The 110543-nt window shown below is 68.1% G+C and carries 115 protein-coding genes, 1 tRNA gene and 2 pseudogenes (1 of these 118 running past the window's edge); 51 read left to right on the forward strand and 67 right to left on the reverse strand.

All coding sequences use genetic code 11. The features are described from left to right. The 3 genes from BLQ77_RS02240 to BLQ77_RS02250 form a co-directional block, all read right to left on the reverse strand. Positions 1–1040: terminase large subunit (locus BLQ77_RS02240; protein WP_242661603.1), on the reverse strand; the 1040-nt coding region annotated here is incomplete at its 3' end. After that, complete coding sequence (locus BLQ77_RS02245; RefSeq protein WP_089954864.1) at positions 1027–1464, reverse strand: P27 family phage terminase small subunit; 438 nt, start codon at positions 1462–1464, stop codon at positions 1027–1029. The genes BLQ77_RS02240 and BLQ77_RS02245, both read right to left, overlap by 14 nt. Positions 1465–1569: 105 nt before the next feature. Continuing rightward, a complete protein-coding gene (locus tag BLQ77_RS02250; RefSeq protein WP_089954867.1) occupies positions 1570–1953 on the reverse strand; it encodes an HNH endonuclease in 384 nt (127 codons plus the stop codon). A gap of 548 nt (positions 1954–2501) precedes the next feature. Here BLQ77_RS02250 and BLQ77_RS02255 point away from each other — a divergent pair. Both BLQ77_RS02255 and BLQ77_RS28380 read left to right on the forward strand, forming a co-directional pair. Next, entirely contained in the window at positions 2502–2804 is a 303-nt protein-coding gene (locus BLQ77_RS02255) for a hypothetical protein (RefSeq protein WP_131821975.1), read from the forward strand. Positions 2805–2807: 3 nt separating this feature from the next. Further along, the gene (locus tag BLQ77_RS28380) at positions 2808–3278 is read left to right on the forward strand and encodes a PIN domain-containing protein (RefSeq protein WP_131821976.1); all 471 of its coding nucleotides are present in this window, start codon (positions 2808–2810) and stop codon (positions 3276–3278) included. Positions 3279–3437: 159 nt separating this feature from the next. Here BLQ77_RS28380 and BLQ77_RS02260 read toward each other — a convergent pair whose 3' ends face one another. The 8 genes from BLQ77_RS02260 to BLQ77_RS02295 form a co-directional block, all read right to left on the reverse strand. Continuing rightward, complete coding sequence (locus BLQ77_RS02260; RefSeq protein WP_089954874.1) at positions 3438–4106, reverse strand: transcription termination/antitermination NusG family protein; 669 nt, start codon at positions 4104–4106, stop codon at positions 3438–3440. Beyond that, positions 4103–4684, reverse strand: coding sequence for a hypothetical protein (locus BLQ77_RS02265; protein ID WP_089954877.1), 582 nt, complete (start codon positions 4682–4684; stop codon positions 4103–4105). Before BLQ77_RS02265 ends, BLQ77_RS02260 begins: the two co-directional genes overlap by 4 nt. Before the next feature lie 14 nt (positions 4685–4698). After that, a complete protein-coding gene (locus BLQ77_RS02270) occupies positions 4699–5331 on the reverse strand; it encodes a helix-turn-helix domain-containing protein (RefSeq protein ID WP_131821977.1) in 633 nt (210 codons plus the stop codon). Positions 5332–5507: 176 nt separating this feature from the next. Then, on the reverse strand, positions 5508–5855 hold the full coding sequence (locus BLQ77_RS02275; RefSeq protein ID WP_089954884.1) for a hypothetical protein: 348 nt from the start codon (positions 5853–5855) through the stop codon (positions 5508–5510). Continuing rightward, positions 5852–6118, reverse strand: coding sequence for a hypothetical protein (locus BLQ77_RS02280; RefSeq protein ID WP_131821978.1), 267 nt, complete (start codon positions 6116–6118; stop codon positions 5852–5854). The genes BLQ77_RS02275 and BLQ77_RS02280 overlap by 4 nt, the downstream gene beginning before the upstream one ends. Beyond that, positions 6115–6537, reverse strand: a complete 423-nt coding sequence (locus BLQ77_RS02285; RefSeq protein WP_131821979.1) for a helix-turn-helix domain-containing protein — start codon at positions 6535–6537, stop codon at positions 6115–6117. The genes BLQ77_RS02280 and BLQ77_RS02285 overlap by 4 nt, the downstream gene beginning before the upstream one ends. A 250-nt stretch (positions 6538–6787) precedes the next feature. Next, on the reverse strand, positions 6788–7117 hold the full coding sequence (locus BLQ77_RS02290; RefSeq protein WP_131821980.1) for a hypothetical protein: 330 nt from the start codon (positions 7115–7117) through the stop codon (positions 6788–6790). Then, a complete protein-coding gene (locus tag BLQ77_RS02295; RefSeq protein ID WP_089954898.1) occupies positions 7114–7314 on the reverse strand; it encodes a hypothetical protein in 201 nt (66 codons plus the stop codon). The genes BLQ77_RS02290 and BLQ77_RS02295 overlap by 4 nt, the downstream gene beginning before the upstream one ends. Before the next feature lie 70 nt (positions 7315–7384). Here BLQ77_RS02295 and BLQ77_RS02300 point away from each other — a divergent pair, with 70 nt between their 5' ends. From BLQ77_RS02300 to BLQ77_RS02355, 14 genes are all read left to right on the forward strand, one after another. After that, positions 7385–8038, forward strand: coding sequence for a S24 family peptidase (locus BLQ77_RS02300; protein WP_242661604.1), 654 nt, complete (start codon positions 7385–7387; stop codon positions 8036–8038). Between the two features lie 78 nt (positions 8039–8116). Further along, positions 8117–9184, forward strand: a complete 1068-nt coding sequence (locus BLQ77_RS02305; RefSeq protein ID WP_089954902.1) for a type I restriction endonuclease — start codon at positions 8117–8119, stop codon at positions 9182–9184. Positions 9185–9344: 160 nt separating this feature from the next. Next, a complete protein-coding gene (locus BLQ77_RS02310; RefSeq protein ID WP_089954906.1) occupies positions 9345–9680 on the forward strand; it encodes a hypothetical protein in 336 nt (111 codons plus the stop codon). After that, positions 9677–9922, forward strand: coding sequence for a hypothetical protein (locus BLQ77_RS28385; RefSeq protein WP_131821981.1), 246 nt, complete (start codon positions 9677–9679; stop codon positions 9920–9922). Before BLQ77_RS02310 ends, BLQ77_RS28385 begins: the two co-directional genes overlap by 4 nt. 93 nt (positions 9923–10015) lie before the next feature. Then, on the forward strand, positions 10016–10438 hold the full coding sequence (locus BLQ77_RS02315; protein WP_089954910.1) for a YfdP family phage-associated protein: 423 nt from the start codon (positions 10016–10018) through the stop codon (positions 10436–10438). Between the two features lie 24 nt (positions 10439–10462). After that, the gene (locus tag BLQ77_RS02320) at positions 10463–11452 is read left to right on the forward strand and encodes a DUF2303 family protein (protein ID WP_089954914.1); all 990 of its coding nucleotides are present in this window, start codon (positions 10463–10465) and stop codon (positions 11450–11452) included. Positions 11453–11513: 61 nt separating this feature from the next. Then, complete coding sequence (locus BLQ77_RS02325; protein WP_008883287.1) at positions 11514–11732, forward strand: hypothetical protein; 219 nt, start codon at positions 11514–11516, stop codon at positions 11730–11732. Further along, positions 11729–12175, forward strand: a complete 447-nt coding sequence (locus BLQ77_RS02330) for a hypothetical protein (protein WP_242661605.1) — start codon at positions 11729–11731, stop codon at positions 12173–12175. The genes BLQ77_RS02325 and BLQ77_RS02330 overlap by 4 nt, the downstream gene beginning before the upstream one ends. Next, complete coding sequence (locus tag BLQ77_RS02335) at positions 12172–12357, forward strand: hypothetical protein (protein ID WP_089954922.1); 186 nt, start codon at positions 12172–12174, stop codon at positions 12355–12357. Before BLQ77_RS02330 ends, BLQ77_RS02335 begins: the two co-directional genes overlap by 4 nt. Before the next feature lie 25 nt (positions 12358–12382). Next, the gene (locus tag BLQ77_RS02340; protein ID WP_089954926.1) at positions 12383–12901 is read left to right on the forward strand and encodes a hypothetical protein; all 519 of its coding nucleotides are present in this window, start codon (positions 12383–12385) and stop codon (positions 12899–12901) included. Further along, positions 12898–13167, forward strand: a complete 270-nt coding sequence (locus tag BLQ77_RS02345; RefSeq protein ID WP_089954929.1) for a hypothetical protein — start codon at positions 12898–12900, stop codon at positions 13165–13167. The genes BLQ77_RS02340 and BLQ77_RS02345 overlap by 4 nt, the downstream gene beginning before the upstream one ends. Beyond that, the gene (locus tag BLQ77_RS02350; protein WP_089954933.1) at positions 13164–13466 is read left to right on the forward strand and encodes a DUF4326 domain-containing protein; all 303 of its coding nucleotides are present in this window, start codon (positions 13164–13166) and stop codon (positions 13464–13466) included. The genes BLQ77_RS02345 and BLQ77_RS02350 overlap by 4 nt, the downstream gene beginning before the upstream one ends. Beyond that, positions 13466–13642, forward strand: coding sequence for a hypothetical protein (locus BLQ77_RS28650; RefSeq protein WP_165617012.1), 177 nt, complete (start codon positions 13466–13468; stop codon positions 13640–13642). The genes BLQ77_RS02350 and BLQ77_RS28650 overlap by 1 nt, the downstream gene beginning before the upstream one ends. Beyond that, entirely contained in the window at positions 13639–14646 is a 1008-nt protein-coding gene (locus BLQ77_RS02355) for a tyrosine-type recombinase/integrase (protein WP_089954937.1), read from the forward strand. Before BLQ77_RS28650 ends, BLQ77_RS02355 begins: the two co-directional genes overlap by 4 nt. 54 nt (positions 14647–14700) lie before the next feature. Here BLQ77_RS02355 and BLQ77_RS02360 read toward each other — a convergent pair. Both BLQ77_RS02360 and sciP read right to left on the reverse strand, forming a co-directional pair. Next, positions 14701–15237 (reverse strand): annotated as a pseudogene (locus BLQ77_RS02360) (response regulator transcription factor); the annotation flags it as partial. A gap of 115 nt (positions 15238–15352) precedes the next feature. Further along, positions 15353–15652, reverse strand: a complete 300-nt coding sequence (sciP, locus tag BLQ77_RS02365; protein WP_089954941.1) for a CtrA inhibitor SciP — start codon at positions 15650–15652, stop codon at positions 15353–15355. Positions 15653–15778: 126 nt separating this feature from the next. On the opposite strand from sciP, the gene mnmA reads away from it, so the two are divergent. Next, entirely contained in the window at positions 15779–16921 is a 1143-nt protein-coding gene (mnmA, locus tag BLQ77_RS02370; protein ID WP_089954944.1) for a tRNA 2-thiouridine(34) synthase MnmA, read from the forward strand. Between the two features lie 194 nt (positions 16922–17115). On the opposite strand, the gene BLQ77_RS02375 is transcribed toward mnmA, so the two are convergent. From BLQ77_RS02375 to BLQ77_RS02390, 4 genes are all read right to left on the reverse strand, one after another. Then, on the reverse strand, positions 17116–18003 hold the full coding sequence (locus BLQ77_RS02375) for an ABC transporter permease (protein WP_089954946.1): 888 nt from the start codon (positions 18001–18003) through the stop codon (positions 17116–17118). Continuing rightward, positions 18000–19382 carry an ABC transporter permease gene (locus tag BLQ77_RS02380; RefSeq protein WP_089954950.1) on the reverse strand — a complete coding sequence of 461 codons (1383 nt, stop codon included), beginning with the start codon at positions 19380–19382 and terminating at the stop codon, positions 18000–18002. Before BLQ77_RS02380 ends, BLQ77_RS02375 begins: the two co-directional genes overlap by 4 nt. Further along, a complete protein-coding gene (locus BLQ77_RS02385; RefSeq protein WP_008884984.1) occupies positions 19379–20482 on the reverse strand; it encodes an ABC transporter ATP-binding protein in 1104 nt (367 codons plus the stop codon). The genes BLQ77_RS02380 and BLQ77_RS02385 overlap by 4 nt, the downstream gene beginning before the upstream one ends. 154 nt (positions 20483–20636) lie before the next feature. Next, the gene (locus BLQ77_RS02390; protein WP_008884565.1) at positions 20637–21755 is read right to left on the reverse strand and encodes an extracellular solute-binding protein; all 1119 of its coding nucleotides are present in this window, start codon (positions 21753–21755) and stop codon (positions 20637–20639) included. 312 nt (positions 21756–22067) lie between these two features. Between BLQ77_RS02390 and BLQ77_RS02395 the strand changes: the two genes are divergently transcribed. After that, positions 22068–22397: an SMR family transporter gene (locus tag BLQ77_RS02395; RefSeq protein WP_089954952.1), complete on the forward strand. Its 330-nt coding sequence runs from the start codon at positions 22068–22070 to the stop codon at positions 22395–22397. A 64-nt stretch (positions 22398–22461) separates the two neighbouring features. Next, positions 22462–24279, forward strand: coding sequence for a translational GTPase TypA (gene typA / locus BLQ77_RS02400; RefSeq protein WP_089954955.1), 1818 nt, complete (start codon positions 22462–22464; stop codon positions 24277–24279). Between the two features lie 464 nt (positions 24280–24743). On the opposite strand, the gene BLQ77_RS02405 is transcribed toward typA, so the two are convergent. Both BLQ77_RS02405 and BLQ77_RS02410 read right to left on the reverse strand, forming a co-directional pair. Next, positions 24744–25409, reverse strand: a complete 666-nt coding sequence (locus BLQ77_RS02405; protein WP_089954958.1) for an alpha/beta hydrolase — start codon at positions 25407–25409, stop codon at positions 24744–24746. Further along, positions 25406–26035 carry a DNA-3-methyladenine glycosylase family protein gene (locus BLQ77_RS02410; RefSeq protein WP_089954960.1) on the reverse strand — a complete coding sequence of 210 codons (630 nt, stop codon included), beginning with the start codon at positions 26033–26035 and terminating at the stop codon, positions 25406–25408. Before BLQ77_RS02410 ends, BLQ77_RS02405 begins: the two co-directional genes overlap by 4 nt. Before the next feature lie 114 nt (positions 26036–26149). Here BLQ77_RS02410 and BLQ77_RS02415 point away from each other — a divergent pair, with 114 nt between their 5' ends. Further along, the gene (locus tag BLQ77_RS02415) at positions 26150–27364 is read left to right on the forward strand and encodes an MFS transporter (protein WP_089954964.1); all 1215 of its coding nucleotides are present in this window, start codon (positions 26150–26152) and stop codon (positions 27362–27364) included. A 41-nt stretch (positions 27365–27405) separates the two neighbouring features. On the opposite strand, the gene BLQ77_RS02420 is transcribed toward BLQ77_RS02415, so the two are convergent. From BLQ77_RS02420 to BLQ77_RS02495, 17 genes are all read right to left on the reverse strand, one after another. Next, positions 27406–28182, reverse strand: a complete 777-nt coding sequence (locus BLQ77_RS02420) for a squalene/phytoene synthase family protein (protein ID WP_089954967.1) — start codon at positions 28180–28182, stop codon at positions 27406–27408. A gap of 39 nt (positions 28183–28221) precedes the next feature. Beyond that, entirely contained in the window at positions 28222–28614 is a 393-nt protein-coding gene (locus BLQ77_RS29210) for a hypothetical protein (RefSeq protein WP_242661606.1), read from the reverse strand. Positions 28615–28638: 24 nt separating this feature from the next. Beyond that, positions 28639–28938 carry a class I SAM-dependent methyltransferase gene (locus BLQ77_RS29215; RefSeq protein WP_242661607.1) on the reverse strand — a complete coding sequence of 100 codons (300 nt, stop codon included), beginning with the start codon at positions 28936–28938 and terminating at the stop codon, positions 28639–28641. Further along, positions 28935–30560: a citramalate synthase gene (cimA, locus tag BLQ77_RS02430; RefSeq protein WP_089955817.1), complete on the reverse strand. Its 1626-nt coding sequence runs from the start codon at positions 30558–30560 to the stop codon at positions 28935–28937. Before cimA ends, BLQ77_RS29215 begins: the two co-directional genes overlap by 4 nt. 112 nt (positions 30561–30672) lie before the next feature. Beyond that, on the reverse strand, positions 30673–32100 hold the full coding sequence (cysS, locus tag BLQ77_RS02435; RefSeq protein WP_089954970.1) for a cysteine--tRNA ligase: 1428 nt from the start codon (positions 32098–32100) through the stop codon (positions 30673–30675). A gap of 285 nt (positions 32101–32385) precedes the next feature. Then, positions 32386–32760 (reverse strand): DUF1697 domain-containing protein, encoded by a 375-nt coding sequence (locus BLQ77_RS02440; protein WP_089954974.1) that lies wholly within the window; start codon positions 32758–32760, stop codon positions 32386–32388. Positions 32761–32805: 45 nt separating this feature from the next. Next, on the reverse strand, positions 32806–33186 hold the full coding sequence (locus BLQ77_RS02445; RefSeq protein ID WP_089954977.1) for a VOC family protein: 381 nt from the start codon (positions 33184–33186) through the stop codon (positions 32806–32808). 97 nt (positions 33187–33283) lie between these two features. Further along, on the reverse strand, positions 33284–33481 hold the full coding sequence (locus BLQ77_RS02450) for a DMT family transporter (RefSeq protein WP_175583557.1): 198 nt from the start codon (positions 33479–33481) through the stop codon (positions 33284–33286). Positions 33482–33706: 225 nt separating this feature from the next. Next, a complete protein-coding gene (gene mltG, locus BLQ77_RS02455) occupies positions 33707–34867 on the reverse strand; it encodes an endolytic transglycosylase MltG (protein WP_089954980.1) in 1161 nt (386 codons plus the stop codon). Next, on the reverse strand, positions 34868–36124 hold the full coding sequence (gene fabF, locus BLQ77_RS02460) for a beta-ketoacyl-ACP synthase II (RefSeq protein ID WP_008884877.1): 1257 nt from the start codon (positions 36122–36124) through the stop codon (positions 34868–34870). An 83-nt stretch (positions 36125–36207) separates the two neighbouring features. Continuing rightward, positions 36208–37008, reverse strand: coding sequence for a hypothetical protein (locus tag BLQ77_RS02465; RefSeq protein WP_008885664.1), 801 nt, complete (start codon positions 37006–37008; stop codon positions 36208–36210). A 167-nt stretch (positions 37009–37175) separates the two neighbouring features. Further along, on the reverse strand, positions 37176–38339 hold the full coding sequence (locus BLQ77_RS02470; RefSeq protein WP_089955818.1) for a M20 aminoacylase family protein: 1164 nt from the start codon (positions 38337–38339) through the stop codon (positions 37176–37178). A gap of 198 nt (positions 38340–38537) precedes the next feature. Further along, a complete protein-coding gene (locus tag BLQ77_RS02475; protein ID WP_165617023.1) occupies positions 38538–39881 on the reverse strand; it encodes an NAD(P)/FAD-dependent oxidoreductase in 1344 nt (447 codons plus the stop codon). A 2-nt stretch (positions 39882–39883) separates the two neighbouring features. Then, complete coding sequence (argE, locus tag BLQ77_RS02480) at positions 39884–41050, reverse strand: acetylornithine deacetylase (protein WP_089954987.1); 1167 nt, start codon at positions 41048–41050, stop codon at positions 39884–39886. A gap of 130 nt (positions 41051–41180) precedes the next feature. After that, positions 41181–42095: an endonuclease/exonuclease/phosphatase family protein gene (locus BLQ77_RS02485; RefSeq protein ID WP_089954991.1), complete on the reverse strand. Its 915-nt coding sequence runs from the start codon at positions 42093–42095 to the stop codon at positions 41181–41183. Between the two features lie 96 nt (positions 42096–42191). Next, positions 42192–42989 carry an aldolase gene (locus BLQ77_RS02490; RefSeq protein ID WP_089954995.1) on the reverse strand — a complete coding sequence of 266 codons (798 nt, stop codon included), beginning with the start codon at positions 42987–42989 and terminating at the stop codon, positions 42192–42194. Positions 42990–43074: 85 nt separating this feature from the next. Beyond that, positions 43075–44895 (reverse strand): ABC transporter ATP-binding protein, encoded by a 1821-nt coding sequence (locus tag BLQ77_RS02495; protein ID WP_089954998.1) that lies wholly within the window; start codon positions 44893–44895, stop codon positions 43075–43077. A gap of 248 nt (positions 44896–45143) precedes the next feature. On the opposite strand from BLQ77_RS02495, the gene BLQ77_RS02500 reads away from it, so the two are divergent. From BLQ77_RS02500 to BLQ77_RS02510, 3 genes are all read left to right on the forward strand, one after another. Beyond that, positions 45144–46850 carry a peptide ABC transporter substrate-binding protein gene (locus BLQ77_RS02500; protein ID WP_089955000.1) on the forward strand — a complete coding sequence of 569 codons (1707 nt, stop codon included), beginning with the start codon at positions 45144–45146 and terminating at the stop codon, positions 46848–46850. A gap of 393 nt (positions 46851–47243) precedes the next feature. Next, complete coding sequence (locus BLQ77_RS02505; protein WP_089955003.1) at positions 47244–48281, forward strand: ABC transporter permease; 1038 nt, start codon at positions 47244–47246, stop codon at positions 48279–48281. Next, on the forward strand, positions 48274–49278 hold the full coding sequence (locus BLQ77_RS02510; RefSeq protein ID WP_008885471.1) for an ABC transporter permease: 1005 nt from the start codon (positions 48274–48276) through the stop codon (positions 49276–49278). The genes BLQ77_RS02505 and BLQ77_RS02510 overlap by 8 nt, the downstream gene beginning before the upstream one ends. 113 nt (positions 49279–49391) lie before the next feature. Here the strand turns inward: BLQ77_RS02510 and BLQ77_RS02515 are convergent, their stop codons facing one another. From BLQ77_RS02515 to BLQ77_RS02525, 3 genes are all read right to left on the reverse strand, one after another. Beyond that, positions 49392–49733 carry a hypothetical protein gene (locus BLQ77_RS02515; RefSeq protein ID WP_089955011.1) on the reverse strand — a complete coding sequence of 114 codons (342 nt, stop codon included), beginning with the start codon at positions 49731–49733 and terminating at the stop codon, positions 49392–49394. An 80-nt stretch (positions 49734–49813) separates the two neighbouring features. Further along, on the reverse strand, positions 49814–50509 hold the full coding sequence (locus tag BLQ77_RS02520; RefSeq protein WP_089955013.1) for an anti-sigma factor: 696 nt from the start codon (positions 50507–50509) through the stop codon (positions 49814–49816). Then, on the reverse strand, positions 50506–51063 hold the full coding sequence (locus BLQ77_RS02525) for a sigma-70 family RNA polymerase sigma factor (protein WP_008885381.1): 558 nt from the start codon (positions 51061–51063) through the stop codon (positions 50506–50508). The genes BLQ77_RS02520 and BLQ77_RS02525 overlap by 4 nt, the downstream gene beginning before the upstream one ends. 156 nt (positions 51064–51219) lie before the next feature. Between BLQ77_RS02525 and cobS the strand changes: the two genes are divergently transcribed. The 8 genes from cobS to BLQ77_RS02565 all read left to right on the forward strand — a co-directional run bounded on the left by cobS (position 51220) and on the right by BLQ77_RS02565 (position 58701). Beyond that, positions 51220–52203: a cobaltochelatase subunit CobS gene (gene cobS, locus BLQ77_RS02530; RefSeq protein ID WP_008886000.1), complete on the forward strand. Its 984-nt coding sequence runs from the start codon at positions 51220–51222 to the stop codon at positions 52201–52203. Positions 52204–52212: 9 nt separating this feature from the next. Further along, positions 52213–52905: an aspartate/glutamate racemase family protein gene (locus tag BLQ77_RS02535; RefSeq protein WP_089955018.1), complete on the forward strand. Its 693-nt coding sequence runs from the start codon at positions 52213–52215 to the stop codon at positions 52903–52905. Beyond that, positions 52902–53225 carry a hypothetical protein gene (locus tag BLQ77_RS02540; RefSeq protein WP_089955021.1) on the forward strand — a complete coding sequence of 108 codons (324 nt, stop codon included), beginning with the start codon at positions 52902–52904 and terminating at the stop codon, positions 53223–53225. Before BLQ77_RS02535 ends, BLQ77_RS02540 begins: the two co-directional genes overlap by 4 nt. Before the next feature lie 105 nt (positions 53226–53330). Continuing rightward, positions 53331–53738: a hypothetical protein gene (locus BLQ77_RS02545; RefSeq protein ID WP_089955023.1), complete on the forward strand. Its 408-nt coding sequence runs from the start codon at positions 53331–53333 to the stop codon at positions 53736–53738. 75 nt (positions 53739–53813) lie between these two features. Continuing rightward, positions 53814–55691, forward strand: coding sequence for a cobaltochelatase subunit CobT (cobT, locus tag BLQ77_RS02550; protein WP_089955026.1), 1878 nt, complete (start codon positions 53814–53816; stop codon positions 55689–55691). Between the two features lie 321 nt (positions 55692–56012). Continuing rightward, positions 56013–56312 (forward strand): SH3 domain-containing protein, encoded by a 300-nt coding sequence (locus tag BLQ77_RS02555; protein ID WP_242661608.1) that lies wholly within the window; start codon positions 56013–56015, stop codon positions 56310–56312. Positions 56313–56523: 211 nt separating this feature from the next. Beyond that, entirely contained in the window at positions 56524–58299 is a 1776-nt protein-coding gene (locus BLQ77_RS02560) for an aminopeptidase P family protein (RefSeq protein ID WP_089955030.1), read from the forward strand. 57 nt (positions 58300–58356) lie between these two features. Then, a complete protein-coding gene (locus BLQ77_RS02565; protein WP_008884658.1) occupies positions 58357–58701 on the forward strand; it encodes a DUF427 domain-containing protein in 345 nt (114 codons plus the stop codon). Positions 58702–58835: 134 nt separating this feature from the next. On the opposite strand, the gene BLQ77_RS02570 is transcribed toward BLQ77_RS02565, so the two are convergent. Next, positions 58836–59390, reverse strand: a complete 555-nt coding sequence (locus BLQ77_RS02570) for a CHAP domain-containing protein (RefSeq protein ID WP_089955033.1) — start codon at positions 59388–59390, stop codon at positions 58836–58838. A 156-nt stretch (positions 59391–59546) separates the two neighbouring features. Further along, positions 59547–61223 (reverse strand): chloride channel protein, encoded by a 1677-nt coding sequence (locus tag BLQ77_RS02575; RefSeq protein WP_089955036.1) that lies wholly within the window; start codon positions 61221–61223, stop codon positions 59547–59549. Positions 61224–61297: 74 nt separating this feature from the next. On the opposite strand from BLQ77_RS02575, the gene BLQ77_RS02580 reads away from it, so the two are divergent. Beyond that, entirely contained in the window at positions 61298–62671 is a 1374-nt protein-coding gene (locus BLQ77_RS02580; protein ID WP_089955039.1) for an FAD-binding oxidoreductase, read from the forward strand. A 164-nt stretch (positions 62672–62835) separates the two neighbouring features. On the opposite strand, the gene BLQ77_RS02585 is transcribed toward BLQ77_RS02580, so the two are convergent. From BLQ77_RS02585 to BLQ77_RS02595, 3 genes are read right to left on the reverse strand one after another with little or no spacing between them, the layout of a single operon-like run. Continuing rightward, complete coding sequence (locus BLQ77_RS02585) at positions 62836–63954, reverse strand: ABC transporter permease (protein WP_089955041.1); 1119 nt, start codon at positions 63952–63954, stop codon at positions 62836–62838. Between the two features lie 3 nt (positions 63955–63957). Beyond that, positions 63958–66663: a ribosome-associated ATPase/putative transporter RbbA gene (gene rbbA / locus BLQ77_RS02590; protein ID WP_089955044.1), complete on the reverse strand. Its 2706-nt coding sequence runs from the start codon at positions 66661–66663 to the stop codon at positions 63958–63960. Between the two features lie 12 nt (positions 66664–66675). Continuing rightward, positions 66676–67680, reverse strand: coding sequence for an HlyD family secretion protein (locus BLQ77_RS02595; protein WP_089955047.1), 1005 nt, complete (start codon positions 67678–67680; stop codon positions 66676–66678). 268 nt (positions 67681–67948) lie between these two features. Here BLQ77_RS02595 and BLQ77_RS02600 point away from each other — a divergent pair, with 268 nt between their 5' ends. Then, on the forward strand, positions 67949–69229 hold the full coding sequence (locus BLQ77_RS02600) for an NAD(P)/FAD-dependent oxidoreductase (protein WP_089955049.1): 1281 nt from the start codon (positions 67949–67951) through the stop codon (positions 69227–69229). A 117-nt stretch (positions 69230–69346) separates the two neighbouring features. Here BLQ77_RS02600 and amaB read toward each other — a convergent pair whose 3' ends face one another. Continuing rightward, a complete protein-coding gene (gene amaB / locus BLQ77_RS02605) occupies positions 69347–70867 on the reverse strand; it encodes an L-piperidine-6-carboxylate dehydrogenase (RefSeq protein WP_089955052.1) in 1521 nt (506 codons plus the stop codon). A gap of 200 nt (positions 70868–71067) precedes the next feature. On the opposite strand from amaB, the gene BLQ77_RS29220 reads away from it, so the two are divergent. Both BLQ77_RS29220 and BLQ77_RS02610 read left to right on the forward strand, forming a co-directional pair. Further along, a complete protein-coding gene (locus BLQ77_RS29220; protein ID WP_242661609.1) occupies positions 71068–71217 on the forward strand; it encodes a LysR family transcriptional regulator in 150 nt (49 codons plus the stop codon). Between the two features lie 36 nt (positions 71218–71253). Next, positions 71254–71970, forward strand: coding sequence for a LysR substrate-binding domain-containing protein (locus BLQ77_RS02610; RefSeq protein ID WP_242661610.1), 717 nt, complete (start codon positions 71254–71256; stop codon positions 71968–71970). Here BLQ77_RS02610 and BLQ77_RS02615 read toward each other — a convergent pair. From BLQ77_RS02615 to BLQ77_RS02655, 9 genes are all read right to left on the reverse strand, one after another. Further along, positions 71967–73247 (reverse strand): TRAP transporter large permease, encoded by a 1281-nt coding sequence (locus BLQ77_RS02615; RefSeq protein WP_008885472.1) that lies wholly within the window; start codon positions 73245–73247, stop codon positions 71967–71969. The genes BLQ77_RS02610 and BLQ77_RS02615 overlap by 4 nt on opposite strands. A 4-nt stretch (positions 73248–73251) precedes the next feature. Continuing rightward, the gene (locus BLQ77_RS02620; protein ID WP_089955055.1) at positions 73252–73761 is read right to left on the reverse strand and encodes a TRAP transporter small permease; all 510 of its coding nucleotides are present in this window, start codon (positions 73759–73761) and stop codon (positions 73252–73254) included. After that, complete coding sequence (locus BLQ77_RS02625) at positions 73761–74771, reverse strand: TRAP transporter substrate-binding protein (protein ID WP_089955057.1); 1011 nt, start codon at positions 74769–74771, stop codon at positions 73761–73763. Before BLQ77_RS02625 ends, BLQ77_RS02620 begins: the two co-directional genes overlap by 1 nt. Positions 74772–74934: 163 nt before the next feature. After that, positions 74935–76356, reverse strand: coding sequence for a TrkH family potassium uptake protein (locus tag BLQ77_RS02630; protein ID WP_008884428.1), 1422 nt, complete (start codon positions 76354–76356; stop codon positions 74935–74937). A gap of 177 nt (positions 76357–76533) precedes the next feature. Further along, positions 76534–77760: a tryptophan synthase subunit beta gene (gene trpB, locus BLQ77_RS02635; protein WP_008884111.1), complete on the reverse strand. Its 1227-nt coding sequence runs from the start codon at positions 77758–77760 to the stop codon at positions 76534–76536. A gap of 512 nt (positions 77761–78272) precedes the next feature. Further along, a complete protein-coding gene (locus tag BLQ77_RS02640) occupies positions 78273–78824 on the reverse strand; it encodes an NADPH-dependent FMN reductase (protein WP_089955060.1) in 552 nt (183 codons plus the stop codon). Between the two features lie 42 nt (positions 78825–78866). Further along, a complete protein-coding gene (locus tag BLQ77_RS02645; protein ID WP_089955064.1) occupies positions 78867–80216 on the reverse strand; it encodes an MATE family efflux transporter in 1350 nt (449 codons plus the stop codon). A gap of 102 nt (positions 80217–80318) precedes the next feature. After that, positions 80319–80828: a PaaI family thioesterase gene (locus BLQ77_RS02650; protein ID WP_008886041.1), complete on the reverse strand. Its 510-nt coding sequence runs from the start codon at positions 80826–80828 to the stop codon at positions 80319–80321. Continuing rightward, positions 80825–81250, reverse strand: a complete 426-nt coding sequence (locus BLQ77_RS02655) for a PaaI family thioesterase (protein WP_008886295.1) — start codon at positions 81248–81250, stop codon at positions 80825–80827. The genes BLQ77_RS02650 and BLQ77_RS02655 overlap by 4 nt, the downstream gene beginning before the upstream one ends. 129 nt (positions 81251–81379) lie before the next feature. On the opposite strand from BLQ77_RS02655, the gene BLQ77_RS02660 reads away from it, so the two are divergent. The 8 genes from BLQ77_RS02660 to trhA all read left to right on the forward strand — a co-directional run bounded on the left by BLQ77_RS02660 (position 81380) and on the right by trhA (position 91047). After that, on the forward strand, positions 81380–81751 hold the full coding sequence (locus tag BLQ77_RS02660; RefSeq protein WP_008885354.1) for a MerR family transcriptional regulator: 372 nt from the start codon (positions 81380–81382) through the stop codon (positions 81749–81751). A gap of 313 nt (positions 81752–82064) precedes the next feature. Continuing rightward, positions 82065–82463 carry a MerR family transcriptional regulator gene (locus tag BLQ77_RS02665; RefSeq protein ID WP_089955067.1) on the forward strand — a complete coding sequence of 133 codons (399 nt, stop codon included), beginning with the start codon at positions 82065–82067 and terminating at the stop codon, positions 82461–82463. A 32-nt stretch (positions 82464–82495) separates the two neighbouring features. Continuing rightward, positions 82496–84274, forward strand: a complete 1779-nt coding sequence (locus BLQ77_RS02670; RefSeq protein ID WP_089955071.1) for an acyl-CoA dehydrogenase C-terminal domain-containing protein — start codon at positions 82496–82498, stop codon at positions 84272–84274. Between the two features lie 184 nt (positions 84275–84458). Beyond that, positions 84459–85213 (forward strand): IS5 family transposase gene (locus tag BLQ77_RS02675; RefSeq protein WP_375360194.1). Its coding sequence is split into 2 segments (ribosomal slippage): positions 84459–84795 and positions 84795–85213, totalling 756 coding nucleotides; the frame shifts between segments, so codons are not numbered across the junction. Positions 85214–85926: 713 nt separating this feature from the next. Further along, a complete protein-coding gene (locus BLQ77_RS02685) occupies positions 85927–86565 on the forward strand; it encodes a glutathione S-transferase family protein (protein ID WP_089955079.1) in 639 nt (212 codons plus the stop codon). 25 nt (positions 86566–86590) lie between these two features. Beyond that, positions 86591–87802, forward strand: a complete 1212-nt coding sequence (locus tag BLQ77_RS02690; protein WP_089955082.1) for an acetyl-CoA C-acetyltransferase — start codon at positions 86591–86593, stop codon at positions 87800–87802. A gap of 15 nt (positions 87803–87817) precedes the next feature. Next, positions 87818–90016 (forward strand): 3-hydroxyacyl-CoA dehydrogenase NAD-binding domain-containing protein, encoded by a 2199-nt coding sequence (locus BLQ77_RS02695; protein ID WP_089955084.1) that lies wholly within the window; start codon positions 87818–87820, stop codon positions 90014–90016. 389 nt (positions 90017–90405) lie between these two features. Then, positions 90406–91047, forward strand: coding sequence for a PAQR family membrane homeostasis protein TrhA (gene trhA / locus BLQ77_RS02700; protein WP_089955087.1), 642 nt, complete (start codon positions 90406–90408; stop codon positions 91045–91047). Between the two features lie 159 nt (positions 91048–91206). Here the strand turns inward: trhA and BLQ77_RS02705 are convergent, their stop codons facing one another. Further along, the gene (locus BLQ77_RS02705; RefSeq protein ID WP_008885142.1) at positions 91207–92427 is read right to left on the reverse strand and encodes an acyl-CoA dehydrogenase; all 1221 of its coding nucleotides are present in this window, start codon (positions 92425–92427) and stop codon (positions 91207–91209) included. Positions 92428–92565: 138 nt separating this feature from the next. On the opposite strand from BLQ77_RS02705, the gene BLQ77_RS02710 reads away from it, so the two are divergent. From BLQ77_RS02710 to BLQ77_RS02720, 3 genes are all read left to right on the forward strand, one after another. Further along, on the forward strand, positions 92566–93456 hold the full coding sequence (locus BLQ77_RS02710) for a LysR substrate-binding domain-containing protein (RefSeq protein ID WP_008886016.1): 891 nt from the start codon (positions 92566–92568) through the stop codon (positions 93454–93456). 151 nt (positions 93457–93607) lie between these two features. After that, positions 93608–96448 carry a phospholipase D-like domain-containing protein gene (locus BLQ77_RS02715; RefSeq protein WP_165617013.1) on the forward strand — a complete coding sequence of 947 codons (2841 nt, stop codon included), beginning with the start codon at positions 93608–93610 and terminating at the stop codon, positions 96446–96448. Next, on the forward strand, positions 96448–97461 hold the full coding sequence (locus BLQ77_RS02720) for a trypsin-like serine peptidase (protein WP_089955091.1): 1014 nt from the start codon (positions 96448–96450) through the stop codon (positions 97459–97461). Before BLQ77_RS02715 ends, BLQ77_RS02720 begins: the two co-directional genes overlap by 1 nt. A gap of 370 nt (positions 97462–97831) precedes the next feature. On the opposite strand, the pseudogene BLQ77_RS28100 reads toward BLQ77_RS02720, so the two are convergent. From BLQ77_RS28100 to BLQ77_RS02750, 6 genes and pseudogenes are all read right to left on the reverse strand, one after another. Next, positions 97832–97954 (reverse strand): annotated as a pseudogene (locus tag BLQ77_RS28100) (IS5/IS1182 family transposase); the annotation flags it as partial. A 291-nt stretch (positions 97955–98245) separates the two neighbouring features. Further along, positions 98246–98320, reverse strand: a tRNA-Gln gene (locus BLQ77_RS02730). 81 nt (positions 98321–98401) lie between these two features. Then, positions 98402–99391 carry a GGDEF domain-containing protein gene (locus BLQ77_RS02735; RefSeq protein WP_089955095.1) on the reverse strand — a complete coding sequence of 330 codons (990 nt, stop codon included), beginning with the start codon at positions 99389–99391 and terminating at the stop codon, positions 98402–98404. Next, positions 99388–100005 (reverse strand): heme NO-binding domain-containing protein, encoded by a 618-nt coding sequence (locus tag BLQ77_RS02740; RefSeq protein ID WP_089955098.1) that lies wholly within the window; start codon positions 100003–100005, stop codon positions 99388–99390. The genes BLQ77_RS02735 and BLQ77_RS02740 overlap by 4 nt, the downstream gene beginning before the upstream one ends. Positions 100006–100093: 88 nt before the next feature. Beyond that, positions 100094–100792, reverse strand: a complete 699-nt coding sequence (locus BLQ77_RS02745) for an HAD family hydrolase (RefSeq protein WP_089955101.1) — start codon at positions 100790–100792, stop codon at positions 100094–100096. Continuing rightward, the gene (locus tag BLQ77_RS02750) at positions 100789–101073 is read right to left on the reverse strand and encodes a DUF3572 domain-containing protein (RefSeq protein ID WP_008883653.1); all 285 of its coding nucleotides are present in this window, start codon (positions 101071–101073) and stop codon (positions 100789–100791) included. Before BLQ77_RS02750 ends, BLQ77_RS02745 begins: the two co-directional genes overlap by 4 nt. A gap of 102 nt (positions 101074–101175) precedes the next feature. Between BLQ77_RS02750 and BLQ77_RS02755 the strand changes: the two genes are divergently transcribed. Next, positions 101176–102612 carry a diguanylate cyclase gene (locus BLQ77_RS02755; RefSeq protein ID WP_089955103.1) on the forward strand — a complete coding sequence of 479 codons (1437 nt, stop codon included), beginning with the start codon at positions 101176–101178 and terminating at the stop codon, positions 102610–102612. A 363-nt stretch (positions 102613–102975) separates the two neighbouring features. Here the strand turns inward: BLQ77_RS02755 and BLQ77_RS02760 are convergent, their stop codons facing one another. From BLQ77_RS02760 to BLQ77_RS02775, 4 genes are all read right to left on the reverse strand, one after another. Then, positions 102976–103488, reverse strand: a complete 513-nt coding sequence (locus BLQ77_RS02760) for a periplasmic heavy metal sensor (RefSeq protein WP_089955106.1) — start codon at positions 103486–103488, stop codon at positions 102976–102978. Positions 103489–103491: 3 nt separating this feature from the next. Next, on the reverse strand, positions 103492–103887 hold the full coding sequence (locus BLQ77_RS02765; RefSeq protein ID WP_242661611.1) for a hypothetical protein: 396 nt from the start codon (positions 103885–103887) through the stop codon (positions 103492–103494). Further along, entirely contained in the window at positions 103880–104464 is a 585-nt protein-coding gene (locus tag BLQ77_RS02770) for an RNA polymerase sigma factor (protein WP_207545806.1), read from the reverse strand. Before BLQ77_RS02770 ends, BLQ77_RS02765 begins: the two co-directional genes overlap by 8 nt. Positions 104465–104552: 88 nt before the next feature. Then, complete coding sequence (locus BLQ77_RS02775) at positions 104553–105344, reverse strand: EF-hand domain-containing protein (protein ID WP_242661612.1); 792 nt, start codon at positions 105342–105344, stop codon at positions 104553–104555. A 321-nt stretch (positions 105345–105665) separates the two neighbouring features. On the opposite strand from BLQ77_RS02775, the gene BLQ77_RS02780 reads away from it, so the two are divergent. Together BLQ77_RS02780 and BLQ77_RS02785 are read left to right on the forward strand one after the other, a co-directional pair. Further along, on the forward strand, positions 105666–106127 hold the full coding sequence (locus tag BLQ77_RS02780; protein WP_040383929.1) for a DUF983 domain-containing protein: 462 nt from the start codon (positions 105666–105668) through the stop codon (positions 106125–106127). A gap of 35 nt (positions 106128–106162) precedes the next feature. Continuing rightward, positions 106163–106852, forward strand: a complete 690-nt coding sequence (locus tag BLQ77_RS02785; RefSeq protein ID WP_008885341.1) for an NUDIX hydrolase — start codon at positions 106163–106165, stop codon at positions 106850–106852. A 14-nt stretch (positions 106853–106866) separates the two neighbouring features. Here the strand turns inward: BLQ77_RS02785 and BLQ77_RS02790 are convergent, their stop codons facing one another. Continuing rightward, a complete protein-coding gene (locus BLQ77_RS02790) occupies positions 106867–107241 on the reverse strand; it encodes a hypothetical protein (RefSeq protein WP_242661613.1) in 375 nt (124 codons plus the stop codon). Between the two features lie 140 nt (positions 107242–107381). Between BLQ77_RS02790 and BLQ77_RS02795 the strand changes: the two genes are divergently transcribed. Then, positions 107382–108143 (forward strand): alpha/beta fold hydrolase, encoded by a 762-nt coding sequence (locus BLQ77_RS02795; protein ID WP_089955821.1) that lies wholly within the window; start codon positions 107382–107384, stop codon positions 108141–108143. 125 nt (positions 108144–108268) lie between these two features. Here BLQ77_RS02795 and BLQ77_RS02800 read toward each other — a convergent pair whose 3' ends face one another. Next, positions 108269–109237, reverse strand: a complete 969-nt coding sequence (locus tag BLQ77_RS02800) for a LysR family transcriptional regulator (protein WP_089955125.1) — start codon at positions 109235–109237, stop codon at positions 108269–108271. Positions 109238–109322: 85 nt separating this feature from the next. Here BLQ77_RS02800 and hisD point away from each other — a divergent pair, with 85 nt between their 5' ends. Then, on the forward strand, positions 109323–110543 hold the 5' portion of the coding sequence (gene hisD / locus BLQ77_RS02805) for a histidinol dehydrogenase (protein ID WP_089955130.1). 72 nt of this gene lie beyond the right edge of the window; only the first 1221 of its 1293 coding nucleotides appear in the window; it begins with the start codon at positions 109323–109325; its stop codon lies beyond the right edge, outside the window.

Below are 110543 nucleotides of genomic sequence, written 5' to 3' on the forward strand. Positions count from 1 at the left end.
GGATCGAAGGGCGCGGTCGCCAGCCCCCGGTCCCAGACATCGCGGCCGATCCAGCTCTGCGCGCCCTCGGTCCAGAGGTTGAGGTGCAGCCGGCGGAAGTTCGGCATCTTGCCCCGGATCGCCTGTGCCTCGTCGTGGATGCGCCGGAAGTCGGTCTCGGTGAAGGCCACACCGAGATTGGGGTTCGCCATCGCCCAGGTCAGCGGGTCCGAGGGGTCGGCATCCTCGGGGGGCTCGGCCACGAAGCCGAAGAAGGCGTCGTCGCGCACGTCGCCGCGCAGCACCCGCTCGGCATAGGTGCGGATCTCGCCGCAGAGGCTGGCGCGGTCGGCGCCGGCGGTGGTGATCGCCCAGTCGATCGGCTGGGCGCGGGCGATCATCGAGTTGGTGACCACGTCGGCGAGCTCCCTGTCGGTCCAGCGGTGCACCTCGTCGCGGGCGGCGAAGTGCGGGTTGATGCCGTCGGCGCTGTTGCCGTCGCGGCTGAGCGCGGCGATGTAGCCGTTGGTGCGCGGCGACTGGATCTGCGTCTTGAACACGTCGAGCAGCGACGAGAGCGCCGGCGAGCCGCGGATCATCCGCTTGATCTCGTTGAAGAGCAGCCCCGCCTGGTCTCGCGTCGTCGCCGCGCAATAGCCCTGCGGCGCGCCCTCGCCGTCGAAGAGCTGGGTGAAGAGCATCGGCACCGCCGTGTCCGTGGTCTTGCCGTTCTTCTTCGCCACCTGGTGATAGGTCGCGCGGAACCGCCGCAGCCCGGTCTCGGCATGCTTCCAGCCAAACACGGACCCGTGCCGGAACACCTGCCAGGGCTGCAGCGCCAGCTCGGCGCCGGCCATCGGCCCCGTGGTGTGGCGCAGCACCTTGGCAAAGCGGATCACCATGTCGGCGGCTTCGGTGTCGAAGACCAGGCCGCGATCCGCGCCGGTCTCGAGATCCATCAGGTGCCGCTCGCAGGCCATGCGCACCAGAGGCCCCACCACCACCTCGCCTTCGATCACGTCGAGCGCGTAGCGGCTGACGGGATGATCAATTGCCTCCACGGATCCCGCGCAGGAGCTCCTCGAAGAGATCCCCCTGTCCTCCGGTCGCCAGCCGCGCGTCATCGACCGGCGAGAGGCCGAAGAGCGCGCCCAGCTGGCGCATGTTGGCCAGCGCATCCTGTCGCGCCTGCCAGTTCGCCGTCTTCTTCTGCTGCACCCCGTTGCGGGTCGCCACCGAATAGGTGCGGCCCTCGAGCACGATGTTGCTGGTGAGCTCGATCACGTCCGAGGCCGACTCGCAGTAAGCCACGAACATGTGCTCGTAATGCGGCTTCAGCCGGTCCATCCGCACCAGCTCCGGCGCCAGCTCCTGCCAGACCTTCTTGGCGCCGTCGGACATCAGGTCGTGCGGCTCGGGCACCGGCTTCGGGGCATCGCCGCGCATGGGCACGACATTGTCGAGGGTCGGCTTGCGTCCCTTCATGACCAATCTCCTGTCCTGCTCAAGGTGGGCTTTTTTGCTCAATTCCGCCGGTGCGGAAAGAAAGGTTGGGGCGTCGGTTTGCGCCGTCCGGCCGGGATTTTTGACCTACCCCCGGTCCCCGTGCCAGACCTCGCGCGCCGTCTTCCGGCTGTGGCACCGGTGGCAGAGCGCCTGCCAGTTCGACCGGTCCCAGAACAGGACTCGGTCGCCCTTGTGCGGCACCACGTGGTCGACGTCCGTCGCGGGCTCGACCACGCCCAGCTCGCCGCAATCGACGCAGAGCGGATGCCGGTCGAGGAACCGCCGCGCCGCCACCTTCCAGCGCGGATCGGCATAGAGCGCCCGCGCAGCCGCCGCGTGCGGCGTGGCCTGCGCCGCCGCCTTCTGCGCCGCGCGCCTGCCATCCTGCTCCGCCTGGTGAACCGCGCAGCGCGGCCTGCCTGGCAGTGCGATCTCTTCGCAGCCAGGGGCGGCGCAGAGCTTACGCATGGCGGGGCACCGCTTCCGGCATGATGAACAGATCCATGCCCACAGCTTGAAAACGAAAAAGCCCCGCACGATGGCGAGGCTCGGGACACAGTGAAGGCGTGTCGGACGTGGCGTTCAACCCATCCTCGCCGCCCACCCTCTCCGGTATCTGTCCCTCCGCGGGAGAGCACTCGGAGAATGAGGCCTGTTCCGGCGAACATAGGAATCGCACCGCCGTGCTGTCAACTCCCGATCGCCGGATGGCATGGATCGCGAGCCGCTGGCCAGCGTCCGAAGCTGCCGCACAGGCAGCGCTGAGCAGACCTCCGTGCTTGCCGCGGTTTGACGCCAGGCGCCGACACGAAGGGCGGAGAGCTGCCGTTGGCTGCGCCGCGCACGGATAGCTGAGATGCGCAGGAACCGGACGCTGTGGCATTATTACGACGTGCAACCGAAGAGTGCCCTTGAACAATCCTCACGGGGGAGAGATGTTTCGGGAACGGGCGCTGCGGCACTGTCATTTCAGATGACCTAACTGCGTCCATATTTTCGGGTTAAGGGCTATGTTCATGGCGGAAGAACGGCAGGAAATGGATGTGGATGCGATCGTTGAGAAAGCGTTCGATTATTTTGATAGGTTTGTGAACCGCGGCAATCGATTGGACGGTGTACTGTTAGAAGGTCTGGAGCCAGAAGAAGATGGATGGATTGTCTCGATTGGCTTCGATGGGAAACGTCAGGAGACATCTGAGCCAGCCACTGCCGGAGCCATGGCAGCCCTGTCTGGATTTGGTAGCAAAACCGTAAAAACGGTTCGAGAGGTGCGGCATATCCACTTAGGGAACGAGGGCAGCTTCAAGAAGATGGATTGAACCTTGGGGTCTGTATTGCTGGATAGCGGGCCACTGGTCCTGTTCCTGTGTGGTTCTGTGCAGCCTGATCTTGTTGGGACGGGTAAGACTAAAAATCATAATCTAAAAATGTTCCAGAGGCTCGTCGCAGAGATTGAAGATTTGAGTAATCATATTTCATTGCCGAATGTTCTGACCGAAGCTTCTAATCATTTGGGATCAGGGCAACAACAAGCGGTTAAAAATGCCGCGAGTGCCTTGAGTGCCTACATCCTTAGCCTTGAAGAGATATATCTGCCTAGTATCGAGGTTGTTAAAATCGTTGAATATATGGAAGTTGGGCTTGCCGATGCAGCAATTATCTCATGTGTTCCTCGACTGAGGAAAGAGAAGGTTAGAGTCTTTACGCAAGACTGGGAATTGTACAATCGACTTTCAAGCCTTGAGGTCGACTGCGTAAATATCATGCATTGGCGCACTCCTTCAAATAGGTAAACCAACAGAATACCACGATGTGTGTCTGTATCGTCGTTGACGCACGGCACCAACTCAGCGTGGATCGCTGCGCTGGACCCTCCGCTTCCGGTCTGACACCAGTCATCCGCGGCACCTGGCACGAAGGGCGGCTATGGGCCGCGTGCGGCGGGGAGCGCGCTATGTGCTGCTCCCCACCGCAAGCCCCACGAGCGTCTCGCCCGTGGTGGTGACGGAATTCTCACGACCGAACAGGTCGAAGCGCACCTTGACCCCGCCAACGGTGTCGATCTCGACCACCTCGCATGGCATACCCTCGAACGGTCCCGCCCGGAACATGGCCCGATCCCCGGCCCGCACGCGCCCTGCCGCTGCAGCCCGCCGCTTCTGCTCCTGCCGCTCGTCCTCTTGCCGCAGATCCCGCGCACGCATCTCGTGGAGTGCGGCCAGGCGCTTGGGCCCGAGCACACCCCATTGACCATCCGACCGGCAGAGCGCGCCGGTGAGAAACGGCGAGCTTAGCACGCGGTGCGGGATGGGGATGCCGTCGAAGCGCGCGAAGACGTATCCAGGCAAGTACCGGCGCTCGTATTCCCGGAGCTTCCCCCGCATCCGGGTCCGACGCGAGGTGACGGGATGGAAGGCATAGACGCCGCGCGCCGCCAGCCAGCTTTCCGCATGGCGTTCCTGCTGCGGCCGGCAGAGCAGCGCGTACCAGGCGCTTTCGCCTCGGTCGAAGATGGCAACCGAACTGCCCTCAGTCGGGACCGCATCGCCAACGCGGAGACCGAGGTAGGGACGGACCGCCTCGCCCGATGTCCGCTTCCCGTTCGAACCGAGCGCGCTCATTCCACGCCCTCCGGCAGCAGTGCCAAGGCGCGCGCCTCGTCCCGCCGATGCCAGGCAAGCCACTGCAGATCATCGTCGCTCGCTACACCGCGGCGTTCCCGGTCCGCGCGAACGCGGTAGTCGCTGTCGAGCTCGCGCGCCTTCTCGCGGACCATGCGCTTTTCGCCATCCTTGAGCGGCGGACGCTTGAACTTCTCCCAGAACCGGAACTCGGCCAGCAGGCGGTTCTCACGATGGGCCTCGGCGCCGGCAGCGCTCCGGAACCAGCGGGTCAGCGCCGGAACCTCCTCGAGCGGGCGCGGCTGCGCCGCCTCGGCCAGCGGCATGATCGTCGCCATGCGCGGCCAGCCCCGCCGGTCCTTGCCCTCGCCGCGATACCTGAGCGCAGCGCGGAGATCCTCGAGCTTCTCATCGTGCATGTGGCTCAGCTCGTCGGCGAGATCCCTCAGGAACTTCGCGTGGCGCTCGGCCGACACGCCGCCGGGCTTGCGAAAGCCGTGCTCGGTCAGCGGGTCGATCAGCAGGCGGCGCACCCGGTCCCGCTTGGTCTCGGTCTTCGAGGTCTGCTCGTCGGTCATCGTCCGTCCCTTTCTCAGCAAAGGCCCGACCGCTCACGCTCTTGCGGCGTGAGAAGGTTCGCGGCGAGGATGTGGTCCAGGATCCACGGCCTGAGGTCCGAGAGGGCATCGGCATGCCCGTCCCGGAAGCGCTCGACGGCGCGCTCGGCATCGCGGATCACCATGGGGTTTTCGGAAGGCTTCGGCGCGGTCGCGCGCGCCCCATGGTTTTTACATGGTTCTGCCTTTATATAGGCGGGTCCGGATTTGACCCCTTTTTGGGTCTGATCTGACCCCTTTTGAGAGCCGTATAAGGGTTCAGATCGCGACCCTTTTAGTGGGCCTGATTTGAACCCTTTTAGGGCAACGACACGTCCCCGCGTCAGGAAGCCGTACCCGCTCGCCCGGCCCCGCCCGCGACCGGTGATCCGGGTCATCCATCCGGCCTCGACAAGCTCCGAGATCGCCCGCTTGATCGTCGAGCGGGAGCGCCCGGTCAGCGCCTCCAGGGCCGGGATCGACGGGTCGCACTGGACGGTATGCTTGTTCGCGAAGTCGAGCACGAAGACGTGCGCAAGCATCTGCGCCTGCGCACTCAGGTCCGGGTCGCGCCGAACGCTTTCGAGCCAGCCGAAGCGCTGGTGTTGCCACTCGTCGGGCCCGATCAACCTGGTGCCCTCCGGAGCGGCAAACTCGTATTCTCTCGCAGCATGAGCCACGACACACCTCTCGACAGGTTCGGCGCACGACCTCTTCGGGCCGCAACGCGGGTGATGCGATCCGAACGGACCGCCTGCTTGTCGTTCTGTTCGCGGGGGCAGGGATCTGCGCCCCGGTCCCCCGCTCAGCCCCCCTCACGTGGCACGTGAGAAGGAATTCGTTGTCCGCCCATGGTCGGGTCCCGCGCTCGGGCCGCCCAGTAGCGCGCCAGCGCCCGTCCAAGCCGATCCCGCCGATGGTCGAAGACGGGCACGTTGCCGTCCCGAACCGCGTCGACCAGGTCGCACGCCGCTTCCGCCGCCTCACTCACGTCCGACGGCGGCGCCCGGTCGGCAAAGGCGCAGAGCGCGATCTTCAGATGCCCCGCGAGCTCCACGCACTCCACCAGCCCGCCGCGACACATCGCGACCGCTGTGGCGGCGATGATCACGCGCGGCACCGGCTCGGAATCGGCCTCATCAAGCCACGTCATGGCAGCCCCTCACGATCCTGCACGGCAACCTCCGTCGCATCTCGGAACTGCCGAAGGCTCGCGACAGCGGTCTCGAGATCGGCAACGAATGCATCGAAGGACGGCCCGTCGAGAGAGCCGTTCACCACCGGCGGCCCGCCTTCGAAGCCCTCCGGTCGCAGCGACCAGCCGCGCGACCCGCAGTCGAGCCGCACAAGGCGCAGGATCAGATGGCCGAAGGGGACGGTCACGCTCTGGGTGATGTGGGCCCGCCTCGCGCTCATGCCGCACCCGCCAGGCTGATCGCCACCTGCACGCGCAGCTTCGCCTTCGCGGCCCGCGCGCGCGCCTCGGTGATGCCGTGCTGAATCGTGCTGGGGTCCCGGCTGAAGTAGTCGCCGATCTCGAGCGATGAGAGCCCTGCCCTGCTCATGACCAGGAAGGCCTCCTGCCGAGCGACGACAAGCGCCTTGATCCGCGAGGGGCCGCGCATGACGGCCAGCTTCACGCCATGCTTGGCGGCAACCCGCGCCGCGATGATGTCTGTCGCCTCTATGGGGAGATCCGCCAGCACCTGCAGCCCTTCCGAGGTCATGGTCCCGATCAGCTCGGCGAGCTTTTCACGCCGCTCGGCAGCGTGGCGGAGCTCCATCTCCTCCCAGCTCTCGACCCGACGACGGGCATTCTCCTTCGACCCCGTCACCGCGGCGCCCTCGGCATGAAAGACCCCGGTGCCGTGGGCGACACCGGGGCAAGGCCTGACAGGAAGCTGCGCCGGGTCCCGGCGGCGCTCCAGATCTGAGAGGACGCGCGAGGCGGAGTGGCCTCGGAGGAAGAGAGGTGGCCACCGTGGGACACCGCCCCGCGCGTGAGGTGGCAGAGGGCCTGTTCCCCCGCCTGGCAGGTCCGGACAGGCCGGACGTACGAAAGTCTTGAACCGGAACGGGCAGGCATCAGGCCGCCCTTTTCGCGTCCGCCGCGACAACAGCCGCGAGGTGATCCAGGAAGCCGGGGCATTCCAGCGTTGCGATCATCACCTTGTCGGCGGTCGGGCGGGTCGTGCCGTTCCACCAGTTCCAGGCCGTGCTGTTTCGCACCTCGAAGAACCCGGCGACATCCTCAGGGCGCCGAAAGGCGCCGCGCAGCCAGTCCGACCAGATCTCGGCCGCGATGACCTGCATCCGGTATCGGTCCAAAGCTTTGGACCGCGACACGCGCGGGAACACTGAGTCAGCGTCGCCGCATGGTTCATTCGATACGACGAGTTTCAGATTGTTTGTCATGCGGCGTCCTCGGTCGGGGGATTCTCGGCCATGAACTCACGCAGCTTGTCGACGCGGGTCATCGTCGGGCTCGACTTTCGCGACTTCCACGATCCCCATTCTCGCCAGCCCGCGCCTATGGCATCGCGCAGCACCGCCTGCGGGGTACGTCCTACCGAGGCAGCGTAGGCCTCAACTTCTGCGATCAACTGCTCCATGGTCAGGTTTATGGGGTATTGCTACCCCATCTGGCAAGGGTAATTTGCACCCCTAGCGAAGCCGGACGCCATGATTGACAAAATCGCTATGGCCCGCACGTTCATCGAAGCGCTACAACACGCCCTTGCTGTGACCGGGCGCTCCGTCCGCAGCTTAGCTTCGGAGACCGGTATCCCGTATGAGCGCTTAAAACAGGTGGCTCGCGGACGAACTGCAACAACGAATGCTGATGACGCCTATCTCATCGCAAGGGCATTCGGCGGGACTTACGAGCAGTTCATGGACGGCAGCCTGATACACCCCCAGACAATTGCGATAGCAGGCAAGGTTGGGGCTGGCGCCAAGGTTCCCGTCTTTGACGCCTACTTGAAGGGCGACGGCCCTCAGGTTGAGTGCCCTCCGGGCCTATCGGCATCTGGCGTGGTCGCAGTAGAGATCGAAGGCGACAGCATGGAGCCGATCTATAGCGACGGCGACCTTCTCTTCTATACCCGGGTCAGCCACGACGGCGTACCGGATGACGTAGTCGGGCACCGTTGCGTTGTGGAGGACGAGGACGGGATGGGCTGGGTTAAGCAAGTAAAGGCTGGCGATGAACCAGGCCTCTTCCACCTTATCTCGCTAAATCCTGGCGCGCACAACATGTGGAACAAGCGCCTTAAATGGGCCGCTGCAGTCCGCCTTCATTGGCCAGCAGACCTCGCTCGGAAATCGCACGGCTAGCGCAAAAAAACCTAGACTCCCAGAGAACGCGCATCTCACGCTTATTCGGCACCCGAATCGCATCGTTAGGAGTAAAGAATGAGCAGTTTCGCTGAGCAGATGGAAACCCTTGCTGCGAGATCGAAGTCAGCGGAGCGCCAAGCCCTGACCGAAGAAGCGACAAAAACCGCTGTCGTTCTCCCGTTCATCCAATCCCTTGGCTTCGACGTCTTCAATCTAGACGAAGTAATGCCAGAGTTCGTCGCCGACGTCGGGACAAAGAAGGGTGAGAAAGTCGATTTCGCGATCAAGATCGATGGCAAGATTGCCATGCTCGTTGAAGCGAAGCCGATCAACAGCAAGCTCGGCGAAACTCAGTTCAGCCAGCTTTTCAGATACTTCCACGTCACTGAAGCTCGCCTTGCCATACTCACCAATGGCAAGGAGGCCTGGTTCTTCTCAGACATAGATGAACCGAACAAGATGGACAGCAAGCCTTTCTTTAAGTTCGACTTCCAAAACCATGACCGAGCACAGGTTCAGGAGATTGCCCGCTTCCAGAAGGAGTGCTTTGCCATTGACTCGATTGTCGAAGCGGCGTCCAACCTGAAATACACGCGCGCAGCCGCCAACTATCTTTCACAGCAAATGAACGAACCGGATGACGACTTCGTACGGCTTGTCGGACGACAGATCCACGAGGGCCCGATAACGAAGTCCGTGTCCGAGCAGCTTAAGCCCGCCATTCAGGCCGCATTGAATGAGATCATACGCAATCAGATCCAAGATAAATTAAGCATCACACTGGGCAGCTCAAATACCGCCCCCACACCGAAGCCCACGCCGACACATGAAGCTCCACAAGCCGAAATCGAAACCACTGAGGAAGAGATCGAGGGCTTCATGATCGTACGCGCTATCGCCGCAAAGCTTACCCCGGTCAGCCGAATCACCATTCGTGACGCCAAAAGTTACTGCGCCATCCTAATGGATGATAACAACCGTCGCCCGATTTGCAGGCTATACTTCAACTCTGCGACAACGAAGAATATTGGGCTCTTTGACGAGAGCAAAACGGAAACAAGGGTTCGCGTAGATGGCCCCGGCGACATCTACAGCCATGCCGATGCGATCGAAGCGGTGGTGCAGAGCTATCTGAAGACCTAGCCAACCCACATCTCGGCACGCCAAAAGGCTGCACATAACGCTCCGCCGCCGCCCCCGGCGCGATGTGATGCCGTTCATTATGGGGTATTGATACCCTTTTTCTATTGACAGGGGTATCAATACCCCACTAGCGTGCCTTCATCAACCGATGGAGGCACTCATGCCGAACAAGTACGTTCTCCCCGAAGAGGCGGCCTTCCTGACCAACCCGGAGGCCGCCGCCGCTGACCGCATCACCCGCCAAGATTTCTGGTTGCTCGCAAAGCAGCGGCAGGGACACCCAATTACCCACGAGGCAGGGAACCGCCTCCACGACCTCGAAGCCCGCATTTCCGGACGCCCGACGCTCGTGCACGTTATCACCGACGGCGACCCCGAGCCCGAACCGCCCACGCCGGCGATGACCGAGGTCGAGGCCGGGCGCCAGCGTGCCCTGCCGGCAATCCACGCCGCCGTCGCCCGCAAGCTCCATCTTGGTGGCGGCGAGGCCGCATGAACACCCACACGACAGCGCAAGCCATCACTCACGGACCCGCGCCTGTCCCGCTGCCGGGCGACCAGTTGTGGTATGCCCGGCAGCTTCGATCCCTACCCGGATGGCAGCTCGACGACGTCCCGGATGACGTGATGCTCGAGGCATGCACCGCGGTGATCGCACTCTCCGACGATGACACAGAGATCGCCTCGGCGCGCCGCCTGGCCCACCTGCTCTGCGGCGAGATCGCCGCCCCGAGATAACCCATGCCGGGCGAGGTGCCCGCATCCCCCTGCCGCAAATGCGATGCCGATGCGCGCGGCAGGGGGCATCAGTTCAGAAGGAGAAGCCCCGTGATGGCGAACAAGAAGCCCCCGGCGCAGGTCAACCGCCCTGAGCCCCACGACCCCTACAAGATGCGCAGCCTTGAGCAGATCCTGACCCTGTTCGATGGCGGCAGCTTCCTCGCCGACGTGATGGAACGCCACCAGAGCCTGATGCAGGATCTCATGGACCATCTCGAGGAGCACGGGCCGAAGGGCTGCGCAGGTTCCATGAGCATCACGATCGACTACGCCGTCGGCAATTCCGGCGATGTCGGCATGGGCGCCAAGGTCGAGTTCAAGCCGCCGAAGAAGCCCAAGAGCAGCGCCGCCGCCTTCATCAACGATGCGGGCGAGCTCACCCTCTACAGCCCGATGATGGCGCGCATGCACCAACCGGTCCGGGACGTCACCGACTTCGATCCGGAGACCGGCGAAGTGCGCGACGTCGACTGATCACCCCAACCACGGAGACACCAGATGTCCGAAGACCTCATCCCCATGCAGAACCCCGCCGAGACGATGCGGGACATCATGGCCGACATCGGCCACCACGACCCGGTCGAGACGCCGGATGGGCTCGACCTTACCAAGCCCCACCTGGTCACGCTGCCCAACCACCGCAAGGTCGAGAACCTCACGACGCACCACCGCGCCGCTCTGGAGTTCCTGAAACCCGCGCGGCGGAGCGGCACCGCGAAGCTCAAGGACCTCGACAGCCTCATCCTCTGGGCCAATCGTTTCAAGGGCGACACCTCGGCGCTCTTCGCGAACCCTGAGATGAGCGCTCCCACGCTCACCTGCATCGCCGACTACCACGGCGCCGGCGCCATCGACCCCCTGAACCCGGAAGGCGACCCGACCGCGCGGCACTGCCACCACCGCGCGGTCTACGGCTTCCCCCTCTCCAAGGAGTGGCAGGCGTGGATGGGGATCTCGGGGCGCGCCCTCGACAAGGACGAGATGGGCGAGTTCATCGAGGCGAACGCGAAGGACATCATGGACCCGACGCCGCCGGTGCTGGCGCTCACCGAGAACGACAAGAACCAGCCCTGGGAGAACCGTCTGATCCAGACAGCGCGGCAGATCGAGGGCCGCTACGGCCAGCTGGGCCAGCTGCTCGCGATGTCGCGCCGCTTCCAGGTCTACGAGACCAGCGACCTGACGGTGAAGACCAACCGCGACACCGGCGAGAGCGAGATCCAGTTCCTCAACGAGCACAAGGACGCCGACGGCAAGCCGCTCAGCGTGCCGAACCTGATCATCATCACGATCCCCGTGTTCCTGAACGGCGCCCCTTACCGGATGCCGGTGCGCTTCCGCTACCGGAAGTCGGGATCCGCCGTGAAGTTCATCCTGTCGATCTACAACCCGGAAAGGGCGTTCGAAGCCGCCTTCGACGAGGCGCTCAAGATCGCGGCCGACGCCACCGAGCTCCCCATCTTCCAGGGCCACCCCGAATCCAGCTGATGCCCATGTCAGCGCCCCGGCAGCGGGGCGTTGCGATGGTCACCAGCGCAGGAGGACATCCATGCACAGCGAAGACTATTTCCAGCGGACCTGCGCCGAGAAGCCCAAGGGTGCATTCTGGCGCTTCATCGAGAAGCTCGCCGAGTACCCGGATGAGCCCAGCAGGATGTCCGCATGGAGCATCGTCCTGATCGGCGGCGGACTCACCGGCCTCGGAGCGATCTGGGGCCTCGGCTGGCTCATCGCGACCGCGATCAAGGCGGCGGGGTGGGACGGATGAAGAACAAGCTCACCGATCTCAACAACCACCTCTTCGCCCAGCTCGAGCGCCTGTCCGACGAGAACCTCGAAACCGACGCCATCGATCGCGAGGTGAAGCGCACCGAGGCGATGAAGTCGCGACTGAAATCAAAAGTCCCGGACGTGGCTACAACCACGGCCGGGACCGATGATACTCGAAAATCGATGTCCGTCGCCCGGAGCTCCAGCCGCAATAGACTGATGCAACATATCGCTGGGCACTCGTACCAAACCAACCACTCACGGACACCTATATACCTGTCAGAGTTGAACGATTCTGCCAATTCACGCCCGGAAGGGCATAAGCGTGGGAGACCTATCCGTTCGGATCAACCACAGTGCTTTTGCCCGCCGGTGGCCGAGGCGCTGGCCAGGGCAAACTGCGGGCACCTGGTTGCGGCAAGCGTGGAGGTGGAGGCATGACCACCCCGACACGCGGACAGCAACGGCAGATCGCCGACTACCTGGACCACATCGCGGACCAGAAGCTGAACTGCTCCCAGCTCGGATCAGCTGACCCGATGACCGCCAACCGAATTGCTCTCGGGGCAGCATACCGTCTGGTCGCCGCAGACATGCGCGCGCTCGCGGACAGCGAAGGCTGAAATCAAACAATCGTCGGAGGCAAACATGATCGTCACCCAGGAATGGACCCACGCCCTCACCTGCATGCAGCAGACCGTGCTGCTGACCGCGATCCGCGGGCCGGACGGCGTCGCGAAGTATCACCCGTCGAAGTACATGATCCGTTGGTTCCGCCGCTGCGTGCTGCTGGGCGCCTTGGATCACAACGTGTTCGAGAACCCCTACGACCCGCGGGGCGGCAGCTTCACCGGGCCGAGCTACAGCTGGTCGCCGGCGATCCCGCACGAGGAAAGCTGGACCGTGCATATGCAGCCGGTCTTCGACAGATACCTGCAGTCGCTAGACGAGCTGCCCCACCATTTCCAGCTGCACTTCATGCACGCGGCAGAGATCATCGGCTACAAGCACCCAGACCCGCTGATCCGCGACTGGTGGAACTACGTCTACCGCGAGCTTGCCAACGACATGCACCTCAACGTCGAGACCGAGGAAGAGCTCGACTTTCGCCTCGGCGACAGCGAGGCCCAGTGGCGCGCCAAGAGCAGCAAGGCGACGCAGGCATGACCAACACCACCACCAACCGCATGAAGCGGCTCATCGCGGACATCTCCGAGCACGGTGCGACACCGAGCCGGGTGAAGAAGATCACCAACGCGCTGCGGGCCGTGACGGCCGAGCGCGATGCGGCTGCCGATCGGGTAAAAAAGCTCGAGCGCCTCGTGGAGCTCGCGGACGCGCGGTGTGAGATCTGCGCGGATCCGGCCACGACGCTCGATAGCGCCGGAGACGCGGCGTGTGCGGCATGTGCCGCCAAGGAGGAGCGCGAATGATGCCGAAGCGCATTCAGATGACACGACGCAAAGGCGGCTGGCGCAAAGATCACCCCGACGCTGTCGTGGTCGCGAGACCGTCGAAATGGGGCAATCCCTACCAGGGCGATGGTCGTGGCGTTGACCGAGCGATGTTGGCGAGCCTGTTCGGCGAGCTGATGAAGCGACCGGAAAAGTCAGCTTTCGTCGAAGAGGTTAGACGCGAGCTACGCGGCAAGGATCTCGCGTGTTGGTGTCCCTTGGACGGCCCGTGCCACGCCGACGTGTTGCTTGAAATCGCGAACAGGGAGCGCGAGTGATGCCAACGCCTCACCAGCCGGAACCGCCGAAATGGCTCACAGAGGCTGCGCAGGTATGCCAGAATACCGGCGTCACCATCACCATCGAACACCAGTCCCGCGTCTACAAGATAGCGCCCACCGCGGCCGAGCGGAACGGCGACGAGCCTGACTTCGTGAACTGGAACCGCAAGTGAAGAGAAGCCTCCCCGCCTACGTCTACGCCCGAGGAAAGAAGGGCTACCTCTACTTCGTCCGTGGCGGGATCTGCCAGCGTATCCACAGCGAGCCTGGCACTGCCGAGTTCGCCTCAGACTACGCCCGCCTGATGCGGGGTCGTGTCGCGACGCCGAAACAGACCATATCCAAGCTGATTGAACTTTGGATGCGCTCGCCGAAGTGGGCGAAGTACGCGCACAACACGCGGCGCGGGCACGAGCGGCACCTACTCTATCTCAGCGAGACCGCCGGAAATGTTGACCCGGCCAAGCTCAGAACGGTTCATGTCTACGAGATGCGGGATGCACTAGCCGACAAGCCGACTGATGCAAACAGGAAGCTCGACACACTCGTTGCGCTGCTGAACTACGGTATCCAGATCGGATGGCTTGATCGTAACCCGGCGCATGGGGTCGAACGGCTGGACCCAGCTGGAAGGAAGCGCAAGCCTTGGCCCGTCGACCTCATAGAAGCATTCCGCGCGGAAGCTGAAGGCCGAACACTGCTGCTCTTCGAGATGCTGCTAGGGACCGGACAACGCATCAATGACGTGCTGTCCCTGCGCTGGTCTGATCTCGACGGGGACGGCTTCCCCCTCACTCAGGGGAAAACGAAGAAAGAGCTCTACATCCCTCTCACAGACCGCCTTCGGACCGTTCTTGATGCTGAGAAGCGCAAGGGGCTGTTCATCATCTGCCACGACGACGGCCGACGCATCAGCTACCAGCTTGCGCACAAGGACATCATGGCAGTGCGCAAGAAGATCGGCGCGGAAGACTACGACATTCACGCGCTTCGCTACGCCGCCGCGACCGAGATCGCGTCCATCCCCGGCATGACGAACGAGCACATCCAGGCAATCACCGGCCACGCGGATGCGACCATGATCCGGCTCTATGCTGGCGCGGCCGTGCAGCGGGCGCGAGCCGAAGAGGCGCAGAAAGCGCGCCGGGACAGAACGAATACGAAAAGCGAACACTGAAACGGATTTGAAACGCAAAAATATTTTACAATAATATCAGCACCATAAGTGACAATATAGATGATTGAGGAACATCTCCTTGGTCAGGGTGGTGCCCTTGCGCAGCGAGAGCAGCTCGAGCATCTGGTATTCCTTGCCGGTCAGATGCACCGCCTTGCCGCCGACCTCGACCGTCTTGGCGTCGAGGTTGACCGAGATCTTGCCAGTGCGGATGACCGACTGCGAATGGCCCTTGGAGCGGCGGATGATGGCGTGGATGCGCGCCACCAGCTCATCGCGGTGGAAGGGCTTGGTGAGGTAATCGTCGGCGCCGAAGCCGAATCCCTTGATCTTGTTCTCGGTGTCGTCGGCCCCGGAGAGAATCAGGATGGGCGTGTTGATTCGGGACATCCGGAGCTGGCGCAGCACTTCGTGCCCGTTGATGTCGGGCAGGTTGAGGTCCAGCAGGATCAGGTCGTAATCGTAGAGCCGGGCCAGGTCGATGCCTTCCTCGCCGAGATCGGTGGCATAAACGTTGAGATTGGCATGCGTCAGCATCAATTCGATGCTCTTCGACGTGGTCGGATCGTCTTCCACCAGAAGGATGCGCATTGAGCTGTTCTCCGCTTGTTCTGTCCCATTGACCCGACCCTGTCGGAAATAGGTTAATGCTTCTTTACTGTAGCCGGTAATGGAGCAATTTCAACTTGCGGTTGCCACTTATAGCCTACTGATCAGAATTTTCGTGACCGGTCGCGCGAAAGCGCTGCACCAGCGTCGCCTTGAGCGCCTCTTCGCCGTGGCAGGCCACTGCGCGCATCCATTCCGACAGCTCTTCGGAACTGAGGCCGTAGCGATCAAGCGCCTGTTTTTCCGAGAGAAGACCGAAGCGCACCGCCTTCACTACGGCGGCCTTGCGCGAGGCCACCCAGCGCCGGGTTTCGACCGGCGGCAGGTCGGCACGGGTCATGATGGAGCCGTCCGGCATGTTCACCGCACGGGGGCCATCGATCTTCTTGAGGTACATCGTCGTCGTCCCAGTCATTCCGGCTGGGACCTATTTGACCCTGCTCAATTTAACGGCATCTAAAACCGCCCCTTGAGAGTGCAGCGCATTTTCCTATATTCCGGGCCAATTCCCCAGGAGTCCGTCATGCCCCTCGATGCCCCGAAACTCAATTCGCTCGGCCTGCCGAAGCCCCCGTCCGAGACGCGGGTCGTGGTCGCCATGTCCGGCGGAGTCGATTCCTCGGTGGTGGCGGCGATGCTGGCCGAGGAAGGCTACGACGTCGTTGGCGTCACCCTGCAGCTCTACGACCACGGCGCGGCGCTGGCCAAGAAGGGCGCCTGCTGCGCCGGCATCGACATCCACGATGCCCGCCGCGTGGCAGAGCAGATGAGCTTCCCACACTACGTGCTCGATTACGAGAACATCTTCCGCGACGCCGTCATCGACGAATTCGCCGAGAGCTATCTCGGCGGCGCCACCCCCGTGCCTTGCATCCGCTGCAACGAGCGGGTGAAGTTCAAGGACCTGCTGGAGACCGCCAAGGATCTGGACGCCGACTGTATGGCGACAGGCCACTACATCCAGCGCATGGTCGGCGATCGCGGCCCCGAGCTGCACTCGGCGGCGGATGCCAACCGCGACCAGAGCTACTTCCTGTTCTCGACCACGCCCGAGCAGCTGTCGTTCCTGCGCTTCCCGCTCGGCCACCTCAAGAGCAAGGCGGAAACCCGTGCGCTGGCTGCGAAATACGGGCTGAGCGTGGCGGACAAGCCGGACAGCCAGGACATCTGCTTCGTGCCCGACGGCAACTATGCCAGCGTGATCGAGAAGCTGCGGCCGGGTGCGGCCGAGCCGGGCGAGATCGTGCATGTCGACGGCCGTGTGCTCGGCGAGCACCGCGGCGTCATCCACTACACCATCGGCCAGCGCCGGGGGCTGGGGATCGGCGGGCTGTCGGATCCGCTCTACGTGGTGAAGCTCGACGTCGACAAGAAACAGGTGATCGTGGGGCCGAAGGAGCTGCTCGCCACCCGCACGGTGCCGGTGCGCGAGATCAACTGGCTGGGCGACGAGCCCTTCACCTCGCGCAAGGAATGGCACGTGTCGGTCAAGGTGCGCTCCACCCGTCCCCCGCGCGAGGCGGTGATCCGTCCGATCTCGGAGACCGAGGCCGAGGTCGAGCTGATGGTCGCAGAGGAAGGTGTCTCGCCGGGTCAGGCCTGCGTTTTCTACGACACCGAGAGCAGCCGCATCTTCGGCGGCGGCTGGATCTGGCGCGGGCACTGAGCGCCGGGCCGGGCGCGAGCCGCGCATCGCCGGTCCGCGGGATGGCGATGCGCGCCTGGAACCTCGCGATTTATCCCGGCCACGTCCGAAAGACCTCGACACGTCGCACCAAGCTCAGCCAGATCGCCGGCCCGGGGGGCGGACCGGCGATGCGCGGCGGTCTTCGGCCTTGATTCCGCGCCGGAGCTCTGGCCCTACCGCCCCTGATCTTTCCGCTTCAGCAGCGTGTGCGCCACCGCGCCCGCCACCGTCAGCAGGATGATCACCGTGCCCACCGCGTTGATCACCGGCGGGTGGCCGTTGGCGTTGCGGGCCATGGCGCCGATCTCGGTGGCGAAGGTGCAGGCCGCGCCCTTGGCGAACATGGTGGTGTTGTAGTTCTCCATGCTCGCCATGAAGGCGATCACCGCCGCCGAGGCCAGCGCCGGCGCGAGATAGGGCAGCGTCAGCCGCCGGAACACCCGGAACGGCGTCGCGCCGAGATCCAGCGCCGCCTCCTCGAGTTCCACCGGCTGGCGCTGCAGCCGCGCCATCAGGATCAGCATCGGGTAGCCCGAGATGAAGGTCACCTGCGCCATGATGATGGTGAAGAGCCCCGCATCTACCCCGAGCCGGTTCCAGAACACCAGCGCCGAGAGGCCGAGCACGATCCCCGGCGCCAGCATCGGCGACAGCAGCACCCACCAGAGCGCCCCGTTCGCGCGCGAGCGCCAGCGGGTCAGCAGCACCGCCCCCGCGAGCCCCAGCATCAGCGACATCGGCACCACGATGGCCGCCACGTAGAGCGAGTTTCCGAGGCAGCCGATGAAGCGCTCACGGTCGATGGCGCGCAGGACCGGGTCGGCCCGCAGCGCCTCCTCGGGCATCCAGAAGAAGGCGTACCACTTGCCGGTGAAGCCGCGCCAGTCGGTCACCGTGGGCGGCGAGGCGTCGTTGAACGACGACAGGATCATCAGCAGCAGCGGCACGAACATGAAGGCGAGGAACGCCCACGTGTAGGCGGTGAGCAGCCCGTCGGCGGTCAGGAAGCGCGGCCCGCGGGCGCGGTGCTGACGGGCGCCGGTGTCGGAAAGATCGGTCATTGCACCCTCGCGAAATCCTTGAGACGCGTCCGCATGATCCACATGAAGAGCGCGACCAGCACGAAGCAGACGATGGTGTAGGCAAAGCTGTAGGCCGCGCCGCTGTTGGCGTTGGGGCTCTCGAAGAACTTGTTGTAGATCGTCTGGCTGAACCACTCGGCCTGCAGCCCGCGCGAGATGATCCGCGGCACCGAGAACGCCCCCGCCGCCAGCATGAAGGTGGCAATGGTGCCCACCGCGATGCCGGGCTTGGAATGCGGGATGATGATCCGCCAGTGTACCCGCCACGGCGAGGCCCCGAGGTCCCGCGCCGCCTCGATCTGGTTTTTGTCGAGGGTGTTCATGACGTTGTAGATCGGGAAGACCATGAAGAGCACATAGGTGTAGACGATCACGAGGAAGACCGTGCCGGGGAAGCGCTTGAACTGGATCGGCCTGTCGATCAGCCCCAGCCACTCGAGCAGGCCGTTCAGCAGCCCGGCGTTGTCGATGATCGTGGTCCAGGCGTAGATCCGCATGAGCTCGACGATGGCATAGGGGATCACCAGCCCGAGGAAGAGCCAGACCGCCCGCTTCGGCGGGGTCGCGAGCGCCACCTTGTAGGCGATGGGATAGCACAGCAGCAGCGCCAGCGCGGTGGCGATCACCGCCTGCACCAGCGTCCGCGCCAGCGTGATGAGCGCGATGCGCTGGTAGACCTGCCCGTCACGTTCGAAGCGCAGCCCGGTCAGAGACAGCAGCCGGTTCGAGAACTTCGCATCCTCGAGCGCGCGCTGGGTGTCCGACATGGGGATGTGCCGGGCCTCTGCCAGCGCCGCGAAGTTCTCGAGCGTGTAGGGCGTGGCATTGGCCTCCTGCGCGCGCAGCTCGCCGTAGAGCTGGCTCGCGAGCTCCGCGATCTCCTGCGCGGCGGCCTGCTGGTCCGCCAGCGGCACGGTCTCGGAGACCTCGAGCAGCGGCAGATCGTAGGCCTCGTCGAGCCAGACCGTCTCGGCCTCGCTCCGCGCCAGCGCCCGGTGCGTGGTGGCGCGGGCGCATTGCAGGATGTAGGGCCGCGCGGGGGCCGCCTCGACCCCGTCCGCGCTGCCCGACATCGAGGGCACCGCCATGCCGCCGGACATGGACGGCACCGCGAGCCCGCCGGAGCCCTGTCCGCTCTCGGCCGGGGTGTCGTAGGTGCGCAGGATCGACACGCAGGTTCGGGCGTCGCGCTCGACCATCTGCACCACGGCGCTGTCGGCGGCCCGCGGCGGCGCGGTCAGCGCGCGCTCCAGCATGGTGAGCTGCGGCAGCACGATGAGCATCAGCCCCCAGATCGCCGCCGCAAGGAAGAAGACGAGCGTCAGCCCCTTGCCGTATCCCCGGAACAGCCCGCTCATTGCGCCGCGAGCTCCTGCCCGGTGCGCGCCAGCGGACCCGTCGGCAGGATCACCGCCTGCTTCGCCGCAAAGCCCAGCATGACCGGCGCGTCGCCCGAGACCTCGGGCGCAGCGCCGTCATTGGTGACGTGCACCGCGAACTCGACGCCCTTCGCCTCGAAGAAGAGGTTGAGGAAGGCACCCTCGAGATCGCGCCGGACCAGCCGCGCCGCGATGCGGTTCTCGCCATGCTCGGGGATCACCGCCTCGGGGCGGACAAAGAGCATGGCCTGCGCGCCGGGCGCCAGCTGCTCGGGGTTGCGGGCGCGGAAGCGGCCGAGATCGGTGGCGATGGTCGCGGTGCCGTTGTCGACGCTCTCGATGCGGCCGTCGATGCGGTTGATCTCGCCCACGAAGCTTGCGGCAAAGGCGGTGCGGGGGCGCGAGTAGACATCGTCGCCGGTGCCCACCTGCTCGATCACGCCGTTGTTCATCACCGCGATGCGGTCCGACATGGTCAGCGCCTCGCCCTGGTCGTGGGTGATGTAGATGAAGGTGACGCCGGTCTTCTTCTGGATCGCCCGCAGCTCGGCGCGCATGTGCTGGCGCAGCTTCAGGTCGAGCGCCGAGAGCGGCTCGTCGAGCAGCAGCACCGCGGGCTCGACCGCCAGAGCGCGGGCAATGGCGACCCGCTGGCGCTGGCCGCCCGACAGCTCGGACGGCAGCTTGTCGCCCTGGTCGCCAAGCGCCACGAGTTCCAGCAGCTCCTGCGCCCGCGCCCGGCGCTCGCGCTTGCCGATGCCGCGCGCCTCGAGCCCGAAGGCCACGTTCTCCCACACCGGCATCAGCGGGAAGAGCGCGAGGTTCTGGAAGATCAGCGCCGTCGGCCGCGCGTTGGGGCCCCTGCCCGCCATGTCCTCGCCCCCGATGAGGATGCGCCCCTCGGAGGGTTCGTTGAAGCCCGAGACCGCCCGCAGGATCGTGGTCTTGCCGCAGCCCGAGGGGCCGAGGATCGAGAAGAACTCGCCCGCCTCGATCCTGAGCGACGTGGGTTTCACGGCGGTGAAACCGTTGGGATAGGTGATGGAGACGCCTTCCAGCGTCACGTCCTTGCCGCGCATGGGCTCTCTCCGTGGCGATCGCGCGCGCGGCAAAGCGCGCGCGGGTGCGTGCCGGTCGGCCTTGAACGGGCAAGGCGCCGGGCGCGGAACGCCCGGCGCGCAATACGCGCGGCCGCCGGGACGCGCGGACGATGCCGCGCGCCCCGTCCGGCAATCAGGCGTTGGTGATGATTTCCGAGAACTCGTTCTGGGTCGGCGCGAGGAACGGCGTCTCGGCCTGCCACCACCACATGTTGCCCAGCACCTCCTGGGTGTAGACCTCGTTGAACTGGCGCTTGAACTCTTCGCTGGCGAACTCGGCAGCGCCGGCCACCGCCGAGTTGTAGCCGGTGTTGTTCGAGAACATGCCGCCCACTTCCGGGGTCAGCATGAAGTTCATGAACGCCACGGCCTGGTCCACGTTCTCGGCCTCGCGCATGATGCCGAAGCTGTCGAGCCAGGTGATGATGCCTTCCTTGGGCGCGCGGTAGATGAACTCGGGGTTCTCGCGGTTCAGCAGCAGGCCGGTGGTGTCCCACGTCTGGCCGATGACGCAGCCCGCGTCCTTGAAGGCGGCGGTGGCTTCGGTGGCGTTGTTCCAGAACGCGCCGAAGTGATCCTTGCGCTCGATGATCCACTGGGTGACAGCGCCAAAGACCCGGCGGGCCTCTTCTTCCGACTTGTAGACGTCGAGCATCCGGTTCGAGGGCACCTCGCCGGTGGCGTCGAGGTAGAGACCGATGCCGATCAGCGCCGATTTCTGGCGGAACGCCGACTTGCCCTCGGTGCCGTCCGCGAAGAGATCGCCGTAGGACAGCGTGGCGGGGTCGATGCCTGCGGTGGTGTTGAGCGTCATGCCCTCGGTGCCCCAGTCGAAGGGCAGCACGACCTGCTCGCCGTTGTGCATGCCGCCGAGCGTTGCGCTGTCACGCAGGAAGGACGGGATCACCGCGTCGGTGTTCACGCCCGCGGGCAGCGGCATGAAGTAGCTGTTGCCGTCGCTGTCGAGGTAGTTCGGCGCGTTGGTGATCGACGGGAACACCACGTCGAAGCCCTTGCCGCCGGCGGACGAGATGGTCGACTCGGCCTCGTTGTTCGAGCCGAAGGTGGTGAGCTCGAGCGTGATTCCGGTGTCGGCCTCGAACTTCTCGGCGATGTTGGGCTGGATGTAATCCTGCCATGCGAGGACCCTGACGGTGCCCGACGCGGCCAGCGCGTCATGGGCGCGCAGCACCACCGGCGCGGCAACGGCGGTGGCGGTCATCTTCAGGGCGGTGCGGCGGGAAATCGTCATCTGGTATCCTCTCTGCTGGAATGCGGGCCACGCGGGGCCCGTCGGATCGCCGGTTAGACCCGGTTCAAGTCACTCTGGTGACACTCTTGTAAACGACGCATGACAGCGCAAGCACGGAATCTCCGGACGCCCGGTTTCGTGACCGGAGGCCGCCCCCCCAGCCGTCATCCGCCGGACCCGTCCCCGCCCACGCAACCGCCCCGTCCCGCCCGGACCGCCCGCCGCGGCGTCGCCGGCGCGCCGCGGACGAAAGCCTCTGGCATCACGCGACATTTCGGGTCAGGTATGGGCGACCCTCGCCCGGAGCCCCCCATGCCCTACCTTGTCCTCGCCCTCGCCGTGCTGGCCGAGACCATCGGCACCGCCGCCCTGCAGGCGAGCCAGCAGTTCACCCGCCTCGTGCCCTCGGTGATCGTCGTGGTCGCCTACGCGCTGGCGTTCTGGCTGCTGTCGATCGCTCTCAAGAGCTTCCCCGTCGGCATCGCCTACGCGCTCTGGTCCGGGCTCGGCATCTTCTTCATCGCAATCATCGGGCTGGTAGTCTTCGGACAGCGGCTGGATCTGCCCGCGGTCCTCGGGATCGGGCTGATCCTTGCCGGCATCCTCGTGATCAACCTGTTTTCCTCCACGTCCGGACATTAAAGGGCTGGCCTTTTGGCCCCCATGACGCTAGGCGATCCCGCGAAACTCCCTAAAAGGCACTCCCATGGACCTTCGCAACATCGCGATCATCGCCCACGTGGACCACGGCAAGACCACCCTCGTCGACGAACTCCTCAAACAGTCCGGCGCGTTCCGCGAGAACCAGGCCGTGGCCGAGCGCGCGATGGACAGCAACGACCTCGAGCGCGAGCGCGGCATCACCATCTTCGCCAAGCCGACCTCGGTCGAGTGGAAGGGCACGCGCATCAACATCGTGGACACCCCCGGCCACGCCGACTTCGGCGGCGAGGTCGAGCGCATCCTGAGCATGGTGGACGGCGTGGTGCTGCTGGTGGACGCGGCCGAGGGCCCGATGCCGCAGACCAAGTTCGTGACCTCCAAGGCGCTGCGCCTCGGCCTGCGCCCGATTGTGGTTCTGAACAAGGTCGACAAGCCCGACGCCGAGCCCGACCGCGCGCTCGACGAATGCTTCGACCTCTTCGCCTCGCTCGACGCGAACGAAGACCAGCTCGACTTCCCGCACATGTACGCCTCGGGCCGCAACGGCTGGGCCGATGCCGAGCTCGACGGGCCGCGCAAGGATCTCTCGGCGCTGTTCAACCTCATCGTGAACCACGTGCCGGCGCCGAAGCAGATCAAGCACCAGGACGACGACTTCCGGATGCTGGCCACCACGCTGGGCTCGGATCCCTTCGTCGGCCGCCTGCTGACCGGCCGCATCGAGACCGGCCGCGTCAAGGTCGGCCAGACGGTGCAGGCGATCAGCCGCATCGGCCAGAAGATCGAGCAGTTCCGCGTCACCCGCGTGCAGGCCTTCCGCGGCCTCGCCCAGGCCGACATCGACGAGGGCCTCGCGGGCGACATCGTCAGCCTCGCCGGCATGTCGAAGGCCACCGTGGCCGACACCATCTGCGCACTGGCCGTGGAGACGCCGCTCGACGCCCAGCCCATCGACCCGCCGACCATCACCGTGACCTTCGGCATCAACGACAGCCCGCTGGCCGGCCGTGACGGCAAGAAGGTACAGTCGCGCGTGATCCGCGAGCGCCTGATGAAGGAGGCCGAGGGCAACGTCGCGATCAAGATCAAGGACACCCCCGGCGGCGAGGCTTTCGAGGTCTCCGGCCGCGGCGAACTCCAGATGGGCGTGCTCATCGAGAACATGCGCCGCGAGGGCTTCGAGCTCAGCATCTCGCGCCCGCAGGTGATCATGAAGGAAGAGAACGGCCAGCTCATGGAGCCGGTCGAGGAAGCCACCATCGACGTGGACGACGAATACTCGGGCGCGGTGATCGAGAAGCTGACCGGCGTGCGCAAGGGCGACCTCGTCGAGATGCGCCAGGCGGGCGCGGGCAAGACCCGGATCATCGCCCACGTGCCGTCGCGCGGCCTGATCGGCTACCACGGCGAGTTCCTCACCGACACCCGCGGCACCGGCGTGCTGAACCGCGTGTTCCATGGCTGGGTCCCGCACAAGGGCCCGATCGAGGGCCGTCGCGCCGGCGTGCTGATCTCGATGGAGAACGGCGAGGCCGTGGCCTACGCGCTGTGGAACCTCGAGGACCGCGGCAAGATGTTCCTCGGCGCCCAGGCCCCGGTCTACCAGGGCATGATCATCGGCGAGCACAGCCGTGACAACGACCTCGAGGTGAACCCGCTCAAGGGCAAGAAGCTCACCAACGTGCGCGCCTCCGGCACCGACGAAGCGGTGCGCCTGACCACGCCGATCACCCTGTCGCTGGAAGAGGCCATCGCCTACATCAACGACGACGAGCTGGTCGAGGTCACCCCGAACGCCATCCGCCTCCGCAAGCGCTACCTCGACCCGCACGAGCGCAAGCGCATGTCGAAGCAGCCGTAAGCGGCCGACACAGTCACAGGGAAACGCCCGACGCCCCCGCGCCGGGCGTTTTCCTTTTCCCGCCCCCTCTTCTGGTCTCCGACGCCGCACGCGACCAATTCCGGGACACCACCGACACGGAAATCCGACGACAGACAAAGCGCCACACGCCGCGAAAAACAGCACGCCCCGCCCAGTCCGGGTCCATCTTCATCTTGCCAAATAAACTCCGGGGGAGTCGCGCGAAGCGCGACGGGGGCAGCGCCCCTCCTCCGTCACTGCCCGCAGATCCAGTACGTACGCCTGCGCGCGGCCAGATCCCGATAGCACGGGACAGCAAGGCGCGATTGCACCGGGGACAGCACAGCACGCCCCGTCGGAACCGTCACATCGCCCCGGTCATGGGCGTGTCGGGGACCGGACCTTCCCACACACCCGGCAGAGGCACCCGGCGGCGGACACCCGGCCCACCGCCGTCCGTCAGCTCAGAACCCGCACTTGTCGCGCAGGAAGGCCAGCGCCACGCCGAGCCCGTCGGGCGCGATGCCGTGGGCGGTGCCCTTCTGGATGTGGGCGTAGACCTCCTTCCAGCCGGCGCCCTGCAGGGCCTCGGCGGCGGCGGGCAGCGACTCGGGCGGCACCACGTCGTCCTGATCGCCGTGCACCAGCAGGATCTGCGGCCGCGAGACCAGTTCGTCGGCCAGAAGCTCCGGCTGCAGCAGGCGCCCGGAGAAGGCCACCACGCCGGCGAATTCGTCCTCGCGGCGCGGCGCCACGTGCAGGGCCATCATCGTGCCCTGGCTGAACCCGAAGAGCGCCACCTGTTCCGGCAGCAGGTCCTCGTCGACCATCAGCGCATCGAGAAAGGCGTTCAGATCCTCGACCGCGCGGCCCATGCCCTGCATGCTCTCCTCTTCCGAGGAGCCGTCGATCCACGGGATCGGGAACCACTGGAAGCCGAAGGGGGCGCCGGCGCAGGCCTCGGGCGCGTCGGGCGCGACGAAGAGCGTATCCGGCAGGTGCTCTCCCATCGGGTCCGCGAGCCCCAGCAGGTCGGCGCCATTGGCGCCATAGCCGTGAAGGAAGACGACGCAGGAGCGGGTCTCGCCCGAGACGGGCTCCCTGCGGCCGGTGTTCAGAACGCGGGTCATGCGATCCCCTCTCGCTGTTTCGCCACATGGTAGTAGGCCCAGAGGGCACGGGCCGCAACCGATCTCCACGGGCTCCAGGCCTCGGCCATCTCGCGCAGGGCGCGCTCCTTCGGGCGCTCCGGCAGGTCGAAGAGAAGCCGCGCGGATTCCTGCAGCGCGAGGTCGCCCGGCGCGAAGACATCCGCCCGCCCGAGCGAGAACATGGCGTAGATCTCGGCGGTCCAGATGCCGATGCCCTTCACCGCCACCAGCGTCTTCACCACCTCGTCGGTGGGCGCCAGCCGCAGCGCGTCGAAGTCGATCCCCGCCCCCGCCAGCGCCACCGCGTAGGAGGCCTTCTGCCGCGACAGACCGAGCGCGCGCAGCCCCTCCTCATCGGTCGCGCGGATCGCCCCGGGGCTGGTCATTCCCGCCGCTTCGAGCCGCGCCCAGATCGCCCGCGCCGAGGCCACGCTGACCTGCTGGCTGACGATGGCCGAGAGCAGCTGCCCGAAGCCGTCGGGCCGCCGCCGCAACGGCAATGGCCCGGTGAGCTCCAGCGCCCGGGCAAAGCGCGGCTCCGCCCCGCAGAGCCAGGTGACGCCCTCCGCGACGCAGGCGTCGCTCTCGATGATCCGTCCTACCACGTCCGGCCTTTCTTCTTTCCAGGTGCATGTCGTCCGGCAGGCTGCCGGTCAGCGCCAATCTGGCACAGCTGCGGCCTCTTGCTCTACCCGGTTTCTGCGCCTACCCATGCAACCATGACAGACGTTCAGGACAGCCGGGCCCGCCGCAACGTTGTGGTGCTGGTGATGGCGCAGGCCCTTCTCGGCGCGCAGATGCCGATGATCTTCACCATCGCCGGGCTGGCAGGCCAGTCGCTGGCCTCGAACCCGTGTTTCGCGACGCTGCCGATCTCGATGATCGTGCTGGGCTCGATGTGCGCCGCCACGCCGGTCTCGGCCTTCATGCAGCGCTTCGGGCGCCGGGCGGGCTTTGCGCTCGGCACCACCGGGGGCGCGCTGGGGGGCGCGATCGGGGCGCTCGGGCTCTACACCGCATCGTTCCCGCTGTTCCTCCTGGGCAGCCTGCTCACCGGCATCTACATGTCGGCGCAGGGCTTCTACCGCTTCGCCGCCGCCGACACCGCCTCCGACGCCTACCGGCCCAAGGCGATCTCGTATGTCATGGCGGGCGGGCTCGCCTCGGCGATCATCGGCCCGCAGCTGGTGAAGCTCACCGCCGACGCCTTCGTGGTACCCTTCCTCGGCACCTATGCCGCTGTGATCGCGATCAACCTCGTGGGCGCGCTCCTCTTCCTCTTCCTCGACATCCCGCGCCCGCCGGTGCCCTCCGAGGACGCGCCGCGCGGCCGCAGCCGCCGCGAGCTCATCACCACTCCGGGCATCGCAGTGGCGGTGATCTGCGCCATGGTCAGCTACGCGCTGATGAACCTCGTGATGACCTCGACGCCGCTGGCGGTGGTGGGCTGCGGGTTCGAGACCGGCGACGCCGCCAACGTCGTGACCGCCCACGTGCTGGCGATGTACGTGCCGTCCTTCTTCACCGGCCACCTGATCGCCCGCTTCGGGGTCGAGAAGATCGTGGCACTGGGTCTCTTCATCCTCGCCTGCGCCGGCGGCGTGGCGCTGACCGGCGTCGAGCTGGAACAGTTCTTCCTGGCGCTGGTGCTGCTCGGGATCGGCTGGAACTTCGGCTTCATCGGCGCGACCACGATGCTCGCCGCGTCGCACGCGCCCTACGAGCGGGGCCGCATGCAGGGCCTGAACGACCTGATTGTGTTTGGCGGCGTGACCATGGCCTCGCTGGCTTCGGGCGGGCTGATGAACTGCTCGGGCGGCAGCGCGCAAGAGGGCTGGACCGCGGTCAACATGGCGATGGCGCCGTTCCTGGTGCTTGCCGGCGGCGCGCTGATCTGGCTGATCCTGCGCCCCGAGGAGCAACCCGCGGAGTAACCCGCCCCCGGGGTGGTCAAAGCCCCCCGGAGGAGGGGCATTCAGATCCGGCCCGTCGCCGCGGCCAGCATAAGCCCGGCGCGGCGGCGGAACTCCGAAAGCTCCAGCGCCCCCGCCGCCACCCGTCGGGGCTCGGCGGCCGCCTGCCGCAGCAGCGGACCCGCCTGCCATCCCGCAAGCAGCGCCGCCCGTGCCGGACGCGGCACGGCCCCCAGCCCCTTGCGGGCCGTGACGAGCCTTGCCAGCCCCTCGCGCGCCAGTGCCGCCACCGCCTCGGGGCGGCCGTCGACCAGCGGCACCCGGCCGTGGGATTCGAGCTCGGGCACCGCGCGCAGGAACTGCGCCAGCCCCGCGGCAAAGCCCGCATCGCGCGCCACCTCGGCCGGCATTCCCCCAAGCGCCCTGCCCGCAGCCAGCATCAGCCCGCCGGACGTTTCCTCGAGGTAGCGCGCCAGATGCGCCTCGTCCTCGAAGCCGTCGCGGTAGATGTCCCAGCGCCGCGCACCCACCAGCCGGTCGAGCGCCTCGGCACCCTCGGCGTCGAGCACGCGCGCAAGCGGCGACACCACCTCGTGGCGCCGCACCTGCCCGCCGCTGCGGATCTCGTCCAGCGCGTCGCGCCACCATTGCAGCCGCATCTCTGCGATCATCGTCTCCTTCGTCACCCAGGGTGCGCGCGCGACCTCGAGGTTGAAGGCGTAGATCGGGAAAAGCACGACGCGCGCCGTCACCGGCGCCGCCATCGCCGCCGCGAAGCGGTCGGGGTCGCCGCGCTCGACGAGGCGGGCGCAGGCGGTCAGATCGTCATCGAAGTCCATGTCCCTGCACCTATGCCGATGCCGCGCGGTTGGAAAGGGTCAGCGCGGGCGCGCCAGCACCAGCTCGTAGGCGATGCGTTCGGGCGCCTGCCGCCAGAGCGCTCTCGCGCGCTCGGCACCGTCGAGCACCGCGGCCATCTCCGGGGTCGCCCCCGGCCGCAGCGCCGCCGCCTCGCGCGCGAGGCTGTCGTAATAGGCCTGCCACGGCGCGCCGGTCAGCAGCCGCGTGGCGATGACCTCGAGGCCCGCCGCCCCGACCTGCCACCGCAGCGCCGCGCGGTCGGGGAGCCCGGGCTCGCCCGCCCAGAAGTCGCACACCGCCTGCGGCTCGTCCCCGCCAAGGTACACGCCCTGCGAGAAGGCCACCGCCCCGCCCGGGGCCAGCGCCCCGCGCCAGCCGCGCAGCCCCTCGGTGACGCCGAGGAAATACATCGCACCCGCGGACCAGATCAGGTCCTAGGGCCCCGAGAGCGCCGCCATGTCGGCCACGGAGACCCGCGCATTGGGCAAGCCCCGAAGCCGCGCCTCGGCCGCCGCCACGAAGGCGGGGATCGCCTCGATCCCCTCCACCTCTCCGGAGGGCAGCTCCCGCGCCAGCGTCGCGCAATCGGCACCGGTGCCGCAGCCCGCGTCGCAGACCCGCACCGTGCCCTCGATCCCCAGCCTCTCCAGCGCCCAGAGCACGTCTCCGGCCAGCCCCGGCCCCTGCCGGTCGAGCCGTGCATAGAGCGTCACGAACCCGGGCGGCCGCGTCATGCCTTGCCGGCCTCCCCGCAGTCGCGGATCAGCTTCCAGCGCACCGCGTCAAGCAGCGCCTCGAAGGAGGCGTCGACTATGTTGGCGCTCACGCCCACTGTCTGCCAGCGCCGCCCGGCGCCGTCCTGGCTGTCGATGATGACCCGCGTCACCGCCTCGGTGCCGCCCTGGGTGATGCGCACCTTGAAGTCGACGAGGCGCATGTCGTCGATCACCTCCTGATAGGGCCCGAGATCCTTGGCCAGCGCCTTGGCGAGCGCGTTCACCGGACCGCGGTCGTGGCCCTCGTTGTCGAGGCTGTCCGACACCGAGAGCTTCTTGTCGCCGTCGATGCGCACCACGACCACCGCCTCGGACAGCGAGACCATGCGGTCGTACTTGTTCTTGCGCCGCTCGATGGTCACCCGGTAGCGCTTGACCTCGAAGAAGTCCGGCAACCGCCCCAACTCCTCGCGCGCCAGCAGCTCGAAGCTCGCCTGCGCGGTGTCGTAGGTGTAGCCCTCGGCCTCGCGCGCCTTGATGGTCTCGAGGATCCGGGCCAGCGCCGGATCGCCTTTCCCGACCTCGAGCCCCGCCTCGGCGAGCCGGCGGCGCAGGTTCGCCTGCCCGGCCTGGTTCGACATCGGGATGACGCGGCGGTTGCCCACCGCAGAAGGCGCGATGTGCTCGTACGTCGAGGGGTCCTTGAGGATCGCGCTCGCGTGCAGGCCCGCCTTGTGGGCAAAGGCCGAGGACCCCACGTAGGGCGCCTGCCGCATCGGCACGCGGTTCAGCACCTCGTCGAGCATCCGGCTGGTCTGGGTCAGCCCCTCCAGCGCCGCGCGGCTGACGCCGATGTCATAGGCGCTGGCATAGGGCTCCTTGAGCAGCAGCGTCGGGATCAGCGAGGTAAGGTTGGCGTTGCCACAGCGCTCGCCGAGGCCGTTGAGCGTGCCCTGCACCTGCCGCACGCCTGCGTCCACCGCCGCCAGCGTCGCCGCCACCGCGTTCTCGGTGTCGTTGTGGGTGTGGATGCCGAGCCGGTCGCCGGGGATGCCGCCCGCGATGACCTGCTTGACGATGCCGTAGACCTCGTGCGGCAGCGTGCCGCCGTTGGTGTCGCAGAGCACGATCCAGCGCGCGCCAGCCTCGAACGCCGCCCGCAGGCACTCGAGCGCATAGGGCGCGTTCGCCTTCCAGCCGTCGAAGAAATGCTCCGCGTCGAACAGCGCCTCGCGGCCCTGCGCCACGATATGCGCGACCGAGGCGCGGATGTTCTCGACGTTCTCCGGCAGTTCGATGCCAAGCGCCGCTGTGACGTGGTAGTCATGGGTCTTGCCGACGAGGCACACCGCCTGCGTCCCGGCGTTCAGAACCGCCGCCAGCACGTCGTCGTTCTCGGCCGAGCGCCCGGCCCGCTTGGTCATGCCGAAGGCGGTCATCACCGCGCGGGTGGCGCCGACCTCGTCGAAGAAGGCCGAATCCGTGGGGTTCGCCCCCGGCCAGCCGCCCTCGATGTAATCCACCCCGAGCCCGTCGAGCGCCGCCGCGATGCGCAGCTTCTCGGCGGTCGAGAACTGCACCCCCTGCGTCTGCTGCCCGTCGCGCAGCGTGGTGTCGTAGAGGTAAAGCTTCTCCGTCATCTCCACGCCCTCGCATCCATTGGCACGAAATATCCTCGGGGGGGCTCGGCTTGCCCGAGCGGGGGGCAGACAGCCCCCCTCCGGCGCCCGTCAGGGGCACATGCGCAGACGGTCATCGCAACCCCTCCAGCTTGGCCGCGTCGAAACCGGCGCCTGGCAGCAGCTCGACCCCCGCCTTCGACATGCGCACCTCGACCCCCGCCGCGAGCAGCGCGGTCTTGAGCCGGTCGACCTCGGAGAAATCCTTGCTCTCCATCGCCGCGCTCCGAGCCCCTGCCAGCCGGTCGGCCAGCGCCGTAAGATCGACGGGCACCGCGGCCCAGTCACCCAGTTCCGGCGTCAGCAGCCCGAGAAGGCCCGCGCCCGCTTTCAGCGCAGCAGCATCGCCAGCGCCCGCGAGCTTGTGCAGCTCGGCGATGGCGCCCGCGGTGTTGAGATCGTCGGCGATGGCCTTCAGCACGCCCTCTGGCATCGGGCCCGCCTCGACGCCCTCGACCATGGCGCGCCACTTGCGCAGGGTGGCCTCGGCCTCGCGGGCCTTCTCCGCCGTCCAGTCCATCGGCTTGCGGTAATGCGTCGAAAGCATGACGAAGCGGATCACCTCGCCCGGGACGCCGGGCAGGCCGTCATGACCGTCGAGCAGATCCCGCACGGTGAAGAAATTGCCCAGCGACTTGGACATCTTCTTGCCCTCGACCTGCAGCATCTCGTTGTGCAGCCAGGTCTGCGCCATGTGCTCCACGCCGTTGGCGCAGCAGCTCTGGGCGATCTCGTTCTCGTGGTGCGGGAAAGTGAGGTCGTTGCCGCCGCCGTGGATGTCGAAGAGATGCGGATGCGCCAGCGCGGCCTCGGACAGGCGGCCTTCGTCGAGCGGCGTCTTCCAGAGCAGCTCCTCGGCCATGGCCGAGCACTCGATGTGCCAGCCCGGGCGACCGCGGCCCCAGGGACTGTCCCAGCCCGGCAGGTCGGGCTCGGAGGGCTTCCACAGCACGAAATCCATCGGGTTGCGCTTGTAGGGCGCGACCTCGACCCGGGCGCCGGCGATCATGTCGTCGACCGAGCGGCCCGAGAGCGCGCCATAGGCCGTGTAGCTCTCGACCGCGAAGAGCACGTGGCCCTCGGCCTCGTAGGCGTGGCCCTTCTCGATCAGCTCCGAGATCATCGCCACCATCTGCCCGATGAACTGCGTCGCGCGAGGCATGTGGGTGGGCTCCATCACCCCCACCTCGGCCATATCGTCGAGATACCATTGCGTGGTCTCGGCGGTGATCTCGCCGATGCTCCGGCCGCTCTCTTTCGCCCGCGCGTTGATCTTGTCGTCGACGTCGGTGAAGTTGCGCACGTAGGTCACGTGATCCGCGCCGTAGACCTCGCGCATCAGCCGGAAGAGCACGTCGAAGACGATGGCCGGGCGGGCGTTGCCGAGGTGGGCGCGGTCATAGACCGTGGGTCCGCAGACGTAGATCCGCACGTTCTCGGGGTCGATGGGCCTGAACGGCTCCTTCTTCCGGGTGCGGGAATTGGTCAGCGAAATATCCATGGCGCGCTCCTTCGCACGAAGATCGCGGCGGGATTAGCAACTCTACTTCTGGATTGGAATAGAAGACCGGCCCGCCGAAGAATTCAGCAGGTAATGCAGCAGATCCGAATGAGGGTTGCTTGCGTGGTCATACGCCTCCCATACCGCGATCGGCCCCGTCCGTCCAGCATTTCGACAAGCCGGGTCACGGTGCGCAGGTTGCGTGCGGTGAGCGGGCAGCCGACGACCGCCTCGAGCCGCTGCGCCGGCTTCGAGCGCCCGAAGCCCCGGGCTTGAAAAGCCAGGCTATGCCACTGCCCATCCCGGGACCGTCGCCTCGGCGCTGCGTGCCCGCGCGCGCGGTCGGGCGCGGGCGCGCCGACGAGGAAACCCGCGTGGGCGAGCCCCGGGCCGTCCGGTGTAAAGGGGTAATCGTCGCGGACGTGGCTCGGTCAGCACCAGCACGGGCATGTCGAGGCCCCTGGCGGCGCGGATCGCCTCGCGCAGCGCGCCGGCCTGCGCCTCGGGCTTGTCGTCGGCGTCGAAGACGAGGTTGCCGGAGGAGACGCAGCTCTCGACGTCGCGCCAGCCGAGCGTGTCGCAGAGCCCGCGCAGCTCCTTCATGGGCGGGGCATTGGCCCCGCCCATGTTGATCCCCCGCAGACGGGTGACACGGGTCATGGGCGGCCTCCGTTCGCCGCCAGTGTCGCAGCGCGGGCCGGGACATCAGGCGTAGCTGACGACCTCGAACTCCACGCCGTCGGGCCCGTCGAAGTAGAACCGCCGCCCGGGTTCGTAATCCGCGTGCTCGTGCGGGTGGAAGCCCGCCGCGCGCACCTTGTCCTCGGCCGCATCGAGATCGGGCACCACCACGCCGATGTGGTTCAACCCGCCCTGCCGCACGTAGCGCTCGGGCTTTTCGAGGGCTTTGCCCCCGGGGCAATAGAGCGCGAGGTAGTCGTCGTCGGTGCCGACATGGATGGACCAGCCATCGCCCATCGCAGCGCCCTCCCAGCGGATGCGCCAGCCGAAGAGGTCGCAGAGGATCCTGGCGGTGGCCTGGGGGTCGGGGACGGCGATGTTCACGTGTTCCAGCGTGGCGTTCATTCGGGGCTCCTTTGCCTGTCTTGGGTTTGAACGGCACAAGCATCGGACCTCAAGTGCCATTGAGGTCAAACGAAAACTACAGAGGTCCTCCAGCCGGTTACGCGTTGCCCGCGCGAGGGCGGCGCACCGGCCAGACCTCGAACGGCCCCGCCGAGACCACCAGCGCACCTCCCGCGATCTCGAGGGGGTGCATGTGCTCGCCCGCGAGCGGCGCCGAGGTGACCGCGCCCACCTCCACCTTGGTCTGCATGAGGATGCCGACCCGCGCCGGGTCCAGCCGCACCGTTGCCCACATCAGCGCCGCCAGTGACAACCCCCACCAGAGCACGCCGCAGGCCAGCGCCAGAGCGCCCCGGTGACGGCCGCGATGGCGGTGGCGATATGCGCGATAGGGTCAGCTGGTCATGGCCTGACCCTGGCAGAGCGGCGCCCGCGACCCAGATCGCCCGACGTGCAACGGGCGGGACCGGTGCCCCGATCCCGCCCGTGCGGTGGTACTGCCGAGGTTTCGGGCAGCGCCCTACTGGTTGGGCCGCGCCGCCTCGAGCTTGCGATAGGCCGCCACGTTGCTGTTGTGCTCGTCCAGCGTGGCCGCGAAGTTGTGCCCGTCCGCCGGGTTCAGGGTCTTTGCCACGAAGTAGATGAAATCGGAAGCCGCCGGGTTCAGCGCCGCCTCGATGGCCGCGCGGCCCGGGTTGGCGATGGGGGTCGGCGGCAGGCCCGCGATCACGTAGGTGTTGTAGGGCGTCTCGGCGCGCAGCTCGGACTGGCGGATGCCACGCCCCAGCACGCCCTGCCCGTTGGTGATGCCGTAGATCACCGTGGGGTCGGTCTGCAGCCGCATGCCACGCTCAAGCCGGTTGACGAAGACGCTGGCCACGAGGAAGCGCTCCTCGGCGTTGCCGGTCTCCTTCTCGACGATCGAGGCCATGGTCAGCGCCTCGTTCTTGCTCTCGTAGGGCAGCCCCTCTGCGCGGTTCTCCCACGCGTTATCTAGGATGACCTGCTGCGCCATCTGCATGCGCTCGATGAGCGCGCCGCGGCCGTCGCCCTTGGTGACCTCGTAGCTGTCTGGGGCCAGCGAGCCTTCGACCGGCAGGTTCGCGACCTCGCCGTCGAGCACGTCGACCTGCCCCAGCTCCTGCACCACCTGCCAGCTCGTGACACCCTCGGCCAGCGACACGCGGAAGCGGGTCGACATGTCATCGCGGAAGGCGGCGTATTCGGTCGGAGCGGGCTCGGCGGGGTTGAACTCGAGCACCTCGGTATAGCGGCCGACCGCGGGGTCGAGCTCGCGCACCTGCACCAGCGCGCTGTTCACGCCGATGCGGTAGACCACCTCGGTGCCGCAGGTCGAGGCGCCGCCCTTGGTGACGATGTCGGTGATCTCGGTCATCGAGGCGCGCTCGGGCACGAGGTACGCGCCCGCCTTCAGCTGGCCTGCCTTTTCGGTGTAGTCGGCGCCGAGCCTGAAGATCATGCCGGACGAGATCGCGCCCTGCTCCTCGAGGTCCTGGGACACCCGGTTGAAGTTGCTGCCGCGCGCGACCTGCAGGCAGATCGGCGCGTCAAGCGGGCCGCTGGCGGAGTACTCGTTCTGCGCCCAGATCAGCGCCCCGCCGAAGAGGAACACCACCACGACGAGGAAAGTCAGCGCGTTCGAGGCGATGTTGCGCCACATTTATTCGACCTTCCCGAAGATCACGCTCGCGTTGGTGCCACCGAAACCGAAGGAGTTGGAGAGCGCGTAGGTGACCTTGCGCTCGCGCTTGGCGTTGGGCGCGAGGTCGATCGGCGTTTCCACCGCGGGGTTGTCGAGGTTGATCGTCGGCGGCGCGACCTGGTCGCGGATCGCGAGGATCGAGAAGATCGCCTCGATGGCACCGGCGGCCCCGAGCAGGTGGCCGGTGGCCGACTTGGTCGAGGACATGGTGACGTTGCCCGCGTGTTCGCCGAGCAGCTTCTCGACGGCGCCGAGCTCGATGGTGTCGGCCATGGTCGAGGTGCCGTGGGCGTTGATATAGTCGATGTCCGACGGCTGCAGCCCGGCGGACTTCAGCGCGGCGCTCATCGAGCGCAGGGCGCCGTCGCCGTCCTCGGACGGGGCGGTGATGTGGTAGGCGTCGCCCGAGAGACCGTAGCCCAGCACCTCGGCATAGATCTTGGCGCCGCGGGCCTTGGCGTGCTCGTATTCTTCCAGCACCACGATGCCCGCGCCCTCGCCCATGACAAAGCCGTCACGGTCGGCGTCATAGGGACGGCTGGCCTTGGTGGGATCGTCGGCGCGCTTGGTCGACAGCGCCTTGCAGGCGTTGAAGCCGGCGATGCCGATCTTGCAGATCGCCGCCTCGGCGCCGCCCGCGACCATCACGTCGGCGTCGCCGTACCTGATCAGGCGCATCGCATCGCCGATGGCGTGGGCGCCGGTCGAGCAGGCGGTGACCACCGAGTGGTTCGGGCCCCTGAAGCCGTACTTGATCGAGACCTGACCCGAGATCAGGTTGATCAACGCGCCGGGAACGAAGAACGGCGACACGCGGCGCGGGCCCTTCTCTTCCATCATCACGGCGGTGTTGGCGATGGAGTTCAGGCCACCGATGCCGGAGCCGATCAGGACGCCGGTGCGCTCGAGATCTTCCTTATCCTCGGGCATCCAGCCGGAATCCTCAACCGCCTGCTGGGCGGCTGCGAGACCGAAGAGGATGAAGGTGTCGACCTTGCGCTGCTCTTTCGGCTCCATGTAGACGTTGGCATTGAACTCGCCCTCGCCCTCGCCGCGGGGAACCTCGCAGGCATAGGTCGTGGTCAGGCCCTCGGTATCGAACCCGGTGATCGGTCCGGCACCCGACTGACCGTCGAGGATGCGCTCCCAGCTTTTTTCAACACCGTCGGCCAACGGCGTCACCAGCCCCAGCCCGGTAACCACAACGCGACGCATTGCTCTACCCTTCCCTCAAGTATTCTTTCGTGGACCCGCTCTTACCCTGCCCGCGCGCCTCGGGGCAAGGGTTCGAAGGCGGTTCAGCCCCACTCCGGGCCGAGATCCGCCCGTGACCGGTCGATCCAGTGGTCCCGGAGCCAGTCGCAGGGCTTGGAATGGCGGATGACGCTGCCGTTCCAGCCGTCGATCGCGTCGCTCATCTTGGGGCGTCCGTGGAAGCAGACGACGCGGGCATCCTCGGGCAGACGCGGCTTGTGCAGCCAGTTGCCGGGGAACGGGTTGCAGTCGTACTTGAACGACACCACCCAGTCGCCGGGGATGTAGGTGAAGACGCCCCGGTCCATGGCCTTGTGGCTGGTGTAGCGCTGCTCGGAGCCCCGCGCCTTTTCGACTTCCCTGTAGGCGTCGCTGGCGAGGTCCTCATAGAGGAAGCCGTGCAGCGCCGGGTCGAAGCGGAAGACGGAGCCGTGTCCGGTGGGCCGGCCCTTGCGCTTTTCGGTCCAGTCGTGGCGCATGGCGATGGTGCCGGGCGCGAGGTCGTGGATCTCGTCCAGCGAGCCGGTGATGACCACGTCGAGGTCGAAGCCGAGGAACGGTCCCTCGAGATCCGGCACGAGGCCGGGACGGAAGAGCGAAACCTTGCGCATGGCGCCCTGCCGGTTGGCCACCGCGAGCGCCGCGGCCATCGGTTCGGCGAAGGGCTCGACCTGCAGCGGCAGCACCTCGATCTCCGGGTGCAGCCCCTCGGCGTGCTCGGTCATGCAGAAGAAGCGGATCGGGCGCGACATGTTGCGCCGCACCCCGGAATAGAGCCGGTTGACGTATTCCGGCCCGAAGAGCGTGCCCCACTTGATGCAGATGATGTTGGCCGGTTGCGTCACTTGGGGTTCCTCGGTCTTTGTCGTCAACGCTGTGTCGTCAGCGCTTTAGCCCAAAGCGCCCGCGCGGCCAAGCGGTGGCACCGGCGCAGGTCCGCCACCCGCCACCAAAAAGGACCGGGCGGCGATGCCGCACCGGTCCCGGGGATCGTGACAGGACGGCCGCGCCGTCAGGCGGCGGGCATCCGGCGTTCGACGATCTCGGCGTACCACGAGCAGCCCGCCGGGATGGCGTTGTCGTCGAAGTTGTACTCGGGCGAGTGCACCATGGCGGTATCGCCGTTGCCCACGAGGATGTAGGCGCCCGGGCGCTCGTTCAGCATGAAGGCGAAGTCCTCGCCGCCCATGACCAGCGGTGCCTCGGCACAGTCACCGGCGACGGATTTCGCAACTTCGACGGCGAAATCGGTCTGCTCGTCGTGGTTCACCATCACCGGGTAGTTACGGCTGTACGAGACCGTGGCCTCGGCGTTCATCGCGGTCGCGATGCCGGTGCAGATCTCGGAGATGCGGGTCTCGGCCAGGTCGCGGTTCTCGGGCGAGAGCGTGCGCACGGTGCCGCGCAGGGTCACCCTCGGCGGGATCACGTTGAAGGCCTGCGACGAGGTCACGAAGCTGGTCACCGAGACGACGATCTGGCTCACCGGGTCGGCGTTGCGGCTGGCGATGGACTGCAGAGCCGTGACGATCTGGGCCGAGATGACGACCGGGTCGATGGTCTCGTGCGGCTTGGCGGCGTGGCCGCCGCGGCCGGTGACAACCACCTCGTATGTGTCGGTGGCGGCGAAGAACGGGCCGGGACGGATGGCGAAGCTGCCGAGCGGCTGGCCCGGCCAGTTGTGCATGCCGTAGACTTCCTGGATGCCCCAGCGCTCCATCATGCCGTCGTCGCACATGACCTTGGCGCCGCCGCCGCCCTCTTCGGCGGGCTGGAAGATCACCACGACGGTGCCGTCGAAGTTGCGCGTCTCGGCAAGGTACTTGGCCGCGCCCAGCAGCATCGCGGTGTGGCCGTCGTGGCCGCAGGCGTGCATGGCGTTCGGGGTCTTCGAGGCATAGGGCACGCCGGTGTTCTCGTTGATCGGCAGCGCGTCCATGTCGGCGCGCAGGCCGATGACCTTACCCGAGCCGCTGGCCTTGCCCCTGATCACGCCCACGACGCCGGTGCGGCCGATGCCCTCGGTCACCTCGTCGCAGCCGAACTCGCGCAGCTTCCCGGCGACGATGCCGGCGGTGCGGTGCGTTTCGAACAGCAGCTCGGGGTTCTCGTGGAAGTCACGTCGCCAGGCGGTGATTTCATCCTGCAGCTCGGCGAAGCGGTTCTTGACGGGCATGGAGGGCTCCATTGATTTGATCATTTTTCCGGAGCGACCCTGCCACCGCCTGCGGGCCCCCGCAAGGGCTGCCCCGGCGCAAGCCCCGGGTCCCGAGCTCCGTCCCGAGCTCCGGCCGGGCCGGTCCCAACACGACGACGGGGCCCCGGATGGCCCTGCCATGGTGACACGTCGCGCGCCAAGGCTCACGCCGCAGGCTCAGAGGTTGGGGCCGGTGACCAGCTTGGTGCCGTCCCAGAACCGCGCGATCCGGAAGCGCGACAGGTCGTGGCCCGGGTCGCGGCCCATCACCATGTCGGCGGCGACGCGTCCGAAGGCCGGGCCGATGCCGAAGCCGTGGCCGCACATGCCGGTGAGCACGGTCAGCCCCGGGATCTGCGGCACCCGGTCGACCACCGGCACCACGTCGGGCAATACGTCGATCATTCCCGCCCAGGCCGCCTGCAGCGGCACCTCGCCCATCTGCGGGAACTGGCTGCCGAAGTTGCGGCGGGTCGCGGCGACCAGCCCCTTGTTGGGATCGGGCGACAGGATGCGCATGCGCTCGAAGGGGGTCTCGTCATCGTCGTTCCAGCTCCGCGGCGTGCCCCATGCGTCGGGATAGCCGCGCGGCGCCAGCGCGCGCAGGCGGATGTCGAACTCGCCCGATACCGCCAGCGGCAGGTAGGTGCCCAGCGCCCGGAAGCTGTCTGGCCCGACGAAGAGCTCGGAGGCCGCCGAGGGCGCCAGCGTGTAGCCGCCGTCGGCGCGCGGGCGGAAGGCGAAGTCGGAGTCGACGCCGGCGCTGTTCACCGCCTGCGGCAGCGGTGCCGTGGCCATCGCGGTCGAGCGCACCGAGAGCTGTGGGATCCGCACCCCGTGGCGCCGCAGGAACAACGAGGACCACGCCCCGCCCGCCAGCACCACCTGCCCGGTGGCGATGCGGCCGCGCTCGGTGATGACGCCCGAGACCTCGTCGCCCGCCATGTCGAGCCCGCGCACGGCGCAGCGTTCGCGGACCATGGCGCCCTCGCGCACGGCCAGCCGCGCCAGCTCGGGCACCGCCACCCAGGGCTCGCCCTTCATGTCGGTCGGCGTGTGCAGCGCCCCGACCCAGCGGCCGGCCCCGGCGCCCAGCAGTGCCTGCGTCTCGTCCGCGTCGAGCAGCCGCGACGAGACGCCCAGCGGTTTCGCCTGCGCCAGCCAGTCGGCGTAACCCGCCATGTCCTTGTCGGTGCGGGCAAGGTAGCTCACCCCCACCGTGCGCACGCCCAGCCGCCCGTCGCATTCCGCGTCGAGCGCGGTCCAGAGCTTCTGCGCCTCGAGCGCGACCGGGATCTCGGCAAGGTCGCGGCCCTGCACCCGGATCCAGCCCCAGTTGCGCGAGCTCTGCTCGGCGGCGACGCGGCCCTTCTCGAGCAGCACCACCGAAAGCCCGGCACGGGCGGCGTAGAGCGCGGTCGAAACCCCGATCACCCCGCCGCCGATGACCACGAGATCCGCGAAGCCCGGCAGCTCGCCGTCGTGTTCGACCGGACCCTCGTCGCGGAACGGAAAGGTCACCGTCACGCGAGACGCTCCAGCAGTTTCTCGATGAAGGCCTGCCCGGCGTCGACCTGGCTGATCTCGATGTACTCGTTGGGCTGGTGCGCGATGCCGATGTCGCCCGGCCCGCAGACCACGGCATCGTAGCCGGTGCGCTGGAAGTGGCTGGCCTCGGTGCCGTAGCTCACCTGCATGACGCCGTTGTCGCCGGTGACCTGACGCACCAGTTCCTCGGCCGAGTTGTTCTCGGTCGGGTTCAGCGGCGGCAGCTCGAACATCTCGCGGACCTCGATCCACGCCTCGGGGCACACCGCCTGCATCTGGGCCTGAAGCTCGGCGACCTTGGCGAGGAAGCGCTCGCGCCACATCTGGGAATCCTCTCCCGGGATCACCCGGAAGCCCACGCCGAACTCGCAGTCCTTGGCGGTGATGTTGTGCGCCGTGCCGCCGCGGATCTGGCCCACGTGCACGTTGGTGAAGGGCGGATCGAAGAGCGCCGCGATGGCGTCGGGCGTCTTCTCGGCGTTGGCGGCGTTGGTCTCGTTGGCCCATTCGATGAGCTTGGCGCCCCACATGATCGCCGACACGCCCCGGTGCAGGATCGAGGAATGCACCTCGACGCCGTGCACGTGGACCCAGAAGTTCACCCCGCCCTTGTGGCCGGTGACGGCCTTGAGCATCGTGGGCTCACCGACGATCACCGAGCTTGCCTTGGGCAGCCCCGCCAGCATCGCCTCGGCAAGGTCCTTGCCGCCCATGCAGCCCAGTTCCTCGTCGTAGCTGAGGCCCAGCTGGATCGGCCGCGTCACGCCACGGTATTTCGCCTCGACCACCGCCCAGACCGCCAGCGCGTCAAAGGCCTTCATGTCGGTGGACCCGCGCCCGTAGAGCTTGCCGTCGCGCTCGGTCAGGGTGAAGGGATCGCTGTCCCACTCCTGCCCGTCCACCGGCACCACATCGGTGTGCCCCGAGAGGATCACCCCGCCCTCGACCATCGGCCCCACATGGGCGAAGAGCGCCGCCTTGGTTTCGGGCTCCTCCGGCTTGGGGTGGCGCTGGCTCTCGATGCCGTGGCTGGCGAGATACTCCTCGACCCAGTCGATCAGCGGCAGGTTGGGATCGCGGCTGACGGTGGGAAAGCTCACCAGCTTGGCGAGGATCTCGCGGGGGGAAAGGCGGGTCGGCATGAAGGGTCCTTCGTTTGTCTGCAAATGGCCTACGACGGCGGGCGCATCCCCGGCAAGGGCCGCTCATGCAACCCGGCCATGGTCCGCGCGCCCTGCCCGTCTTCGAGGCAGCGGCCGCGGGGCCCGGGGGTCAGGGCGCGAGGTCGAGCACCACCGGGTGATGGTCCGTCGGCCAGACGCCGCCGTGCCGCATCTGCGGCACGTAGGGGCCACCCGTGGCGTCGAGCCCCGCGAGGCCGATGTGGTCGATGGCGGGCAGGAGGTGCACGCCGCGGTTCAGATGGTGGGTCGCGGCGGGCACCCTTGGAAAGCGCAACCCTGCGTCCTGAAGGATCCGCATCACGCGCCAGCCGCGCAAGGCGTTGAGATCGCCCGCAAGGATCACCGGCGTGCCGGCGTCGATCACCGCCGTCAGGCGGCGCGCGATGAGCTCGGCCGAGCGTCTCCGGTTCGAGGCGCTGCGGTATTCGAGATGCACATTCACCAGGCGGAAGCGCTGGCCGCCGCCCACCGGCGTGAACTCGGCCCACGAAGCGAAGGCGGGCCAGGAGCCGTCGAAGGTGCGGGAATAGATCACCGCGGGCTTCTCGGAGAAGAAGAACCAGCCCTGATCCTCCAGCCGCAGCCGGTCGGTGCGGTAGAAGATCGGCTGGGTCGAGGGGAAGCTGCGCCAGTCTCCGGTGGCGGCGGCCTCAAAGCCTGGCAAGCGCCCGAGAAGGTAGCCCCGCGCGAGGTTGTCCGAATCGTCGTCGCCGCCGCGAAAGCTCTCCATCTCCTGGAAGGCGATGACGTCGGCCTTCAGCGCCGCCACCGTGTCGCCCAGCGCCGCCTTGCGCCGTTCCCAGCCGGCGAGGCTCCAAGGCCCCTCCCCGCCCGAGCGCAGGTCGATGTAGTGGACGTTGAGCGTGGCGACCCGCAGCGTATCCACGTGGGGCTCAGGCAGGGGGGCGCCGTCGCTGAGCCGGATCTGCTGGGCGCAGGCCACGAGCACGAGCAGCGCCAGCAGCGCGCCCGAAGCCTTCATCACCGCCCGCACGATCCGCACCGCCGCCTCTCCGATCCCAGCCACGGTCGAAAGGCTAGCACGCAGCAAAAGGCCGCGCACGGGGCGCGGCCTTGTCGCTGTGGCTACGTCAGCGCGTCAGTGCCGGTACTGCGGCTCTTCGGCGTCGAGCTGGCGGCGCACCGAGGCGAGGTGCAGCCGCGCGGATTCCGCGTCGCCCTCACGCATCTGGTCGTAGGTCGCCTGCGCCACGTCCGGTGCCACGGGATGCACCGCACGGCCGGTGGACATGGCGAGAAGCTGCACCTCGGCGGCGCGCTCGAGGTAGTAGAGGTCGTCCCAGGCCTCGGCGATGGTCTGACCCAGCACCATGACGCCATGGTGCTTCATGAAGACGATGTCCGCCTCGCCCACCGCCTCGGCGATGCGCTTGCCCTCGGTGTTGTCGAGCGCGAGCCCGTTGTAGTCGTGGTCCACCGCGGTGCGGCCGTAGAACTTGAGCGCGGTCTGCCCGGCCCAGATCAGCGGCTCGCCCTCGGTCATCGAGAGCGCGGTCGCGTAGGGCATGTGGGTGTGAAACGCCGCCTTCGCCCGCGGCAGGCGGCGGTGCATCTCGGCGTGGATGTAGAAGGCGGTGGCCTCGGGGGTGCCATTGCCCTCGACCACGTTGCCCTCGTAGTCGCAGATCAGCAGCGACGAGGCGGTGATCTCGCGGAAGGCGTAGCCGTAGGGGTTCACGAGGAAAAGGTCGTCATGCCCCGGCACCACCGCCGAGAAGTGGTTGCAGATGCCCTCTTCGAAGCCATAGCGCGCCGCCATGCGGAAGCAGGCGGCGAGATCCTCGCGCGCGCCGCGGATGGCGTCGGTGCCAAGGTCGGGGCGGTTGAGAAGCGTCGGTGCGGCGGGGGTCTGGGCGTTGGAAAGGCTGTGGGCCATGCGGTCGTCCTGTCGATTCGTTGTCCTTGCGAAGGCACGGTCCCCCCGCCTCGCCATGCGGCGGGACCCTGCCGCTGCCGTGCTATCAGTAACCGCTGTGCGACGTCAGCACGAAATGCCCGGGCGCCACCTCGTCGTAGGTGTTGGGCTCGGGCTCGTAGCCGACCGGGTGGATCGGCGACGGGATCGGCTTGAAGTTGAGATCCTTCTCGGTCTTGCGCATGTGCGGGTCGGCCACCGGCACCGCCTTCATCAGCGCCCGGGTGTAGGGGTGCTGCGGGTTCTCGAACACCGCCGCGCGCGGGCCGATCTCGACGATGCGGCCAAGGTACATCACGCCCACCTTGTGGCTCACCCGCTCGACCACGGCCATGTCGTGGCTGATGAAGAGATACGACAGCCCCAGGTCGGCCTGCAGCTCCATCATCAGGTTCAGCACCTGCGCCTGCACCGACACGTCGAGCGCCGAGACCGCCTCGTCCGCGACGATCAGCTTGGGGTTCAGCGCGAGCGCGCGGGCGATGGCGATGCGCTGGCGCTGGCCGCCCGAGAGCTCGTGCGGGAAGCGGCGCATGAAGCTGCGCGGCAGCTCCACCCTGTCGAAGAGCATCGCCACGCGGTCCGTCATCTCGGAGCCCGAATGGGTGCCGTAGTTGCGCATGGGCTCGGCTACCTGGTCGGCGAGCTGCATCTGCGGGTTCAGAGAGGCGAAGGGATCCTGGAAGATCATCTGCATCTGCCGGCGCTCGTCGCGCAGCATGCTGGGGCCCAGCCCAATCACGTCGGTGCCATCGAGATCGACCTTGCCGCGCAGCGGTTCGACCAGTCGCAGGATCGAGCGCCCGCAGGTGGATTTGCCGCAGCCGGATTCTCCCACGAGGCTCAGGGTCTGGCCCTTGTTGAGCACGAAGCTCACGTCCTCGACCGCATGCACGTTGGCGACGGTGCGGCGGAAGAAGCCGCCCTTGACGGGGAAGCGCGTGGTCAGCCCCTCGACGGTCAGCAGCGGCGTGTCGGTGCCGGGGATCGGCCTGATCTCGCCCTGGTCGCGGCCGAGCAGCTTCATCGGCTCGGGCAGCGCCTTGCCGGTCATCTCGCCAAGCTTCGGCACTGCCGCCAGCAGCGCCTTGGTGTAGGGGTGCTGCGGGTTCTCGAAGATCTGCGCGACGGGGCCTTCCTCGACCTTGTTGCCGCGGAACATGACGACCACGCGGTCGGCCATCTGCGCCACCACCGCCATGTCGTGGGTGATGAACATCACCGCGGTGCCGGTCTCGCGCTTGAGCCGGTCGATCAGCGCAAGGATCTCGGCCTGGATCGTCACGTCGAGCGCGGTGGTCGGCTCGTCGGCGATCAGAAGGCGCGGCTTGCAGGCCAGCGCCATGGCGATCACCACCCGTTGCCGCATGCCGCCGGAGAGCTCGTGCGGATATTGCTTGAGCCGCCGCTCGGGTTCGGGGATGCGCACCTGCTTGAGCAGATCGAGCGCCCGTTCCTCGGCCTTGTCGCGGCTCATGCCGCGGTGAACGCGCAACCCTTCGGTGAGCTGGCGACCGACGGTGAAGACCGGGTTCAGGGCCGTCATCGGCTCCTGGAAGATCATGCCGATCTCGTTGCCGCGAATCGTGCGCATCAGGTCCTGCTCGGCGGCAGCGAGGTCGATCTCGCCGCCATCCTTGCGGTCGAACAGCAGCCGGCCGTTGGCGATGGTGCCGCCGCCGAACTCGATCAGCCGCATCAGCGTCAGCGAGCTCACCGACTTGCCCGACCCGGATTCCCCCACGATGGCGACGGTTTCGCCCGGCCCGACCTCGAAACTGACGTCTTCGACACCTGCAACGGTGCCGTCCTTTGTTTCGAATTCGACCCGCAGCTTCTCGATACGGGCGATGGGGTTGTCCAGCATGCATGCTCTCCTGACTTTCGAGTGCAAACGCTACGGGCAGTGTCTTGGTAGTGTCAAACCCCGCCAATGCTTTCCGCCAAGGCAGTGCTTGCAATTTCCGGATGTTCTGTTTCGATTGGCGACACGAAGGGGGATCGGGAGCCGGTCCGGACGAGCCAATCAAAGGTCCGGGTCGAAAAGGTGATTCCCCCTCCCAAGACCAAAAAACTGGTTCGTATCGGACCGGGGAGCCCAACAAGGAGAGAGCTATGACCCTCAAGACCCTCTTGCTCGGAGCGGTTGCGACATCCGCACTGGCACCAGCTGCCTTCGCCGAGCGCGGCGAGGACGGGCATGTGAACATCATCTACTGGCAGGCGCCTTCGATCATGACGCCCTATCTCTCGAGTGGCACGAAGGACATCGAGGCGTCTTCGCTCGTGCTCGAACCGCTGGGCCGCTACACCGAGACCGGCGAGCTCGTCCCCTTCCTGGCGGAAGAGATCCCCACGGTCGAGAACGGCGGCGTGGCCGAGGACCTGAAGTCGATCACCTGGAAGCTGAAGGAAGGCCTTGTGTGGTCCGATGGCAGCCCGGTGACCTCGGCGGACGTGAAATTCACCGCCGACTACTGCATGGATCCCGAGGGCGGCTGCGCGCAGCTCGCCAAGTTCGACCACATCGCCTCTATCGACACCCCCGACGATCTGACCGTCGTGGTGAACTTCGACGAGCCCATGCCGAACCCCTACGGCCCGTTCATGGGCGGCCAGTCCCCGATCCTGCAGAAAGCGCAGTTCGAGAACTGCACCGGCGCTGCGGCGTCGACCTGCACCGAGGCCAACTTCAACCCGATCGGCACCGGCCCCTTCGTGGTCGACGAGTTCAAGCCCAACGACGTGATCTCGCTCTCGGCCAACCCCAACTACCGTGACCCGGCCAAGCCCGCCTTCGCGACCGTGACCCTCAAGGGCGGCGGCGACGCGGAATCGGCGGCCCGCGCCGTCCTGCAGACCGGCGAGTTCGACTATGCCTGGAACCTGCAGCTGGCACCCGACGTGCTTGCCTCGATGGCAGAAGGCGGCTCCGGCACCCCGGTCTCGGCCTTTGGCACGCTGGTCGAGCGCCTCGAGATGAACATGACCGACCCGTCGCCGGACCTGCCGGAAGGCGAGCGGTCGACCGTCGCGCATCCGCACCCCATCCTGTCGGACTTCAACGTCCGCAAGGCGCTGTCGATGGCCATCGACCGCGCGCTGCTGACCGAGATCGGCTATGGTCAGGCCGGTCGCCCGACCTGCAACCTCGTGCCCGCGCCGGCGCTCTATGCCTCCGACAACGAGGAATGCCTGACCCAGGACATCGAGGGCGCCAAGGCGCTGCTCGAGGAATCCGGCTGGACCGACAGCGACGGCGACGGCATCCGCGACAAGGACGGCGAGAAGCTCTCGCTGCTCTACCAGTCGTCGACCAACGCCGTGCGCCAGGACTTCCAGGCGCTGATCAAGCAGTGGTGGTCGGAGATCGGGGTCGAGACCGAACTGCGCAACGTCGACTCGTCGGTGTTCTTCGGCGGTGACCCGGGCTCGCCCGACACCTTCCAGAAGTTCTACGCGGACGTAGAGATGTACGCCAACAACTTCGACGGCACCGACCCGCAGTCCTACCTGCAGATGTACCGCTGCGGCAACGAGCCGAAGCCGTCCTCGCAATGGCAGGGCGAGAACATCAACCGCTTCTGCAACGAAGAGTACGACGCCCTCCTCGACGAGCTGGCAAAGACCGGCGAACTCGAGAAGCGCGGCGAGATCGCCAAGAAGCTGAACGACATCATCACCAAGGAAACGATGACCATCGTTCCGCTGGTCGACCGTGGCCGCGTGTCGGCGCATTCCAACAGCCTCGGCGGCGTGATCCTGAACACCTGGGACTCCGAGCTCTGGAACGCCGCGGACTGGTACCGCATCGACGGCTGATCGCCTGACACCGGCGCGCCCCTCTCGCGGGGGCGCGCCCTCTTCCGGAAGGCTCCCCGTGGACGCAGACCTCTGGACCCCCGACCGCACGCCCCCGTGCGACGTCCCGGGCGCATCCCGCGCCCGCTGTCCCGGCGCCCCGCGCCTGACGTCCCCCACGCCCGCCAGGCCCACGGCACCTCCTCGAGCCCGTCTCGGACGCCGGACCGCGCCGCGGCACCGCCCCAACGCAATTCCCCTTCAAGACCGAAATCGGAGACACGGTGATCCAGATCCCACTCACCACCGGGCAACCGCAGATCGCCGGTTGCATGCCGATCCCGTGCCGGTTACCGGCACGCGGGCAGATCGCCTGCCACCCGCAGCCCCCGCACTGAGCCCGGAGACCCGCCCATGCTGACCTTTGCCGTGCGAAGACTGGTTCTCTCGATCCCGACGCTGCTGTTCATCAGCTTCGTGATCTTCATGTTGCTGCAACTCGCTCCCGGCGACCCGATGGCGCAGGTGCCGCTGACGGTTCCGCCCGATGTGAAGGAGAAGATGCGCCAGGCCCTCGGGCTCGGCGAGCCTCCGCTGGTGCAATACTGGAAATGGCTGGTCCAGGTGTTCTGGATCGAACCCAAGATCTTCATCGACTGGCTGACCCGCGACAGCTGGCTGCTGGGCTGGCTGCCCGACACCCATCTCTACAACGGCGAGCTGCGGGTGATCTCGTGGCAGACCCGCTCGCCGGTGATGGACATCGTGCTGCAGCGGATTCCGCAGACGCTCTGGGTCGTGGGCATGTCCTACGTGGTGGGCGTGCTGATCGCCCTGCCCATCGGCATCTACTCGGCCTACCGCCAGTACTCGGTGTTCGACCAGGCCGGGACATTCATCACCATGATCGGCTTCTCGATCCCGCCGTTCTTCACCGGCCCGCTGCTGATCGTGGTCTTCTCGGTCTACCTCGGCTGGTTCCCGTCGATCTACGACACCACCCACGTCGTGCGCGACTGGGCGAGCTTCAAGTTCCAGCTCAGCCAGATGATCATGCCCGTCATGGTGCTGGCGCTGCAGACCACGGCGCAGCTGTCGCGCTACATGCGGGCCTCGATGCTCGACAACCTCAACCAGGACTACGTGCGCACCGCGCGCGCCAAGGGCCTGTCCGAGGCGGTGGTGGTCATGGTCCACGTGCTGCGCAACTCGATGATCCCCGTGGTGACGGTGATCGCGCTGGGCGTGCCCGCGATCTTCGGCGGCGCCATCATCACCGAGAACGTGTTCAAGGTGAACGGCATCGGCCAGCTGCTGATCACGGCCCTTTTCGCCAACGACCTGCCGATGGTGATGACGCTGACCTTCATCTTCGCGTTCCTCATCGTGCTCTTCAACCTGATCGCAGACATCCTTTACGGCCTGCTCGACACGAGGATCCGCTATGACTGACAGCCCCCAGGACGACGTGATCCTTGCCGAAGCCGAAAACGCAGCCGCGCTGGGCGCGCTCAGGGACAAGGTTCCCTCGGCCCCGCCGCGCTCCAAGTGGCGCGACGTGTGGGAGCAGTTCCGCAAGCACAAGGGCGCGATGATCGGGGCCTTCTTCCTGATCTTCATCACCCTCGGCGTGCTTGCCGGTCCGTGGCTCTGGACGCTGGATCCGCAGAAGCTCGACATCCGGGCCAAAGACATGCGCCCGATCTACACCGCGATCTGGGACAGCGCGGCCAAGACCGGCTGGGCCCACCCGCTGGGCACCGACCAGCTCGGGCGCGACAATCTCGCGCAGCTGATCGCGGGCGGGCGCGCCTCGATGGCGGTGGGCTGGGCGGCGATGGTGCTGTCGCTGGTCATCGGCACCGGAGTCGGCGTCATCTCGGGCTTCTTCAAGAAGCTCGACGGCCCGCTCATGCGCCTGACCGACCTGTTCCTGTCGCTGCCGATCCTGCCGCTGCTGCTGGTCGCGGTGACGCTGTTCCGGCAGCCGCTGCGGGCCAACTTCGGCCCCGAGGGCGGGATGTTCATCCTGATCGTGACGGTGGTCGGCATCACTTCGTGGATGCCCACGGCGCGGATCGTGCGGGGCGACGTCCTCGCCATCAAGGAGCGCGAGTTCGTGCTCGCCGCCCGCTCCATCGGCACTCAGCCGTTCAAGATCATCACGCGCCACCTGCTGCCGAACGTGCTGTCGCCGATCATGGTCTCGGCGACGCTGGGCCTTGCCACCGCGATCATCACCGAGTCGGCGCTGTCCTTCCTTGGCGTCGGCTTCCCGTCGGACTTCCCGACCTGGGGCAAGATGCTGGCCGACGCCGTGGCGCGGATGGAGGACTTCCCCGAGCGCGTCATGCTGCCGGGCATCGCCATCTCGCTGACGGTGCTCGGGGTGAACTACCTCGGCGACGGCCTGCGCGACGCGCTCGACCCGCGCATCCGCGGTCGCTGATCCGGCCTCGGGACAGCGCTGCTGTCCCGTTGCCTCCAGAGCCGCTCCGCCCCTGCGGAGCGGGCTCCTCACCAGAGCTCCGGGCGGCGGCGCACCCAGCGCCCCGCCCTTTTTCATGCCCGCCGAGCCGCCGAGATGAACTGCAGCGTGTCATTGTCGCCCCCCCCGGGACACCGGAGCGTGACGGACTGCTCGGCCTCGATGTCCGAGCCGCCTGCATAGATCGCCCCGCTCAGGATCTGATCTCCGTCGAGGCGCTGCGCCATGCCCTGATCGTCGGCGAAATAGCCGTCGGTGTCATCGATCACCAAAATCACGTATGACGTGCTGCCCGGCAGGAGGGTGACCGCGTCGGACCCAAGGACGAACGTGTAACCGCCGTTGTTGTCGACCCCACCCGTCGCCGTGGTCGTGATCGAGGACATGCCGAAGACGTCGAGCATTTGGGCGGGCATGGGGAGGGGATCCGGCAGGGAAGGCTCCGGGGTGCATGACGCAATACCGATAAGGAGCAGTAACGCCGGCCCCGCAGGCGCTATTCGTCGCGCGGCGCCATCTGGGCGATGGACAGGATCGGGCCCTGCGCCACGCCGGTGGGCGAGCCGCCGGGCTCTTCCTCGGAGATCGCGATGGCCGCGCCGTCCATCGCCTCGGCGAGTTGCTGCGGCATCGGGATCTGGGTCAGACCGTCCTCGGCCACGAGACCCAGCGAGATCGGCGTGTCGCCTTCCTCGGGGATCATCCATATCTCGAGCGAGCGTCCCGCCGGGTAGTCGCCGGCGTCGCGCTGCATCATGAAGGTCTGGCTCTCGGGCGCGTAATGCGCCAGCAGCACCAGCCCTCGCGACGGGGTCTCGAGGTCGGCCCAGAGATCGGGCTTGTTGCGGAAGTCGAGCAACCCCGAGAACATCGCCGCCCAGGCGATGGCGGCGGCGGCCACGGCGCCGAGCAGATAGGGCAGGATTTGCTGCCAGACCGACGGGCGCTTGCGGCCGAAGAGCCTGTCCTCGATCCGGCGCAGCAGCTGCGGCGGCGGCGCCACCGCCTCGACCGGATCGGTCAGCGCGGCGAAATACTCGCTCCACGCCTCCACGTCCTGCTGCAGGTCGCGGTCCTGCGAGAGCCGTGCCTCGAAGGCGCGAAGCTCGTCCTCGGGCAGCAGGCCGAGCACGTACTCCGCCGCCGCGGCTTCCCAGCCGCCCGGTAGATCGGTGTCCTCGGGCCCGCTCATCGGCTCAGGCACTCCCTCAGTTGCATCAGGCTGCGGCGCAGCCAGGTTCTCACGGTGTTGAGCTTGACGCCGGTGGCGTCGGAAAGCTCGGCATAGGTGGCGCCCTCGAGATAGGCGCGGCGGACCATCTCGGCACGTTCGGGCGGCAGCTCGGACATGCAGGACATCAGCGCCTGCGCTTCGGACCGGCTTTCGGCCTGCTGCGCCGGGCCCGGCGCCGGGTCCGCCACCAACTCGGCGGCGTCGATGGGGGCCACGCGCGCCCGCGCGCCCGCGTCGCGGCGACGGCGGCGGTCGATGGCGGCATTGCGCGCGAGCGTGATCAGCCAGGTCATCGGCGAGAAGCCGTTGACACGATACTGCCCGGCCCTCGCCCAGATCTTGCAGTAGACGTCCTGAAGCGCCTCCTCTGCCAGGCCCCGGTCGTTCAAGACACGCAGGCACACACCGAAGAGTTTCGCCGCCGTCCGGTCATAGAGCAGCCGGAATGCCGCGCGGTCGCCCATGGCGGTGCGGGCGATCAGGTCTTCGATCTCGGCTTGCGGGGTGGTCACTTGGATACGGCGCCTGAGCAGGGTCGGTCTTGCCGAAGCCTATCCCGGCAGCGCAGGCGGGGCAAACGCCAAGTGCACCCACGTGCCGCTCTTGCCCTTCCCCGCGATATGAGGCACCACGGGTGCCGAGAGATTAATGACGATCAGGGGCACGCCATGAGCAGCGATATCGACATCAATGCGAAACCGACCGAAGAGATCGAGGTCCGCGAGGTGTTCGGCATCGACACCGACATGGTGGTGCATGGTTTCCCCGAGCGCACCGACCGTGTTCCGGATGTGGACAGCACCTACAAGTTCGACCCGGACACCACGCTCGCCATCCTCGCCGGCTTCCGCAACAACCGCCGCGTGATGATCCAGGGTTACCACGGCACCGGCAAGTCGACCCACATCGAACAGGTCGCCGCCCGCCTGAACTGGCCCTGCGTGCGCGTCAACCTCGACAGCCACATCAGCCGGATCGACCTGATCGGCAAGGACGCCATCAAGCTCGTCGACGGCAAGCAGACCACCCAGTTCCAGGAAGGCATCCTGCCCTGGGCGCTGCGCAACCCGACCGCCATCGTGTTCGACGAGTACGACGCCGGCCGCGCCGACGTGATGTTCGTGATCCAGCGCGTGCTCGAGACCGACGGCAAGCTGACCCTTCTCGACCAGAACCAGGTGCTGACGCCGCACAAGTATTTCCGCATTTTCGCCACCGCCAACACCGTCGGCCTCGGCGACACGACGGGCCTCTATCACGGCACCCAGCAGATCAACCAGGGCCAGATGGACCGCTGGTCACTGGTGGCGACACTGAACTATCTCAGCATCGACGCCGAGGTGAATATCGTGCTGTCCAAGGCGCCGCATTACAACAACGAGAAGGGCCGCAAGACCATCCGCCAGATGGTCACCGTGGCCGACTTCACCCGCCGCGCCTTCATGAACGGCGAGCTGTCGACCGTGATGTCGCCGCGGACCGTGATCGCCTGGGCGACCAACGCCGAGATCTTCCGCAACGTGGGCTACGCCTTCCGTCTCTCCTTCCTCAACAAGTGCGACGAGCTCGAGCGCCAGACCGTGGCCGAGTTCTACCAGCGCTGCTTCGACGAGGAACTCCCGGAGAGCGCGGCGAGCCTCAGCATCGCCTGATCCGGGCGGGTGTCGGCGCCGCTCCATATCGGCCTGATCGGCGGTATCGGCGTGGCGGCGACGCTCGTCTACTACCAGCGCCTTGCCGCCGCCGTCGACCGGCTTGGCGGCAAGCTCGAGCTGACCATCGTGCACGCCGATGTGCAGGAGCTGATCCGCAACAATCTCGCCGACGCGCGCGAGGCGCAGGCCGAGGTCTACCTCCGCCACATCGAGCGCCTGCGCGACGCCGGCTGCGATTGCGCCGCCATCACCTCGCTTGGCGGTCATTTCTGCTTTGACGAGACCGTCGCGCGCAGCCCGTTGCCGCTGATTTCGGCTGTGGCGCCGCTGGACGATTTCCTCGCGGGCCAGGGGCTGCACCGGGTCGGCCTGCTCGGCACCCGCGTGGTGATGCGCACCCGCCTCTACGGCCAGCTCTCACGCACCGAGGCGGTGACCCTCGACGACCGCATCGACGAGCTGGGCCAGAGCTACCAGGACATGGCCGTCGCCGGCACCTGCACGCGCGAACAGCGAATGCAGTTCCTGCACGCCGGACGGCAGCTGGTGGACGAGCTCGGCGCCGAGGCGGTGGTGCTCGCTGGCACCGATCTCAACCTCGCCTTCGAGGGCGCCGCCCCGGGCTACCGCGTGGTGGATGCGCTCGACGTGCACGTCGATCTGCTGGCCCGCCTCGCGACCGGCCACGCCACGCTGTGAGACTCCGGGCGGCCTGCCTGCTGGCAGTGCTCGCGGCAAGCCCCGCTCGGGCCGAGACCGCGGCGGAATGCGCCGCCTTCTGGCAGGCGTTGGCGGGGGTGTGGCGCGACTACCCCGGGGTCTGGACCGCCCCCGGCACCGCCCTCGCCCTCGTGGACGATTTCCGCAAGCTCTCGGGCGGCGCTGTGGCCGAGGACCGCATCGCGAGCTACCGGCTGATGCACCGCTACGCGCTTTCGGGCGACCGCCAGAGCGCCGACCTGCAGCGCCGCATCGGCGCGCGCTGCGACGCGCTGCTGCCTGCCCCCGGGACGAAGTGACCGGCGGCCCCGGACAGGGAGAACGCTAAAATTCGTTGCAGATTCATCGCGGGATCGCGCGGGCGGGTCAGCGAACGGTAACGTCTCCGCCCCCAGAGTGGCGCCATGTGCCGCAGCCGACCTCTGCTCTGGCTCCTGGCCGCCCTCGCGCTGATCTCGGCGCCCCTGCGGGCGGCGGTCGCCGGCGACACCGCGCAACTGGCCGAGAACTATGCCGTCTGCGCCGGCCGCCTCGCCGCCCTGACCGAGCACAACTGGCTGATGCAGGATCCCGCCGCCGACGCCATCGCCTTTCGCCGCGACTGGACCATCGCGCTTTTCGAGGCGATCAGCGCCGCGATTCCGGGCGATGAGGCGCAGCGCGCGCTGTCGATCTCGCGCCACCGCGCCCGCCGCGAACACAAGAGCCTGCTCGACACCGCAAGCTTCAACCAGGACCCACGCCGCGCCCGGCTGGCGCTCGCCACCGCCCTGCGGCACCTCATGCCCTGCCACGAGCTGCTGACCCGCTGATCCGACCGCACCATCGCGCTATTCCAACCGCTTTGCCCCTTGCCAATTGCGCCGCGCGGCGCGAAACCTGTGGCCATGGCGCGTAATGACGACAACCCCGCAGATCCCTTCAAGAAAGCCCTGGCCGAGGCGACCAAGGTCATGGCCGACGATTCCGACCTGACGGTGAACTACACCGTCGACCCGTCGGGTGTATCGGGCGACATCATGCGCCTGCCGCAGGTCTCGCGCCGGATGACGCGCGACGAGGTCCTGCTGGCGCGCGGCACCGCCGACGCCCTGGCGCTCTATCGCCGCTACCACGACGCCGGCACCCACGCCCGCTACGCCCCTCCGGGCGACATGGCGCGCGAGCTCTACGAGGCGATGGAGACCGCCCGCTGCGAGGCGATGGGCGCGCGCGACATGCCCGGCACCGCCGGCAACATCGACGCCAAGATCGGCCACGAGGCCGCGCGCCGCGGCTATGGCCAGATCACCCAGCCCTCCGAGGCACCGCTGCCGGTGGCCGCGGGCTACCTGATACGCCACCTCGCCACCGGCCGCGACCTGCCCAAGGACGCCAGCCACGTCATGGAACTGTGGCGCGGCTTCATCGAGGACCAGGCCGGCGGCACGCTCGAGGACCTGCAGGAGAAACTCTCCGACCAGGCCGCCTTCGCGCGCTTCGCCCGCCAGATGATCACCGACCTCGGCTACGGCGACCAGCTCGGCGACGACCCCGATCAGCTCGACGACGAGGATCAGGACGAGGCCGAACCCGATGGTGCCGAGGAGGAACAAGCCGATTCCACCGGCCAGGACGACCAGCAGCAGGACGAGGCCGAGGCCTCGCCCGAGCAGAGCCAGGACGAGACCCAGGACGCCAGCCAGGCGCAGGTCTCGGCCGACGACATGGCCGACCAGGAGATGGGCGAGGAAACCGAGATGCCCGAGGGCGAGGCGCCGATGGAGCCGCCCGCCCCCGCCCCGGTCTCCGAGGCCGACCCGACCTACAAGGTCTACGACGGCACCCACGACGAAGAGATCCCCGCCGAGGAGCTGGCCGAACCGCAGGAACTCGAGCGGCTGCGCGCCTATCTCGACCAGCAGCTCGAGCCGCTGAAGGGCGCCGTCTCGCGGCTCGCCAACAAGCTGCAGCGCCGCCTGCAGGCGCAGCAGAACCGCAGCTGGGAGTTCGACCGCGAGGAAGGCATCCTCGACGCCGGCCGTCTCGCCCGCGTGGTCGCAAACCCGACGACGCCGCTGTCGTTCAAGGTCGAGAAGGACACCGAGTTCCGCGACACCGTGGTGACGCTGCTGCTCGACAACTCCGGCTCGATGCGCGGCCGGCCGATTTCCATTGCGGCGATCTGCGCCGACGTCCTCGCCCGCACCCTCGAGCGCTGCAACGTGAAGGTCGAGATCCTCGGCTTCACCACCCGCGCCTGGAAGGGCGGCCTCGCCCGCGAGAAGTGGCTCAACGAGGGCCGCGAGCAGCAGCCGGGCCGCCTCAACGACCTGCGCCACATCATCTACAAGCGCGCCGACGCACCATGGCGCCGGGTCCGCGACAACCTCGGGCTGATGATGAAGGAAGGACTCCTGAAGGAGAACATCGACGGCGAGGCGCTGGAATGGGCGCACCGCCGCATGGTCGGCCGCCCCGAGGCGCGCAAGATCCTCATGGTGATCTCGGACGGCGCCCCGGTGGACGACTCGACGCTCTCGGTGAACCCCGCGAACTACCTCGAAAAGCACCTGCGCGACGTGATCGCAATGGTCGAGCGCCGCAAGCAGGTCGAGCTGCTGGCCATCGGCATCGGCCACGACGTGACCCGCTACTACGACCGCGCGGTGACCATCACCGACGTCGAACAGCTCGCCGGCGCGATGACCGAACAGCTCGCAGCGCTCTTCGACAGCGACCCGCGCGCCCGCGCCCGCTTCATGGGGATCAAGAAGGCAGGGTAAGGGGCTCTGCCCCTCTTGGCCTGCGGCCAATTCACCCCGGAGTTTATCTGGCAAGATGAAGAGCGGGCCCGTCCCCTTCATCTTGCCCCTAAACTCCGGGGGTGCGGGGGCTGGCCCCCGCTGCCGTCCGCAATGCGGGCGGCACTCTCCGGAGCCATCACACGCATCGACGGGACGCTATCCTGACCGTGAGCGCCCGCAGACTGCGCGGTTCTTGTCGGCCGGCAGGGAGACCGACCCTGCCCGCTATGCCGATCGGGAGAGGTCTGCTACCCTGTGCACACGTTAAGGTTGCGAGGCTGCATTTAGATGAAGAGACCATTGGTCATCGCATTGGCGCTGACATGCGCCGCCCCGCTCGAAGCTCAGAACATCGTCCCGCCTCAGGGCGAGCGGATCACAGACACCGGGTGCCTCGTGACCGGGCTCGATCCCAACGGCGACGGATTCCTCGCCCTGCGCACGGGCCCGGGCAGCCATTATCAGCAGATCGGCAGCCTTCACAACGGAGACGCCGCCTACATGCGCGCCTGTCTGGGCAAATGGTGCTACGTCAAGAACGGCGCAGGTTCCGCGGGTGGATCTACACCGCGTGGTGTGAATTCTATCCGTGAGTTATGATCGGCTCATCCGACCCCACAAGCAAGCGACACCAGACCGCAGGCAGGGGTCCGGCAGAGGTGAGATGGCCCTGCGCCCCCCAACGCTCCCTCTTGGCGCCGGATTGTGATCACAAGCGACCTTTCGGCAGATGACGCGCCTGTGTCGCGGGTCTTTGCCACTGGCGCCTCGACGCAGGCTTGGTAAGTTCTGCGCAAAAGGAGGCCGAGCCATGTTCCAGACGTTCCATGAGACCGCCCGCCCCGAGCAGGGGCCGCCGCGGCTGAAGGCCCTGCGCGGTGAGCTCGCGCGTGAGGGGCTCGACGGTTTCATCGTGCCGCGCGCCGACGCCCACCAGGGCGAATACGTGGCGCCGCATGACGACCGGCTGGCCTGGCTCACCGGGTTCACCGGGTCGGCGGGCTATTGCGTGGCGTTGCGCGACGTGGCCGGGGTCTTTGTCGACGGCCGCTACCGGGTGCAGGTCAAGGCGCAGGTCGCGTCCGATTATACCCCCGTCGACTGGCCCGAGACCGGGCTCGCCGAGTGGATTGCCCCCAAGCTGCCCGGGGGCGGTGCGGTCGGCATCGACCCGTGGCTGTTCTCGGTCGACCAGGCCCGCGGGCTCGAAGAGCGGCTCGCAGGCATCGAGCTGCGGCGCTGCGAGAATCTCGTGGACCGGATCTGGGAGGACCAGCCCGCGCCGCCCATGGGCGCGGTCTTTGCGCAGCCGGTGGAGCTTGCCGGCGAGGCGCATGGCGACAAGATCGCCCGCCTCGCGCGCACGTTCGGTGCCGACACCTGCATCCTCACCCTGCCCGACAGCATCGCCTGGCTGCTCAACATCCGCGGAAGCGACATCCCCCGCAACCCGGTGCCGCACGGCTTCGCCCTGCTTCACGCCGATGCCACGGTCACGCTCTTCATGGACGCCCGCAAGCTCGAGGGGCTGGGTGACCACCTTGGCGCCGCCGTCATTCTTCGGGACCCGTCCGAGTTCCCCCAGGCGCTTGCCGCACTGCGCGGCACGGTACGGCTCGACCCGGCCTCCTGCCCCGTTGCGGTGCGCGAGACGCTGATCGCCTGCGAGGTGACCGAGGCGCAGGATCCCTGCCTCATCCCCAAGGCGCGCAAGAATGCCGCCGAACTCGAGGGCACCCGCGCCGCGCATCTGCGCGACGGCGCCGCCATGGTGCGCTTCCTCGCGTGGCTCGACCGGCAGGCGCCGGGCAGCCTCACCGAGATCGACGTGGTGACGACGCTCGAGGGCTGCCGTGCCGCCACCAACGCGCTGCGCGACATCTCCTTCGAAACCATCGCCGGCGCCGGGCCCAACGGGGCCATCGTGCACTACCGGGTGACCGAGGGCACCAACCGTCCCGTGCGCGAGGGCGAGCTGTTGCTCGTCGACAGCGGCGGGCAATACGTCGACGGCACCACCGACATCACCCGCACCGTCGCTGTCGGCGAAGTGGGCGGCGAGGAATGCGCCAACTTCACCCGCGTGCTCAAGGGCATGATCGCGCTGTCGCGGCTGCGCTTCCCGGCGGGGCTCGCCGGGCGCGACATCGACGTGCTCGCCCGGGCCGCGCTCTGGGAGGCGGGGCTCGACTACGGTCACGGCACCGGCCACGGCGTCGGCGCCTATCTCAGCGTGCACGAGGGCCCCGCCCGCATCGCGCGCACCGGCACCGTGCCCTTCGAGCCCGGCATGATCCTGTCGAACGAGCCGGGGTTTTACCGCGAGGGCGCCTATGGTATCAGGATCGAGAACCTCATCGCCGTGGAAGAGGCCCCGCCCCTTGCGGGCCAGGTGGTGCCACGGATGCTGCGGTTCGAAACCCTCACATGGGTGCCGATTGACAGGCGGCTGATCGTGACCGCGTTGCTGACCGCGGCGGAGCGCGACTGGCTGGACGCATACCATGCCGAAGTGCTCGAACGGATCGCACCGCTGGTCGAGGGAGACGATGCAACCTGGCTCGAGGCGGCCTGCGCGCCGCTTTGACACAGGGATGTCATATCGCGGCTTATATATGATCCGCGGACTTACGGGGAGAGACACATGCTGAAGCACATCAAGATCCGCCCGGCCGGGGGCACATGGGTGATCCGCGCCGGAGGTGCCGTCCTTGGCGAAAGCGGCCGCGCACTGGAGCTGACCGAGGGCGATATGCCCAGCGTCATCTACTTCCCGCGCGAGGACATCGCCATGGCTTTTCTCGAGCCGTCCGAGTACCGCACGCTGAACCAGTGGATCGGCGAGGCGCGCTATTTCAACATCGCATCCAAGAGCCGGAACTACGACAACGCCGTCTGGTCCTACGAGGCACCGCTGGACGAGGCCAAGGATCTCGAGGGCTACCTCGCCTTCCACGTGCAGGACGGCGTGGCGGTGGAGCAGGTCTGAGACCGCTTTCCCGGCCTACCCTCCGGGAAGCACATTCCCACATACGAAAACGGCCGGAGCTCTGACGCTCCGGCCGTTTTTCCGTGCCGCCTGCCGATGACCGAGCGGAAGAGCCTCCCGCTGCGGCCATGCGATCAGTTCATCGCGGCGGGGTAGATGAAACCGTTGATCGGGTAGGACTTGCCGTAGGCGCCGGGGTTGCTTTCGACCTGCACCGAGGACCAGTCGCCGCTGGCAGAGACATCCTTGACCGACATGCCCAGCGACACCTTGTTGCGCGACCAGTTGGCGTGGTCGATGCGGATCTCGCGGTCCGAGACCACCTCGGAGACCACCGCAACGTGGCCCATCGGCATGCCGCCGGTGCCCGCGAAGGCCATGACCGAACCCACGACGGGCTCGGCGCCACGGTCGTAGAGCCCCTTGGCCTTGCCCCACCAGGTGTTGGCGTTGCCCCGGATCTCGACACCGCTGGCGTTGCGGGCGAAGGGCACGCACCAGACGCGCTTGCCGGCGTTCTGGAGTTCCTTCACCTCGCGCAGTGCCATGGCGCGACGATCGAGGTCGATGCCGGCGGAGGACGCATAGGTGATGTCAGGCGACTTGGTCGAGCAGGCCGCAGTGGCCAGCAGCAAAGCACAGAGTACCGGCAGGCAAAGGCCAGCCTTGCGGACACGGGTCACGCGCATATTGTCCCTCGAAAGTCTATTCTGCCCTGCCCCGTTGTTGCCGGAGCTGACACAGACTTTTGACCATTCGTTTACCAATGCAAAGAGGGTCGTGTTGGAACCGGCAGAAATCCGCCAATCCCCTTGATCTGGATGTCAGATTGCAATGCTGGCGGATCAGGAATGCTCTTCCGCCGCGGTCGCGGCGAGCGCCCGGTTGTAGGCCTTGAGCGCATCCACGTGGAAGAGCGCGCCCTGCAGCACCGGGGACTGGTCCTCGCCCTCGAGCGTCACCACCGGCAGGAAGGCGACCCCGGACTTGTCGAAGCGCGGCAGCGCGGTCTCGAGCGTGGCGGATTGCGGCACGTAGAGCCCCTGCGCGATCATCCGGTGGCAGGCCTCCTCGTCGGCGGCGCCCTCGGTGCCGGGCCGGCGCATGACGCCGGTGACGCGGAACATCGCCAGCAGGTAGGCCTGCGGGCCGGCCGCGAGGTGGACGTGGCGCCGCTCGAGCTGGGTGAGGAAGAAGCTGCGGTGCACGAGCCGCGAGGCGAGCGCGGTGGACATCGAGACCGACACCATCACCGCAAGCCCGGTCTGCCAGTCGCCGGTGAGCTCGAAGACGATGAGCGTGGTCGAGATCGGCGCGCCCAGCACCGCCGCCGCCACCGCCCCCATGCCCGCCAGCGCGTAGAGCGTGAAGGCCGAGCTCTGCTCGGGGAAGATGCCGGTGGCGATATGGGCGAAGGTGAGCCCGGTCAGCGCCCCCACCATGAGCGAGGGCGAGAACACCCCGCCGCCCATGCGTCCGGCCATGGTGATCGAGACCGCGGCAACCTTGACGGCGGTGAAGACGAAGGCCTGCGTGAGCCCGAGATTGCCGGTCAGCGCCCGCGACGTGGTCTCGTAGCCCACGCCGATGATATGCGGAAACTGGATCGCCAGCGCCCCCAGAAGCAGCCCCGCCACCGCCGGGCGCAGCCAGTGCGGCAGTCCGAGGCGCTTCTGGATGCGGCCGCCGAAATCGTCCGACCAGAAGATCGCCCGCATCATCAGCGCCGCCACCAGGCCGCAGACCAGCCCCATGAGGAAAAAGGCGGGCAGCTCGAGGTAGAACTCGACGGTGGTGGTGCCGGGCAGCAGGAACTCGGTCACGTCGCCGAAGGCCAGCCGGTTGATCACCGTGCCGGCGGCGCTGGCCACCACGATGGGCGCAAACGCGTGCAGCGCGAAGTGGCGCAGCACCACCTCGAGCCCGAAGAGCGCGCCGGCGATGGGCGCGTTGAAGCTGGCCGAGACGGCGGCGGCCACGGCGCAGCCCAGCAGGTCGCGCCCGGTGATGCCGTCGACGCGCAGCCGGTTGGCGACCCAGGACGAGATCATCGCCGCGATATGCACCACCGGCCCCTCGCGACCCGTCGAGCCACCGGTCGAGAGGGTGATCCACGAACAGAGCGCCGACGCGATTCCCGCCTTCTTCTCGACCCGTCCGTCGTTGAGCGCGGCGCCCTCGATCACATCCGAGACCGAGCGCACCCGCCCGTCGGGGGTGAAGTACTGCAGGATCACGCCCACCACGAGCCCGCCCGCGACGGGGATCAGCAGCACCCAGACCCAGGGCAGTTCACGGGCGAAGCTGGCCAGCGTGTTGACATCTTCCGTGCCGTAAAGCGCCGCCTGCAAGCGGTTGATGCCGAAACGGAAAATCACCGCCGACGCACCTGCCGCCGCGCCCACGACCAGCGCGATGAGCCAGAACGTGACCTGCCCCGGAGCCTTGTGGCGCAGCATGTCCCAGCTTCGCCCGCAGGTGCCGCGCAGCTCGTGCCACTGGCGGGAAAACGCCCGCAACATTCCCAGGTCCCCTTTGGCTTTCGCAGGGCGAGAGGCGCGTATAAGGTCGCCTCCGAAGTCCCCGGAGGTAGCTGATGACCATCGCCAAAGCCCTTGACGCTCTTGCCCCACTCCTAGGCGAACGGCTGAGCCGCTCCAAGTCCGAACTGGCGCATCACGGACGCTCCGAGTCCTATTTCCCACAGACCGAGCCGGACGCGGTGGCCTATCCCGAGACCCTCGCCGAGGTGCAGGCTCTGGTGAAGATCTGCGCCGGGCACGGCTGCCCGATGGTGGGCTGGGGCGCCGGCACCTCGCTCGAGGGCCACGGGCTCGCGGTGAGGGGCGGCGTGGTCGTCGACTTCTCGCGCATGAACAAGGTGCTCGAGATCCGGCCCGCGGACATGGACGTGACGGTGCAACCCGGCGTCACCCGCGAGGCGCTGAACGAGGAGCTGCGCGCCACGGGGCTGTTCTTCCCCGTCGACCCCGGCGCCAACGCGAGCCTCGGCGGCATGGCGATGACCCGCGCCTCGGGCACCACGGCGGTGCGCTACGGCACCATGCGTGACAACGTGCTGGGCATGCAGGTGGTGCTGGCGGACGGCCGCGTGATCCGCACTGGCACCCGCGCGCGCAAATCCTCGGCGGGCTACGATCTCACCGCGCTGATGGTGGGATCCGAGGGCACGCTCGGCCTCGTGACCGAGCTGACCCTGCGCCTGCACGGCGTGCCCGAGGCCACCAGCGCCGGCATCTGCGCCTTCCCCGACATGCATGCCGCGGTCACGGCGGTGATGGAGACCATCCAGATGGGCATTCCCATGGCGCGGATCGAGTTCGTCGATGCCGCCACCGCGCGCGCCTTCACCGCCTATTCCGGCATGGAGATGTCCGAGGCGCCGCACCTGCTGGTCGAGTTCAACGGCTCGCCCGAAAGCGTGGCGCAGGACGCCGAGCGCTTCGGCGAGATCGTCGCCGACCATGGCGCCTCGCCGTTCCGCTGGTCGGCCCGCGAGGAAGAACGCCGGGCGCTCTGGGCGCTGCGCCACAACGGCTATTACGCCATTCTCGCGTCGCGCAAGGGCGCGCGGGCGCTGGTGACCGACATGTGCGTGCCGATCTCGCAGCTCGCGCAGGCGGTCGAGGAGACGCAGGCCGACATCGCCAGGGGCTCGATCCCCGGCCCGATCCTCGGCCACGTGGGCGACGGCAACTTCCACGCCATCCTGCTGGTGGACCCCGACCAGCCCGCCGAGATGGAAGAGGCCAAGCGGCTCTCGCACCGCATGGCCGAACGCGCGCTGGCGCTCGGCGGCACCTGCACCGGCGAGCACGGCATCGGCATGGGCAAGCTCGACTACATGGAGGCGGAGCACGGCGAGGGCTGGGACGTGATGGGCCAGATCAAGCGCGCGCTTGACCCGCAGAACCTGATGAACCCGGGCAAGCTGGTGCGGCAGGGCTGACCCGCCCTGCCCGCGGCGCCCGCCCCGGCACCACGCCCGCGCAACGCGCCCGCCCCCGCTCCGGACCCTCCCGTTCTCCCGGGCGCCCCCAGCTTCATCTTGCCAGACAAACTCCCGCCGGAGGCATCCCGACGCCTCCACGCGGTACAACCTCGACGACCGGGCTACCCCGCCAGCACCTTGCGGAACCGAGCCAGCACGATCGCCAGCGCCACGCCCGCCATCAGCGCCATCGCCGCCAGATCTCCTGCCACCAGCGTGATCCCCCCGCCCCGGTAGAGCACCGTCTGTGCGAACGAGACGAAATGGGTTGCCGGGCTGACGACCTGCATCAGCAGCCGCAGCCAGCCGGGCATCGATTCAAGCGGCGTGATCCCGCCCGAGAGCATGAAGAGCACGATGATCACCGGGATCACCAGCAGCCCGAACTGCCCCATGTTCTGGGTGAAGCTCGCCAGCAGCAGCCCGAGGCTCGCCACCGCCACCACGTAGAGCCCCGCGCCCAGCACGTAGAGCCAGAGCGCCCCCGAGACCGGCACTCCCAGCGCCCACTCCACCACCAGCGTCAGGCTCAAAACCGAGCCCAGCAGGATCACCGCACCGGTCGCAATGATCTTCGACAGCACGATCTCAACCGGGCGGATCGGCATCACCAGCACGTGCTCGATGGTGCCGTGCTCGCGCTCCCGGATCATCGACGAGCCGGAGAGGATCAGCGTCAGGATGGTGACGTTGTTCATCAGCTGCATCACCGCGCTGAACCACGTGGCGTTGAAGTTGGGGTTGAAGCGGGTGCGGATCACCACCTCGACGAGATCGTCGCTGTCGGCGCCCGGCTGCAGGTATTCGCTCAGCGTCTCGGCCAGCAACTGCTGCAGGAAGGTTGCGCCGTTGCCCGCCTGCGCCACCGCCGTCGCGTCCACCAGAAGCTGCAGCGTCGCCGCCCGCCCGGCGCGCAGGTCGCGCTCGAAATCCGGCGGGATCGCCAGCACCAGCACGAAGCGGCCGTCGGTCTGCGCCTGCGCGGCCTCGGACGGGGCCAGCAGGTCGGGCGCGGCGAAGAGCGGCGGGCGGATCTCATCGATCAGCCGCCCCGAGAGCGGCGAGTGGTCCTCGTCCACCACCGCCACCGAGAGGTCGCGCACCTCGGTCGAGGCCGCGCTCGTCACCATCCAGATCGCCACCGTGAAGACGTAGATCATCAGCACGATCATCACCCGGTCGCGGCGGATCGCGCGCAACTCCTTCATCGTGAGCCTCAGCGTGTTGTAGATCGCGCGCATGGCTCAGGCCTCCTGCTTGCGCAGGGCAAGCGACGAGATCAGCAGGTAGAGCACCCCGAACCCCGCCAGCATCAGCGCGTTGAACCACACCTCGGACCAGCCGAAGCCCTTGACGAAGGCGCCCACGGTGACCGGCTGGAACCACGCGCCGGGAAAGGCCTGGCCGAAGAGCCTCCCGCCCTCGGCCATGGTCGAGACCGGCACGATGAGGCCCGAGAAGTTCACCGTCGGGATGATGGTGATGACCGCGGTGGCAAACACCGCCGAGACCTGCGTCTGCACGAAGGTCGACACCAGTTGCCCGAAGCCGGTCGAGGCGATGACATAGAGCGTCGCCACCGCCCCCAGCGCCAGCACGCTGCCGCTGAACGGCACCCCGAAGAGCCAGCGCCCCATGGCGGCCATAACCCAGAAACTCGCCCAGGCGGTCACCACGTAGGGGATCTGCTTGCCCACGAGGAACTCGGGCCGGCTCACCGGGGTCGAGCGGAAGTTGGCGATGGTGCCGGTCTCCTTCTCGCGCACCACGCTCACCGCCGACATGATCGCCGGAATGAGCATCAGGATCAGCATGACCAGCGAAGGCACCATGGCATTGGCGCTCTCGAAGGCCTGGTTGAAGCGGTAGCGGGTCTCGATGTCCACGAGGCCGGTGCTGGGAGCCCCGGCCTCGGTCGCGACCCGCGTCTCGTAGGCCTCGAGCAGCCCCATGGCATAGCCGCGCGCGGTCTCGGCCCGGAACGGCATGGCGCCGTCGATCCAGAGCGAGATCTCGGGCGTGTCGCCCCGGTGCAGGTCGCGGCCGAAGCCGTCGGGGATCTCGAGCGCCAGCGCGAGGTCGCCGCGGCCCATGCGGGCATCGAGCTCGTCGAGCGTTGCGAAATCGGGGGTCCCGGCGAATTGCGGGATCGAGGTGAAGGCCTCGACCAGCGCCCGGCTCTCGGGCGTGCGGTCCTGGTCGTTGACGGCGAAGCTCAGCTCGTCCACGTCGAAGGAGATGCCGTAGCCCATGGTCAAGAGCAGCAGGATCGGGCCCGCGAGCGCGAAGAACAGCCGGATCGGGTCGCGCCGCAGCTCCAGCGTCTCGCGCCAGGTATAGGCCCAGAGCCGTTGCGCCGCCTGCCGCAGAGGCCCGCGCGGTGCCGGGTCGGCATCGTAGACCGGCGCATCGACCGCGCCCTCTTCCCGCCCCATCTCGTCCTCGAGCGCATCGATGAAGGCGCCCTCGAGCGTCTCGGCCTCGCGCCGGGCCACGATCTCGGCCGGCGCGCCCATCTCGAGCACCCGGCCCGCGTGCATCAGCGAGATGCGGTCGCAGCGCTCGGCCTCGTTCATGAAATGGGTGGTGATGAAGATCGTCACGCCGTCTTCCCGCGACAGCCGGATCAGGGTGCGCCAGAAATCGTCCCGCGCCAGCGGATCGACGCCCGATGTGGGCTCGTCGAGGATCAGGATGCGCGGCTCGTGGATCACCGCCACCGCCAGTTGCAGCCGCTGCTTCTGCCCCAGCGGCAACCCGTCGGGCATGGCATCCGCCTCGGCGCGCAGGTCATAGGCGTCGAGCACCGCCTCCACCCGCGCCTGCCGCCTGTCGGCCGGCAGACCGTAGAGTTCCGCGTGCAGCATCAGGTTCTGGCGCACGCTGAGCTCTGTGTAGAGCGAGAAGGTCTGCGACATGTAACCGATGCGCAGACGGCTCTGCATGTCCGAGGCCGCAAGCTCCTGCCCGAAGAGCCGCGTGTGGCCCTCGGTCGGGTCCAGCAGCCCGGTCATCATCTTCATGGTGGTCGACTTGCCGCAACCGTTCGAGCCGAGGAAGCCGAAGATCTCGCCCTCGGGGATGGTGAAGCTCACGTGGTCGACGGCGGTGAAGTCACCGAAGCGCTTGGTGAGGCCCTCGGCCTCGATCGCGGGCACCGCGCCGTCGCGCTCGGGGCGCGGCGGCAGGACCACCGGAGCGTGGTCGACGCCGCCGGGCAGCAGGTTGATGAAGGCGGCCTCGAGCGTCTCGGCCCCGCCCTGCGCCCGCAGCACGTCGGGCGAGCCGGTGGCGATGACCCGCCCCGCGTCCATCGCCGCGAGCCAGTCGAAGCGCTCGGCCTCCTCCATGTAGGCGGTGGCGACCAGCACCGACATGCCCGGCATGTGGCCACGGATGCGGTCGATCAGGTCCCAGAACTGCCGCCGCGACAGCGGGTCGACGCCGGTGGTGGGCTCGTCGAGGATCAGCAGGTCGGGATCGTGGATCAGCGCCGAACACAGGCTCAGCTTCTGCTTCATCCCGCCCGAGAGCTTGCCCGCCGGACGGTCGGGAAACGGCGCGAGCCCCGTCGCCTCGAGCAGCATGGCGATGCGGGCGTCGCGCTCGACCGCGGGCTGGCCGAAGAGCCGCCCGAAGAAATCGAGGTTCTCGCGCACCGAGAGCGTCGGCGACAGGTTCCGCCCCAATCCCTGCGGCATGTAGGCGATGCGCGGCGCCACCCGGGCCCGCGCGCGTGCGTCGGCCATGTCCTCGCCGATGGCGCGCACCCGGCCCTCCTGCAGGCGCCGCACGCCCGAGACCAGCCCCAGCAGCGTCGACTTGCCCACGCCGTCCGGGCCGATCAGCCCGGCCATGACGCCCGCCGGCACGCGCAGCGCCACGTCGTCCAGCGCCGTCACCTTGCCGTAGCGATGGCGCACACCCTCGAGTTCAGCGGCGAAATCCATGATGCGCTCCGCCTATTCGGGCACGTTCACCGCAAGATCCGCCGGCCACTCGGCGCCGGGGTCCGAGCGCACGAAGCCGATGCCCCGGACGCCGGATTTCACCATGTTCTCGAACTGCGCGAGCAGGTCGCGCGGCACCGTTAGCTTGACGCGGAACACCAGTTCCTCGCGTTCCTTCTCGGTCTCGACGCTCTTGGGGGTGAACTGCGCCTGCGGCGAGATGAAGCTCACCCGCGCGGGCACCACGTAGTCCGAGATCGGGTCGAGCACCATGCGCGCCTCGTCGTTGGTGGACAGCAGCCCGACCACCGGCGCGGGCAGGTAGATGTTCATGTAGACATTGGTGAGATCGAGCAGCGTGAACACCGCCGAGCCCGCCGCCAGCACCTCGCCCGGCTCGCGCAGGCGGTAGAGGATGCGGCCCCGGATCGGCGCGCGGATGGTCATGTCGTCGAGCGCGATCTTCAGCCGCTCCACGTCGGCCTCGGCGGCGGCAATGGTGGCGTCGGAATTGGCCACCTGCGCTTCGGCCGAGGCCAGCGACGCGCGGGCGCTGTTGAGCGAATTGGTGGCGTCGTCGAGCGCGCTCTGGCTGGCGTGGCCGTCGGTGTGGAGCCGCTCGACCCGATCGAAACTGGTCTTGGCCACGTCGCGCGCGCTCTGCGCCTGCATGACGTTGGCCTCGGCCATCTGCTTGCTCGCCCGCGCCTGCTGCACCGTCGCCTGCGCCGCCAGAAGCTGGGCGCGCGCCTCGCGGTCGTCGAGCTGGGCAAGCACCGTGCCCGCGTCTACAATCTCGCCCTCCTCGGCCATGATTTCGGTCACGCGCCCGGCATATTTCGTCGCAATGTCAACGCTTTGCGCCTCGATCCTGCCGTTGGAGCTGGCGATGCCCTCGTAGCGGTCCTGACCGCCGAACCGGGCCAGCAGCGTCTCGAACCGGGATTGCGCCAGCACAGGCCCCGCAGCGGCGATAAGGGCAAGGGCGAAGAGCAGCGGACGGGGGCTGAGGGGCACGGGCGATCTCCTGACGGTGGGCGGGACTCGGAAACTATACGGGGCAGTTTAGAACAACCTGCGGCGGTGGCCAGCGCCGGTTTGCCGCAGCGCCGCGCCGCCGCTTTTCACGGCGTCTGCCGGACCCGCCGACGTGACGCACGGGCCGTTCGCGGCTTTCCCCTTCCTGCGCGGAAACGCACGTTATATCAAGAGCTAGAAGGACGAACCTGCCCCTCGTGCGAGTCGCGCTGCGGGCGGGTTCGCGCGGCACGAAGGAGAGCGTGGCATGACCTCGGGACAAGAACCGAACCTGTGGCGGGCAAGCAGCCGGGAAGCCATCGGAGCGGGCGCGCTCGACCGTGACCTGAGCGTCGATCTCGCGGTGATCGGCGGCGGCTTCACCGGCTGCTCTGCGGCGCTCGAAGCGGCGCGGGGCGGCGCCGCGGTGGCGCTGCTCGAGGCGCGAGAGATCGGCTACGGCGGCTCGGGGCGCAACGTGGGCCTCGCCAATGCCGGGCTGTGGCTGAAACCCGAGGAGATCACCGCCGAACTGGGCGAGGACGCAGGGCGGGCGCTGATCGCGCGGCTGGCCGAGGCGCCCACAACGGTCTTCGGGCTGATCGAGCGCGAGGCCATCGACTGCGAGGCGCGCCGCGCCGGCACGCTGCATTGCGCCCATGCCCCCGCGGGCATGGACGACCTGCGCGAGCGGTTGCGGCAGGGGTTGGCTGCAGGCGCGCCGCTGGAGCTGCTCGACGCCGAGACCGCCCGCGCCCGCACCGGCAGCACCGCCGTGCATGGCGCGCTCTTCGATCCCCGCGCCGGGACCGTGCAGCCGCTGGCCTATTGCCGCGGGCTGGCCCGGGCGGCGCACGACGCCGGTGCAGCGGTTTTCGAAGACAGCCCGGTGACGGCGCTCACGCGCGAGGGCGATACGTGGCTGGTCAGCTGCAACGGCCGGACGGTGCGGGCGGGGGCGCTGCTGATGGCGACCAACGCCTATCACCTCCGGCTCGACGGGGCGCCCGGCCCCGCCTATGTGCCGGTGCATTACGGTCAGTTCGCCACCGTGCCCATGCCCGAGCCCCTGCGCGACCGCATCCTGCCCGGCGGCGAGGGCTGCTGGGATACGGCGCTGGTGATGTCATCCTTCCGCACCGACGCGGACGGCCGGCTGATCATCGGCGGTATAGGCGATCTCGACGGCCCCGGCGGCGCGATCCACGCCGGCTGGGCGCGGCGCAAGCTGCGGGCGCTGTTCCCCGAGATCGGCGATCTGCCCTTCGAGCACGGCTGGTGCGGGCGCATCGCGATGACCTCGGACCACATCCCGAAAATCGTGGAGATGGGGCCGCGCGCCTATGCCTGCTTCGGCTATTCCGGCCGCGGCATCGGGCCGGGCACGGTGTTCGGCATGGCGGCAGCGCAGGCGCTGCTGCGCGAGGACGCCTCGGGCCTGCCGATGGCTCCGGTGAAGCACCACGAAGAATGCCTGACAAAGCTCAAGGGTCGCTACTACGAGTTCGGGGCAACGCTGACCCACGCGGTGTCGGCGCGGGGGGCCTGAGGTCGGTGGGGCTCTGCCCCGTCCGCGCAGGCGCGGACTCCCCGGGATATTTGGGGCCAATGGAAACCCGGGCGCCGGTCATGGTCGGCGCCCGGGGTGCAGTCGATCCGGACCGGATCAGATGTCGAAGGTGACGCCCTGTGCGAGCGGCAGCTCGGTCGAGTAGTTGATGGTGTTGGTGGCGCGGCGCATGTAGGCGCGCCATGCGTCCGAGCCGCTTTCACGGCCGCCGCCGGTCTCCTTCTCGCCCCCGAAGGCACCGCCGATCTCGGCGCCCGAGGTGCCGATGTTGACGTTGGCGATGCCGCAGTCGCTGCCGCGGGCGGAGAGGAAGTGCTCCATCTCGCGCATGTCGGTGGTGAAGATCGACGAGGACAGCCCGCCGCCGACGGCGTTGTGCTGTTCGAGCACCTCGTCGAAATCACCGTATTTCATCACGTAGAGGATGGGGGCGAAGGTCTCGCGCAGCACCGGGCCGGCCTGCTCGGGCATCTCGACCAGGGCGGGACGGACGTAGAAGGCGCTGTCGGCGCCGACCTCTTCTCGACCGCCGCCATGCACGGTGCCGCCGAGCCCGGCCGCCTCGGCCAGCGCCGCCTGCATCGACTCGTAGGCGCTCGCGTCGATCAGCGGGCCGACGAGGGCCGAGGTCTCGAGCGGGTTGCCGACGGTGACGCTGGCATAGGCCTTCTTCAGCGCGGGCACGATCTGGTCATAGACGCTCTCGTGCACGAAGAGCCGGCGCATGGTGGTGCAGCGCTGGCCCGCGGTGCCCATGGCCCCGAAGGCGATGGCGCGCAGGGCCATGTCCATGTCGGCCGAGGGGCAGACGATGCCGGCGTTGTTGCCGCCGAGCTCGAGGATGCATTTGCCGAAGCGCGCCGCGACGCGCGGGCCCACGATGCGGCCCATGCGGGTCGAACCTGTGGCCGAGATCAGCGCCACCCTGGAGCTGTCGGTCAGCGCCTCGCCCAGTTCCGGCCCGCCGACCAGCACCTGGCTCAGGCCCTCGGGGGCGTCCGACCCGAAGCGGGCGATGGCGCGCTCGAGCACCGCCTGGCAGGCGAGCGCGGTGAGCGGGGTCTTCTCGGAAGGCTTCCACAGCACCGGGTCGCCGCAGACCAGCGCCAGCGCCGCGTTCCAGCACCAGGGCGCGCAGGGGAAGTTGAAGGCGGTGATGATGCCGACGACGCCCAGCGGGTGCCAGGTTTCCATCATGCGGTGGCCGGGACGCTCGGTGGCGATGGTCAGACCGTAGAGCTGGCGCGAGAGGCCGACGGCGAAGTCGCAGATGTCGATCATCTCCTGCACCTCGCCGAGGCCTTCCGACGGCGACTTTCCGGCCTCGATCGAGACCATGCGGCCGAGGTCTTCCTTGGATTTGCGCAGTTCCTCGGCATAGAGCCGCACCAGCTCGCCCCGGCGCGGCGCAGGCACCATGCGCCACGTGCGGAAGGCGCTGGCGGCGAGGTCGATGGCCGTGGCGGCGTCCCCGGCGCTGTGGGTGGCAAGGCTGGCGACGGCGGTGCCGGTCACCGGCGAGATCACCGCCATGCCGCCGGCCACGTCCAGCGCGGCGGTGGCGCCACAGGCTTGCATGGTGTCGCGGGTGACGATGTCGAGCGGTTTGGTGAGCATGGTCTGTCTCCTGTCAGGGCGTCCCAGGTGGGGAATCCGTCTGGCACGCCGGGGCGCGCTTCGGGCGCAGCCTAGCACGGGCGCGATCCGGGGTCCGCACGACGATTCCGGCTGCCCCCATTCCCAATTCGCATGACCAATGGCCGAATTAGCTGGTAAGGAGGCGCGATACGCATGACACCAGCCCCGGACCCGTCCCCATGATCCTGCAACGCCGCCTTCTTCCCGACATGCGCATCCTGCAGACCTTCGAGCTGGCGGCGCGGCACGGCAACTTCACCCGCGCGGGCGAAGAGCTCGCCCTCACACAAAGCGCCGTCAGCCGCCAGATCCGTGATCTCGAGGAGTAGCTCGGCAAACCGCTCTTCGAGAGACTGCGCGGGCGGGTGGTGCTCACGCGCGCGGGCGAGGACCTGCTGCCCGAGGTGCAGCGGCTTCTGCGCATAGCCGAGCGGACCATGCGCCATGCCACCGCGGGCGCCGCGGGCGAGACGGTGCTGTCTGTGAACGCCCTGCCGAGCTTTGCGCAGCGCTGGCTGGTGCCGCGGCTGGCGGGGTACCTCGCGCAGCATCCGGGGCTGCGGCTGGACCTGTCGACCCGCAGCGGGATCTTCGACTTCGACGAGGTGCAGTGCGATCTTGCGATCCACTACGGCCAGCCGATCTGGCCGGGCGGCAGCTGCACCTATCTCTGCTCCGAGATCGTGGTGCCGGTCGCGGGTGCCGCCCTGCCTGCCGTGACCCGCGCCGAGGCGCTGGCCGAGCGCCCCAAGATCCACCTCGCCGAGCGCCCGGCGCTCTGGTCCGAGTGGTTCGGGCGGCAGGGGGTCGAGCTCGAGAACGCCAACGAGGGCCACTGGGTGGACGAGATCGCGCTTGCCATCGAGACGGTGCGCGCGGGGCTCGGTTACGCTTTGCTGCCGCTCTACCTCATCGAGCAGGAGCTGGCGGCGGGCACGCTCCGGGTGGCGCTCGACGCGCCCTTCTCGACCGACATGGCCTATTATATCGTGACCCCCGAGGGCCGCGCCGACGGCGCCGCGGGCTTCCGCGACTGGCTGATCGGTCAGGTGTCGTTCCGGCCGCTGGCGCGCGGCGCCTAGGTCAGCAGCAGCACCAGCCCCGGGAAGGCGGTGAGCAGCGCCACCCGCAGCACGTCCATCGCCACGAAGGGCATCAGGCCGCTGAAGATCGTGCTCAACCGTACCTCCGGCACCACCGAGCGCAGCACGAAGGCGTTCATGCCCACCGGCGGCGTGATGTAGGAGATCTCGGTCACCATGACGACGAAGATGCCGAACCAGATCAGGTCGATGCCCTGCGCCGCCACGATGGGGTAGAACACCGGCACGGTGAGCATGATCATCGACAGGCTTTCCAGCACGCAACCCAGCACGAGGTAGATGCAGAGCATCACGAGGATGGTCATCATCGGCGTGTCGCCGAAGACCGCCAGCGCCGCCTGGATGTCGCGGGTCATGCCCGACATGTTGACGTAGTTGGTGAAGGTGAGCGCGCCGAAAAGGATGAAGAACATCATCGAGGTGGTCTTCATGGTGTCGTAGAGCACCGCGATCATCTTCTCGCGGCTGAACCGTCCCGAGAGCAGCACCAGCAGGAAGGCGCCCCCTGCCCCCATGCCCGCGCTCTCGGTCGGGGTGAAGACGCCGAGGTAGATCCCGCCCATCACGAAGACGAAGAGCAGGAGCGCCCCGGCGGTGCCCCTCAGCGCCAGGAAGCGGTCGCGCAGCGGCAGCTTCGGCTCGACCGGCAGGTCGATCTTCTGCGTGGCGAGCGAGATGCGCACGGCGATGGCATAACCGATGATGCCGATGATCCCCGGGACGAGCCCGGCGAGGAACAGCCTGCCGATGTCCTGCTGCGTCATGATCCCGTAGAACACGAGGATCACCGAAGGCGGGATGAGGATGCCCAGCGTGCCTCCGGCGGCGATGGAGGCGGTCGACAGCCGGTCGGGATAGCCGAAGCGCCGCATCGAGGGCAACGCGATGCGGGTCATGGTGGCCGCCGTCGCCATCGACGAACCGCAGACCGAACTGAAGGCGCCGCAGGCGATGACCGTCGCGGTGGCGAGCCCGCCCTTGCGGTGCCGCAGCCAGGCGTAGGCGGAATTGTAGAGTTCTTCCGCGATGCCGGACTGCACCACGAAATTGCCCATCATCAGGAACAGCGGCAGCACCGAGAGCGAGTAGTCGCGCCCGTTGTCGAAGAAGGCCGAGCCCAGCAGCGACAGCGCCGGGGTCCAGCCGATGATCGAGGCCACGCCCACGAGCCCCACCCCTGCGAGCGCCATCGAAATCGGCACGCCCACGAGAAGCAGCACGCCGAGGATGGCCATGCCGACCGGCCAGCTTTCCATGATGTCAGTGTCCTTTCAGGTGCCGGGCCAGTGCGATGGCCGGAACGGCGGCGGTCAGCAGGGCTCCGACGCCGGTGCAGACCGCGCAGAAATAGCCCAGCGGCGCGATCGGAATGGCGAGCGTGGTGGTGGTGCCGCCGTAGCCTCCGATCTGGGACGCGTAGACCCAGACCCGCCACGCCACGACCGCCAGCACCACCGCCGAGAACAGCCCCGCCGCCGCCAGCCGCCAGGGCTGCGCCGCGCGCGGCAGGCGGTCGGTGACAAGGTCGACGGTCACATGCTCGTCCGCCAGCGCCACCGCTGGCAGGCCGAGGAAGACCACCGCCGCCAGCAGCAGCTCGGTAAGCTCGGTCGCCCCGCGCAGCGGGGCGTTGAAAAGGTAGCGCCCGATCACGTCGGTGACGGTCATCCCCATCAGCGCCATGAGCAGGATGCCCCCGAGCACGGCCAGCGCCGCGCGCAGCCCGAAGGCGCCGCGCGGCGGGGGCGCGTCGGGCGTCGCCTCGGACATTACTCCGCGGCTTCCCTGGCGATCTCGGACTTCAGCATCTCAAACGCCGCCTGCGCGTCGATGCCGGTCTCGGCGGCCTCGTCGAGCTTGGCCTGCACCAGCGGCGACAGCGCGTCTTCCCAGGCCGCAAGCTGCGCCTCGGTGGCGGGGGTGATGGTGATCTCGCCCTCCATGGCAGCCTTGCCCGCAGCGTCGGCGGCATCCCACATCCGGCCGGCCATGCGCGCCAGCGCCTCGCCGGCGACGGTGTCGATGGCGTCCTGTTGCTCGGGGTCGAGGCTGTCCCACTTTGCCTTGTTCATCACGATGTAGAACGAGGTGTTGTAGAGCCCGCCGGGCACCGAGATCGCCTCGTCGAGCTGCGGGATCAGCTTGAAGAAGTTCACCGACTCGTAGGGGAAGAGAATGCCGTCCGCGACGCCCTGGCTCAGCAGCTCGTAGGCCTTGGAGGACGGGCCTTCGACCGGCACCGCGCCAAGCGCCGTCGCGACCTCGTGCACGATGCCGCCACCCACGCGCAGCTTCACGCCGTCGAGCACCTCGGGCGAGGCGACGTCGCCGGATTTCAGGAAGACCTCGCCCGGTCCGTGGCTGAACACCGAGAGCACGTGGACGTCGTCATATTCGCCCGCGTCGCGCAGCATCTGGTCGAAGACGCGCCAGTAGGCCACCGAGATGTCCTCGGCGCTGTCGCCCAGGAAGGGCAGCTCGACGATGTTGGTGGTCTTGAAGCGGCCGGGGTTGTAGCCCTGCACGCCGAAGGTGATGTCGGCGACACCGTTCACCGCGAAATCGAAATGCGCCTGCGGCGGTCCGAGCGGCGCGGGCAGGATGGTGGCGGTGACCTCGCCGCCGGTGGCCTCGGCGATCTGTTCTGTCATCGGCACGATGAGCTCACTGACCAGCGGGTGCGACGGCGGCAGCCAGTTGGCGACGGTCAGCACGGTCTGGGCCTGTGCGGCCCCGGCCAGGCAGAGCCCCAGGGCGGTGGCGGTCAGCAGTTGTTTCATGGTCCTGTCCCTGTCGGTTGTGCTCCGGGCGTCAGGGCCTCGCCGCGTCGGATGCGGGGGCGTCTCCCGGTGGTTCATCTGTTCTGCAAAGCGGCGGCGGGCGCAAGGGCCCGGACGGCATTTCCGGACGCGGGCGCCGGAGTGTGACCGGCGCGCGGGCAGCTCAGGCCGTGGCCTCGCGCCAGAACACCGGGGTGAGCAGAACCATGACCGTCAGGATCTCGAGCCTCCCGAGGTACATGCCGAAGAGCAGCAGCAGCTTCACCGTGTCGCTGAGCGTGGCGAAGTTGCCCGCGGGCCCGATGGTGGCCCCCACGCCCGGGCCGACGTTCGCCAGCGCCGTCAGCGCTCCGCTGGTCGCGGTCGAGAAATCGAGCCCCAGGAGCGACAGGATCCCCGCGAGCCCGAGGAAGGTCGCCATGTAGATCGCGAAGAACGAGATCACCCCGGCCAGAACGTCCGGCCCGATCGGCTTGCCCTCGTAGCGGATCGACTGCACCACGTGCGGCGACCAGATCACCCGCAGCTGCATCAGCGTGGCGCGGGCGAAGACGATCCAGCGCATGCCCTTGGCCCCGCCCGCGGTCGAGCCGGTGCAGCCCCCCACCGCGGTCAGCGCGAAGAAGGCCACCGCTGCGGGCGGGCCCCAGGCGGTGTAGTCGGTGGTGGCGTAGCCGGTCGTGGTCACGACCGAGACCACGTTGAAGGCCACCAGCCGCAGCGCGTCCCACACACCGTAGTCGCTGGTGAGCACCAGCCACGCGGACAGGAACAGGATCGTCACGGTCAGGGTGATGAGCATCGCCTCCACCTGCTCGCTGCGGAACCGCCGCTGGCTCACGCCGCGGATGTACCAGGCGAAGGGCACCGCGCCCGCCAGCATGAAGAAGGTGCAGGCCCAGTGCAGGAAGGCACTGTCGAAATGCCCGAACGAGGCGTCATAGCCCGAGTAGCCCCCGGTCGACAGCGTGGTCATGGCGTGGGTGATGGCATCGAAGACGCTCATCCCGCCCACGAGGTAGACCACCGCGCAGACGAGGATCAGCGTCACGTAGATCTCGAGCGTCGCCATGGCGAAGCTCGCGGCGTTGCGCATCTCCTTCTCGCCCTTGTCCGAGCTCTCGGTGCGGAAGAGCTGCATGCCGCCGATGCGCAGGATCGGCAGCAGCGCGATGCCGGTGACGATGAAGCCCACACCTCCCACCGCCTGCAGGAGCGCCCGCCACAGGATCACCCCGCGCGGCGTCTGGTCGAGCCCGCTCATCACCGTCGAGCCGGTGGTGGTGATCCCCGACATCGCCTCGAAGAGCGCATCGACCGGCGCAAGCTGCCACATCCAGAGCGGGATGGCGCCCGCCACGGCGGCCACGAACCAGGTCGAAGCGGTGAGAACGAAGGCATGCAGGTGCCGCAGCCCGTCGCGCGAGGGGGTGGCGGCGATGCTGATCAGCGCACCGGCCAGCCCGGTCAGCGCCGCGGCCAGTCCGAAGACCTCGGCGGTATCGGGAAACACCAGCGCATCCACCGCCATCAGGGCAGCGAAGAAGACCAGCGTCAGGCCGTTGATGAAGACGACAAAGCTCATGCGGGATCCGTGGAGCGTCACCGGAGGCCGGACGGCCCGGCCCGCCCGGTTGCCAGCAAAACCCCAAGGCGTCGCCGGCTGCAACCCCCTGCGTGTCGCAGGAGTGGCAAGGCGGGACCGGCCGCAACGCCCCGCCCCTCCTGGCGCCGCGCGATCAGGCGCGGCGCGGGGCCCGTGTCAGGCGAGATCCTGGCCCAGGTGCTTGGCCACCGCGAAGATGTCTTTGTCGCCGCGACCGCACATGTTCATGACGATGATGTGGTCCCTGGGCAGGGTCGGCGCGATCTTCATCACGTGGGCCAGCGCGTGGCTGGGCTCGAGCGCGGGGATGATGCCCTCGGTCCGGCACGAGAACTGGAACGCCTCCAGCGCCTCCTTGTCGGTGATCGAGACATATTCCGCGCGGCCGGTGTCGTGCAGCCAGGCATGCTCGGGCCCGATGCCCGGGTAGTCGAGACCGGCCGAGATCGAGAAGCCCTCCAGGATCTGGCCGTCGTCGTCCTGCAGCAGGTAGGTGCGGTTGCCGTGCAGCACCCCCGGACGCCCGCCGGTGAGCGAGGCGCAGTGCTCCATCTTCTCGTCCACGCCCTTGCCGCCGGCCTCGACGCCGATGATCTTCACCGACGGGTCGTCGAGGAACGGGTAGAACAGCCCCATGGCGTTGGAGCCGCCGCCGATGGCCGCGACCACGCTGTCGGGAAGACGGCCCTCGCCCTCCTGCTCGGGAAGCTGCCAGCGCACCTCCTTGCCGATGATCGCCTGGAAGTCGCGGACCATGGCCGGATAGGGGTGCGGACCGGCGACGGTGCCGATGCAGTAGAAGGTGTCGCGCACGTTGGTCACCCAGTCGCGCAGCGCGTCGTTCATCGCGTCCTTGAGCGTGCCGCGACCCGAAGTCACCGGCACCACCTCGGCGCCCAGAAGGCGCATGCGGAACACGTTGGGCTGCTGGCGCTCGACGTCATGGGCGCCCATGTAGACGACGCATTTCAACCCGAACTTGGCGCAGACGGTGGCGGTGGCCACGCCATGCTGGCCGGCGCCGGTCTCGGCGATGATCCGGGTCTTGCCCATGCGGCGGGCAAGGATGATCTGGCCCAGCACATTGTTGATCTTGTGCGCGCCGGTGTGGTTCAGCTCGTCGCGCTTGAGATAGATCTTGGCGCCGCCCAGCTCCTCGGTCATGCGCTCGGCGAAATAGAGCGGCGACGGCCGGCCGACGTAGTGCTTCCACAGGTCGTCCATCTCGGCCCAGAAGCTCGCGTCGGTCTTGGCGCGCTCGTACTCGGCCTCGAGATCGAGGATCAGCGGCATCAGCGTCTCGGACACGAAGCGTCCACCGTAAATGCCGAAACGGCCCTTCTCGTCGGGGCCGTTCATGAAGGAATTGAACAGATCGTCCATCGCGCCTCTCCGTCTCGCAGTTGGTCTTCTCTACGGCAAGGACCCGCCCCTTGACCAGCCCCGCCTGCCCCGAACCCCGCAAATACTGCGCCCATGTTCCCCACACCCCGCCCGCCCCGGCAGACGCGCGACCCGCCCCTTCATCTTGCCGGGAAACTCCGGGGGAGTCGCGCAGCGCGCGACGGGGGCAGCGCCCCCTGCTCCCGCGGTTTCTTCATTGCGGTCGGGCTTTTGTCCCGAGCCACCAGCCAGTCCCGCGACCGGAGGGGGCTCTGCCCCCGCCCTTCGGGCCCCCCGGAGTTTATCCGGCAAGATGAAGGGGCGGGTCGCGCCCGGTTCTCAACGTCACGCAAGTGCTGCCGGTTGGATCCACAGGTCCTGCTGGATGCCGGAGGCGTCAGGCCGGCCAGGGGGGGGGCGGAGCCCGCAAGGGCGACTTGACCTGCGCGGCCGGAAGGCCGCTCCGCCAGAGAGGGGCAGCGGCCGGAGGCGGTCGCCCCGCTTTGCCAGCCTCAGGCGTCGTGTGCCGAGATCGACTGTGCGAAGCCCGCGACGAACTCGGCGAGGCGCTGGCGGGTCTTTTCGTCCACCAGCCGGCCGTCTTCGTCGAAGAGCCCGCTTGCCTTCGAGATCATCAGCCGCCCTTCGAACCAGGGTCGCGCGCCCAGCGTGCGGAGGACGGGGAGCCAGGCATTCTGCGACAGGATCGTGCCGAATCCCCCCGGCGAGGCGCCGATCAGGGCCACCGGCTTGCCGGCGAAGAGCTTTGCGCCCTCGCCCGAGCCGATCCAGTCGATGGCGTTCTTGAACACACCCGGCAGCGAGTTGTTGTATTCCGGCGTGACCATCAGCAGCCCGTCCGCCGCCGACAGGGCCTCGCGCAGGGCACGCACCGTCTCGGGCGTGCCCTCGGCCTCGAGATCGGCGTCGTAGAGCGGCACGCCGTGGATGGTGCGGGCGTCGATCGTGACGCCGGCCGGGACGAGGTCCGACGCCGCGTACAGCACCCCGGTGTTGAAGGATTTGCGCCGGAGGCTGCCCGACAACCCGAGGATGCTGGTCATGAAGAGGTCTCCCGTCCCTGTCACCTGTCCCGTGCCGCAGAGCTAGGCCGCGCGGCCCGCGGGACCACCCTTCCCGGCCCCTGCCGCCCGCTCCAGCGCCGGGTAGCGCAGCGCCAGCGTCAGCCCCCGGGTCACGAAGCAGATCTGCATGGCCAGCCACAACCCGTGATTGCCGAGCGGCCCGAGCAGCAGCGCCAGCGCGGCGAAATAGACCGCCGTCGCCACGATCATCATGTTGCGCATGTCGCGCGAGCGGGTGGCGCCGATGAAGATCCCGTCGAACATGGTGAGCCCGAGCTGGGTGATCGGCGCCAGCACCATCCAGGGCAGGTAGACCCGCGCCTCGGCCCGCACCTCCGGATCGGTCGCCATGACATCGACGAGCCACGGCCCGAAGCTCCAGAACGCCACCGCCATGACGCAGGCGATGGCAGCGGCCCAGAGGCTCGTCAGCAGCGCGCCGCGCCGGAGCTGGGTCACCTGCCCCGCCCCGAAGGCGCGGCCGACGAGGGCCTCGGCGGCGAAGGCAAAGCCGTCGAGCGCGTGGCCGGTGATCATCAGGAACTGCAGCAGCACCTGGTTCGCGGCCAGCGTCACGTCGCCGAAGCCGCCGCCGATCAGCATGAAGGAGACGAAGACCGTCTCGAGCAGCATCGAGCGTACGAGGATGTCGCCGTTGACCGCCGCCATGCGCCTGAGCCGCACCGCGTCGAAGACCCGCGCCCAGGCCCGTGCCGCCGGCGCCCGCAGGGTCTCGCGGCAAAGCCAGAGCCCCATGGCGAGACCGGACCATTCGGCGAGGAAGGTTGCGATGGCGACGCCGCTCACGCCCCAGCCGAGATGCAGCACGAAGAGCAGGTCGAGCCCCACGTTGATTCCGTTCATCCAGAGCTGCAGGACGAAGACGCCTCGGGTGCGTTCCTGCGCGATGAGCCAGCCGGTGATGCCGTAGATGGCGATGGCGGCGGGCGCCGACCAAATTCGGATGCGCATGTAGTCGCGGGCCAGCGCCTCGACCTCGGCCGAGGCGGGCGAGACCGCGAAAGCCACGGTGAAGATCAGCCATTGCGCCGCGATCAGGAGCACCCCGCCGGCGAGCCCGATCATCAGGGCGCGGGTGAGCAGGGCGGCGACCTCGTTGCGGTCCCCCGCTCCCGCTGCCTGCGCCGTGAGCCCGACCGTGCCCATGCGCAGGAAGCCGAAGACCCAGTAGATCGCCGAGAGCACGATGGCACCGATGCCCACCGCGGCGATGGGCTCGGGCGCCGGGATCTGGCCCACGACGCCGGTGTCAACCGCGCCGAGAATCGGGATCGTCACGTTCGACAGCAGGATCGGCAGAGCGATCTTCAGGACACGGGAATGCGTGAGGGCCTGCGGCGGATGGGACATGGGAACCTTGGTGGAGACCGGGAGGGGGCGCTGCCCCCGTCCGCGTGCCGCGGACTCCCCCGGAGTTTGTATGGCAAGATGAAGCGGGGCGTGGCGCGGGCGTCAGCCCTCCTTGCGGGGCATCAGGAAATGGGCGTGGGCCTGGGCGATGGGGCGGTCGTGGTTGTCCTGCCAGGCCTCGGCCCGGACGCTGGCGTAGCGGCGGCCCGAGCGGGTGACATGGGCGCGGGCATAGGCATCGCGCGGCAGCCCCGAGCGCAGGTAGTCCACGGTGAAGTCGATGGTCTTGGGCATCCGCGGCAGCTGCCCGGCCTCGAGCGCGTCGAGGGTCAGGGTACCGGATTCGACATCCTCCCAGAGCATCGCCCAGCTCAGCGAGATGATCGCCGTCACCTCGAGGAAGGCCGCGGTGACGCCGCCGTGCAGCGCCGGGAGCTGCGGGTTGCCGATGAGCTTTTCGTCGAAGTTCAGTACGCCCGTCAGTTCGTCGCCGCGGCGGTCGAATGTGATGTCGAGGAAGCGGGTGTAGGGCACCCGGCTCGCCAGAGCGCAGAGCGCGGCGTCGCGGCGCTGCTTGACCACCTGCATCGGTTCGGGACGGCGGCGGTTCATGGGCGGCGCTCCACGGTGAAGGTGCCGGTGGCGGTCGCCACGGGGTTGTCGGGGTCGTCGTCATGGGCGGTGGCGCGCACGAAAGCCACCGAGCGGGTGACGTGGTGGCACTCCGCCCGCGCGGTGATCGCCTGCCCCGGCACCGCGCCGCGCAGGTAGTCTATGCGCAGGCTGATGGTGGCGGTGCCGCCCGGGTTCGAGGGGTGCGACATGGTCGCCGCCCCGCCGCAGGTATCCATCAGCGTCGAGACCGCGCCGCCGTGAATCACCCCGGTGTCGGGATCGCCGATCAGGGCCGGGTCATAGGGCATGCGGATCACCGCGACGCCGTTGCCGATTTCGACGATCTCCATGTTCAGCGCCCGCGCCTGCGGGATCAGCTGGATGAAACTGCGGGCGATCTCGGCCTTGTCGGCGCACATGGCGCATCTCCTTGCTTGCTCGGGCCTTTATGCGGGCGCGGCCGCGCCACCGCAAGGGCGCGACACCGCCCCGCCTTGCCCTGGGTCCCGCGCCGGACTAGGTTTTGCTGCAAGAGCAAGGAGGAGCGGATGACCGACACCCGCATCAGCTTCAAGGAGATGTGTGCGCGCTTCGACGTGACGCCGCGCACCCTGCGGTATTACGAGTATATCGAGCTGCTCGCCCCCGAGCGCCAGGGCCGCCAGCGGTTCTACGGCGCGCGCGAGGTGGCCCGGATGAAGCTCATCCTGCGCGGCCGCAAGTTCGGCTTCCAGCTCGAGGACATCCGGAAGTGGCTGGAGATGCGCGAGCAGGAGGGCAACGAGGCCCAGATGCGCGCCTGGGTCGAGATGGCCGACCGCCAGATGCTGGAGCTGGACGAGCAGCGCCGGCAGCTCGACGAGGCGATGGACGAGCTCAAATCGCTGCGAGACGAGATCGCGAAGACCGTCGAACTCTGACCTCTCCGGACCTTTTTCAAAGCGCTTGCAGGACCCCGCGCGGGCCGATTGTTGCGAATTTCGAACGATTCGACCGGTCGTGGCCGGGCTCCGTCGGGCCCGGAAGGGCCTTGGCGTGGCCCTGTACCTGCCCTGACGACGCCGTCACCGGGAAAGAATTTTCCGAAATCATGCGGGTGACGTGAAAGGAAGTTACGTCAACTTGAAAATGACGTAGCGTCCGAGTTACGCGGCCGAAATTCACCATTGTAAGACTGGGGTCGAAAGCGCACCTCACGCGGCACATTAACGCAACGTGAGGCTATCCAGACCAATGAGCGACGAGCAACTGATGACAATCCGCGAGATGTGCGACCTCTTCGAAGTCACGCCCCGGACTCTGCGCTTTTACGAGCAGAAGGAGCTGCTCTTCCCGATCCGCGAGGGCCAGAAGCGGCTCTTCACCCGGCGCGACCGGGCGCGGCTCAAGCTGATCCTGCGCGGCAAGCGCTTCGGCTTCCGCCTGGAAGAGATCCGCCAGCTGCTCGACCTCTACGACATGGGTGACCAGCAGCACACGCAGATCGCCCGCACCTACGAGATCGCCCAGGGCCGGCTTGCCGACCTCGAACGCGAGCGCGACGAGCTGAACGCGGCGATCGACGACCTGAAGGAACAGCTCGCCTGGGGCGAGCGCATGCTGTCCCAGCTGCAGCAGAAAAGGGCCAGCTGACAAGGCAGCCCGGCATCTTAGGAGGAGAATACATGCCGACGTACACCGCCCCCGTGAAGGACATGCAGTTCGTGCTGCACGACGTGCTCGCGATCAGCGAGGCCGGCATCCCCGGCTACGAGGAACTCGATCGCGACACCACGGGCGCGATCCTCGAGGAGGCCGCGAAGCTTGCCGAGAACGTGCTGGCGCCGCTCAACCGCGTCGGCGACGAGCAGGGCTGCGTGCTCGAGAACGGGGTGGTGCGCACGCCGGAAGGGTTCAAGGACGCCTTCGACCAGATGCGCGACGGCGGCTGGACCGCGCTCGACTGCGATCCGGAGTACGGCGGCCAGGGCCTGCCCTACCTGATGTCCACGGCGGTGGGCGAGATGTTCTCCTCGGCCAACATGGCCTTCAACATGTACCAGGGCCTGACCCATGGCGCCTACAACGCGATCCATGCGCATGGCTCGGAGGAGCAGAAGGCCACCTACCTGCCGAAGATGGTGAGCTGCGAGTGGGGCGGGACGATGAACCTGACCGAACCCCACTGCGGCACCGACCTCGGGCTTATCAAGACCAGGGCCGAGCCGCAGGAGGACGGCAGCTACCGCATCACCGGCTCCAAGATCTGGATCTCGGCCGGGGAGCACGACATGGTCGACAACATAATCCACCTCGTACTGGCCAAGATCCCCGGCGGCCCCGAGGGTGTGAAGGGCATATCGCTCTTCATCGTGCCGAAGTTCATGGTGAACGAGGACGGCTCGCCGGGCGCGCGCAACAGCCTGTCCTGCGGCGGGCTCGAAAAGAAGATGGGAATCCACGGCAACGCCACCTGCGTGATGAACTACGACGGCGCCACCGGCTTCCTCGTGGGCGAGGCGCACAAGGGCATGCGGGCGATGTTCACCATGATGAACGAGGCGCGTCTCGGCGTGGGCCTGCAGGGCTTCGCGCAGGGCGCCGTGGCCTACGAGAACGCGCTCGGCTTCGCCAGAGAGCGCCAGCAGGGACGGGCCGTGACCGGTACCCAGATGCCCGAGGCGCCGGCGGACACCATCATGGTACACCCGGACGTGCGGCGGAACCTGATGGACCAGAAATCCATCACCGAGGGCGCCCGCGCCTTCGTCTACTGGGGCGCCATGCTGATCGACAAGGCCCACCGCGCCGAGGACCCGGACGCCGAGGGGCTGATCTCGCTGCTGACGCCGGTGATCAAGGGCTTCCTGACCGACAAGGGCTTCGAGACCTGCGTGCTGGCGCAGCAGACGCTGGGCGGATCGGGCTTCACCCGCGAATGGGGGCTCGAGCAGTTCGTGCGCGATGCGCGGATCACAATGATCTACGAGGGCACCAACGGCATCCAGTCGCTCGACCTCGTGGGCCGCAAGCTGGCGGCGGACGGCGGCAAGCATGTCATGGCCTTCTTCGATATGGTGAAGCGCTTCATCGCCGAGAACAAGGGCCAGGACGAGGCCTTCGATGCCCAGTTCCTCGAGCCGTTGAAGGCCGCTTCAAAGGACCTTCAGGCGGCGGGCATGTTCTTCATGCAAAAGGGCATGAAGAACCCCAACGACGCGCTGTCGGGCTCCTACGATTTCATGCATCTCTTCGGCCACGTCTGCCTCGGGTTCATGCACTCCCGCATGGCGCTGGCTGCGACGGCGGCGCTGGAGACGGGCGGCGACAAGGCGTTCCTGAACGCCAAGCTCGCCACCGGGCGCTACTACATGGCGCGGCAGCTGCCGGCGACGAAGACCCATCTCGCACGGATCGAGAGCGGGGCGGAGCCGGTCATGGCGCTCGACGCCGAGGCGTTCTGAGGCCTTCGGTGGGCCCGACTGCCCACCCCGCGGCCATGGAGCCCGCGCGTGCCGAAACGCCTCCTCCTCACCCGCCGCTTCTCCGTCGCGGTGACCGAGGACTGCTAGGCTCCAAACCCAATCAACGTATTGATTTACAGTCATCCGCCTGATTCACTTCGTGTTGGTCACAAGGGAGTTGGGCATGACGGTGGGATTTTGGCTTTCGGATCGGGCCTGGGCGGCGATCGAGCCGCTTTTGCCCAAGAACCAACCTGGCGCTCGGCGGGTGGATGATCGCCGCGTTATCAGCGGTATCATTCATGTGCTGCGGATCGGCTGCCGCTGGGAGGATTGCCCGGCCGCCTATGGCCCGTCGACGACGATCTACAACCGCTTCAACCGATGGAGCCATCGCGGCCTCTGGGGACGCATCTTCGCGACCCTTGCGGCGCAGGCGGAACTGCCGGACGAATTGAGCATCGACAGCACCGCCGTGCGCGCCCACCGCTCCGCCCATGGCGGAAAAGGGGGGCGAAAGTTCAGGCCATCGGGCGCTCGCGTGGGGGGCCAACCACCAAAATCCACGCCCTGACAGACGGTTGCGGGCGGGCCGTGGCATTCACGCTCAGCCCCGGAAACCACGCCGACATATCTGAAGCCCCCGCGCTTCTGGACAAATGCCCCGCGCCAGCCCGGCTTCTGGCCGACAAGGGCTACGACGCCAACAGCCTGCGTGACCGTCTCGCGGCGACCCAAACAGAGGCTGTCATCCCCTCGACCAGATCGCGCAAGGCCCCCATCCCCTACGACACCGAAGCCTACCGCGACAGAAATCTCATCGAGCGCGCCTTCTGCCGCCTCAAGGACTGGAGGCGCATCGCCACACGCTACGACAAGCTCGCCATCAACTTCGAATCCGCAATCGCACTCGCCGCCATCGTCATATGGTGGACCTGATTGAGTCTGAACCCTAGCGCGGGCTGAAGCGCTTCGCGGCACAGGCGGGTCTCGACCAGGGCGAGGCGCTGTCCTTTCTCATCGAGAGCTTCGACAGCGTGACCGACACGGACCTGCCGGGGCGCCGGCTGCGGCTCTTCAACTCGGAAATGGAGGCGCGCAGGCGCTGGGACCCGGCGGCTCCGCAGAAGGCATGCGGCGGAGCCGTCCGGCTCCGGGGTCTGGCGCTGCAGAAGGGGCGCGCGACGCGAGTGGAATGTCGACCGTCGGAAGCTCTGAAGAGCGGGCGTCACATGGCGGGACTCGTGTGGCAGGACGGCGGGATGTGACTGGTTCGAGACCCTCCGGGCGCGGTACCAGGCCCGAACCGAAGGACCGGGGGTTTCACACCCCCGGACCCCCGTGGAGTTTAGGGGCAAGATGAAGTTGCAGGACCGCACATCGAACCCGGGTAGGCCTGCAGGTCGGGCTGCACTCGGTCCACTCTCCCGCGCGCCCGACCGCTTGGCGGAACGCAGGCGCGCGGGAGAGCTTCACCTTGCACGCCGCTCAACTCTCCAGTCTGCGACGCAACGAAACCTTAGAGGCAGCTTGCTTAAGATGACGTTAAGCGCGACCCATGGCTTCATCTTGCCCCTAAACTCCGCGGGGGTGTGGGGGCGCGAAGCCCCCACTCCGGCCTCCGCCACACGCGCAACGACAGGGATATCCTCATGACGATCAAGCTCTACTGCTTCGGCGAATCCGGCAATGCCTACAAGGCGGCACTGCCGCTCGAGCTTTCCGGTCTCGACTGGGAGCCGGTGAAGGTGGACTTCTTCAACGGCGAGACGCGCACAACGGAATACCGCTCGACGGTCAACGAAATGGGCGAAGCCCCGGTGCTCGTCGACGGCGAGGTGAGGCTCACACAGTCGGGCGTCATCCAGATGTATGTCGCCGAGAAGAGCGGCAAGTTCGGCGGCGCCACGCCCGAGGAGGCGCGCGAGGTGATGCGCTGGGTGTTCTGGGACAACCACAAGCTCTCGAGCCAGGCCGGAATGACGCGCTTCCTGATGAACTTCCTGCCCGAGGACAAGCGCCCGGAGGCGGTGATCCCCTTCATGCAGGGCCGCCTCAAGGCCGCCTACGACGTCCTGAACGGGCATCTCGACGGCCGCGACTGGATCGTGGGCGCGGCCCCGACCAACGCCGATTTCTCGTGCTGCGGCTACCTGTTCTATCCCGAGCCCTTCGGCTTCACCCGCGCCGACTGGCCCCATATCGACCGCTGGCTCTCGAACATCGAGGCGCTGGACGGATGGAAACACCCATACGACCTGATGCCCGGCTCCCCTGCGGACCGGGCGTGACATCAGGCAAGACGGAGGAGACACGATGACCGACGCCTATATCTACGACGCCATCCGCACGCCGCGGGGCAAGGGCCGCAAGGACGGCGCCCTGCACGAGGTGACCTCGCTGCGGCTTTCGGCGCTGACCCTGAACGCCTTGAAGGAGCGCAACGATCTCGACGGCCACGCGGTCGAGGACGTGATCTGGGGCAACGTCACCCAGGTCGGCGAACAGGGCGGCTGCCTCGCGCGCTCCGCCGTGCTGGCCTCGGATCTCGACGAGCGCATCCCGGGGCTTTCGATCAACCGCTTCTGCGCCTCGGGCATGGAGGCGGTGAACCTCGCCGCCAACCAGGTCAGGGCCGGTGCAGGTGACGCCTACATAGCCGGAGGCGTCGAGATGATGGGTCGCGTCGCCATGGGCTCCGACGGGGCGGCGATCGCCGTCGACCCGAGCCTTGCCATGAAGGTCTATTTCGTGCCGCAGGGCATCTCGGCCGACATCATCGCCACCGAGTACGGCTTCAGCCGCGACGACGCCGACGCGCTGGCGGTGGAAAGCCAGCGCCGCGCCGCCGCCGCCTGGGAGGCGGGCCGCTTCGACAAATCGGTGATCACCGTACGCGACCAGAATGGCGTCGCGATCCTCGACCGGGACGAATACATGCGCCCCGGCACCGACATGCAGTCGCTGGGCGCGCTCAAGCCCTCGTTCAAGGAGATGGGCGAGGTCATGCCCGGCTTCGACCAGCTCGCGCTGATGAAGTACCCGCATCTCGAGAGGATCGAGCACATCCACCACGCGGGCAATTCCTCGGGCATCGTCGACGGCGCCGCCGCCGTGCTCATCGGCAGCAAGGAATTCGGCGAGGCGCGCGGCCTGAAGCCCCGCGCCCGCATCCGCGCCACCGCCAAGATCGGCACCGATCCCACCATCATGCTCACCGGCCCTGTTCCCGTGACCGAGAAGATCCTCGCCGACAACGGCATGGCGATCTCGGACATCGACCTCTTCGAGGTCAACGAGGCCTTCGCCAGCGTGGTGCTGCGCTTCATGCAGCGCTTCGACGTCGACCACTCGAAGGTCAACGTGAACGGCGGCTCCATCGCCATGGGCCACCCGCTGGGCGCCACCGGGGCCATCATCATCGGCACCCTGCTCGACGAGCTCGAGCGTTCGGACAAGGAGGTGGGGCTCGCCACGCTCTGCATCGCGTCCGGCATGGGCGCCGCCACGATCATCGAGCGCGTGTAAGGGGGAGGCACCGACATGACCACAGACTTCACCATGGAGACCGGCGCCGACGGCGTCGCAATCATCACCTGGGACACCCCCGGCAAGAGCATGAACGTCATGAGCATCGAGGGCTTCCGCCAGCTCGACGGCTTCATCGACGCGGCTCTCGCCGACGAGGCGGTGAAAGGCATCGTCATCACCTCGGGCAAGGCGGGCAGCTTTGCCGGAGGCATGGATCTCAACGTGCTCGCCAAGATGCGCGAGGACGGCGGTGACGATCCGGCATCCAGCATCTTCGCCGGGATCATGCAGATCCACAGCATCCTGCGGAAGATCGAGCGCGCCGCGATGGACGACAGGAACAAGGGCGGCAAGCCCATCGCCTGCGTGCTGCCCGGCACCGCGCTCGGCATCGGTTTCGAGATCCCGCTGGCCTGCCACCGGATCTTTGCCGCCGACAACCCCAAGGCCAAGATCGGCCTGCCCGAGATCATGGTCGGCATCTTCCCCGGCGCCGGCGGCACCACGCGGCTGTCGCGCAAGCTGGGCGCCATGGCGGCCTCGCCCTTCCTACTCGAGGGCAAGCTCAGCGATCCGAAGAAGGCCAAGGCCGCGGGGCTGATCGACGAGGTCTGCGACGACCCCCTCGCCGCCGCAAAGGATTGGGTGCTCAACGCCAAGCCCGCCGACATCGTGAAGCCCTGGGACGAGAAGGGCTACAAGATGCCCGGCGGCGCCCCCTACCACCCGGCGGGCTTCATGACCTTCGTCGGCGCCTCGGCCATGGTCAACGGCAAGACCAAGGGCGTCTACCCCGCTGCCAAGGCCATGCTCTCGGCGGTCTACGAGGGTGCGCTGGTGCCCTTCGACACGGCGCTGAGGATCGAAGCGCGCTGGTTCACCTCGGTGCTGCTGAACCCGTCGTCGAGCGCCATGATCCGGTCGCTCTTCATCAACAAGGAAGCGCTCGAGAAGGGCGCCAACCGGCCGCAGGTCCCAGACCAGCGGGTGAAGAAGGTGGGCGTGCTCGGCGCCGGCATGATGGGCGCCGGCATCACGCTGGTCTCGGCCATGGCGGGGATCGAGGTGGTGCTGCTCGACCAGTCGAAGGAGGCCGCCGAGAAGGGCCGCGCCTACACCGCGGGCTACATGGACAAGGGCATCGCCCGCAAGAAGGCCACCCCCGAGAAGAAGGAGGCCGCGCTCGCGCTCATCACCGCGACCGACGACTATGCCGATCTCGCGGGCTGCGACCTGATCGTGGAGGCGGTGTTCGAGGATCCGAAGGTCAAGGCCGAGGTCACCAAGAAGGTGCTCGCGCACGTGGGCCCCGACTGCATCTTCGCCACCAACACCTCGACCCTGCCGATCACGGAGCTCGCCAAGGCCTCGTCCAGCCCCGAGCAGTTCATCGGCATCCACTTCTTCTCGCCCGTCGAGAAGATGATGCTGGTTGAGATCATCAAGGGTCGCGAGACCGGTCAGGTGGCCGTGGCCAAGGCGCTCGACTTCGTGCGCCAGATCCGCAAGACGCCCATCGTGGTCAACGACGCGCGCTTCTTCTACGCCAACCGCTGCATCATCCCCTACATCAACGAAGGCATCCGCATGGTGGCCGAGGGCGTGTCGCCCGCGCTCATCGAGAACGCCGCCAAGCTCGTGGGCATGCCGCTGGGGCCGCTGCAGCTGGTGGACGAGACCTCGATCGACCTCGGGGTGAAGATCGCCAGGGCCACGAAGGCCGCCATGGGCGACGCCTACCCAGATGGTGCCGTGGACGAGGTGATCTTCTGGCTCGCCGACGAGGGCCGTATGGGCCGCAAGGCCGCCGCGGGCTTCTACGACTACGACGACAAGGGCAAGCGTCAGGGCCTCTGGGAGGGTCTCGCGGCGAAATACCCGGTCGCAGACGAGCAGCCCTCGCTGACCGAGGTGCAGCACCGTCTGCTCTTCGTGCAGGCGCTGGAAGCGGTGCGTGCGCTCGAGGAAGGCGTGCTCGAGGACATCCGCGAGGGCGACGTGGGCGCCATCCTCGGCTGGGGCTTCGCGCCCTGGTCCGGCGGTCCGTTCTCGTGGCTCGACATCCTCGGCGCCCCCTACGCGGCCGAGCGCTGCGACGCGCTGGCCGAAGCTCACGGCCCCCGCTTCGCCTGCCCGGAGCTGCTGCGCGAGATGGCCGAGGACGGCGAGGCCTTCTACGACCGCTTCGCCCCACAGGCAGCCGCCGCCTGACACCGCGGCGGGGGGCGTTACCGCCCCCCGCCCGACACCTCTCCAACACCCCGGCGCCATCGCGCGCCGCCATAATGCTCCGGTTACTTTTGGCCGCTAGCCTGAGTCGCGTGACCGAGTTCGCACTGCCCGCTCGCACCGACCGGGAAGGTCCGACCAGGCAGCCCTGACCACCCCCGACCACGGCCCCCGCCGGCCCGTCGGGACCCCGCCAGAGGCACGCGAACGCCGCCGGACGGTGGCCACGCCAGATCACGCAGCCTGCAGCGCGTGATCACAAAATCGCGCTGGCGCTCGCCCGACGCGGCCCACCCACCCATCTCTATGGGAACGCACCCGCGTTTCTACCCTCGCAACCGCTGCCCGGAGCACAGCCGGAAGACACCAAGATGACCCGCCACATCCTGTCCCATTCGCCCGCTGAACACATGGCCGACGGTGTCGTGCTCGTCCTGGGGCTTTGTTTCGCGGTCGGTGCTGTGTCGGCGCTGTTCGTCTGGGCCGCGCTCGCCGCACCTTCGGGCGCGCTCTGGCCGCTGGTGCCCTACGCGGTGGGCCTGATCGCGAGCTTCTCCTTCTCCGCCGCCTACAACCTCACCCTCCACGCCCCCACCCGTGCGGTGCTCCGGCGCTTCGACCACGCGGCGATCTACCTGCTGATCTCGGGCACCTACACACCGATGGCGCTGCTCGGCATCGGCGGCAGCGCCGGACTGGCGCTCACTGCCGCCTCGTGGACGATCTCGCTCATCGGGATCAGCCTCAAGCTGCGCTCGATCCATCGCTGGGCGCGGCTGGGCTTCGCGCTCTACCTCGCGCAGGGCTGGCTCGGCGGCCTCGCCGCCTGGCCCTTCCTCACCAGGCTGCCGGCGGACTCGCTGGTGCTGCTGGTGGCGGGCGGCATAGCCTACACGGTGGGCACGATCTTCCACCACTCCAACCGCATCCCCTACGCCCGCGCCATCTGGCACACTCATGTGCTGGCCGCCGCCGCCAGCCACTACGCCGCCATCATCCTCGTGATCCGCTGACCCGACGGGGCCACGCCCCGCCCTTCATCTTGCCAGATAAACTCCGGGGGAGGCGCGCGAAGCGCGACGGGGGCAGAGCCCCCTCCCACACCAGCCACCCACCCATCAAAAACGAAAAAGGGGGCCGAAGCCCCCTTCCCCGTCCGACGCCAGAGGCCGTCAGAAGAACGCCTGCAGCCCGGTCTGCGCCCGGCCGAGGATCAGCGCGTGCACGTCGTGGGTACCCTCGTAGGTGTTCACCGTCTCGAGGTTCGCCGCGTGGCGCATCACGCCATATTCGATCTGGATGCCGTTGCCGCCATGCATGTCACGGGCCATGCGCGCGATGTCGAGCGCCTTGCCGCAGTTGTTGCGCTTGATGAGCGAGATCATCTCCGGCGCCGCCTTGGCGCTGTCCATGAGCCGGCCCACGCGCAGCGCCGCCTGAAGCCCCAGCGCGATCTCGGTCTGCATGTCGGCGAGCTTCTTCTGGTAGAGCTGCGTGCCGGCCAGCGGCTTGTCGAACTGCTTGCGGTCGAGCCCGTACTGGCGCGCCTGCATCCAGCAGAACTCGGCCGCACCCATCACGCCCCATGCGATGCCGAAGCGCGCGCGGTTGAGGCAGCCGAACGGCCCCTTGAGCCCCTCGACGTTGGGCAGCAGCGCCTCCTCGCCGACCTCGACGTCATCCAGGACGATCTCGCCGGTGATCGAGGCACGAAGCGACAGCTTGCCGCCGATCTTCGGCGCCGACAGCCCCTTCATGCCCTTCTCGAGCACGAAGCCGCGGATCTTGCCGCCATGCGCCTCGGACTTGGCCCAGACCACGAAGACGTCGGCGATCGGCGCGTTCGAGATCCACATCTTGGCGCCCTTGAGGCGGTAGCCGCCCTCGGTCTTGATGGCGCGGGTCTTCATGCCCGCGGGGTCCGAGCCGGCATCGGGCTCGGTCAGGCCGAAGCAGCCGATCCACTCGCCCGAGGCCAGCTTCGGCAGGTACTTCTCGCGCTGCGCCTCCGAGCCATAGGCGTAGATCGGGTACATCACCAGCGAGGACTGCACCGACATCATCGAGCGATAGCCCGAATCCACCCGCTCGACCTCGCGCGCGACCAGCCCGTAGCTCACGTATCCGGCGCCGATGCCGCCGTATTGCTCGGGCACGGTGACCCCCAGCAGGCCCTGCGCGCCCATCTCGGCAAAGATCTCGGGATCGGTCTGCTCTTCCATGTAGGCGTGTTCGACCCGCGGCAGCAGCTTGTCCTGCGCGAAGGCGCGGGCGCTCTCGGCGATCATGCGCTCGTCTTCCTCGAGCTGCGCGTCGAACAGGAACGGGTCCTCCCACGAGAAGGAGGCAAGCGCCGGGTTGTCCTTGGGGCGAAGAGCGGGGGCGTCGGCCATAGCATGAGTCCTTTCGAATTTGCCGCGAACCCTAAGCCGGATCGGCGCCACATGGAAACGAATTAATTTGCGCAAGGAATGAGTTTATCTCATAAACTCGTGAGCCCGGACACCGCCGGGAAACGCACGCGAGAGACCATGCGCAAGGCCTACATTCCCTCCGTCGCCGAGCTCGAGGCCTTCACCGCCTGCGCCCGGCGCGGTACCACCACGATGGCGGCCGCGAGCCTCGGCCTGACCCAGAGCGCGATCTCGCGCTCGCTCGCCTCGCTCGAGGACCGGCTCGGCGTCGCGCTCTTCAACCGGGTGCGCCAGCGGCTGGTGCTGTCGCCCGCGGGCCACGCGTTCCTTGGCCGTGCCGAGCATCTACTGGCCGGGCTCGACGAGGCGGCAATGGGCGTGATGGCCTTTGGCGGGCACGACGCGGTGCTGCGCATGGCGGTGCTTCCGAGCCTCGCGCGGATCTGGCTGATCCCGCGGCTTCCCGGCTTCACCCGCGACGCGCCCGAGATCAGCCTCGACCTCTCGGCGCGGCTCTTGCCGGTGGATTTCGGCCGCGAACCCTTCGAGCTTGCGATTATGCGCAGCCGGCATGACATCCCCGGCGTCACCACCGAGCCCATCCTGCCGGAAACCATGGTGACGGTGGCGGCCCCTGCCCTGCTCGACGGCCGCGCGCAGCTCAGCGACGCCGAGATGCTGGCGCTGCCGCTGCTGCAGCAGTCCACGCGCCCGACGCTCTGGCTCGACTGGTTCCGCGGCTCCGACACCGACCCGCGGCGCATCCTGCGCGGGGCCCGGCTCGACCACTTCGACATGATCGTCGACGCCGCCATCGCCGGGCTCGGCATCGGCATCGTGCCCGAGATCGTCGCCCGGCCCGCGCTCGACCGCGGCGCACTTGCGCTGGCCGCGCCGCGCCGCTTCGAGACCGGCGAGAGCTACGCGCTGATCCTGCCCGAGCCCGCCCGCCAAAGCCCCCACGTCCAGCGGTTCCGCAACTGGCTACTGCGCGAGATCGCTGCCTGACGGGCACGCGCCGCGCGGGCGGCACCACGGCAAAATCTCACAAAACGTGAATTTCTCGCAACCAGGACACTCGGAAGGAGACCGTGCGGACGTTCTCTGCTAGCGTCGGGTCAAGTCATTCTGACCAATTGCTTTCATGAGGTGTCCGGTCATGTCCGATGACGAGGCCTATCTCAACCGCCTGCGCGCCCTCGCCAGGAAGCTCGAGGCGCGCTCGGGCAAGCGCTTTCCCGGGCGTGGTCCCAGCCCCGAGGCGCCGCTCATGGGCGCCGAGCCCTTCGGGGCGGAACCCTTCGGCGCGATGGAAAGCGCCGCCTCGCCCCGCGCCGAGCTCGAGGCGATCATCCGCTGGAGCCGCCCGGTGCTCTGGATCAACCGCGACGAGGTGGACGAGGCGTGGTCGCTCGGCGTGCCCGACGACGCCGACCAGGACCTCATCGCCGAGATGAACGCGCACCGCGCGGGGATCACCGGCATCATCCCCTCGGTCGGGCGCATCGAGCTGCGCAACAACCTGCATTTCGCCTGGTGCGGCACCGGCTGGATCGTCGATTTCGACGGCGAGAGCGACATCGTCATCACCAACGCCCACGTGGCCGAGATCTTCGCGCAGGCGGCGGGCGGGCGCTTCACCTTCCGCCCCGGCATCCCCGACCCCACGGTGCCGCAGGACGCGCGCATCGACTTCCGCGAGGAGATCTCGCACAGCGCCCCGCGCGAGTTCCCGGTGACCGAGGTGATCTGGGTCTCGCCTGGACAGCGCCCGGACGTGGCCTTCCTGCGGGTGGCCCGGGAGGCCGGCGAAGACCGGCTCGCGCCGCCGGTGCCGCTGGCGCGCGGCCCCGGGGCCGAGGACGCGCTGCTGGCGGTGATCGGCTACCCGGGCAAGGACGACCGGGCGGAATATGCCGACCGGCTGGCGTCGATTTTCGGCAGCGAGTTCGGCATCAAGCGGCTGGCGCTGGGGCGACCGACGCCCGGCGGCACCGAGGACTGGATCACCCATGACTGCTCCACCCTGCCCGGCTCGTCGGGCTCGGTCATCTGGGACGCCACGCAGGGTGCCGCGGCAGGCCTGCATTTCGCGGGCACCGCCTTCACCAACAACTTCGCCGTGCCCGCCCGTAAGCTGCGCGAGATCATCCGCACCCGCCCGTGGCATGGCATGGAACGCCCCGCTTCGCCCCCCGCCCCCGGCTGGGTGGCGCGCCCCGACGGCAGCATGGACATCACCGTGCCGCTGACGCTGAACCTGCGGCTCGGAGACGGCGGGCTGACGCTGGGCGGGGCCGCCGCAGCCCCCCCGCGCAGCGACCGCGCCTCGGCCGAGGCCGCCGCCCCGCAGGTGGCCGCCCTGGCGCGGGGCTCGGCCGAGGCCGACAAGGTGCTCGCGGTGCGGGCGGAGTATCTCTTCGACGCGCACGGCATCACCGACGATCTGGGCGTCGTGGTGGCCGTCGCCCCCGGCGCACCGCTGAAGCCCGCGGACTACGGGCTTGCCGAGCGCCATGCCGGCGTCAGAGTAGTGATCGAGACCGCCGACCCCGCCACCATCGCCGAGGAGATGTTCGGCTTTGGCGTCGAGCGCGAGGCCTTCCGCGGCCGCCGCGCCGCCTATGAGCGCGACCTCGGCGAGCCGCGCTTCAGCCTCGCGCCGGTGACCGACCGCATCCGCCTGCGGCTCTGCGTCAGCCCCGAGGCCGGCTGGCCAGTGCTGCGCGAGTTCCTGTCGATCCGCGACTACGAGCAGCTCACCATCGGCATGTACCACGTGACCGCCCCGCACGTGATCGCCGCGCTTCTGGATTTTGCCGGGCGCAGCCGGCCGACCTCGCGCCTGACGCTGACGCTCGACCGCCAGCGCGGCGATCTGGCGGTGAACCCCGACGACACCTCCGGCGGCACCAAGGCCGACGACATCCCCGAGCGCGAGACGCTGGCCCGGCTGAGCGCGGCGCTCGGCGACCGCTTCTCCTTTGCCAAGGCCTCGCTCGGCAGCGGCGGGCTGTTCCCCACCGCTTACCACATCAAGGTCGCGGTCTGGACCGACCGTCTGCCCGGCAACCGGCGCAAGGACAAGCTGCTGTGGCTCTCCAGCGGCAACTGGCAGTCGTCGAACCAGCAACCGCTCGGGATCCCCCCCGCCGACGCCCCCGGCGTGCGCTTCGAGGATGTGGCCGACTACAACCGCGAATGGCACGCGGTCATAGAACACCCCGGCCTGGCCGCCACCTTCCGCGCCCATCTCGAGCAGGACCAGCTCGACAATGCCCTTGCGAGCGCCGCGGAATCCCGGCTCACCGCCTGCGAGGACAGCATCCTCGTGCCCGCCGAGGCGCTGGAGCGGCCAAAGACCCCCGGCAGATTCCGTGCCTTCGCGCCGCTCGATCTCGACGAGGAGATGACGGTGCAGCCGCTGCTCACCCCCGACAACTACCCCGAGGTGGTTCTTTCGCTGGTCGGCGAGGCGCAGGAGAGGCTCTGGATCCAGAACCAGTCCTTCAACCTCTGGAAGACACCCGAGGACACGCCCGCGCATTTCCTCGCCCTCGCCGAGGCCATCCGCGACAGGCAACGCGCGGGCGTCGACGTGCGGATCCTGTTCCGCAGCCTCTTCGGCAGCGAGCGCAACGTGATCCGGCGGCTCAAGGCGTTCGGCATGGAGACCAGCCCCGATCACCTGCGCTACTTCCCGACCAACCACACCAAGGGCATGGTGATCGACGGCCATACGGTGATGCTGGGCTCGCAGAACCTCACCGCCGCGGGCACGGGGCCCAACCGCGACGCCAGCCTCGTGATCCGCCACCCCGCCGCCAACGCCTATTTCGCCGAGCTCTTCGAGCATGACTGGTCGCAATACGGCGAGAATGCCCCGCAACCCGAGAGCCGTCGCCTGCGGCCGGTGATGCGGGTCGCGGACGGGGTGCGGACCGAGGCACCGCAAGGCTACGTGGCGCTGTCGCTCGGCGCGTTTCTGGGAGAGGGTTGATGGTCGCAAAGCGCAGCACGAAGAAGCGGGTCACCGAGCTCGACAGTTTCATGGAGCAGACCAACGGCGGCGGCTCGCCCGAGAACGTCGAGGGCTTCAACTTCTTCCGCGCCGCCACCGCGGGCTTCCGGCAGGAGACGCTTTTCGGGCCCACGGTGCTGCGCGACCGGCCGGACGGAGGTTTCTTCTCCGATGCCGGACCGTCGGCCGATGACGACCGGGTGCCGGGGCCGATGTCCGAGAAGGTCATCGGCTACGACAACCGCGCGCGCATCGGCGAGACCGCGATGCTGCCCTGGCGCTGCATCTGCCATCTCGAGGTCCAGTATGACCGCGGCCCGGTGGGCTTCGGGACCGGCTTCATCGCGGGCGAGAACCTGCTGCTGACCGCCGCGCATGTGCTGGTGGACCGCGGCGCCTACGGCTGGCAGGAAAAGCCCCGCATCGCCCGCCGGGTGCGCATCGCGCCGGGGCGCGACGCCACGCTGGCGCCTTACGGGGCCTTCGTCGTCGACATCCCCGAGGACCCGGCCGAGCAGCTCATCCCCGAGATCTGGCACCGCGACGGTCTCGGCAAGGAAGAGGCGATGGAGGTCGAACAGGCGGCGCTGTCGCAGGACTACGCCGGCATCCGGCTCGACCGCGAGGTCCGCGGCGAATGCATCGGCAAGCGCCTCGGGCATTTCGGCTTCAAGGAGTTCGACAGCATCGACGAGAAGGACCGCGAATTCCTTTTCGTGAACACCGCCGGCTACCCTCACAGCCCGAACAAACCCTACGGGACGCTCTGGTACAACGCCGGCCGCACCGCCGAGCAGCACCACGACGACGCCTTCATCGACTATATGGTGGACACCGAGGGCGGCCAGAGTGGCAGCCCGGTCTGGTTCTACGACAAGCGCCGCGCGCAACGCTTCGTCATCGCGATTCACACCACCGGCGACTTCGTGAATCGCGGGTTGCTGATCAAGGGCGAGATCTTCGACACCATCCGCGCCTGGCGGGCGGGGTGACGGGATTTTGTCCGCGGTGCCGGCGGGAGAGGAGCCGCGCCCGGATATGGCGCCACGTCGACAGCCAAGCTCAGGGAGATTGCGAAGACATCGCCGGAAGCCTCTGGATTGTCATGGACAATCATGCCGGCTCTCTTGCCCAAATCCTGCGAGAGATTCATCTCGTGAATCCAGCATGGTAGCTGGGCTGCATGAGCAGACCTCCCCCCCGAGGTACAAGACCAGGAACTGGCCGGCCTATAGTGCAGCGCTGAAGCGCCGGGGCTCGCTGGGTGTTCAGTCCCGGCATCAGGTGGATCGGATCGACGATGAATCCGTCAGGCTCTGAAGGCCAGATCTTGCAGATGTATTCGTAGGGTGTGAGGCCGCTGTCCGAAGTGGCCGGATCCATGGCCAGATGGACCTTGCGCCACTGCCGCCGGCCCTGCGGGCCATGCTTTCGGGCCTGCCATTCGCCGTCGCCGAGGAACTTGATGCCGGTGCTGTCTGTCAGGGTCGCGTTCATCTCTGCCGTTGCGGCGAAGGGGCGCTTGCAGAAGTCGATGATGCGGTGGTGGCCGAAGTGCAGGTCGGCCGAATATCAGTTGGCCATACCTGTGCCCTCCGTGTTCGTCACCGCTCAGTTTAGGGCCGAGATCACACCGGCACAAATGCCTGTTAGTTCGGAAGGATTCTGGACAGCGAGACGTTCGGAATGTCAGCAGATGCCAGTCTTGCCCGGGCAAGATGCCAAGTAGAACCGGACAGGTTCCGATCTTCGGCGAACATCACAATCAGGAAGAACTGGCTGGGGTGGTAGGATTCGAACCTACGGTACGCGGTACCAAAAACCGTTGCCTTACCACTTGGCTACACCCCAACCGTGGCGCGGGGTTTACGCTACCCGTTCGCGGGGAGCAAGACCCGAAAATGCAAAAAATCTGACATATTTTCGGAAGGGCTAACGGAGGTCTTCGACGGGGGTCGGTTCGTCGAAGGCATGTTGTGCGCGGCCCTGCCTTTTCGCCCTGTAAAGCGCTGAATCCGCGCGTTCCATGAGCTCTTCCGCGCCGGGACGAGCGCCCGTTTTCGGCGCTCCGAAGGCGATCCCGATGCTTGCCGAGACGCGGCATTCGACGTCCTCGACGGGAATCGGGCGCTCGATCCGGTGAATCAGTTGCTCGGCCAGTGCAGAGAGTCGAACCCGGTCGGTCAGGCCGACAAGCAGGATCACGAACTCGTCACCGCCGATGCGCGCCACCGTGTCGTCCTTGCGGGTCAGTTCGAGCATGACCCGCGCCACCGCCTGCAGCACCCGGTCTCCCGCCGCGTGGCCATGGGTGTCATTCACCTGCTTGAAGTAGTCGAGGTCGATGTGCAGCAGCGCGAAGTTCCCGCCCTCGAGCAGGAGGCGCTGCAGCACGTGGTCGAGCGCACGGCGATTCCTCAGGCCGGTGAGCGTGTCGGTGTAGGCGCGCTGCTCGGCGGCCAGCATCGCCCCCTGCAGACGGCGATTGAGCGTGCGCGAGGCCTCGAAGGCGGCGGACTTGGCCTCGACCAGGTAGAGCATGTCGATGGCGAGGTCGGTGACGGCGAAATCGGTGCTGGTGAGCGCATGCTCACGCACCGCGTCGACCACCGCGATTCCGAAGGACATGTTCACGATCACCCCGCCCTGCCCGTCAGGCATGGCGAGCCCCTTGAGCACCATCTGCGAGCCCCGGCAGAGCCGCAGCTGCAGCCGCCGCCCCGAAAGCGCAAGCAGGTCGGGGACGGTGCCGACCCGGCGCGGGCGGAACACGTCCATCATCTCGGCGAACTGGGCGCCCTCGCCCGCGGCGCCCTCCATCAGCTTGCGCAGCGTCGGGCCCATGCGCCGAACGCCGCCGTCGGCGCCGATGTGCATGTGCATCGGGCAGAGCGCGTCGAGAGTATCGGAGGGAAGGATCACGAAGCCGCCTCGCGCCGGAGGGCCGGGGCCGCAGCGAGGTCGAAATCCCGCCCCTCGGCGAAATCGGTCTCGACCACGGTGATGCCGATGATCTCGGCCTCTTCCAGGATGCCCCGGTGATCGAGGATCACCAGGGCGCCATAGTCGTCCGCCATTGCCCGCAGCACCCCCACCAGCACGTATCCGAAGCCCGGCAGCGACCGCTGGCCCGCCTGGCAGGCAAGCACGAACGCGCCCGGGGAATCATCGCCCAGCTCGAGCACCGGCAGGTCGAGATCGGCCACGGCAAGCTGGGCGCGGCCCGGCAGATCCTCGAGCGAATGCAGGAACTCGATGAAGTCGACGCCGCCGTAGCGCATCAGCCGGCGCAGCCCCTCGTTGTTGGAATGGGTGATGAGATAGGTGCCGATATCCTCGAGGATCACCTCGCGCGGCTTGCCGAGATGCACCACCGCGCCGTCGAGCACCTGCTCGACCGTCACCATGTCGTAATCGAGCATCGCCTCGAATTCCGCCGCCTCGAACCGGGCGCGGCGGGCGATGTCCTGCCATGCGGCATATCCGTAGGTGTCCTGCAGGAAACACTGGAGTGTCCTGGCGATCAGCCCGTGCATCGGCTTGTCCCGCTTGCCTGTTGCTTCGGGCAGACTGGCAGGCAGGGCTTAAGAATGCCGTAAGAGCGAAGATTTTAGCGAAATGCCCTCAGGCGGCGCCAAGCCAGCCCGGCAGGTGCCCGATGTCTGGCAACACCGCGTCGGCGAGCGGCGCCAGCGCCTCGGCGGGTATCGGGCCGGTGGTGACACCCACGGTCTGCATTCCCGCGGCGCGCCCGGCAGAGAGGTCGTGCGGGCTGTCGCCCACCATGACAATGCGCGCGGGCGCAAGCCCCACCGCCTCGGCGAAGGCCAGCAGCGGGCGCGGGTCCGGCTTGGCGCCGTGGCCGCTGTCGAAGCCCGCGATGAAGCGGAAGGCGGATTCGATGCCGGCGCTGCGCAGGTGCGCCCGGGCCGAGCGCTCCGCGTCGTTGGTCATCACGCCGAGCGGCAGGCCCAGCCCGTCGAGCCGCGCCATCAGCGGGCCGAGCGGCACCGCCTCGACCAGCGGCGCCTCGGCCGCGGTGAGCGCCATGTGCGCCTCGACCACATCCGCATCGAGCCCGGGAATCGCCGAGGCGAGGCACTCGGCCGCCTCGCGGTTGGTGCCGGCGATCACCGGGCTGTCGGCGCGGAAGCTGCCCCGCACGAGGTCGAAGCGCGAGACCTCGGCCAGCGCCCGCAGCGCCTCGGTATCCCCCTCGGAGAAATGCTCGAGCGCGGCACGGCCCCAGGCATCCCAGGTGGCGCCGAATTCGAAGAGCGTGCCGTCCTTGTCGAACAGCACCGCGTCGGCGCGCAGGCTCATGTCCAGTTGACCTCGCCGCCGCCCGGCAGCATCGCCCGCGCCATGCGCGGCGTGTCTAGGTCGAGCCCGAGCCCCTCGCAGAACCCGGCCACCCAGGCGTCGTCCATGAGGATGAAGTCGAGCACCGCGCCCTGGAACTCGGGATCCTCGAGCCCGGCGCGAAAATCGCTTTCGGAGGCACCGGTGGCGCCCAGGAAGACAGGCCGCAGCTCGTCGTTCGAGGCCAGCCAGGCCACGGCCTGCAGTCCGATCAGTTCGGCGGTATCCCGCGACAGCACCATGTCACCTCAAATCCGAAAGAGTTTGTTAACCGTTATCAAGGAAGACTGCCCGTCAGGACGCGGGCCGTGAAGCCTGCGTAAACGAACGGTGGGGCCCAGGCAATGACAGGACGCATACTCATCGTGGACGGGGTCCCGACCAATCGCATCGTGCTGCGGGTCCGCCTGTCCTCGGCCTATTACGAGGTGCTGCAGGCGGGCTCCGGCGCCGACGCGCTGCTCTCGGTGCGGCTGCAGCGCCCGGACCTGATCATCGCCGCCGCCGACCTGCCCGACATGACCGGAGAGGTGCTCTGCCAGCAGATCCGCGCGCTGCAGGTGGCGCCCGACACGCCGGTGATCCTGATCCATCCCGCGCCCGACCGCCTTCAGCGGATGCGGGCGCTGGCGGCGGGGGCGGACGACATTCTGTCGCGCCCGGTGGACGAGCTGGTGCTCCTGGCGCGCCTGCGCAGCCTGCTCCGCGCCCGCCACGCCGAGGACGAGCTGCGCCTGCGCGACGACACCCGCCGCGCGCTCGGGCTGGCCGAGCCCCCGGCGGAACTGCACTGCCCGGCGCGGGTGGCGGTGGTGCCGGTGCAGGCTGATGTCTCGGTGAAGGCTGTGGTGAGCACGCTGCGCGCCCGCCTGCCCGACCGCTTCGAGATCTGCAGCCCGGACGAGGCGCTGCGGCTCGCGGGCGGCGCCCCCGAGGTCTTCGTCATCGTCGACACCGGCAGCGTGGCCGGCGCCGGCCTGTCGCTGCTCACCCAGCTGCGCGCGAGCCCGCCCTACCGGCAGTCCGCGATCGTCTACGTGACCCGCGCCGAGTGCCGGCATGAGGCGGCGAGCGCGCTCGATCTCGGGGCCAACGACCTGCTGGCCGACGGCTTCGACGCCGAGGAGCTGATCCTGCGGCTGCCGAAGCAGATCGCCCGCAAGCGCACCGCCGACCGGCTGCGCTCGAACATGCGCGACGGGCTGCGGGCGGCGGTGACCGACCCGCTCACCGGGCTCTACAACCGCCGCTACGTGCTGCCGCACCTGACGCGGGTGGCGGATCGCGCCATCGAGAAGGCGCGCAGCTACGCGCTGCTGCTGCTCGACCTCGACCATTTCAAGACGATCAACGACGCCCATGGCCACGCTGTCGGCGATGCGGTTCTGGTCGAGGCGGCGCGGCGGATGTCCGCGAACCTCAGGCCCTCGGACCTCGTGGCACGTATCGGCGGCGAGGAATTCCTCGTGGTGATGCCGGACACCTCGGAAAACACCGCGCTGCTCGCAGCGGAACGGCTCCGCAGCGTGATCTCGAAGACCCCCTTCACCGTCCCCGGGCTTCCCGAGGGCGGCCGCCAGGTCACCGCGAGCATCGGCGTGGCGCTTCCCCGGCGCACCCGCGCCGAGCCGCCCGAGATCCTGCTGGACCGCGCCGACCGGGCGCTCTACGTCGCCAAGAACAGCGGCCGCAACCAGGTCGCGCTGGCGGGCGGCGACTGCGCCTTACTGGCGGCGGACCCGGTCGGCCCTCCACCACGCGCGGCGGCCGCCGGCCCCTGAGAGCCGCGAGTTGGCCGGCGCGTGACCGCATGAGGGCGGGCGTCTTGGCGTCAAAGACAGAGGCAGGCGCCCGACAGGCAGAGGCCGCGCCATTGGATCGTCCCCGGCACGACATGACAGACTTCCCGCCCGGGACGTCGGTTCGGTGGCGTGACCGGCGTTCCGCGCCGGCATCGCATCCCTCCCCCTCCGGCGCGGGGAACCGCTCCGGGAACCCCCACCTGCGCCGGGATCAGCACGCCGCCCCCGTCCCGCCATGGAACAGCCCGCTGGAACGTCCGTCCCGCACGGGGTCGCCTGAGCCGTCACATGCCCCAGCCGGTCCCGCGCATCCGCGAGCGCCCCGACAGGGAACGCCAGCCTTCAGTCCTTCGGCCGGAACCGCTTTGCATGTTCGGCGATCTTCGCGATCTCCACCTCGAGCCGGTCCGCGTAGGCGCGGCGCTCTTCGGGGTCCAGCGTGGCCACGTAGTCGACCAGCAACCTCTGCCCCGCCTTCTGCCGGGCCTCGCCGCGCGCGCTCTGTGCCTCGAGCGTGGCCCCGAAGGCCGCGCTGTCGAAGGGCTCGGCCCGCAGCAGATCGAGCGCCGCATTGTAGCCGTCGACGAAGCTCGGCGGCTCGCCGCCCTGAGCCCGATCGTGCTTGAAGGACTGGCGGAGGTTGCGGCCCAGCTCGCGCCGCTGCTCCTCGCTGAAGGCGCTGGTGTAGGGGAACACGAAATCGCGCCCGCGCGGCGGGGGTTCCCGGTCGTGCACCGGATGGCGCAGCACGAAGCCCGCGCCCACCCCGACCACCGCGAGGTTCAGCGCCAGCGAGGCGAAAAGAAGCACCCGCAACCCGCGCCGCATCTTCGGTCTGCTTTCTGCGTCGGCCATCTCTTACAGTCCCAACATCACATCGTCGAAGCCGCTCGTGGGCTCCAGCGTCATCACCGAATCCGCCGCCGACACCGAGAGCCAGTCCGACACCCCGGAGGGCGGCACCGCCCCGAACCACACGCCGGTGGCGCAGGCGGCCACCAGCCCGGCCATCGCCGGCCAGCCCCCGACCGCGCCCAGCACGTCGCGCAGCGACGTCCCGAGCCGCGCGCCAAGACCGCGCCGCGCGGCGGGTGCAGCCTCTGCCGCGGGATCGGGCCGCGGTGACGGCATCTCGTCCAGCGCCAAGCGTTCCATCCGTGCGAGCCAGTCCCCCGACGGCGCCGGCGCATCGGCACGGGCCGCTTCGAACCACGGGGCCATGGCCCCTTCCTCAGCCTTGCGCTTGTCAGTCATCGTCATATCCCAGTTCTGCGCGTCGCGGAGCCAACAGCCCTTGCAGCGCCTTGCGGCCCCGCGCGCTGAGACTTTCGACCGCGCGCACGCCTATGTCCATGATGCCGGCGATCTCGGGGTTCGAAAGCCCCTCGAGATGCCGCAATACCACTGCCTGTTTCTGCCGGTCGGGCAGCGTGTCGAGCGCCGCCTGCAATGCCTGTCCCCGCGCCGTGTCCTGCAGCCCCTGCTCGGCCGAGGGCGACGGGTCCGGCGGTTCGGCCACCGCGTCGATGTCGACATGACCGCCGCGCCGGCGCCGGATCCGGTCGATGCAAAGGTTGGAGACGACCCGGTAGACCCAGGTCGACACCTTCGCCTCGCCCTCGCGCCAGCCCGGCGCCGCCCGCCAGAGCCGCAGCAGCGCCTCCTGGACAATGTCCTCGGCCTCGGCGCGGTCGTTGAGCATGCGCATGGCATGACCAAAAGCCCTCGGGCCCAGGCGCATGGTCAGCGCGCGCGCCGCCGCCGGGTCGCCCGCCGCATAGGCCGCGAGCAAGGTCTCGTCGCTGCAATCGCTCATCGCGTCATAGGGCATCCGGTCCATCCTCTTGCGCTAGCCCCTGGCCGGGGGTTGCGCAATGGCGCCGGGCGGCGGCAAGACGCCGCCCGGCGCCATGAACGGCTTACTGCTGCACCTCGGGCTGGTTCGCCTGCGGTGCCGGCTGCTGCATCATCCGGCCCTGGCCACCCTGCTGCGGGCCACCCTTGCCGTTCATTCCATTGCCCTGCATACCGTTGCCGTTCATGCCGCGCGGGCCATCGTTCTGGCCAAAGCGCTCGTGGCCGCGCGGACCGTCCTGCTGGCCCCAGTGCATCGGACCCTGCCGGCCGTCATGACGGCCGAATTCGCCCTTCTGGCCATGGTGCTTCTCAAAGCCCTGCTGGCGCCCCTTCCCGTCCGGGCCGCCGCGGCCGTTCTGCATCATCTGGTGACGCTCCTGCATCTGCTTCTGCAGCAGGGCCACGGTGTCGCGGTTGACCGAGCCGTCGCCATCGGCGTCGAGCCGGTCGAACATGCGCTCTGCACCGCCGCGCTGGCCGGCCTTGATTTCCTCGAGGCTCAGCTTGCCGTCGCCGTCAGTGTCGAGGCGCTTGACCATGCGCTGCTGGCGACGCTCTTCGCGCATCCGCTCCTGAATGTCGCGGAAGGCGGTCAGTTCGTCGGCCTCGAGCACGCCATCGCCATTGGCGTCGGCCTCGGCAAAGGCCGCAGCGGGCCCTGCCGCGTCGAGTTCCTCGCGCGTCACGTTGCCGTCGCCGTTGGCGTCGAGCTCGTCGAACATCTCGACGAACATCGGACCACGGCCCTCACGCTGGCCGGACTGGCCGGACGGACCCTTGTCGCCCGGGAAGGCCATGGCGAGGCTTGCGGTCCCCATCACGGCAATGGCCGCACCCATGAGTAGTTTGGACATGCGTGTCATTCCTGCGATCTCCTGTTTCGTTGCTGTCGGCGCCCGCTGTGGCCGCCGATCTGTAGCTTTCACGCCCCGGTCCGGAACTTCCGTCGGCACTGCGCGAAAAAACTCTCGAGAACGCCCTCACGTCGCGGCGTCGGGGAGACTGCAAGGGGAAAACCCGCGCCGCGCCGGTCGCATTGCAAAGATGCACGTGGTATCCCTGTTTGCGACATGGCGCCGCAAGGACATGTTGCGCACTTCCGCGGCAGGGGCGCCATGGCGCAGGTTGCGCCGATGACCGACCTACATGCACACGTGACGCAAAAGACCATACCGATGACGCAGACCGACCAGCCACACGACATGCCCCGCTCTGCCGACCCGGCGGACGCGCCGCTCGACGCAGCTCCGGCGACCACCGCAGAACGCCTTCCCGAGCGCGAGACCTGGCCCGCGATCTGGAAGGGGTTCCGCCGTCGCTGCCCGAATTGCGGCAAGGGCCCGTTGATGCGCAGCTACCTCAAGGTGCGCGACCATTGCCCGGTCTGCCGCGAGGAGCTGTTCCACAACCGCGCCGACGACGGCCCCGCCTATCTCACGATCCTGATCGTGGGTCACATCATGGCCCCGGCACTGCACATCTCCTTCGTGACGTGGCGTCCGGAACCGCTTATCCTGATTACCATATTCTCCATTGGCTGCATCGGTCTGTCCCTCTATCTTCTGCCAAGGCTCAAGGGCGCGATCGTCGGCTTCCAGTGGGCGCGACGGATGCACGGGTTCTCGCAATCCGGCTGATCGAAGCGCCCGCCGGGGCCGGGGCAGGAGGAAGAATGACCATCGACAAGACGGCGATCCGCGATGCGGCGACGGTGATCGTGATGCGCGACCGCGACACGAACCCGCGCATCCTCATGGGACAGCGCGGCGCCAAGGCGGCCTTTATGCCCAACAAGTTCGTCTTCCCCGGCGGCGCCGTCGACGCGGCGGATGCCGCGGTGCCGCTGGCCCGTCCCCTGCCCGAGCTCTGCCGCCTGCGCATCGACGAGGATTCGCCCGCCGGCCTCGCGCACCCGCTGGCGGCAGCCGCGATTCGGGAACTCTGGGAAGAGACCGGGCTGCGGCTCGGCACGCCGGGCGACTGGCGCGACCCGCCGGCCGACTGGCAGGGCTTCGCGGACAACGGGCTGCTGCCCGACGCCTCGGGCCTGCAGTTCGTGTTCCGCGCCATCACCCCGCCGGGCCGCCCCCGCCGCTTCGACGCGCGCTTCTTCCTTGCGGATGCGGCGGCGCTGGCCTCGGACCCGGACGATTTCTCGGCCGCCTGCGACGAGCTCAGCCACCTGCAGTGGATCCCGCTCGAGAAGGTCAGGCATTTCGACATGCCCTTCATCACCGAGGTGGTGCTGGCCGAGGTCGCCGCACGGGCGCGGGACGCGTCGCCGCCCGCCTCGGTGCCGTTCTTCCGCAATGATGACGAGGCGAGCCTGTTCCTGCAACTGCACGGACGGCCGATGCCCTGAAACGGTGCGGGCGCCTAGACGAAGCCCCGCCAGAGCAGCACTGCCATCACCAGCGCAAAGATGGCGACCGCGTTGAGGATCACCGCCGCCAGCACCGACAGCACCCTGCCCTTGCGCCGGTCCGCCCGGTCGTAGCTGCCGAGATAGGCCTCGAGCCGTCCGAGCGAGGCGCCGAGCGCCGCGTCTCCCGTGATCCGCGACAGCTTGGGGTTGCCCTCGACCCGCCGCGCGGCAAGCACGCGGGTGAGGTCGCCCTGCAGTCTGCGGGGCAGCACGCGCCTGGCCCGGGCGGCACGGCTCTCGAACCCGCCGCGGCTGAGCGCGAGCTTGTCCTCGAAGAGCTTTTCGAGCCGCTGCAGCGCGCCGGAGAGGTCATGTGTTGCGATCATCGACATGGTCCCCAGATCGGCGCAAGCCGCCCCGCCGCGCAAGCCCTGCCGCATCGCCAACAGGCGATCCGCGTCGGATCGCGGCAGAAGCGCCACGCTCCCCATTCCCTTCGCCGCCGCCGTCTCCTATGTCTGGCGTCATGCTGAACACGATCACACACGGCTCCGCCACCGACCAACCGCCGCTTCTCATCGTTCACGGGCTCTTCGGATCCGCCCGGAACTGGGGCGTCATCGCCAAGCGCCTGTCGGACGAGCGGCAGGTGATCGCGGTGGACCAGCGCAACCACGGCGACTCGCCGTGGAACGACCTGCACGGCTACGAGGACATGGCCGCCGACATCGCCGAGGTGATCGAGGCCAACGGCGGGCAGGCCGACCTGCTCGGGCATTCGATGGGCGGCAAGGCCTCGATGGTGCTGGCGCTCACCCGGCCGGAACTGGTCAAGCGGCTGATCGTCGCCGACGTGGCGCCGGTCGCCTATGGCCACACCCAGATGCAGCATATCGAGGCGATGCGGGCGGTGGATCTCGACGCCATCGAGAAACGCTCGGACGCCAGCGCCCAGCTCGCACGGCACGTCCCGGACCCGACGCTGCAGGCCTTCTTCACCCAGTCGCTCGACCTGCGCGAGAAACGCTGGAAGCTGAACCTCGACGTGCTGGCGGCAGAGATGCCCAAGATCCTGGGCTTCCCCGACATCGACGGCCAGTTCGACGGGCCGACGCTGTTCCTGTCGGGGGCCGAGAGCGACTACGTCCTTCCCGAGTATCGCGAACGCATCCGCGCCCTTTTCCCCGAATCGCGTTTCGCCAAGATCCCCGGCGCCGGACACTGGCTGCATGCCGAGAAACCGCGCGAGTTCGAGGCAGCGGGGAGGGCCTATCTGAACGCTGCCTGACAGTGGATTCAGGAAAACCGAAACTGCAGGTTCTTGTTTCGGAATGAGTCACGCCGCGGCTTGATCCAAAGCGCCGGGCACCCCTTTCTCCCCTCGAGAAAGGAGCTCCGATGCCCCTCGCCCCGTCAGTCCCCGGCCAGCACCTGCAGCTCGCCCTCGAGCCACGGCAACTGGCGCAGTGCCGGTTCGATCACCGATTCCGAGACCAGCTTGCGCATGGTCTGCGCCACGTCGCGCGGCACCCGGTCGGTCCAGTCCGAAGCGGCGAAGAGCGAGATGGTGCGCGCGAAGGGGCTGAAGGGCAGCGGGTGCGCTTCCATCCGGTCCTGGAACTGCTTGGCGCGCATGTAACCCAGCGGCGTGGTGATGCCCCAGCCGACGCCGCGCGCCACCAGCGTCATCAGCGACAGGTGCGCGCCGATCTCGAAGCGCTCGGGGAACTCGAGCTTCTGGCGCGCCAGATGCGCCTCGATCTGCCGGCCGATGAGCTGCTCGCGGTCGTAGCGCAGCAACGGCAGCCCGTGCATCAGCGACTGCGCACCCCCGGCCTCGGCCAGTGCGCCGCGGGCACAGACCAGCATGAACGGGTCGCGGATCAGCGGGTATTCCACCACGCCGTCGACCACCGCCCCGGAACTCGCGGCGATGGCGATGTGCAGGCGCCGGTCACGCATGGCCTGCCCGATCTCGTGGCTGGGGGCAGTGATCAGCTTGAAGCGGCAGCGGGTCATGCTCTCGGCAAGCATGGTCACCAGCTGCGGCGTGAGGTCGTTGTCGAAATCGTCGATGACCCCGAGGCTCAGCGTCGACAGATGCGTGAGATCCATCACCGTGAGCTCGTTCTGGGCGAGCCGGAGCTGGCTCAGCACCGACTGGGTGCGCAGCAGGAACGACCGTCCCGCCTGGGTGAGCTGCATCGGGCGGCGCCCGTGGTCGACGAGATCGGCCCCGAGCGCGGCCTCGAGATTGCGCATCTGCTGGCTCACCGCGGGCTGGCTCAGCCCCGTCATCTCGGCCGCCTGCGCCACAGATCCGCTTGCCGCCAGCGCCTCGAACACCTCGAGCCCGCGCAGCGTCACCCCCTTCATCAGCATTTCGCCCCCTTCTCCGGCCGCAAGGCCCGTCACTCACACATTCACCTTTTCTGAAACTATCACCCTGTCAGGTCAAGCGTTCCCCATGCCGATCACCCATCTCAAAGCCGCCCCCGGCCTGCCGCCGCAGAACGCCGCCGACATCTCGGACACCGTGCAGGTCATGCTCGCGGCGCTGCGCACCGGCGGCGAAGAGGCCGCGCTCGACTACGCCCGCCGCCTCGATGGCCACGACGCCGCGCCCGAACTGTCGCCCGCCGCGCTCGCCGGGGCCCACCGCCTGCTGCCGGTGACGCTGGTCGAGGACATCGCCTACGCCCACGCCAACATCCGCGCCTTCGCCGAGGCGCAGCGGGCCTCGGTGCAGGAGTTCGAGGTCGAGCTGCGCCCCGGCCTGCGCGCCGGACAGCGGCTGCTGCCGCTGGGCTGCGCCGGGGTCTACGTGCCCGGCGGGCGCTACGCGCACATCGCCTCGGCGCTGATGACGGTGACCACCGCCCGGGCCGCGGGCGTGGGCACGGTCACCGCCTGCACGCCCCCCGGCCCCGACGGCCCGCACCCGGCGATCCTGCACGCGCTGCACCTCGCGGGCGCCGACCGCGTGCTGGCCATGGGCGGGGTGCAGGGCATCGCCGCACTGGCGCTGGGGCTCTTCGACCTGCCCGGCGCCGATCTGGTCGCGGGCCCGGGCAATGCCTTCGTCGCCGAGGCCAAGCGCCAGCTCTTCGGGCCCATCGGCATCGACATGGTAGCGGGCCCCACGGATTCGATGATCCTCGCCGATGCCACCGCCCGCGCCGAGCGGGTGGCGCTCGATCTCGTCAGTCAGGCCGAGCACGGCGGCACCTCGCCGGTGTGGCTTGTCACCACCCACGCGCCGCTGGCCGACGCGGTGCTGGCCATGGTGCCGCGGATCATCGCCTCGCTGCCCGAGCCCAACCGCTCGGCCGCGCACGAGGCCTGGGCCGCGCTCGGCGAGGTGATGCTGGCGGACACGCGCGAGGAAATGGCGGCGCAGGCCGACCTCTACGCACCCGAGCACCTGCACGTGCAGGCGGCCGATCTCTGCTGGTGGCGCCAGAGGCTCAGCGCCTACGGCTCGCTGTTCCTTGGCGCCGACACCACGGTGGCCTTCGGCGACAAGGCCGCGGGGCCGAACCACGTGCTGCCCACCGGCCGCGCGGCGCGCTATACTGGCGGGCTGTCGGTGCACAAGTTCCTGAAATGCGTGACATGGCAGAGCGCCGCACCCGAGGCTCTGGCCGATCTCGCCCGCGCCAGCGCCGGCATCAGCCGCGCCGAGGGC

The organism is Salipiger thiooxidans (assembly GCF_900102075.1).
In the GTDB taxonomy this organism is placed as follows: domain Bacteria; phylum Pseudomonadota; class Alphaproteobacteria; order Rhodobacterales; family Rhodobacteraceae; genus Salipiger; species Salipiger thiooxidans.

Coding starts and splice junctions, on each gene's coding strand:
- BLQ77_RS02245 (WP_089954864.1), bottom strand. CDS start 1,464: ATGAAGGGACGCAAGCCGACCCTCGACAATGTCGTGCCCATGCGCGGC.
- BLQ77_RS02250 (WP_089954867.1), bottom strand. CDS start 1,953: ATGCGTAAGCTCTGCGCCGCCCCTGGCTGCGAAGAGATCGCACTGCCA.
- BLQ77_RS02255 (WP_131821975.1), top strand. CDS start 2,502: ATGGCGGAAGAACGGCAGGAAATGGATGTGGATGCGATCGTTGAGAAA.
- BLQ77_RS02260 (WP_089954874.1), bottom strand. CDS start 4,106: ATGAGCGCGCTCGGTTCGAACGGGAAGCGGACATCGGGCGAGGCGGTC.
- BLQ77_RS02265 (WP_089954877.1), bottom strand. CDS start 4,684: ATGACCGACGAGCAGACCTCGAAGACCGAGACCAAGCGGGACCGGGTG.
- BLQ77_RS02275 (WP_089954884.1), bottom strand. CDS start 5,855: ATGACGTGGCTTGATGAGGCCGATTCCGAGCCGGTGCCGCGCGTGATC.
- BLQ77_RS02280 (WP_131821978.1), bottom strand. CDS start 6,118: ATGAGCGCGAGGCGGGCCCACATCACCCAGAGCGTGACCGTCCCCTTC.
- BLQ77_RS02290 (WP_131821980.1), bottom strand. CDS start 7,117: ATGACAAACAATCTGAAACTCGTCGTATCGAATGAACCATGCGGCGAC.
- BLQ77_RS02295 (WP_089954898.1), bottom strand. CDS start 7,314: ATGGAGCAGTTGATCGCAGAAGTTGAGGCCTACGCTGCCTCGGTAGGA.
- BLQ77_RS02300 (WP_242661604.1), top strand. CDS start 7,385: ATGATTGACAAAATCGCTATGGCCCGCACGTTCATCGAAGCGCTACAA.
- BLQ77_RS02305 (WP_089954902.1), top strand. CDS start 8,117: ATGAGCAGTTTCGCTGAGCAGATGGAAACCCTTGCTGCGAGATCGAAG.
- BLQ77_RS02310 (WP_089954906.1), top strand. CDS start 9,345: ATGCCGAACAAGTACGTTCTCCCCGAAGAGGCGGCCTTCCTGACCAAC.
- BLQ77_RS28385 (WP_131821981.1), top strand. CDS start 9,677: ATGAACACCCACACGACAGCGCAAGCCATCACTCACGGACCCGCGCCT.
- BLQ77_RS02315 (WP_089954910.1), top strand. CDS start 10,016: ATGGCGAACAAGAAGCCCCCGGCGCAGGTCAACCGCCCTGAGCCCCAC.
- BLQ77_RS02320 (WP_089954914.1), top strand. CDS start 10,463: ATGTCCGAAGACCTCATCCCCATGCAGAACCCCGCCGAGACGATGCGG.
- BLQ77_RS02325 (WP_008883287.1), top strand. CDS start 11,514: ATGCACAGCGAAGACTATTTCCAGCGGACCTGCGCCGAGAAGCCCAAG.
- BLQ77_RS02330 (WP_242661605.1), top strand. CDS start 11,729: ATGAAGAACAAGCTCACCGATCTCAACAACCACCTCTTCGCCCAGCTC.
- BLQ77_RS02335 (WP_089954922.1), top strand. CDS start 12,172: ATGACCACCCCGACACGCGGACAGCAACGGCAGATCGCCGACTACCTG.
- BLQ77_RS02340 (WP_089954926.1), top strand. CDS start 12,383: ATGATCGTCACCCAGGAATGGACCCACGCCCTCACCTGCATGCAGCAG.
- BLQ77_RS02345 (WP_089954929.1), top strand. CDS start 12,898: ATGACCAACACCACCACCAACCGCATGAAGCGGCTCATCGCGGACATC.
- BLQ77_RS02350 (WP_089954933.1), top strand. CDS start 13,164: ATGATGCCGAAGCGCATTCAGATGACACGACGCAAAGGCGGCTGGCGC.
- BLQ77_RS28650 (WP_165617012.1), top strand. CDS start 13,466: ATGCCAACGCCTCACCAGCCGGAACCGCCGAAATGGCTCACAGAGGCT.
- sciP (WP_089954941.1), bottom strand. CDS start 15,652: ATGTACCTCAAGAAGATCGATGGCCCCCGTGCGGTGAACATGCCGGAC.
- mnmA (WP_089954944.1), top strand. CDS start 15,779: ATGCCCCTCGATGCCCCGAAACTCAATTCGCTCGGCCTGCCGAAGCCC.
- BLQ77_RS02375 (WP_089954946.1), bottom strand. CDS start 18,003: ATGACCGATCTTTCCGACACCGGCGCCCGTCAGCACCGCGCCCGCGGG.
- BLQ77_RS02380 (WP_089954950.1), bottom strand. CDS start 19,382: ATGAGCGGGCTGTTCCGGGGATACGGCAAGGGGCTGACGCTCGTCTTC.
- BLQ77_RS02385 (WP_008884984.1), bottom strand. CDS start 20,482: ATGCGCGGCAAGGACGTGACGCTGGAAGGCGTCTCCATCACCTATCCC.
- BLQ77_RS02390 (WP_008884565.1), bottom strand. CDS start 21,755: ATGACGATTTCCCGCCGCACCGCCCTGAAGATGACCGCCACCGCCGTT.
- BLQ77_RS02395 (WP_089954952.1), top strand. CDS start 22,068: ATGCCCTACCTTGTCCTCGCCCTCGCCGTGCTGGCCGAGACCATCGGC.
- typA (WP_089954955.1), top strand. CDS start 22,462: ATGGACCTTCGCAACATCGCGATCATCGCCCACGTGGACCACGGCAAG.
- BLQ77_RS02405 (WP_089954958.1), bottom strand. CDS start 25,409: ATGACCCGCGTTCTGAACACCGGCCGCAGGGAGCCCGTCTCGGGCGAG.
- BLQ77_RS02415 (WP_089954964.1), top strand. CDS start 26,150: ATGACAGACGTTCAGGACAGCCGGGCCCGCCGCAACGTTGTGGTGCTG.
- BLQ77_RS02420 (WP_089954967.1), bottom strand. CDS start 28,182: ATGGACTTCGATGACGATCTGACCGCCTGCGCCCGCCTCGTCGAGCGC.
- BLQ77_RS29210 (WP_242661606.1), bottom strand. CDS start 28,614: ATGTATTTCCTCGGCGTCACCGAGGGGCTGCGCGGCTGGCGCGGGGCG.
- BLQ77_RS29215 (WP_242661607.1), bottom strand. CDS start 28,938: ATGACGCGGCCGCCCGGGTTCGTGACGCTCTATGCACGGCTCGACCGG.
- cimA (WP_089955817.1), bottom strand. CDS start 30,560: ATGACGGAGAAGCTTTACCTCTACGACACCACGCTGCGCGACGGGCAG.
- cysS (WP_089954970.1), bottom strand. CDS start 32,100: ATGGATATTTCGCTGACCAATTCCCGCACCCGGAAGAAGGAGCCGTTC.
- BLQ77_RS02440 (WP_089954974.1), bottom strand. CDS start 32,760: ATGACCCGTGTCACCCGTCTGCGGGGGATCAACATGGGCGGGGCCAAT.
- BLQ77_RS02445 (WP_089954977.1), bottom strand. CDS start 33,186: ATGAACGCCACGCTGGAACACGTGAACATCGCCGTCCCCGACCCCCAG.
- BLQ77_RS02450 (WP_175583557.1), bottom strand. CDS start 33,481: ATGTGGGCAACGGTGCGGCTGGACCCGGCGCGGGTCGGCATCCTCATG.
- mltG (WP_089954980.1), bottom strand. CDS start 34,867: ATGTGGCGCAACATCGCCTCGAACGCGCTGACTTTCCTCGTCGTGGTG.
- fabF (WP_008884877.1), bottom strand. CDS start 36,124: ATGCGTCGCGTTGTGGTTACCGGGCTGGGGCTGGTGACGCCGTTGGCC.
- BLQ77_RS02470 (WP_089955818.1), bottom strand. CDS start 38,339: ATGCCCGTCAAGAACCGCTTCGCCGAGCTGCAGGATGAAATCACCGCC.
- argE (WP_089954987.1), bottom strand. CDS start 41,050: ATGCCGACCCGCCTTTCCCCCCGCGAGATCCTCGCCAAGCTGGTGAGC.
- BLQ77_RS02490 (WP_089954995.1), bottom strand. CDS start 42,989: ATGGCCCACAGCCTTTCCAACGCCCAGACCCCCGCCGCACCGACGCTT.
- BLQ77_RS02495 (WP_089954998.1), bottom strand. CDS start 44,895: ATGCTGGACAACCCCATCGCCCGTATCGAGAAGCTGCGGGTCGAATTC.
- BLQ77_RS02500 (WP_089955000.1), top strand. CDS start 45,144: ATGACCCTCAAGACCCTCTTGCTCGGAGCGGTTGCGACATCCGCACTG.
- BLQ77_RS02505 (WP_089955003.1), top strand. CDS start 47,244: ATGCTGACCTTTGCCGTGCGAAGACTGGTTCTCTCGATCCCGACGCTG.
- BLQ77_RS02510 (WP_008885471.1), top strand. CDS start 48,274: ATGACTGACAGCCCCCAGGACGACGTGATCCTTGCCGAAGCCGAAAAC.
- BLQ77_RS02515 (WP_089955011.1), bottom strand. CDS start 49,733: ATGCCCGCCCAAATGCTCGACGTCTTCGGCATGTCCTCGATCACGACC.
- BLQ77_RS02520 (WP_089955013.1), bottom strand. CDS start 50,509: ATGAGCGGGCCCGAGGACACCGATCTACCGGGCGGCTGGGAAGCCGCG.
- cobS (WP_008886000.1), top strand. CDS start 51,220: ATGAGCAGCGATATCGACATCAATGCGAAACCGACCGAAGAGATCGAG.
- BLQ77_RS02545 (WP_089955023.1), top strand. CDS start 53,331: ATGTGCCGCAGCCGACCTCTGCTCTGGCTCCTGGCCGCCCTCGCGCTG.
- cobT (WP_089955026.1), top strand. CDS start 53,814: ATGGCGCGTAATGACGACAACCCCGCAGATCCCTTCAAGAAAGCCCTG.
- BLQ77_RS02560 (WP_089955030.1), top strand. CDS start 56,524: ATGTTCCAGACGTTCCATGAGACCGCCCGCCCCGAGCAGGGGCCGCCG.
- BLQ77_RS02565 (WP_008884658.1), top strand. CDS start 58,357: ATGCTGAAGCACATCAAGATCCGCCCGGCCGGGGGCACATGGGTGATC.
- BLQ77_RS02570 (WP_089955033.1), bottom strand. CDS start 59,390: ATGCGCGTGACCCGTGTCCGCAAGGCTGGCCTTTGCCTGCCGGTACTC.
- BLQ77_RS02575 (WP_089955036.1), bottom strand. CDS start 61,223: ATGTTGCGGGCGTTTTCCCGCCAGTGGCACGAGCTGCGCGGCACCTGC.
- BLQ77_RS02580 (WP_089955039.1), top strand. CDS start 61,298: ATGACCATCGCCAAAGCCCTTGACGCTCTTGCCCCACTCCTAGGCGAA.
- BLQ77_RS02585 (WP_089955041.1), bottom strand. CDS start 63,954: ATGCGCGCGATCTACAACACGCTGAGGCTCACGATGAAGGAGTTGCGC.
- rbbA (WP_089955044.1), bottom strand. CDS start 66,663: ATGGATTTCGCCGCTGAACTCGAGGGTGTGCGCCATCGCTACGGCAAG.
- BLQ77_RS02600 (WP_089955049.1), top strand. CDS start 67,949: ATGACCTCGGGACAAGAACCGAACCTGTGGCGGGCAAGCAGCCGGGAA.
- amaB (WP_089955052.1), bottom strand. CDS start 70,867: ATGCTCACCAAACCGCTCGACATCGTCACCCGCGACACCATGCAAGCC.
- BLQ77_RS29220 (WP_242661609.1), top strand. CDS start 71,068: ATGATCCTGCAACGCCGCCTTCTTCCCGACATGCGCATCCTGCAGACC.
- BLQ77_RS02615 (WP_008885472.1), bottom strand. CDS start 73,247: ATGGAAAGCTGGCCGGTCGGCATGGCCATCCTCGGCGTGCTGCTTCTC.
- BLQ77_RS02620 (WP_089955055.1), bottom strand. CDS start 73,761: ATGTCCGAGGCGACGCCCGACGCGCCCCCGCCGCGCGGCGCCTTCGGG.
- BLQ77_RS02625 (WP_089955057.1), bottom strand. CDS start 74,771: ATGAAACAACTGCTGACCGCCACCGCCCTGGGGCTCTGCCTGGCCGGG.
- BLQ77_RS02630 (WP_008884428.1), bottom strand. CDS start 76,356: ATGAGCTTTGTCGTCTTCATCAACGGCCTGACGCTGGTCTTCTTCGCT.
- trpB (WP_008884111.1), bottom strand. CDS start 77,760: ATGGACGATCTGTTCAATTCCTTCATGAACGGCCCCGACGAGAAGGGC.
- BLQ77_RS02640 (WP_089955060.1), bottom strand. CDS start 78,824: ATGACCAGCATCCTCGGGTTGTCGGGCAGCCTCCGGCGCAAATCCTTC.
- BLQ77_RS02645 (WP_089955064.1), bottom strand. CDS start 80,216: ATGTCCCATCCGCCGCAGGCCCTCACGCATTCCCGTGTCCTGAAGATC.
- BLQ77_RS02650 (WP_008886041.1), bottom strand. CDS start 80,828: ATGAACCGCCGCCGTCCCGAACCGATGCAGGTGGTCAAGCAGCGCCGC.
- BLQ77_RS02655 (WP_008886295.1), bottom strand. CDS start 81,250: ATGTGCGCCGACAAGGCCGAGATCGCCCGCAGTTTCATCCAGCTGATC.
- BLQ77_RS02660 (WP_008885354.1), top strand. CDS start 81,380: ATGACCGACACCCGCATCAGCTTCAAGGAGATGTGTGCGCGCTTCGAC.
- BLQ77_RS02665 (WP_089955067.1), top strand. CDS start 82,065: ATGAGCGACGAGCAACTGATGACAATCCGCGAGATGTGCGACCTCTTC.
- BLQ77_RS02670 (WP_089955071.1), top strand. CDS start 82,496: ATGCCGACGTACACCGCCCCCGTGAAGGACATGCAGTTCGTGCTGCAC.
- BLQ77_RS02685 (WP_089955079.1), top strand. CDS start 85,927: ATGACGATCAAGCTCTACTGCTTCGGCGAATCCGGCAATGCCTACAAG.
- BLQ77_RS02690 (WP_089955082.1), top strand. CDS start 86,591: ATGACCGACGCCTATATCTACGACGCCATCCGCACGCCGCGGGGCAAG.
- BLQ77_RS02695 (WP_089955084.1), top strand. CDS start 87,818: ATGACCACAGACTTCACCATGGAGACCGGCGCCGACGGCGTCGCAATC.
- trhA (WP_089955087.1), top strand. CDS start 90,406: ATGACCCGCCACATCCTGTCCCATTCGCCCGCTGAACACATGGCCGAC.
- BLQ77_RS02705 (WP_008885142.1), bottom strand. CDS start 92,427: ATGGCCGACGCCCCCGCTCTTCGCCCCAAGGACAACCCGGCGCTTGCC.
- BLQ77_RS02710 (WP_008886016.1), top strand. CDS start 92,566: ATGCGCAAGGCCTACATTCCCTCCGTCGCCGAGCTCGAGGCCTTCACC.
- BLQ77_RS02715 (WP_165617013.1), top strand. CDS start 93,608: ATGTCCGATGACGAGGCCTATCTCAACCGCCTGCGCGCCCTCGCCAGG.
- BLQ77_RS02720 (WP_089955091.1), top strand. CDS start 96,448: ATGGTCGCAAAGCGCAGCACGAAGAAGCGGGTCACCGAGCTCGACAGT.
- BLQ77_RS02740 (WP_089955098.1), bottom strand. CDS start 100,005: ATGCACGGGCTGATCGCCAGGACACTCCAGTGTTTCCTGCAGGACACC.
- BLQ77_RS02745 (WP_089955101.1), bottom strand. CDS start 100,792: ATGAGCCTGCGCGCCGACGCGGTGCTGTTCGACAAGGACGGCACGCTC.
- BLQ77_RS02750 (WP_008883653.1), bottom strand. CDS start 101,073: ATGGTGCTGTCGCGGGATACCGCCGAACTGATCGGACTGCAGGCCGTG.
- BLQ77_RS02755 (WP_089955103.1), top strand. CDS start 101,176: ATGACAGGACGCATACTCATCGTGGACGGGGTCCCGACCAATCGCATC.
- BLQ77_RS02760 (WP_089955106.1), bottom strand. CDS start 103,488: ATGGCCGACGCAGAAAGCAGACCGAAGATGCGGCGCGGGTTGCGGGTG.
- BLQ77_RS02765 (WP_242661611.1), bottom strand. CDS start 103,887: ATGACTGACAAGCGCAAGGCTGAGGAAGGGGCCATGGCCCCGTGGTTC.
- BLQ77_RS02770 (WP_207545806.1), bottom strand. CDS start 104,464: ATGCCCTATGACGCGATGAGCGATTGCAGCGACGAGACCTTGCTCGCG.
- BLQ77_RS02775 (WP_242661612.1), bottom strand. CDS start 105,344: ATGTCCAAACTACTCATGGGTGCGGCCATTGCCGTGATGGGGACCGCA.
- BLQ77_RS02780 (WP_040383929.1), top strand. CDS start 105,666: ATGACGCAGACCGACCAGCCACACGACATGCCCCGCTCTGCCGACCCG.
- BLQ77_RS02785 (WP_008885341.1), top strand. CDS start 106,163: ATGACCATCGACAAGACGGCGATCCGCGATGCGGCGACGGTGATCGTG.
- BLQ77_RS02790 (WP_242661613.1), bottom strand. CDS start 107,241: ATGATCGCAACACATGACCTCTCCGGCGCGCTGCAGCGGCTCGAAAAG.
- BLQ77_RS02795 (WP_089955821.1), top strand. CDS start 107,382: ATGCTGAACACGATCACACACGGCTCCGCCACCGACCAACCGCCGCTT.
- BLQ77_RS02800 (WP_089955125.1), bottom strand. CDS start 109,237: ATGCTGATGAAGGGGGTGACGCTGCGCGGGCTCGAGGTGTTCGAGGCG.